The organism is Pseudomonas sp. BT76 TE3572 (genome assembly GCF_050435365.1).
Taxonomy (GTDB): domain Bacteria; phylum Pseudomonadota; class Gammaproteobacteria; order Pseudomonadales; family Pseudomonadaceae; genus Aquipseudomonas; species Aquipseudomonas fluorescens_W.
On sequence record NZ_JBNDKE010000001.1, the window covers coordinates 4,103,572 to 4,217,292 of the forward strand.

Annotated in this window: 107 protein-coding genes, 2 tRNA genes and 2 pseudogenes (1 of these 111 only partly in view); 59 read left to right on the top strand and 52 right to left on the bottom strand. The window is 59.2% G+C overall.

The features are described from left to right. Window positions 1–43: 43 nt before the first annotated feature. The gene (locus tag ABH912_RS18555) at window positions 44–613 is read right to left on the bottom strand and encodes a HutD/Ves family protein (RefSeq protein ID WP_429511336.1); all 570 of its coding nucleotides are present in this window, start codon (window positions 611–613) and stop codon (window positions 44–46) included. Continuing rightward, a complete protein-coding gene (hutC, locus tag ABH912_RS18560) occupies window positions 610–1,320 on the bottom strand; it encodes a histidine utilization repressor (protein WP_177326944.1) in 711 nt (236 codons plus the stop codon). Before hutC ends, ABH912_RS18555 begins: the two co-directional genes overlap by 4 nt. A 146-nt stretch (window positions 1,321–1,466) precedes the next feature. Here hutC and ABH912_RS18565 point away from each other — a divergent pair, with 146 nt between their 5' ends. Then, a complete protein-coding gene (locus ABH912_RS18565) occupies window positions 1,467–2,831 on the top strand; it encodes a formimidoylglutamate deiminase (RefSeq protein ID WP_429511337.1) in 1,365 nt (454 codons plus the stop codon). Between the two features lie 119 nt (window positions 2,832–2,950). On the opposite strand, the gene ABH912_RS18570 is transcribed toward ABH912_RS18565, so the two are convergent. Then, on the bottom strand, window positions 2,951–3,520 hold the full coding sequence (locus ABH912_RS18570; protein ID WP_033055307.1) for a lipocalin family protein: 570 nt from the start codon (window positions 3,518–3,520) through the stop codon (window positions 2,951–2,953). A gap of 31 nt (window positions 3,521–3,551) precedes the next feature. Then, a complete protein-coding gene (locus ABH912_RS18575; RefSeq protein WP_033055306.1) occupies window positions 3,552–3,806 on the bottom strand; it encodes a lipoprotein in 255 nt (84 codons plus the stop codon). Window positions 3,807–3,836: 30 nt separating this feature from the next. On the opposite strand from ABH912_RS18575, the gene ABH912_RS18580 reads away from it, so the two are divergent. Both ABH912_RS18580 and ABH912_RS18585 read left to right on the top strand, forming a co-directional pair. Further along, complete coding sequence (locus ABH912_RS18580) at window positions 3,837–3,989, top strand: hypothetical protein (protein ID WP_429511338.1); 153 nt, start codon at window positions 3,837–3,839, stop codon at window positions 3,987–3,989. A gap of 77 nt (window positions 3,990–4,066) precedes the next feature. Beyond that, window positions 4,067–5,959, top strand: a complete 1,893-nt coding sequence (locus ABH912_RS18585; RefSeq protein WP_429511340.1) for a methyl-accepting chemotaxis protein — start codon at window positions 4,067–4,069, stop codon at window positions 5,957–5,959. 180 nt (window positions 5,960–6,139) lie between these two features. Here ABH912_RS18585 and ABH912_RS18590 read toward each other — a convergent pair whose 3' ends face one another. The 5 genes from ABH912_RS18590 to ABH912_RS18610 form a co-directional block, all read right to left on the bottom strand. Beyond that, the gene (locus ABH912_RS18590) at window positions 6,140–6,742 is read right to left on the bottom strand and encodes a DUF924 family protein (protein ID WP_429511341.1); all 603 of its coding nucleotides are present in this window, start codon (window positions 6,740–6,742) and stop codon (window positions 6,140–6,142) included. Between the two features lie 3 nt (window positions 6,743–6,745). Continuing rightward, window positions 6,746–7,756, bottom strand: a complete 1,011-nt coding sequence (locus ABH912_RS18595) for a class 1 fructose-bisphosphatase (protein WP_033055301.1) — start codon at window positions 7,754–7,756, stop codon at window positions 6,746–6,748. A 160-nt stretch (window positions 7,757–7,916) separates the two neighbouring features. After that, on the bottom strand, window positions 7,917–9,290 hold the full coding sequence (locus ABH912_RS18600) for a DUF3999 domain-containing protein (protein ID WP_429511342.1): 1,374 nt from the start codon (window positions 9,288–9,290) through the stop codon (window positions 7,917–7,919). Beyond that, entirely contained in the window at window positions 9,287–12,874 is a 3,588-nt protein-coding gene (locus ABH912_RS18605) for a DUF2339 domain-containing protein (RefSeq protein ID WP_429511343.1), read from the bottom strand. The genes ABH912_RS18600 and ABH912_RS18605 overlap by 4 nt, the downstream gene beginning before the upstream one ends. Window positions 12,875–12,976: 102 nt before the next feature. Then, the gene (locus ABH912_RS18610) at window positions 12,977–15,427 is read right to left on the bottom strand and encodes a glycogen/starch/alpha-glucan phosphorylase (RefSeq protein WP_033055296.1); all 2,451 of its coding nucleotides are present in this window, start codon (window positions 15,425–15,427) and stop codon (window positions 12,977–12,979) included. A gap of 253 nt (window positions 15,428–15,680) precedes the next feature. Here ABH912_RS18610 and ABH912_RS18615 point away from each other — a divergent pair, with 253 nt between their 5' ends. Beyond that, window positions 15,681–16,124 (top strand): YkgJ family cysteine cluster protein, encoded by a 444-nt coding sequence (locus ABH912_RS18615; protein ID WP_033055294.1) that lies wholly within the window; start codon window positions 15,681–15,683, stop codon window positions 16,122–16,124. Window positions 16,125–16,449: 325 nt separating this feature from the next. Here the strand turns inward: ABH912_RS18615 and typA are convergent, their stop codons facing one another. Further along, complete coding sequence (gene typA / locus ABH912_RS18620) at window positions 16,450–18,270, bottom strand: translational GTPase TypA (RefSeq protein WP_033055293.1); 1,821 nt, start codon at window positions 18,268–18,270, stop codon at window positions 16,450–16,452. Window positions 18,271–18,409: 139 nt separating this feature from the next. Continuing rightward, the gene (thiI, locus tag ABH912_RS18625; RefSeq protein WP_429511344.1) at window positions 18,410–19,864 is read right to left on the bottom strand and encodes a tRNA uracil 4-sulfurtransferase ThiI; all 1,455 of its coding nucleotides are present in this window, start codon (window positions 19,862–19,864) and stop codon (window positions 18,410–18,412) included. A 330-nt stretch (window positions 19,865–20,194) separates the two neighbouring features. On the opposite strand from thiI, the gene glnA reads away from it, so the two are divergent. The 5 genes from glnA to ntrC all read left to right on the top strand — a co-directional run bounded on the left by glnA (window position 20,195) and on the right by ntrC (window position 25,780). Beyond that, window positions 20,195–21,601 carry a glutamate--ammonia ligase gene (gene glnA, locus ABH912_RS18630; protein ID WP_008149440.1) on the top strand — a complete coding sequence of 469 codons (1,407 nt, stop codon included), beginning with the start codon at window positions 20,195–20,197 and terminating at the stop codon, window positions 21,599–21,601. A 300-nt stretch (window positions 21,602–21,901) separates the two neighbouring features. Next, window positions 21,902–22,411, top strand: coding sequence for a DUF4124 domain-containing protein (locus tag ABH912_RS18635; protein ID WP_429511345.1), 510 nt, complete (start codon window positions 21,902–21,904; stop codon window positions 22,409–22,411). Beyond that, window positions 22,408–23,031 carry a DUF4124 domain-containing protein gene (locus ABH912_RS18640; RefSeq protein WP_429511346.1) on the top strand — a complete coding sequence of 208 codons (624 nt, stop codon included), beginning with the start codon at window positions 22,408–22,410 and terminating at the stop codon, window positions 23,029–23,031. Before ABH912_RS18635 ends, ABH912_RS18640 begins: the two co-directional genes overlap by 4 nt. Before the next feature lie 230 nt (window positions 23,032–23,261). Further along, window positions 23,262–24,347 carry a nitrogen regulation protein NR(II) gene (glnL, locus tag ABH912_RS18645; RefSeq protein ID WP_429511347.1) on the top strand — a complete coding sequence of 362 codons (1,086 nt, stop codon included), beginning with the start codon at window positions 23,262–23,264 and terminating at the stop codon, window positions 24,345–24,347. Then, a complete protein-coding gene (gene ntrC, locus ABH912_RS18650) occupies window positions 24,344–25,780 on the top strand; it encodes a nitrogen regulation protein NR(I) (RefSeq protein ID WP_033055289.1) in 1,437 nt (478 codons plus the stop codon). Before glnL ends, ntrC begins: the two co-directional genes overlap by 4 nt. A gap of 649 nt (window positions 25,781–26,429) precedes the next feature. Here the strand turns inward: ntrC and ABH912_RS18655 are convergent. Continuing rightward, window positions 26,430–26,870 carry a hypothetical protein gene (locus ABH912_RS18655; RefSeq protein ID WP_429511348.1) on the bottom strand — a complete coding sequence of 147 codons (441 nt, stop codon included), beginning with the start codon at window positions 26,868–26,870 and terminating at the stop codon, window positions 26,430–26,432. Between ABH912_RS18655 and ABH912_RS18660 the strand changes: the two genes are divergently transcribed. Beyond that, window positions 26,869–27,324 (top strand): tRNA (cytidine(34)-2'-O)-methyltransferase, encoded by a 456-nt coding sequence (locus tag ABH912_RS18660; protein WP_008068783.1) that lies wholly within the window; start codon window positions 26,869–26,871, stop codon window positions 27,322–27,324. The genes ABH912_RS18655 and ABH912_RS18660 overlap by 2 nt on opposite strands. 107 nt (window positions 27,325–27,431) lie before the next feature. Here the strand turns inward: ABH912_RS18660 and secB are convergent, their stop codons facing one another. The 3 genes from secB to ABH912_RS18675 are packed head-to-tail and all read right to left on the bottom strand — an operon-like array spanning window position 27,432 to window position 28,628. Continuing rightward, window positions 27,432–27,917 carry a protein-export chaperone SecB gene (secB, locus tag ABH912_RS18665; RefSeq protein WP_007949026.1) on the bottom strand — a complete coding sequence of 162 codons (486 nt, stop codon included), beginning with the start codon at window positions 27,915–27,917 and terminating at the stop codon, window positions 27,432–27,434. 41 nt (window positions 27,918–27,958) lie between these two features. Continuing rightward, complete coding sequence (gene grxC, locus ABH912_RS18670) at window positions 27,959–28,213, bottom strand: glutaredoxin 3 (RefSeq protein ID WP_008149430.1); 255 nt, start codon at window positions 28,211–28,213, stop codon at window positions 27,959–27,961. Between the two features lies 1 nt (window position 28,214). Next, window positions 28,215–28,628, bottom strand: coding sequence for a rhodanese-like domain-containing protein (locus ABH912_RS18675; RefSeq protein ID WP_033058272.1), 414 nt, complete (start codon window positions 28,626–28,628; stop codon window positions 28,215–28,217). Between the two features lie 153 nt (window positions 28,629–28,781). Here ABH912_RS18675 and gpmI point away from each other — a divergent pair, with 153 nt between their 5' ends. The 5 genes from gpmI (at window position 28,782) to ABH912_RS18700 (ending at window position 35,581) form a co-directional block, all read left to right on the top strand. Further along, window positions 28,782–30,311, top strand: coding sequence for a 2,3-bisphosphoglycerate-independent phosphoglycerate mutase (gpmI, locus tag ABH912_RS18680; protein WP_033058275.1), 1,530 nt, complete (start codon window positions 28,782–28,784; stop codon window positions 30,309–30,311). 229 nt (window positions 30,312–30,540) lie between these two features. Beyond that, window positions 30,541–31,839, top strand: a complete 1,299-nt coding sequence (locus tag ABH912_RS18685) for a murein hydrolase activator EnvC family protein (RefSeq protein WP_033058278.1) — start codon at window positions 30,541–30,543, stop codon at window positions 31,837–31,839. Between the two features lie 295 nt (window positions 31,840–32,134). Then, window positions 32,135–33,454 carry a S41 family peptidase gene (locus ABH912_RS18690; RefSeq protein WP_033058280.1) on the top strand — a complete coding sequence of 440 codons (1,320 nt, stop codon included), beginning with the start codon at window positions 32,135–32,137 and terminating at the stop codon, window positions 33,452–33,454. A 1-nt stretch (window position 33,455) separates the two neighbouring features. After that, window positions 33,456–34,247 carry a divergent polysaccharide deacetylase family protein gene (locus tag ABH912_RS18695; protein WP_429511350.1) on the top strand — a complete coding sequence of 264 codons (792 nt, stop codon included), beginning with the start codon at window positions 33,456–33,458 and terminating at the stop codon, window positions 34,245–34,247. Between the two features lie 104 nt (window positions 34,248–34,351). Further along, window positions 34,352–35,581 (top strand): trypsin-like serine peptidase, encoded by a 1,230-nt coding sequence (locus ABH912_RS18700; RefSeq protein ID WP_429511351.1) that lies wholly within the window; start codon window positions 34,352–34,354, stop codon window positions 35,579–35,581. A gap of 3 nt (window positions 35,582–35,584) precedes the next feature. Here ABH912_RS18700 and ABH912_RS18705 read toward each other — a convergent pair whose 3' ends face one another. The 7 genes from ABH912_RS18705 to ABH912_RS18735 all read right to left on the bottom strand — a co-directional run bounded on the left by ABH912_RS18705 (window position 35,585) and on the right by ABH912_RS18735 (window position 41,395). After that, a complete protein-coding gene (locus ABH912_RS18705; protein ID WP_429511352.1) occupies window positions 35,585–36,340 on the bottom strand; it encodes a substrate-binding periplasmic protein in 756 nt (251 codons plus the stop codon). 78 nt (window positions 36,341–36,418) lie between these two features. Continuing rightward, entirely contained in the window at window positions 36,419–37,189 is a 771-nt protein-coding gene (gene hisF / locus ABH912_RS18710) for an imidazole glycerol phosphate synthase subunit HisF (protein ID WP_007972752.1), read from the bottom strand. A 9-nt stretch (window positions 37,190–37,198) separates the two neighbouring features. Next, complete coding sequence (hisA, locus tag ABH912_RS18715; RefSeq protein WP_033058290.1) at window positions 37,199–37,936, bottom strand: 1-(5-phosphoribosyl)-5-[(5-phosphoribosylamino)methylideneamino]imidazole-4-carboxamide isomerase; 738 nt, start codon at window positions 37,934–37,936, stop codon at window positions 37,199–37,201. A 42-nt stretch (window positions 37,937–37,978) separates the two neighbouring features. Further along, a complete protein-coding gene (locus ABH912_RS18720; protein ID WP_008024930.1) occupies window positions 37,979–38,236 on the bottom strand; it encodes a DUF2164 domain-containing protein in 258 nt (85 codons plus the stop codon). Beyond that, window positions 38,237–38,875: an imidazole glycerol phosphate synthase subunit HisH gene (gene hisH / locus ABH912_RS18725; RefSeq protein WP_033058292.1), complete on the bottom strand. Its 639-nt coding sequence runs from the start codon at window positions 38,873–38,875 to the stop codon at window positions 38,237–38,239. Beyond that, on the bottom strand, window positions 38,875–39,468 hold the full coding sequence (gene hisB / locus ABH912_RS18730) for an imidazoleglycerol-phosphate dehydratase HisB (protein ID WP_003218037.1): 594 nt from the start codon (window positions 39,466–39,468) through the stop codon (window positions 38,875–38,877). Before hisB ends, hisH begins: the two co-directional genes overlap by 1 nt. A 262-nt stretch (window positions 39,469–39,730) precedes the next feature. Beyond that, on the bottom strand, window positions 39,731–41,395 hold the full coding sequence (locus ABH912_RS18735; RefSeq protein WP_429511353.1) for an OFA family MFS transporter: 1,665 nt from the start codon (window positions 41,393–41,395) through the stop codon (window positions 39,731–39,733). Between the two features lie 221 nt (window positions 41,396–41,616). Between ABH912_RS18735 and ABH912_RS18740 the strand changes: the two genes are divergently transcribed. From ABH912_RS18740 to ABH912_RS18760, 5 genes are all read left to right on the top strand, one after another. Beyond that, a complete protein-coding gene (locus tag ABH912_RS18740) occupies window positions 41,617–42,021 on the top strand; it encodes an acetyl-CoA sensor PanZ family protein (RefSeq protein ID WP_033058298.1) in 405 nt (134 codons plus the stop codon). 78 nt (window positions 42,022–42,099) lie between these two features. Next, on the top strand, window positions 42,100–44,325 hold the full coding sequence (locus ABH912_RS18745) for an AsmA family protein (RefSeq protein ID WP_033058301.1): 2,226 nt from the start codon (window positions 42,100–42,102) through the stop codon (window positions 44,323–44,325). Continuing rightward, entirely contained in the window at window positions 44,322–45,389 is a 1,068-nt protein-coding gene (gene mutY / locus ABH912_RS18750; protein WP_429511354.1) for an A/G-specific adenine glycosylase, read from the top strand. The genes ABH912_RS18745 and mutY overlap by 4 nt, the downstream gene beginning before the upstream one ends. Further along, window positions 45,386–45,658, top strand: coding sequence for an oxidative damage protection protein (locus tag ABH912_RS18755; RefSeq protein ID WP_008149405.1), 273 nt, complete (start codon window positions 45,386–45,388; stop codon window positions 45,656–45,658). The genes mutY and ABH912_RS18755 overlap by 4 nt, the downstream gene beginning before the upstream one ends. A 103-nt stretch (window positions 45,659–45,761) precedes the next feature. After that, window positions 45,762–45,837 (top strand) — tRNA-Phe (locus ABH912_RS18760). Window positions 45,838–45,917: 80 nt separating this feature from the next. Here the strand turns inward: ABH912_RS18760 and ABH912_RS18765 are convergent. Continuing rightward, complete coding sequence (locus tag ABH912_RS18765; RefSeq protein ID WP_033058304.1) at window positions 45,918–46,367, bottom strand: hypothetical protein; 450 nt, start codon at window positions 46,365–46,367, stop codon at window positions 45,918–45,920. Window positions 46,368–46,628: 261 nt separating this feature from the next. Between ABH912_RS18765 and ABH912_RS18770 the strand changes: the two genes are divergently transcribed. The 4 genes from ABH912_RS18770 to ABH912_RS18785 all read left to right on the top strand — a co-directional run bounded on the left by ABH912_RS18770 (window position 46,629) and on the right by ABH912_RS18785 (window position 49,644). Further along, the gene (locus ABH912_RS18770) at window positions 46,629–47,687 is read left to right on the top strand and encodes a PDDEXK nuclease domain-containing protein (protein ID WP_429511355.1); all 1,059 of its coding nucleotides are present in this window, start codon (window positions 46,629–46,631) and stop codon (window positions 47,685–47,687) included. A gap of 69 nt (window positions 47,688–47,756) precedes the next feature. Beyond that, entirely contained in the window at window positions 47,757–48,731 is a 975-nt protein-coding gene (locus ABH912_RS18775) for an alpha/beta hydrolase family protein (protein WP_429511356.1), read from the top strand. A 37-nt stretch (window positions 48,732–48,768) separates the two neighbouring features. Beyond that, window positions 48,769–49,185: a hypothetical protein gene (locus ABH912_RS18780; protein ID WP_033058308.1), complete on the top strand. Its 417-nt coding sequence runs from the start codon at window positions 48,769–48,771 to the stop codon at window positions 49,183–49,185. 6 nt (window positions 49,186–49,191) lie between these two features. After that, window positions 49,192–49,644 (top strand): hypothetical protein, encoded by a 453-nt coding sequence (locus ABH912_RS18785; RefSeq protein WP_033058309.1) that lies wholly within the window; start codon window positions 49,192–49,194, stop codon window positions 49,642–49,644. Between the two features lie 72 nt (window positions 49,645–49,716). Here the strand turns inward: ABH912_RS18785 and gabP are convergent, their stop codons facing one another. After that, a complete protein-coding gene (gene gabP / locus ABH912_RS18790) occupies window positions 49,717–51,108 on the bottom strand; it encodes a GABA permease (protein ID WP_429511357.1) in 1,392 nt (463 codons plus the stop codon). A gap of 562 nt (window positions 51,109–51,670) precedes the next feature. Between gabP and ABH912_RS18795 the strand changes: the two genes are divergently transcribed. The 7 genes from ABH912_RS18795 to ABH912_RS18825 all read left to right on the top strand — a co-directional run bounded on the left by ABH912_RS18795 (window position 51,671) and on the right by ABH912_RS18825 (window position 57,619). Next, window positions 51,671–52,444: an ABC transporter ATP-binding protein gene (locus ABH912_RS18795; RefSeq protein WP_007897462.1), complete on the top strand. Its 774-nt coding sequence runs from the start codon at window positions 51,671–51,673 to the stop codon at window positions 52,442–52,444. Between the two features lie 13 nt (window positions 52,445–52,457). After that, window positions 52,458–53,204: an ABC transporter substrate-binding protein gene (locus ABH912_RS18800; protein WP_429511358.1), complete on the top strand. Its 747-nt coding sequence runs from the start codon at window positions 52,458–52,460 to the stop codon at window positions 53,202–53,204. A 78-nt stretch (window positions 53,205–53,282) separates the two neighbouring features. After that, window positions 53,283–53,978 (top strand): ABC transporter permease, encoded by a 696-nt coding sequence (locus ABH912_RS18805; protein WP_033058321.1) that lies wholly within the window; start codon window positions 53,283–53,285, stop codon window positions 53,976–53,978. Continuing rightward, window positions 53,975–54,664 carry an ABC transporter permease gene (locus tag ABH912_RS18810; RefSeq protein WP_033058324.1) on the top strand — a complete coding sequence of 230 codons (690 nt, stop codon included), beginning with the start codon at window positions 53,975–53,977 and terminating at the stop codon, window positions 54,662–54,664. Before ABH912_RS18805 ends, ABH912_RS18810 begins: the two co-directional genes overlap by 4 nt. Next, window positions 54,645–55,874 (top strand): methyltransferase, encoded by a 1,230-nt coding sequence (locus tag ABH912_RS18815; protein ID WP_429511359.1) that lies wholly within the window; start codon window positions 54,645–54,647, stop codon window positions 55,872–55,874. The genes ABH912_RS18810 and ABH912_RS18815 overlap by 20 nt, the downstream gene beginning before the upstream one ends. A gap of 298 nt (window positions 55,875–56,172) precedes the next feature. Beyond that, complete coding sequence (locus tag ABH912_RS18820; protein ID WP_429511360.1) at window positions 56,173–57,414, top strand: nucleoside deaminase; 1,242 nt, start codon at window positions 56,173–56,175, stop codon at window positions 57,412–57,414. 129 nt (window positions 57,415–57,543) lie between these two features. Continuing rightward, window positions 57,544–57,619 (top strand) — tRNA-Thr (locus tag ABH912_RS18825). Between the two features lie 111 nt (window positions 57,620–57,730). Here the strand turns inward: ABH912_RS18825 and ABH912_RS18830 are convergent. From ABH912_RS18830 to ABH912_RS18855, 6 genes are all read right to left on the bottom strand, one after another. Then, window positions 57,731–57,898, bottom strand: a complete 168-nt coding sequence (locus ABH912_RS18830; protein ID WP_429511361.1) for a hypothetical protein — start codon at window positions 57,896–57,898, stop codon at window positions 57,731–57,733. 121 nt (window positions 57,899–58,019) lie between these two features. Continuing rightward, window positions 58,020–58,418, bottom strand: a complete 399-nt coding sequence (locus tag ABH912_RS18835; protein WP_008149373.1) for a carboxymuconolactone decarboxylase family protein — start codon at window positions 58,416–58,418, stop codon at window positions 58,020–58,022. A 105-nt stretch (window positions 58,419–58,523) separates the two neighbouring features. Further along, window positions 58,524–59,366, bottom strand: coding sequence for an oxidoreductase (locus ABH912_RS18840; protein ID WP_429511362.1), 843 nt, complete (start codon window positions 59,364–59,366; stop codon window positions 58,524–58,526). 67 nt (window positions 59,367–59,433) lie between these two features. Further along, window positions 59,434–60,144 carry an SDR family NAD(P)-dependent oxidoreductase gene (locus ABH912_RS18845; protein ID WP_429511363.1) on the bottom strand — a complete coding sequence of 237 codons (711 nt, stop codon included), beginning with the start codon at window positions 60,142–60,144 and terminating at the stop codon, window positions 59,434–59,436. Window positions 60,145–60,187: 43 nt separating this feature from the next. Further along, the gene (locus tag ABH912_RS18850) at window positions 60,188–60,844 is read right to left on the bottom strand and encodes a DsbA family oxidoreductase (protein WP_429511364.1); all 657 of its coding nucleotides are present in this window, start codon (window positions 60,842–60,844) and stop codon (window positions 60,188–60,190) included. Further along, window positions 60,841–61,062, bottom strand: coding sequence for a tautomerase family protein (locus ABH912_RS18855; protein ID WP_033058337.1), 222 nt, complete (start codon window positions 61,060–61,062; stop codon window positions 60,841–60,843). Before ABH912_RS18855 ends, ABH912_RS18850 begins: the two co-directional genes overlap by 4 nt. A 352-nt stretch (window positions 61,063–61,414) precedes the next feature. On the opposite strand from ABH912_RS18855, the gene ABH912_RS18860 reads away from it, so the two are divergent. Next, window positions 61,415–62,572, top strand: coding sequence for an AAA family ATPase (locus tag ABH912_RS18860; RefSeq protein WP_033058339.1), 1,158 nt, complete (start codon window positions 61,415–61,417; stop codon window positions 62,570–62,572). Between the two features lie 86 nt (window positions 62,573–62,658). Here ABH912_RS18860 and ABH912_RS18865 read toward each other — a convergent pair whose 3' ends face one another. Then, window positions 62,659–62,847 (bottom strand): hypothetical protein, encoded by a 189-nt coding sequence (locus tag ABH912_RS18865; RefSeq protein WP_033058341.1) that lies wholly within the window; start codon window positions 62,845–62,847, stop codon window positions 62,659–62,661. Window positions 62,848–62,945: 98 nt separating this feature from the next. On the opposite strand from ABH912_RS18865, the pseudogene ABH912_RS18870 reads away from it, so the two are divergent. Continuing rightward, window positions 62,946–63,089 (top strand): annotated as a pseudogene (locus tag ABH912_RS18870) (DUF3077 domain-containing protein); the annotation flags it as partial. 292 nt (window positions 63,090–63,381) lie between these two features. Here the strand turns inward: ABH912_RS18870 and ABH912_RS18875 are convergent. The 5 genes from ABH912_RS18875 to ABH912_RS18895 all read right to left on the bottom strand — a co-directional run bounded on the left by ABH912_RS18875 (window position 63,382) and on the right by ABH912_RS18895 (window position 67,262). After that, window positions 63,382–64,059 (bottom strand): RES family NAD+ phosphorylase, encoded by a 678-nt coding sequence (locus tag ABH912_RS18875; RefSeq protein ID WP_033058344.1) that lies wholly within the window; start codon window positions 64,057–64,059, stop codon window positions 63,382–63,384. Further along, entirely contained in the window at window positions 64,059–64,469 is a 411-nt protein-coding gene (locus ABH912_RS18880) for an MbcA/ParS/Xre antitoxin family protein (RefSeq protein ID WP_429511365.1), read from the bottom strand. The genes ABH912_RS18875 and ABH912_RS18880 overlap by 1 nt, the downstream gene beginning before the upstream one ends. A 76-nt stretch (window positions 64,470–64,545) precedes the next feature. Further along, window positions 64,546–64,833: a type II toxin-antitoxin system RelB/DinJ family antitoxin gene (locus ABH912_RS18885; RefSeq protein ID WP_429511366.1), complete on the bottom strand. Its 288-nt coding sequence runs from the start codon at window positions 64,831–64,833 to the stop codon at window positions 64,546–64,548. 221 nt (window positions 64,834–65,054) lie between these two features. Beyond that, a complete protein-coding gene (locus tag ABH912_RS18890) occupies window positions 65,055–66,338 on the bottom strand; it encodes an OprD family porin (protein WP_429511367.1) in 1,284 nt (427 codons plus the stop codon). A gap of 252 nt (window positions 66,339–66,590) precedes the next feature. After that, window positions 66,591–67,262: a DsbA family protein gene (locus tag ABH912_RS18895; RefSeq protein ID WP_429511368.1), complete on the bottom strand. Its 672-nt coding sequence runs from the start codon at window positions 67,260–67,262 to the stop codon at window positions 66,591–66,593. 254 nt (window positions 67,263–67,516) lie between these two features. Here ABH912_RS18895 and ABH912_RS18900 point away from each other — a divergent pair, with 254 nt between their 5' ends. Beyond that, window positions 67,517–69,610: a TonB-dependent receptor gene (locus ABH912_RS18900; protein ID WP_429511369.1), complete on the top strand. Its 2,094-nt coding sequence runs from the start codon at window positions 67,517–67,519 to the stop codon at window positions 69,608–69,610. Window positions 69,611–69,838: 228 nt separating this feature from the next. On the opposite strand, the gene ABH912_RS18905 is transcribed toward ABH912_RS18900, so the two are convergent. From ABH912_RS18905 to ABH912_RS18920, 4 genes are all read right to left on the bottom strand, one after another. After that, window positions 69,839–70,051, bottom strand: coding sequence for a hypothetical protein (locus tag ABH912_RS18905; protein ID WP_033058360.1), 213 nt, complete (start codon window positions 70,049–70,051; stop codon window positions 69,839–69,841). Window positions 70,052–70,296: 245 nt separating this feature from the next. Continuing rightward, a complete protein-coding gene (gene aguA, locus ABH912_RS18910) occupies window positions 70,297–71,403 on the bottom strand; it encodes an agmatine deiminase (RefSeq protein WP_033058363.1) in 1,107 nt (368 codons plus the stop codon). Window positions 71,404–71,408: 5 nt separating this feature from the next. Continuing rightward, window positions 71,409–72,287: an N-carbamoylputrescine amidase gene (gene aguB / locus ABH912_RS18915; RefSeq protein WP_415772738.1), complete on the bottom strand. Its 879-nt coding sequence runs from the start codon at window positions 72,285–72,287 to the stop codon at window positions 71,409–71,411. Window positions 72,288–72,591: 304 nt separating this feature from the next. Further along, window positions 72,592–75,504: an aminotransferase gene (locus ABH912_RS18920; RefSeq protein ID WP_429511370.1), complete on the bottom strand. Its 2,913-nt coding sequence runs from the start codon at window positions 75,502–75,504 to the stop codon at window positions 72,592–72,594. Window positions 75,505–75,699: 195 nt separating this feature from the next. Between ABH912_RS18920 and rfbC the strand changes: the two genes are divergently transcribed. From rfbC to ABH912_RS18940, 4 genes are all read left to right on the top strand, one after another. Next, window positions 75,700–76,245, top strand: a complete 546-nt coding sequence (rfbC, locus tag ABH912_RS18925; protein ID WP_033058371.1) for a dTDP-4-dehydrorhamnose 3,5-epimerase — start codon at window positions 75,700–75,702, stop codon at window positions 76,243–76,245. A 106-nt stretch (window positions 76,246–76,351) separates the two neighbouring features. Further along, window positions 76,352–78,160 carry a sensor histidine kinase gene (locus ABH912_RS18930; protein ID WP_033058374.1) on the top strand — a complete coding sequence of 603 codons (1,809 nt, stop codon included), beginning with the start codon at window positions 76,352–76,354 and terminating at the stop codon, window positions 78,158–78,160. Then, on the top strand, window positions 78,157–79,548 hold the full coding sequence (locus ABH912_RS18935) for a sigma-54-dependent transcriptional regulator (RefSeq protein ID WP_033058377.1): 1,392 nt from the start codon (window positions 78,157–78,159) through the stop codon (window positions 79,546–79,548). The genes ABH912_RS18930 and ABH912_RS18935 overlap by 4 nt, the downstream gene beginning before the upstream one ends. A 40-nt stretch (window positions 79,549–79,588) precedes the next feature. Continuing rightward, the gene (locus ABH912_RS18940; protein ID WP_223432607.1) at window positions 79,589–80,044 is read left to right on the top strand and encodes a thioesterase domain-containing protein; all 456 of its coding nucleotides are present in this window, start codon (window positions 79,589–79,591) and stop codon (window positions 80,042–80,044) included. 99 nt (window positions 80,045–80,143) lie between these two features. On the opposite strand, the gene cysQ is transcribed toward ABH912_RS18940, so the two are convergent. Together cysQ and nudE are read right to left on the bottom strand one after the other, a co-directional pair. After that, window positions 80,144–80,971 (bottom strand): 3'(2'),5'-bisphosphate nucleotidase CysQ, encoded by an 828-nt coding sequence (gene cysQ / locus ABH912_RS18945; RefSeq protein ID WP_429511371.1) that lies wholly within the window; start codon window positions 80,969–80,971, stop codon window positions 80,144–80,146. Beyond that, window positions 80,968–81,534 (bottom strand): ADP compounds hydrolase NudE, encoded by a 567-nt coding sequence (gene nudE, locus ABH912_RS18950; protein ID WP_033058385.1) that lies wholly within the window; start codon window positions 81,532–81,534, stop codon window positions 80,968–80,970. The genes cysQ and nudE overlap by 4 nt, the downstream gene beginning before the upstream one ends. A gap of 90 nt (window positions 81,535–81,624) precedes the next feature. Between nudE and yrfG the strand changes: the two genes are divergently transcribed. Continuing rightward, complete coding sequence (yrfG, locus tag ABH912_RS18955; protein WP_429511372.1) at window positions 81,625–82,287, top strand: GMP/IMP nucleotidase; 663 nt, start codon at window positions 81,625–81,627, stop codon at window positions 82,285–82,287. 128 nt (window positions 82,288–82,415) lie between these two features. On the opposite strand, the gene lysM is transcribed toward yrfG, so the two are convergent. Beyond that, on the bottom strand, window positions 82,416–82,865 hold the full coding sequence (gene lysM / locus ABH912_RS18960) for a peptidoglycan-binding protein LysM (protein WP_033058391.1): 450 nt from the start codon (window positions 82,863–82,865) through the stop codon (window positions 82,416–82,418). 136 nt (window positions 82,866–83,001) lie between these two features. On the opposite strand from lysM, the gene ABH912_RS18965 reads away from it, so the two are divergent. The 4 genes from ABH912_RS18965 (at window position 83,002) to ABH912_RS18980 (ending at window position 87,902) form a co-directional block, all read left to right on the top strand. Then, window positions 83,002–83,889, top strand: coding sequence for a LysR family transcriptional regulator (locus ABH912_RS18965; RefSeq protein ID WP_033058394.1), 888 nt, complete (start codon window positions 83,002–83,004; stop codon window positions 83,887–83,889). 94 nt (window positions 83,890–83,983) lie between these two features. After that, window positions 83,984–84,823 carry a formate dehydrogenase accessory sulfurtransferase FdhD gene (fdhD, locus tag ABH912_RS18970; RefSeq protein ID WP_033058397.1) on the top strand — a complete coding sequence of 280 codons (840 nt, stop codon included), beginning with the start codon at window positions 83,984–83,986 and terminating at the stop codon, window positions 84,821–84,823. Continuing rightward, window positions 84,820–87,168 carry an FdhF/YdeP family oxidoreductase gene (locus ABH912_RS18975; RefSeq protein WP_033058400.1) on the top strand — a complete coding sequence of 783 codons (2,349 nt, stop codon included), beginning with the start codon at window positions 84,820–84,822 and terminating at the stop codon, window positions 87,166–87,168. Before fdhD ends, ABH912_RS18975 begins: the two co-directional genes overlap by 4 nt. A 248-nt stretch (window positions 87,169–87,416) precedes the next feature. Then, on the top strand, window positions 87,417–87,902 hold the full coding sequence (locus ABH912_RS18980) for a glycine zipper domain-containing protein (protein ID WP_033058403.1): 486 nt from the start codon (window positions 87,417–87,419) through the stop codon (window positions 87,900–87,902). Window positions 87,903–87,971: 69 nt separating this feature from the next. Here the strand turns inward: ABH912_RS18980 and ABH912_RS18985 are convergent, their stop codons facing one another. The 4 genes from ABH912_RS18985 to ABH912_RS19000 all read right to left on the bottom strand — a co-directional run bounded on the left by ABH912_RS18985 (window position 87,972) and on the right by ABH912_RS19000 (window position 92,650). Further along, a complete protein-coding gene (locus tag ABH912_RS18985; protein WP_033058406.1) occupies window positions 87,972–88,391 on the bottom strand; it encodes an acyl-CoA thioesterase in 420 nt (139 codons plus the stop codon). A gap of 63 nt (window positions 88,392–88,454) precedes the next feature. Further along, window positions 88,455–89,681 (bottom strand): 3-hydroxyacyl-CoA dehydrogenase NAD-binding domain-containing protein, encoded by a 1,227-nt coding sequence (locus ABH912_RS18990; protein WP_429511373.1) that lies wholly within the window; start codon window positions 89,679–89,681, stop codon window positions 88,455–88,457. 102 nt (window positions 89,682–89,783) lie between these two features. Beyond that, the gene (locus tag ABH912_RS18995) at window positions 89,784–91,718 is read right to left on the bottom strand and encodes a RecQ family ATP-dependent DNA helicase (protein WP_429511374.1); all 1,935 of its coding nucleotides are present in this window, start codon (window positions 91,716–91,718) and stop codon (window positions 89,784–89,786) included. A 428-nt stretch (window positions 91,719–92,146) separates the two neighbouring features. Continuing rightward, window positions 92,147–92,650 (bottom strand): polysaccharide deacetylase, encoded by a 504-nt coding sequence (locus ABH912_RS19000; RefSeq protein WP_429511375.1) that lies wholly within the window; start codon window positions 92,648–92,650, stop codon window positions 92,147–92,149. A gap of 307 nt (window positions 92,651–92,957) precedes the next feature. Here ABH912_RS19000 and ABH912_RS19005 point away from each other — a divergent pair, with 307 nt between their 5' ends. The 6 genes from ABH912_RS19005 (at window position 92,958) to ABH912_RS19030 (ending at window position 97,580) form a co-directional block, all read left to right on the top strand. Next, entirely contained in the window at window positions 92,958–93,221 is a 264-nt protein-coding gene (locus ABH912_RS19005; RefSeq protein WP_033058413.1) for a hypothetical protein, read from the top strand. Window positions 93,222–93,322: 101 nt separating this feature from the next. After that, window positions 93,323–94,450 (top strand): hypothetical protein, encoded by a 1,128-nt coding sequence (locus ABH912_RS19010; protein ID WP_429511376.1) that lies wholly within the window; start codon window positions 93,323–93,325, stop codon window positions 94,448–94,450. 397 nt (window positions 94,451–94,847) lie between these two features. Beyond that, on the top strand, window positions 94,848–95,144 hold the full coding sequence (locus tag ABH912_RS19015) for a hypothetical protein (RefSeq protein ID WP_123367054.1): 297 nt from the start codon (window positions 94,848–94,850) through the stop codon (window positions 95,142–95,144). Window positions 95,145–95,258: 114 nt separating this feature from the next. Continuing rightward, window positions 95,259–95,624 (top strand): DUF1493 family protein, encoded by a 366-nt coding sequence (locus ABH912_RS19020; RefSeq protein ID WP_429511377.1) that lies wholly within the window; start codon window positions 95,259–95,261, stop codon window positions 95,622–95,624. 193 nt (window positions 95,625–95,817) lie between these two features. Then, window positions 95,818–96,306 carry a helix-turn-helix domain-containing protein gene (locus ABH912_RS19025; RefSeq protein WP_033058426.1) on the top strand — a complete coding sequence of 163 codons (489 nt, stop codon included), beginning with the start codon at window positions 95,818–95,820 and terminating at the stop codon, window positions 96,304–96,306. A gap of 2 nt (window positions 96,307–96,308) precedes the next feature. Continuing rightward, the gene (locus ABH912_RS19030) at window positions 96,309–97,580 is read left to right on the top strand and encodes a type II toxin-antitoxin system HipA family toxin (RefSeq protein WP_429511378.1); all 1,272 of its coding nucleotides are present in this window, start codon (window positions 96,309–96,311) and stop codon (window positions 97,578–97,580) included. A gap of 78 nt (window positions 97,581–97,658) precedes the next feature. On the opposite strand, the gene ABH912_RS19035 is transcribed toward ABH912_RS19030, so the two are convergent. Both ABH912_RS19035 and hslO read right to left on the bottom strand, forming a co-directional pair. Then, entirely contained in the window at window positions 97,659–99,200 is a 1,542-nt protein-coding gene (locus tag ABH912_RS19035; protein WP_033058432.1) for a phosphoenolpyruvate carboxykinase, read from the bottom strand. A 182-nt stretch (window positions 99,201–99,382) separates the two neighbouring features. After that, the gene (hslO, locus tag ABH912_RS19040) at window positions 99,383–100,285 is read right to left on the bottom strand and encodes an Hsp33 family molecular chaperone HslO (protein ID WP_033058435.1); all 903 of its coding nucleotides are present in this window, start codon (window positions 100,283–100,285) and stop codon (window positions 99,383–99,385) included. A 104-nt stretch (window positions 100,286–100,389) separates the two neighbouring features. On the opposite strand from hslO, the pseudogene ABH912_RS19045 reads away from it, so the two are divergent. Then, window positions 100,390–100,533, top strand: a pseudogene (locus ABH912_RS19045) (phosphatase PAP2 family protein); the annotation flags it as partial. Window positions 100,534–100,556: 23 nt separating this feature from the next. On the opposite strand, the gene ABH912_RS19050 reads toward ABH912_RS19045, so the two are convergent. After that, window positions 100,557–100,964 (bottom strand): RNA-binding S4 domain-containing protein, encoded by a 408-nt coding sequence (locus ABH912_RS19050; RefSeq protein ID WP_018929316.1) that lies wholly within the window; start codon window positions 100,962–100,964, stop codon window positions 100,557–100,559. A gap of 234 nt (window positions 100,965–101,198) precedes the next feature. Here ABH912_RS19050 and ABH912_RS19055 point away from each other — a divergent pair, with 234 nt between their 5' ends. Together ABH912_RS19055 and rimK are read left to right on the top strand one after the other, a co-directional pair. Beyond that, entirely contained in the window at window positions 101,199–101,660 is a 462-nt protein-coding gene (locus tag ABH912_RS19055; protein ID WP_197281751.1) for an ATP-dependent zinc protease family protein, read from the top strand. Further along, window positions 101,657–102,562: a 30S ribosomal protein S6--L-glutamate ligase gene (rimK, locus tag ABH912_RS19060; protein WP_008149287.1), complete on the top strand. Its 906-nt coding sequence runs from the start codon at window positions 101,657–101,659 to the stop codon at window positions 102,560–102,562. The genes ABH912_RS19055 and rimK overlap by 4 nt, the downstream gene beginning before the upstream one ends. A 174-nt stretch (window positions 102,563–102,736) precedes the next feature. On the opposite strand, the gene ABH912_RS19065 is transcribed toward rimK, so the two are convergent. Beyond that, a complete protein-coding gene (locus ABH912_RS19065; protein ID WP_008149285.1) occupies window positions 102,737–104,050 on the bottom strand; it encodes an ATP-binding protein in 1,314 nt (437 codons plus the stop codon). Window positions 104,051–104,165: 115 nt separating this feature from the next. Then, a complete protein-coding gene (gene ompR / locus ABH912_RS19070) occupies window positions 104,166–104,906 on the bottom strand; it encodes a two-component system response regulator OmpR (protein WP_008149284.1) in 741 nt (246 codons plus the stop codon). 361 nt (window positions 104,907–105,267) lie between these two features. On the opposite strand from ompR, the gene ABH912_RS19075 reads away from it, so the two are divergent. From ABH912_RS19075 to tauD, 7 genes are all read left to right on the top strand, one after another. After that, window positions 105,268–107,592 (top strand): Tex family protein, encoded by a 2,325-nt coding sequence (locus tag ABH912_RS19075; RefSeq protein WP_033058447.1) that lies wholly within the window; start codon window positions 105,268–105,270, stop codon window positions 107,590–107,592. After that, window positions 107,592–107,975: a PaaI family thioesterase gene (locus tag ABH912_RS19080; RefSeq protein WP_050482828.1), complete on the top strand. Its 384-nt coding sequence runs from the start codon at window positions 107,592–107,594 to the stop codon at window positions 107,973–107,975. The genes ABH912_RS19075 and ABH912_RS19080 overlap by 1 nt, the downstream gene beginning before the upstream one ends. A gap of 291 nt (window positions 107,976–108,266) precedes the next feature. Further along, the gene (gene gshA / locus ABH912_RS19085; protein WP_429511381.1) at window positions 108,267–109,850 is read left to right on the top strand and encodes a glutamate--cysteine ligase; all 1,584 of its coding nucleotides are present in this window, start codon (window positions 108,267–108,269) and stop codon (window positions 109,848–109,850) included. A gap of 340 nt (window positions 109,851–110,190) precedes the next feature. Continuing rightward, window positions 110,191–111,168: a taurine ABC transporter substrate-binding protein gene (gene tauA, locus ABH912_RS19090; RefSeq protein WP_033058451.1), complete on the top strand. Its 978-nt coding sequence runs from the start codon at window positions 110,191–110,193 to the stop codon at window positions 111,166–111,168. Window positions 111,169–111,183: 15 nt separating this feature from the next. After that, a complete protein-coding gene (tauB, locus tag ABH912_RS19095; RefSeq protein WP_056745614.1) occupies window positions 111,184–111,978 on the top strand; it encodes a taurine ABC transporter ATP-binding subunit in 795 nt (264 codons plus the stop codon). Then, on the top strand, window positions 111,975–112,808 hold the full coding sequence (gene tauC / locus ABH912_RS19100; protein ID WP_429511382.1) for a taurine ABC transporter permease TauC: 834 nt from the start codon (window positions 111,975–111,977) through the stop codon (window positions 112,806–112,808). The genes tauB and tauC overlap by 4 nt, the downstream gene beginning before the upstream one ends. Before the next feature lie 144 nt (window positions 112,809–112,952). Further along, on the top strand, window positions 112,953–113,721 hold the 5' portion of the coding sequence (tauD, locus tag ABH912_RS19105) for a taurine dioxygenase (protein WP_429511383.1). 74 nt of this gene lie beyond the right edge of the window; 769 of the gene's 843 nt are visible here — the first part of the coding sequence; the start codon lies at window positions 112,953–112,955; the stop codon falls past the right edge of the window.

Consider the following 113,721-nt stretch of genomic DNA (forward strand, 5'->3'; position numbering starts at 1 on the left):
GCTGTCGAGTGAAACGAGGCTGCGATCTTTTAAGAATGTTGAATCAGCGTGCGATCAGTTCGATGACACAGCACGGGCCATTGCTGGAGACTTCCAGCAAACCGGCGTTACCGTCGAGTTGCAGGCAATCATGGCGACCGAGTTGTGAGGCACTGTTACCGACCTTCACTTCAAGCTCGTCGGTGACACTAAATACCAACACGGTGCCTGCCGAGCTGAAAAACCGCTGCTCGCCGTCCAGCCACTGCAATCGCGCGCTATAACGCTGCGGGGCATAAATCAGGTTGAAGTCGCGGATCGGCCCACCGAGCAAGGTGCAGGAAACCTGGCTCTCGCCGCTGAAGGCAAACGGGTCCAGCGGTAACAGTGACTTTGTGTCCTGGCCATCAACCCGCAAGGTCATGCCGTCGCCTTGCAGTACAGTGATCACTCGCTCATAGCCGGCGAATGTCGAGAAGCCGCCCGACTCGCCGATGTCGGCAATCGACAGACGCCAGCCGAAACCCTCAAGACCGGCACCACCATCACGGGTGATTTCTTCAGTACTGCCGCCGCCGTTTTTCCATGGCATGCGTGGGTAATCTATTGCACGTAGAACCTTGAACTGACTCATTTATGGAACCGACCTTCCAGACGATGACGGGAACCGGGGTGGATCAAACGGGCGGCGGTCACTGGCTGACGACCGGACCAGGTGCGGCGACGAATCAGCAGGCACGGCTCGCCCTTTTCAATCTGCAGCAACTTGCACTCGCTGGCCTCGGCCAGAATCGCCTCGACCACGTGCTCGCCTTCGGTGAGCGGCGCGACCTGGTTCAGATAGGCGTATGGCGTTTGCAGGGTGAAGTCCTGCTTGAGGTAGTCCGGCGCCACCAATGCGTTGACGAAACGGTCTTCGATTTGCACCGGGATGTCGTTTTCGAAATGCACGATCAGCGAGTGAAAAACTTTCTGGCCTTCACGCATGTCCAGGGCCAGGGCCCGTTCGGAACCGGCGGCCTCTTCTTCGAGGGTGATGACCTTGCAGGTGTGGCGATGGCCACGGGAGGCGATTTCGTCGGCGATGTTGTGCACTTCAAACAGCGCGGACTGACTTTTCGGCTCAGCGACGAACGTACCGACACCCTGCATGCGCACCAGCAGACCGTCGGCGGTCATCTCGCGCAAGGCGCGGTTGATGGTCATGCGGCTGAAACCCAGCTGATTGACCAGCTCGCTTTCCGACGGAACGCGGTAGTGCGGCGGCCAGTTTCCACTGTCGATTTGCTGGGTGATCATCTGTTTGACGCGGGCGTACAAGGGCGCCGGACTGTCGCCCATATTCGCGGCCAACGGGGAGACTGTAGGCGGAGTCGGCACGGTTAATCCTTGTTCATCGGTTAGAAGTTGCTAGCTTGCCGGAGTTTACCGAGCAGGCAAACGTCTGTATATGTATATACAAATAACACACGATGGGGTGCTGAACCATGTCCGCCTTCTTTGCCGAACGCGCGCTGCTGCCTAGTGGATGGGCCAACAATGTACGTCTTGAGGTCAGCGCCGATGGCGTGTTGACCCATATCCAGGCCGATTCCAACGCAGATGGCGCCGAACGGCTAAGCGGTCCGCTGCTGCCGGGTATGCCGAATTTACACTCCCACGCCTTCCAGCGCGCCATGGCCGGGCTGGCGGAAGTGGCGGGTAATCCGAATGACAGTTTCTGGACCTGGCGCGATTTGATGTATCGCCTCGTCGGAAAAATCAGTCCGGATCAACTCGGTGTCATCGCCCGTCAGCTGTACATCGAAATGCTCAAGGCCGGTTACACCTCGGTCGCGGAATTTCACTACGTACACCACGACACCAACGGCCAGCCTTACGCGGACCCGGCCGAACTGGCGCTGCGCATCAGCCAGGCCGCCAGTTCCGCCGGGATCGGCCTGACCCTGCTGCCGGTGCTCTACAGCCATTCCGGTTTCGGCGGCCAGGCTCCGAACGACGGCCAGCGTCGCTTTATCAACAGCACCGAAAACTATCTCAAGCTTCAGTCGCGCTTGCAGCCGATCCTGGCGCAGCAACCGGCGCAGTCGTTGGGTTTGTGTTTCCATTCGTTGCGCGCGGTAACACCGCAGCAGATCAGCGAAGTGCTGGCCGCCAGCGACCAGCAGTGCCCGGTGCACATTCACATCGCCGAGCAGCAGAAGGAAGTCGATGACTGCCTGAGCTGGAGCGGTCGCCGTCCGCTGCAATGGCTGTACGAAAATACCGAAGTCGATCAGCGCTGGTGCCTGGTTCACGCGACCCACGCCAACCCGGAAGAAGTCACGCTGATGGCCAAGAGTCGCGCCATCGCTGGCTTGTGCCTGACCACCGAAGCCAACCTCGGCGACGGGATTTTCCCGGCGGTGGATTTCCTCGCTCAGGGCGGGCGCATGGGCATCGGTTCCGACAGCCATGTATCATTGAGCGTGGTGGAAGAATTGCGCTGGCTGGAATACGGCCAGCGTCTGCGCGACCAACGGCGTAATCGTTTGTATGGCGCGGATCAGCCGATGGTTGGCCGCACGCTGTACGACGCGGCGCTGGATGGCGGGGCCCAGGCGCTGGGTCAGCCAATTGGTGCGCTGGAAGTGGGCAAGCGTGCGGATTGGCTGGTGCTGGATGGCAACGATCCGTACCTGGCGACGGCCAGTGGCGACGGGATTCTCAATCGTTGGTTGTTTGCCGGCGGTGATCGTCAGGTGCGGGATGTGCTGGTCAATGGCCAGTGGGTTGTGCGCGATGGGCGTCATGCCGGGGAAGAAGAAAGCAACCGCGCCTTCACCCAAGTCCTGCGCGATCTTTTGGGCTGACACAAAATAAATGTGGGAGTGAGCCTGCTCGCGATAGGGCCATCAGCTTCAACAAGGATGTTGACTGAAATTCCGCTATCGCGAGCAGGCTCACTCCCACATTGGGTCTTCGGTGACCGTTAGTTCGAAGTCTTGGCCATCTGCGTATCGGTCGCGCGCCAGATCAGCCGCGTCGTGTCGTAGCCCTGCTGACGCGCCTTGCTCAGCAGTTCCTCACGCACTACACCATTGACCGTCGGGGTCCGTGACAGCAGCCATAGATACTTGCGGCTCGGATCGCCAACAATGGCGGTCTTGTAGTCATCGCTGACGTACAACACCCAGTACTCGCCCTTCGCCGCACCCGGAATCAGCCGCGAAAACCAGGTATCGAACTCGACCCATAGTTTGTCGGTTTTACCCGGTTCCTGTGGCCAGGCCACGCCTTTGGCCTCTTCCCATTGCCAGTCTGTCGTCAGGCAGCGATTGAGCACCAACACCTTGCCGTCAGGCTTGAGCGTGTAGTGGGCTTCGGATTGCGCGCAGTTGCGCTGAAAATACATCGGCAGACGGGCCAATTCGTACCAGGTCCCTTGGTACTTCTTGAGATTGACGCTATTGGCAGTTTTCGGTGCCAATGGATCTACGCCGGAAGTGGCGCAGCCGGCCAATACCAGGCCGGCAAAAAGGAGTATCAATAACCGCTTCATTGTTTTTCTCCCGCGGGCGTATAGCCCCGGTTTACTTCAGGCCTTGGCCGGAAAACATCAGTACTTTGTCACCGGCGTACTGCACGCTGATAAAGCTGTTCTTGTCACCCCATGTGCAACTGGACATGCCGAGCGCGCCCGAGCAATCGGCGGGTTTGCCCAGCAAGGTTTCTACCTCGGCCTTGGGCATGCCTGACGACAGCTTCGAGTAGTTTTCCTGATTGATCTTGCTGCAAGCGGCCAACAACACGCAGAACGAAAGCAGGGCAATAGAACGCAGCGACATGGTGTAGCTCCTGGGGCGAAGGGGAATGGCATGGCTGCCAAGCTGAAGCTTAGAAGAGAAAACCCCTTTCTGGTTCCCTGGTCGGACGGCTATTTATCAGGCCGCTCGTCTGCCTTTTTTCGAAAAATCAGCAACTTTCTTTCGCTATTGAGTATTTCGTCGGTTTTCGCAAAAGCCGCCTAATCTTTGGCGCCGGCTGGTCGACATAAAAGCAACGCAAGACGCCCTTTTGACCAGCCCCCGCCGCGGTAGCTCATTTAATGACCAGAAACATGAAGTTCAGCCACAAGATCTTGTTGGCTGCCGCCCTCGTGGTGGCCGTTGCATTCGCTTGTTTCATCCTCTTCAACGACTACCGCCAGCGGCAAACCCTGCGCAGCAGTACCGAATCCTCGATGCAGGAACTCGGCAGCCTGACCACCAGCAACATCCAGACCTGGCTGGAAAGCCGCATTCAGTTGCTGCAATCGCTGTCCCAGCAGATCGCCGTGGACGGCAGCGCCCCGACCAACCTCAAGCGCGCCATCGACCTGCCGGCCTACACCAGTAATTTTCAGTTGAGCTACTTCGGTGGCACCGACGGCGTGATGTTCTCGGTCCCGGCCGGCAATCGAGCGGCGGATTACGACCCTCGCGCCCGCGGCTGGTACAAGGCGGCCAATGGTGCGCAACAGACCATCGTCACCGAACCCTACATCGCCGCGTCGTCGGGCAAACTGGTGATCACCGTCGCCACGCCGGTGAAACATCAGAATCAAATGATCGGCGTCGCTGGCGCAGACATCGACCTGTCCAGCGTCAGCGCGATCATCAACTCGCTGAACTTCGGCGGCCATGGCCACGCGTTCATCGTCAGTGCCGACGGCAAGATCCTGATTCACCCGGACAGCAAACTGGTGCTCAAGAGCCTGACCGATGCTTACCCGAATGGCGCGCCGAAAATCAGCCCGGGCATGAAAGAAGTCGAGATCGACGGCAAGACCCAATTCATCTCCTTTACCCACGTCAACGGTGTGCCTTCGGCAGACTGGTACGTGGCGCTGGTGCTGGATCAGGACACCGCGTTCTCGATGCTCAGCGAATTCCGCACCTCGGCGATCATCGCCATGGTCATTGCCGTGGTGATCATCATCGCGCTGTTGGGCATGCTGATCAGTTTCTTGATGCAGCCACTGTTGACCATGGGCCGCGCCATGCACGACATCGCCGAAGGCGAAGGTGACCTGACCAAACGCCTGACCATCCACGGCCAGGACGAATTCGGTGCACTGGGCACCTCGTTCAACCGCTTCGTGGAGCGTATTCACACCTCGATTCGCGAAGTGTCCTCAGCCACCGGCCAGGTCAACGAAGTCGCCTTGCGTGTGGTTGCCGCGTCGAACTCGTCGATGTTCAACTCCGACCAGCAAGCTTCGCGCACCAGCAGCGTCGCCGCCGCTATCAACGAGCTGGGTGCTGCCGCCCAGGAAATTGCCCAGAACGCCGCCCTCGCCTCTCAGCATTCGAGTGATGCTCGCGCATTGGCCGAGGACGGTCAGCAAGTCGTGGATAAAACCATCGCGGCGATGCAGCAGCTCTCGGCGAAGATCAGCGATTCGTGCGGCAACATCGAAACGCTCAACAGCAACACCGTGAACATCGGGCAGATTCTGGAAGTGATCACCAGCATCTCCCAGCAGACCAACCTGCTGGCACTCAACGCCGCCATCGAAGCGGCCCGTGCCGGTGAAGCCGGTCGTGGTTTTGCCGTGGTAGCGGACGAAGTGCGTAACCTCGCGCACCGTACTCAGGATTCGGCGCAGCAAGTGCAGAAGATGATCGAGGAACTGCAAGTCGGCGCCCGGGAAGCCGTGATCACCATGACCGACAGCCAGCGCCAGAGCGAAAGCAGCGTCGGCATCGCCAACCAGGCGGGCGAACGTCTGGGCAGCGTGACTCAGCGTATCGGTGAGATCGACGGGATGAACCAGTCGGTGGCCACTGCGACGGAAGAGCAGACGGCGGTGGTGGAGTCGATCAACGTCGACATTACCGAAATCAACACGCTGAACCAGGAAGGCGTGGAGAACTTGCAGTCGACGTTGCGTGCGTGTTCAGACCTTGAGCAGCAGGCGGCGCGGTTGAAGCAGTTGGTGGGCAGCTTCCGCATTTAAACTTCAAGATCCACCCCTCACCCCAGCCCTCTCCCCACTGGGGAGAGGGGGAAAGGGAGCAGATCTTCATGGTTTTCGAAACCTGAGTTCGACTCGATATTTCAGGTCGATGTCACTCGAAAGAACAACTCGGTCAGTCCCCTCTACCCCCTGGGGAGAGGGTTAGGGTGAGGGGTGGATTTAGAACCGAGACCCGGGTCCCGAAAGAAACGCCAATTCCTCAGCCGTAGACTCCCTTCCCAACACCGCATTGCGATGCGGAAACCGTCCAAACCGGGCAATCACTTTCTGATGCCGCTCGGCATAATCCAGGTTATCGGCAAACACCGCCCGATCCGCCTCAGGCTGCTGCGCCACCAGATCGATAAACCGCGAAACCGCTTCGTTCTGCACCGCCAGATTCTCGCAGTGCTCAAACACCAGGTAGATAAATACCCGCTGGATCGGCCGCAACTGCCGATCGAAATCCGCAGCAATGCCTTGCGCCACCAGTGCCTGAGCCCTGAGATCGCCTGAAAAGGATTTGGGAGTGTCGCGATAGATCATTCGCGGGAGTTGATCGAGCAGCAGCACCAGAGCCAGCCAACCTTCGGGGCGTTGCGCCCACTCGGTCAATCCGCCGGCCAGTGCCTGCTCGACCCAGTCCCCGAAACGCGTGCGCGCTTCGAGGTCCTGGCTGTCGCGCTTGCCGAACCATAACTTGCCCTTGTCAGCCGATACTTCGTTGGGGGATTCGAGCGTTCCGAACCACCATTCGAGCAACGGCTGCCAGGGCGCGGTCATGGTTTATTCCTTGTGGTAAGCCGTGACGCGTGCGACTTCTTCTTTCGAGCCGAGGAACACCGCTACGCGCTGGTGCAAGCCATCAGGCTTGATGTCGAGGATGCGCTGGTGACCATCGGTGGACGCGCCACCTGCCTGCTCAACCAGGAACGACATCGGGTTGGCTTCGTACATCAAGCGCAGCTTGCCTGGTTTCGATGGCTCGCGGCTGTCACGTGGGTACATGAACAAGCCACCACGGGTCAGGATGCGGTGTACATCGGCAACCATTGCGGCGACCCAGCGCATGTTGTAGTTCTTTTTCAGCGGGCCTTCATCGCCCGCCAGCAATTCGCCGACGTAGCGTTGTACCGGGGCTTCCCAGTGACGCTGGTTGGACGCGTTGATCGCGAATTCCTGAGTGGACTCCGGGATCGTGATGTCTTCATGGGTCAGCACAAAGCTGCCCATTTCGCGGTCCAGGGTGAAGCCTTTTACGCCGTCGCCCAAGGTCAGCACCAGCATGGTCTGTGGGCCGTAGATGGCGTAACCGGCAGCTACCTGCTCGGTACCTGGCTGCAGGAAAGCCTTTTCGTTCAAGGCTTCGTTCTGGCTCAGGTATTCGCTCGGGCAACGCAGCACCGAGAAAATAGTACCGACCGGTGCGTTGATATCGATGTTCGACGAGCCGTCCAATGGGTCGAATACCAGCAAGTACGCGCCTTTCGGGTATTTGCCCGGGATCTGGTAGGCATTGTCCATTTCTTCGGACGCCATGCCGGCCAGGTGACCGCCCCATTCGTTGGCTTCGAGCAGGATCTCGTTGGAGATCACGTCGAGTTTCTTCTGCACTTCGCCTTGGACGTTTTCGGTGCCCATGCTGCCCAGAACACCACCGAGGGCGCCTTTGGACACGGCGTGGCTGATTTCCTTGCAGGCGCGCGCCACCACTTCGATCAGGAAACGCAGATCGGCAGGGGTGTTGTTGCTACGGGTCTGCTCAATCAAATAGCGACTCAGGGTAACGCGGGACATGGAAGGCTCCGGTGGAATGGGGGGGCTAAAAACCCGCGCAGTTTAACGCGAGTCAGGGCGCATTTCCTCCTATCAGACGTGTTACACCCAATAGAGTTCATGCGCCCGGTTGAGCGTAGTTCGAAACCGCCCGGATATGCACCGGGCGTTGCTGCCAGTTTCACGGCTTGACCGGCGGCTTGCGCAACAGACTGAACGCCATCGCGGCCAGAAACAAAACACTGAGCAGCAACACCGCCCACAACCCGAATTTCTTCCAGTTGATGTCCGTCGGCGCAGCCGTTGTCACGGTCGACGCTGGTGTGGTCACCGCCGCGCCTTCGACCGTAGCCTTGCCCAATGTCGCCAACTTTGCCGCGCTGTAATCCGGAATCAACGTCGACAGCGGCAGGCTCGCCGCCTTCACCGTGGCACTTCCCAGCGCTAGCGTATAAGGCCCTGCTCCGCGCGCCAGAAACACCAATTGAATGGAGCGCACGGCGAATCGCACAGTCGGCGCCTCAGCCCCCAGACCGCCGCCACGCTCGTCCACCGTCAGCTTCAACTGCTGCACGGTTTGCCCTGACAGCTGCAATTCGTTCTGCACCACGTCCTGGCCACTTTGGGTCAGGCGGTAGAGCAAACCGCTGCTCAGCGACTGCCACGGCAGGCTACTTTCCCGACGACCGGACAAGGTCACGGGCGCCAAACTGTTGGGCTGACTCAACTCGACCTGCAAGCGCTCGACATTCAGCCCCATGGGTAATTGCCAGGTGTATTCACCGGCCTTCACGCTGCTGCCAGCCAGCGGTTGCGACCAGACAAGCGGTAGCGACAGGCTGCGGGGCTTGGCGCTTTGCAGTTGCGCCGTGGTCAACGTCGGGGCCGATTGCGGCGTGTTCCACAGCAATCGCAGATAACGGGCCGACTGACCCGGCAGAGCGACTTCATGTTGCTCGACCTGCTCGTCGGCAAACGTCAGGCGTGCCACCTGCCCTTCGCCCCATGACTGCCAATGCTGCAGGTCGTCGCTGGCTTCGATGGTGAAACGCTGGAAACCGTCGCGCTCGCTGGTCCAGTCGAGGATCAATTGCTGCAACGGTGCTTTGATGCTGCTGGCGTCGAGCAACCAACCGCGCAGCACTTCTTCGCCCGCCTCCAACTGACTGGACGGCTGCACTTCGACCAGCGTGCCATTGGCGCTCGATTGCACCCGCACGCTCGGTGCGTGCTCGGTGGAGTCCGCGGAGTTGTACAGCGGGAACCATTTCACGTCAGTCAGGGTGCGGTTTTCGCTGGTCTGCGCCGGCGCGCGCGCCAAGGCATACGCCTGAGCCTCACCGGCGGCATTGAACACGCGCACATCGCTGAGATCGGTTTGCCGCGCATTCAATTGCACGCTCAACGGCAATTCGAGGCGATACCACGGACCTTCGCCGCTGACCGACAACGGCACCTGCGTGGCGAAGTCCGCCAATTTTTCCTGAGCACTGGCCGACAGCACCACACCCAGCGCAACTGCGCCCAACCAGACACGGTTCAGCTTCTGACTCAAGAGGACACTCCTTCGGTTTGCGGGGCCGGTTTTTCAGCCTCCGGCACAGCCTCGGCACGTTTGGGCGGCAACGGGGCGAAATAGCCCACCACCAACAGCAACACGCCAACGCCGATAAACGACACGATCCGGGCGAGTCCGCCGCGGTTACTCAATTCGACAAAGAACAGTTTGGCCACCACCACACCGATCAGCGCCGCACCGATCAGCCAGACTTCGCGACGATGACGCAGATGACCGCCGATCATCAGACTCAGGGCCATCAAGGTCCAGACGATAGACAGACCGGCCTGCACCAGCATGGATTCAAGCAAGGCATCCAGCTCGAACGGCACACCGCCCCAATGGTGGGCAGTGCGCATCACCAGCGCAGTAAAGAACACAAACAGCGAGGCGCCAGCGATCAGTTGCGTGGCGTGATCACAGTAGTCCTTGCGAATCGCCAGCTGCACCACCGCGCTGCGGGACCACACGTAGACGCCGAACAGCGCAAACAGCAGACCCAACTCCAGCGGGTTGATCAGCGGTACGTAAGGCAACGGCTCGGCGGTGCCGTCGCTGACCACGTTCGCCAGCCAGAACCAGCCGAGCATCAGCAACGCCAGCGGTGCCGCCGCGTACACGCGGTATTCGCGCGAATACGCCGACACCGGCCATGGCCAGGCCCGGGGTGCCGCCATCAGCACCAGATACAGGCTCGGCAGAATCGCCCAACCCAACCAGCGCCAGGCGTTGTACTGCTCGGACAACAGCAACAGGCCGTAACGCAGCTCCAGGGCCAACACACCGATCAATAGCCAGCAGCCGAGCACGTGCGCGGTACTGAGGGCGCGCGCCGGCAACATCGGCGCCAAACGCCGCAGGGAGATGAAGTGCACAATGAACACGGCCGCCCATGCCAGCCAACCGACGTTGGCCGCCGGGTGATAACGCGAGTGCCACGCAGCCAGCAACACCAAACCGGCCGCAGGCATCAGCAAGGTGCAGAGCAAGCCCAGCGACGACCACTTCAAACGCAGCGCCAATACCGTCCACAGCGCCACGCTCAGCGCCGCGACCGCCAGCAACAACGTCGCTTGCAGATTCAACGGTGCGAAGCGCAGTACTTCACTCACCCACGCCAGCGCCCACCAACCCGCGCCCCACACCAGCAGCACTTCGGACAAACGCTGCAAGCTCAGCACATCGAAGGCCGAGGCATGGTTGCCGAGCTGCAAGCGCCAGGCGCCAACCATCGCGGCCAAACCCAACACCAGCGGCGTCCAGAAACCGCTATGAGCCAGAGGCTTCAACCCTTCGCTCGCAAGCGGTCCGAGCAAATCAGGCCCGGCCATCAGGAACGCCGCGCCGCCAATCACCTGCAACAGCAGACCGAAGACAAAACTCACGCGCTGCTTCAGGTACAGGCTCAGCCAGATAATGAACAGACCGCTGGCCGCCCATACGGCACTCGCCGTTTGCCAAGGCAGGACGAACAGCACCGCCAGATTGATCAACACCAGACCGGCGAGCAACACCACCGACAAGCCGCGCAGCAATCGCACGTCGCTTCGGACCATCTCATCGCGCGCCGCCAGCAACATGCCAGCAATCAGCGCCAGGCCGATCAACGACGCGCTCAGCAGACCGCTCCAACCCGCACTGAACACCGCGCCAGACTCACCGCTCGAACCCTGTAGCCGCAGCAGGAACAACGCACCGCCGAGCAACTGCACGGCGAATGCGGTGAACAGGAACGTGCGCGATTGCAGACGCAAGCCAACGAACAACGTCGCCAACCCCGCCAGCGCCCAACTGATCGCTGTGCCATGAGTGAAGAAGAACAACGGCGCCAGCAGATAGAGGAAGGTCAGACCCAGGCAAGCCAATACCGGCAGCCCTTTGCGCTCCCATTCCGACGTCTGCTCGGGCAAGGCTTTGCGCAACTGGTAGAAGCTGAACAACAACGCCACGCCGAGCATCAACGCACCGAGCGGCGTACCGTCGAGCAGGCTGCTTTCGCCGATCCGCAGTTCGCTGATAAACGCCAGCGCCGAGCCCAATTGCAGCAGCAAGGCAAAGGCTCGGGCCAACGGTCGTTGCTGACGCAGGCCGAGCCAGAAGATGCCGGCGCCTTCGACGGCCCAGGCAGCAGCAGTCCAGCGCGCATCGAGCCCCAATGGAATTGCCAGGCTGGCGAAGATCACCCCCAGCGCCAGACAGGTTTCCGCCAGCAGCAACGCTCGTCCGCCCATCAACAGCCGCGCCAGCCCCATGTAAATCATGCCCAACGCCAACGCGCTGAAGGCTGCGGCGAATTCCAAGTGCTGGACCAACGCGAACTGCAAGCCGAAGCCCACCAACGGAGGACCGAACAGCATCGTGCCGTCGACGTAATCGCCCTTGCGCGCCGACCAATGCAGCAGCGCTTCACGGCTGTCGTCCTCGGGCGCATCGCTCATTTCCAGCAACTTGCGCCGGGCGAACAGCAGACCGATGGCCAGGTACATCAGGAAAAACACAATCAGGAACGGCTCGGTGCTCCACAGCAGTTCCGGGGTATAGGAACGCAGGCCCCAGGCGAAACCGATGCCGAAGGTGCCGACGAAGCCGATCAGGTTGAGCAGCCGCCAGGCCTTGAACCAGGCGATGGCGAGGATGCCGGCGTTGAGCAAGGCGAAGTAGCTGAACAGCGCGACATGGTTGCCGGCGCCGGTGGAGGTCAGGATCGGCGCGGCAAAACCGCCCAACGCTGCAGCGGCAGCCAGGCCCAAGGCATCCTGAGTGATGGCGAGGATCGCCGAGAACACCGTCACCGCGACCAGCAGGCCTAACGCCGCCGTAGGATCGAGCAGCGGATGCAAGCGCATCGCGGCAAACACGGTCAGGTACAACACCGCGATCCCGGTGCCCTGCAGCATCAACGCGTAATGGCTGTTGCGCGTTCTAAGCCACCAACCCAGGCCCAGAAGACCCAATGCCGCTGCCGCCACACCGGCGTAACGCAACTCGATTGGCACCACCATGCCTTCGGTGGCGTAACGCAGCAGGAACGCCAGGCCGAGAAACAACAGCACCACACCGACCCGCAGCACCGTGTTGCCGCCGAACAGCCAGTTGCGGGCGCCACTGATGGCACGGTCGATGAAGTTCGGGCCACGTGGGATGGCAGGTTGTTGCGGCTCGCGGGCGACCGGTTCGGGTTTCCAGGCATCGACGGGCACGGGTCGGCTCGCTTCGGCAGCGGCCGCGGTGATCGGTTCCAGTTCGGGAGGGAGTTCCCAGATCAGCTCTGGGGCCTCGGCAGGGATTTCGTCGAGAATGAATTCAGGAGGTGCAGCGGCTTCGCTAGCAACTGGCTCACTGGTTTCCGGCGTCTTGACGCCTGACACCTCCAGCAATGACAGCCGTTGCTGCACCACATTCAGCGCGATCTGAGCCTGATCCAGTAGCTTACGTTGCTCGGCGGCCTGTGAACCCAAGCGACCGATGCGAATGGCCTGGCCAATACCCAGCCCGAGCAGCGCGCCCAACAGCGCATCGCTGAACGACTCGTCGAGTACCCAGCCCAGCACCAGCCCAATCAGCATGAACATCCATTGCATGGTCGATATCCCTAAGCGCAGTGGCCAATCCGGCAAACTGACGCTCAGTATATCGGCCAGGCCCAACAACCGTCGGGCCTTGCTCGCAATTATTGCTAAAAGTTACTCCAACGCCTTCCAGATTTCCGTGGCGTACTCGCGAATGGTCCGGTCGGACGAGAACCAGCCCATCCGGGAGGTGTTCAACACCGCCGAACGCCACCATTCCTTCGAATCGTGCCAATGGGCTTCAACGCGCATCTGCGCGTCCCAGTAAGCGTCGAAATCGGCGCAGACCAGGAAGCGGTCGTAGTCGATCAGCGAATCGATCAATCCTGTGTAACGGGAAGGATCATCCGGCGAGAACACCCCGCCGCGAATCGCTTGCAGCACGTCATTCAGCCGATGGGACGCGGCGATATCCGGCGTCGCGTTGAACTCATGGTTCTGCTTGCGCGCTTCAACTTGCTGAGCGCTGAGGCCGAAGATGAACATGTGTTCGGCACCGATGCGTTCGCACATTTCGACGTTGGCCCCGTCCAGGGTGCCGATGGTCAGCGCGCCGTTGAGGCCGAACTTCATGTTGCTGGTGCCCGAAGCCTCGAAGCCTGCAGTGGAAATCTGCTCCGACAAATCCGCTGCCGGAATGATGCTCTCCGCCAGACTGACGTTGTAGTTGGGCAAGAACACCACTTTCAGCAAACCGCGCACGGTCGGGTCGTTGTTCACCACCCGGGCGATGTCGTTGGTCAGTTTGATGATCAGCTTGGCCTGGTGATAACTGGCCGCCGCCTTGCCGGCGAAGATCTTCACCCGCGGCACCCAATCGATTTCCGGCTCGGCACGAATCGCCTGATACAGCGCAACGGTGTGTAACAGGTTGAGCAATTGACGTTTGTATTCGTGGATCCGTTTGACCTGCACGTCGAACATCGCGGCCGGGTTGACCGCAACGCCAAGTCGCTCATGAATGATGTACGCCAGGGCTTTCTTGCTGTGCAGGCGCTGTTCGGCGAACGCCTTGCGGAACGCGGCTTTCTCGGCGAACGGTTCCAGGCCGAGCAAACGCTCTTCGGGGTTGTCCAGCAGATCCGGGCCGAGGGCGTCGACCATCATCGAGGTCAGCTCCGGGTTGGCCTGGTAGAGCCAGCGGCGGAAGGTGATGCCGTTGGTCTTGTTGTTGATCCGGTCCGGGTAGAGTTTGTGCAGTTCGGAGAACACCGTTTTGCGCATCAACTGCGTGTGCAGGCCGGACACGCCGTTGACGCTGTGGGAGCCAAGGAACGCGAGGTTGCCCATGCGCACGCGGCGGCCGTTGTCTTCCTCGATCAGCGAGACCGCGCGCAGGACCTCGAAGTCATGGATCCCCTTGGCCCGCAGCGAATCGATGTGCTGGGCGTTGATCAAGTAAATGATCTGCATGTGCCGCGGCAACATCCGCTCCATCAAACCGACCGGCCAGGTTTCCAGCGCTTCCGGCAGCAGCGTGTGGTTGGTGTAAGACAGCGTGTCGACGGTGACTTGCCATGCCGCATCCCAGGCGACGTCATAGACATCGACCAGTTGCCGCATCAGTTCGGCGACGGCAATCGAAGGGTGGGTGTCGTTGAGCTGGATCGCGGCATGATCGCCCAGGGTCAGGACCGAGGTGTGCATGTTGCGATGGCGGCGCAGCAAATCCTGCAAGGATGCGGCGACGAAGAAATATTCCTGACGCAGGCGCAGTTCCTGGCCGGCTTCGGTGCTGTCCGCCGGGTAGAGCACCCGGGAAATACTTTCGGCCCGGGCGACTTCTGCCACGGCGCCCAAGTGGTCGCCGGCGTTGAAGCGTTCCAGGTGCAAATCTTCCACGGCCCGGGCGCGCCACAGGCGCAGCGTGTTGACGCTCGCCCCGCGCCAGCCGACAACCGGCGTGTCATACGCAATCGCGCGAACGGTTTCCACTGGTGTCCAGACTTGCTTGGACTTGCCGGCTTCGTCGGTGACGGTTTCGACACTGCCACCAAAACCGATCGGGTAAACGACCTCTGGCCGTTCGAACTCCCAAGGGTTACCGAAATCCAGCCAGTGCTCGGTCTGTTCCTGCTGCCAGCCGTCGACGATGGCCTGGCGGAACAAGCCGTGTTCGTAACGAATGCCGTAACCGTGCCCGGCAATGCCGAGGGTTGACATGCTTTCCATGAAGCACGCGGCCAGACGACCGAGGCCGCCGTTGCCCAGCGCAGCATCAGGTTCCAGCAGGCGGATGCGTTCAAGGTCGACGCCGAGCTCAGTCATGGCTTCACGGGCGACGTCCAACAGACCAAGGTTGCTCAGGCTGTCGTAGAGCAGACGGCCGATCAGAAATTCGAGGGAGAGGTAATAAACCCGCTTTTGACCTTTGCGGTAGATCTGCCGGGTGTGATCCATCCAGTGCTCGACCATATGATCGCGCGCCGCCAGGGCAATGGCTTCGAACCAGTCGTGGTCGAAGGCGTGATCCGGGTCTTTGCCCACCGCGTAGGTGAGTTTGGTCAAGACGGCGTCGCGAAATGCGGCCACCTCTGCTTCGCGAACAAGTGGTTCTTGAGTCATCGATAGGACCTCGAGCGAGCGTGAAGTTGTTGAGCCTAGACGGTCTGACCGGCCGTGGGGGCTCTGGTTCGGCAGTTTTTCCTGATAGTGCGAGATAGATCGACATTACATTGTCATGTGTCTGAATCAATGCAGGGGCCGTGCCGGATTAACGGTGTTTTCGGACGATTTTCGAAAAAACTGGCGAAAGGTTGTTCAAAAATCCACCAGTCCCGGTATGATCGCGCGCCCTGATGCACGCTGGTAACAACCGATGATGAAGTCCAACCTGATCGCCGCCGCGGAGATCGATCGCCTCGATACCTGGGCCAAGTACTCCGCCCCGATGTGTGGTTCGTGCGTTTCCAGCTGCTGCACCCTGCCGGTCGAGGTCAAGATCAAGGATCTGATCCGTATCGGCATCGTCGATGAATTCGAGCGCGGCGAGCCGCCGAAAAACATCGCCAAGCGTTTGCAGAAGGAAGGGATCGTCGAGCGTTACAACCAGAAGTCCGAGATCTTCACCCTTCAGCGCATGAGCAACAACGATTGCCTGTACCTGGATCGTAAGAGCCGTCTGTGCACTATTTATGAAAAGCGCCCGGATACTTGCCGCAACCACCCGAAAATCGGGCCGCGGCCGGGGTATTGCGCGTATAAGCCCAAAGAAGTGCCGCGCGAGAGCAGCGAGAGCCGTCGCACCCTCGAGAAGTTCTGATCGTCTCTGAGTTCAGCGGCAGGCTCTAGACCCCCCCCTCACCCCAGCCCTCCCGAAACGTCGGACCGCCCCAGTGGGGAGAGGGGGAAAGGGAGCCGATCGGGGGCTTTTCAAATCCTGAGTTCGACTCCAGACTTTCAAGTCGATGTAGCTCTAAGAACAACTCGGTCAGTCCCCTCTACCCTCCGGGGAGAGGGTTAGGGGTCGATCCCAAGTCATCCCGAGATTCTGAACTCCACCATCAATTTTCCCTTCCCCAGACAAACAAAAACGCCCCCGACCTTGCGGTCGGGGGCGTTTTTTTAGCAGCTAACTAAGTCGAAACTCAGTTACCGGCTTTCTTGGCAGCGCGGGTACGCTCGCTTTCGCCCAGGATCTTCTTACGAAGACGGATGGACTTAGGAGTGACTTCGCACAGTTCGTCTTCTTGCACGAACTCAAGAGCTTGTTCCAGGGTGAAACGGATAGGCGGAACCAGAGCGATGGTTTCGTCTTTACCCGAAGCACGCATGTTGTCGAGCTTCTTGCCTTTGGTTGGGTTAACGCCCAGGTCGTTGTCGCGGCTGTTGATGCCGACGATTTGACCTTCGTACACGTCTTCACCGTGACCCAGGAACAGTTTGCCGCGAGCTTGCAGGGTTTCCAGCGAGTAAGTCAGAGCCTTACCGGTAGCAACCGAAACCAGCACGCCGTTCTGACGGCCGGACATGTCGCCGGACTTCATCACGTCGTAACGGTCGAAGATCGAGGTCAGGATGCCTGCACCGGAGGTCAGGGTCAGGAACTCGTTACGGAAACCGATCAAGCCACGAGCCGGGATGTTGTACTCAAGGCGCACACGGCCCTTGCCATCCGGAACCATGTTGGTCAGGTCGCCTTTACGGATACCGATCTGTTCCATGATCGAACCTTGCGATTCTTCTGGCAGGTCGATGGTCACGTTTTCGTACGGTTCGTGCTTGACGCCGTCAACCATGCGGATGATCACTTCCGGACGACCAACACCCATTTCGAAGCCTTCGCGACGCATGGTTTCGATCAGTACCGAGAGGTGCAACTCACCACGGCCGGAGACTTTGAACTTGTCGGCGGTGTCGCCTTCTTCAACGCGCAGAGCAACGTTGTAGAGCAGTTCTTTGTCCAGACGTTCCTTGATGTTACGGCTGGTGACGAACTTGCCTTCACGACCGCAGAACGGCGAGTCGTTAACCTGGAAGGTCATGGAAACAGTTGGTTCGTCAACGGTCAGCGGCTTCATCGCTTCGACGTTCAGTGGGTCACACAGAGTGTCGGAGATGAACAGCTGGTCGAAGCCGCTGATGCAGACGATGTCGCCGGCAGCTGCTTCGTCAACGTCGATACGGTGCAGACCGTGGTGACCCATCAGCTTCAGGATACGACCGTTACGGCGCTTGCCGTCGGCGTCGATAGCCACGACTTGAGTGTTCGGCTTGACGCGACCACGGGCGATACGGCCAACGCCGATAACACCCAGGAAGCTGTTGTAGTCCAGTGCCGAGATTTGCATCTGGAACGGACCGTCACGGTCGACTTTTGGAGCCGGCACGTGGTCAATGATCGCCTGGTACAGCGGGGTCATGTCTTCAGCCATGTCGGTGTGTTCCAGACCGGCAATGCCGTTCAGGGCCGAGGCGTAGACGACTTTGAAGTCCAGCTGTTCTTCGGTAGCACCCAGGTTGTCGAACAGGTCGAAGATCTGGTCCAGAACCCAGTCCGGACGCGCGCCTGGACGGTCAACCTTGTTGATGACCACGATTGGACGCAGGCCGGCTTCGAAAGCCTTCTTGGTCACGAAACGGGTTTGCGGCATAGGGCCGTCTTGAGCGTCAACCAGCAGCAGAACGGAGTCAACCATCGACATTACGCGTTCAACTTCGCCGCCGAAGTCGGCGTGGCCCGGGGTGTCCACGATGTTGATGTGGTGGCCGTTCCAGTTGATGGCGGTGTTTTTCGCCAGAATGGTAATACCGCGCTCTTTCTCCTGGTCGTTGGAGTCCATCACGCGCTCGTCGTTGAGCTCGTTGCGCTCCAGGGTGCCGGATTGACGCAAGAGTTTGTCTACCAGGGTGGTCTTACCATGGTCAACGTGAGCAATGATGGCGATGTTGCGTAGATTTTCGATCACTTGTGTATCTCGATCAGAGGATTCGGTGTGCTGACAAGTCTTGGCAGCGATTTACAGTAGAGTCAGGCCTTGCCGTTACAGCTTGACGGCAGAGTCGGGGGGCCGGTGACGCAGGCCACAGGCATACAGCCCCGGGCTCTTAGCTCGGTCGATAAACGCGCACATTGGCATGCCCCTCACTGAGCAAATGGTGGGCATGCAGGCGACTCATCACGCCTTTGTCGCAATACAGCAGGTACTGGCGAGTAGGGTCCAGTTCCTTGAAACGAGCGTTCAATGCATAAAACGGCATCGCTTGTACCTCAATGCCAGCCAAGTCCAGCGGGTCATCCTCAGCGGCATCCGGATGACGGATGTCGATGACGATCTGACCAGCCAGCGCTTCACTGACTTCTTCGATCTGCAAGTCCTGGCCCAATTCGTCGATCACGCGATCGATCGGCACCAATTTGGCGTTCTCGAGCGCACGCTCAAGTACTGCCATGTCGAACTGTTGTTCTTCGTACTCCACGCGTGGACGCTTGGCGTGGGTCTTGGGGTTCACCGAGATGACCCCGCAGTATTCCGGCATGTGCTTGGCGAAGTCGGCAGTCCCGATTTCGTTGGCCAGGTCGATGATGTCCTGCTTGTGACTGGCGATCAGCGGACGCAAGACCAGCTTGTCGGTCACGCAGTCGATCACGGACAGGTTCGGCAGCGTCTGGCTCGACACCTGGGAAATCGCTTCGCCGGTGACCAGCGCTTCGATCTCCAGCCGATCGGCAATACGGGAAGCAGCGCGCAACATCATACGCTTCAAAACTACGCCCATATGACTGTTATCGACTTTACCGAGAATTTCTCCCAGTACTTCCTCGAACGGCACACTCACAAATAACACGCGTTGGGAGCTGCCGTACTTCTTCCAGATGAAGTGCGCGACTTCCATGACGCCCAGTTCATGGGCTCGTCCGCCCAGATTGAAGAAGCAGAAATGGCTCATCAGCCCGCGGCGCATGATCTGGTAAGCGGCGACGGTGGAATCGAAGCCGCCGGACATCAGCACAAGTGTCTGTTCCAGGGCACCCAGCGGATAACCGCCGATGCTGTTGTGCTGGCTGTGGATCACAAACAACCGTTTGTCGCGAATTTCAATGCGAACTTCGATTTCCGGCTCTTTCAGCGAGATTCCGGCGGCGCCGCACTGACGACGCAGTTGGCTGCCGACGTATTTCTCGACGTCCATCGAGCTGAATTCATGCTTGCCGGCACGCTTGCAGCGCACCGAAAAGATCTTCCCGGCCAACGCATCACCGAAGTGCTGCTTGCACTTGGCGACGATGTCGTCGAAGTCGCCCAACGGGTATTCGTCGACCTGCAGGAAATGCGCGATGCCCGGCATGCAGCTCAGGCGCTCGGTCATCTCCTTCAGGGCTTTGGGCTCGCTGACGCGGGTTTCCAGCTCGAGATTGTCCCACACACCGTTCACCACCACAGCCGGGTCCAGGTCGCGGAGCACGGTACGGATGTTTTTGGCCAACTGGCGGATGAAACGCATCCGTACCGGGCGGCTCTTGATGGTGATCTCGGGGAAGACTTTTACGATTAGTTTCATGAAAACAGCGCGCGCTGGGCCAGCCGAAAAAGGGGGGCGCGGATTATAGCGGAAATTGCTCAAGGTTTAACCAGTTAATGTGCAGAAGGTTTTGCGCGCACCAAAACAGGTCATTTAATGGATTTGACGCTACATTACGGGGCGCTATTTCCAGCTTTGCTGCGCTTTGCACCTTTATAAGCGTGAAATTGGGGCAAAAAAACCATGGTGGGGCACTGGCATGCAATTTGCTCCCTTGTGAGGCAGGTTGCCTTGGCAGAGTATTCGCGCCGGCATCACCCACATTCTAAGGGCATCCACTACTAAGCCCGAAGCCACCCGGAGGACACTATGTCGAAGTCGGTTCAACTCATCAAAGATCATGACGTCAAGTGGATTGATCTGCGCTTCACTGACACCAAAGGCACTCAGCACCACGTGACCATGCCGGCTCGCGACGCGCTGGATGAAGCTTTCTTCGAAGAAGGCAAAATGTTCGACGGTTCCTCCATCGCTGGCTGGAAAGGCATCGAAGCCTCCGACATGATCCTGATGCCGGACGACAGCACTGCCGTTCTCGACCCGTTCACCGAAGAGCCAACCCTGATCCTGGTTTGCGACGTGATCGAGCCTTCGACCATGCAAGGCTACGACCGTGATCCACGTGCGATCGCCAAGCGTGCCGAGGAATACCTGAAGTCGACCGGTATCGGCGACACCGTATTTGTTGGTCCAGAGCCTGAATTCTTCATCTTCGACCAAGTGAAGTTCAAGTCCGATATCTCCGGCTCGATGTTCAAGATCTACTCCGAACAAGGTTCGTGGATGTCCGACCAGGACGTGGAAGGCGGCAACAAAGGCCACCGTCCAGGCGTCAAAGGCGGCTACTTCCCGGTTCCGCCGTTCGACCACGACCACGAAATCCGTACCTCCATGTGCAACGCCATGGAAGAAATGGGCCTGGTCATCGAAGTTCACCACCACGAAGTGGCGACTGCTGGCCAGAACGAAATCGGCGTGAAGTTCAACACCCTGGTGGCCAAGGCTGACGAAGTTCAAACCCTGAAGTACTGCGTACACAACGTTGCTGATGCATACGGCCGCACCGCGACCTTCATGCCTAAGCCGCTGTACGGCGACAACGGTTCGGGTATGCACGTTCACCTGTCCATCGCCAAAGATGGCAAGAACACCTTCGCTGGCGAAGGCTATGCCGGCCTGTCCGACACCGCTCTGTACTTCATCGGCGGCATCATCAAGCACGGTAAGGCACTGAACGGCTTCACCAACCCGTCGACCAACTCCTACAAGCGTCTGGTCCCAGGTTTTGAAGCTCCGGTAATGCTGGCCTACTCGGCTCGCAACCGTTCCGCTTCGATCCGTATTCCTTACGTGTCCAGCCCTCGCGCTCGCCGTATCGAAGCTCGCTTCCCGGATCCAGCAGCCAACCCGTACCTGGCCTTCGCAGCCCTGGTAATGGCCGGCCTGGACGGTATCCAGAACAAGATCCACCCTGGCGATGCTGCTGACAAAAACCTGTACGACCTGCCGCCTGAAGAGGCGAAAGAGATCCCACAAGTTTGCGGCAGCCTGAAAGAAGCCCTGGAAGAGCTGGACAAAGGTCGTGCGTTCCTGACCAAAGGCGGCGTTTTCAGCGACGACTTCATCGACGCTTACATCGCCCTGAAAAGCGAAGAAGAAATCAAAGTACGCACCTTCGTACACCCACTGGAATACGAGCTGTACTACAGCTGCTAATCCGGTAGCGCCTGCGCAAGCGGCGTGACAAAAAAGAGGCCTCCTTCGGGAGGCCTTTTTTATGCCCGCGATTTAGCGATCACCGCAGTTTCCATGTAGGAGCGAGCCTGCTCGCGAAGGCGCCAGGTCAGTCAATATGAATGTTGAATGATCGATCGCTATCGCGAGCAGGCTCACTCCTACAAGGGTTTTGTGGTGTTTGGGAGATATGGGTAAATCATGCCCAAATGTTTACAACTTGGGTCAACCGCCGCCCCTGACCTATGCTGCAACCCAACGCCTTCGCTTCCGGTCGATTTTATGGGTCGTGGTTTTCTACTGATGTTGCTGCTGATCGCCCTGCCCGCCGCCGCGCAGATCTATAAGTACACCGACGCCGACGGCAACACCGCCTACAGCAATCAACCGCCCGATGGCGTGAAGGCTCAGCCTGTCGAGTTGCCACCGCTTAACAGGGTTGAGCCTCAAGCCCCTTCTGCGCCACCTGTCGAAGCCACCAGCCGCGAACAGCCGCGCAGCGCTTACGAGGTGCTGGAGTTGACCAACTTACCCACCACCGAAGCGCTGCGTGCCAACAACGGCACCTTCACCGTCAACGTGCTGATCAAACCCCGCCTGCAAGGCCCTCATCTGTTCAGGCTGTTGCTGGACGATCAACCTTACGGCCAGCCGAGTAACGTGCCGATCCTGCAACTGGTCAATATTGATCGCGGCACACATAGCCTCGCGGTGCAGGTGATCGATGGGGAAAACCTCGTACAGCAAAGTCCCACTGTGACGTTTACCGTACAACGGGTGCATAAGCCGTGAGGCTGTGGTGGTGGCTGATCACCTGCCTGATCACCCTGCCGGTGACGGCCGAGGTGTTCACCTACATCGACGCCCAGGGCAATCGGGTCTACACCGACCAGCCGGGCTCCGGCAATGCCAAGCGTGTGCCGATGGCGCCGAGTAACCGCATGTCCGCCAACCCTGGCGGCGCAGCACCGACGATGACTGGAAAGAAGGCCGAAACAAAGCCACTGTTCCACTACGACATGCTGAGAGTACTGGTGCCGGAACCTGACGCCACGGTGCGCAGCAGTGCTGGCGAGATTATCGTCAGCGTTACCAGCGAACCCGGCCTGCAGCGAGGCCATCGCTACCAACTGCTACTCGACGGCCAGCCCACCGCAGCGCCCGGCCTGAGCCCGGTATTCGCCCTGAGCAATATCGATCGCGGCAGTCATAACCTCTCTGTGGAAATCCTCGACGAGCAGGGCCGCACGGTCGAGCGCACCGCCAACCAGCCGTTCCACATGCTGCGCATCTCCCTCGCGCAGAAGCGTCAGGTCAAACCCTGCGCCCTCCCCGATTACGGCCAACGGCCGGAATGTCCGCTCAAAGACAAACCACCAGAAGAAAAAAATCCCTTCTTGCGCTTCTTCTAACGCCGTTCAGCTTTGCGCACTATATTGGTGCGATTAGTTGCACCGTACCCACATACCAACCCATTTTGGTTCGAAAGTTCCCGTCAAAGCTGGCAGAACGCCACGCAAACGAGCGTCAAACGCCCGTTTCAGGCCTTAAACGCTTCTTTTCGGAGCCTTGGTTTGGTTTTTGCATTTTCCTCGTATCAGCGCTTTATTCATGCGCGCGCCCTGCTCCAAAAGAGGTCCTGATGACCATTAGCGACGCACTGCATCGATTGCTACTCGACAACCTGACCACCGCCACCATTCTGCTCGACGCTGACCTGCGTCTCGAGTACATGAACCCGGCGGCGGAGATGCTCCTGGCCATCAGCGGTCAGCGTAGCCATGGGCAGTTCATCAGTGAGTTGTTCACCGAATCCACCGAGGCGCTGAACTCCCTGCGTCAGGCGGTTCAGCAGGCGCACCCGTTCACCAAGCGCGAAGCGATGCTCACCGCCCTCACCGGCCAGACGCTGACCGTCGACTACGCGGTGACGCCCATCCTGGCCAACGGCGCCACGATGCTGCTGCTGGAAGTCCACCCCCGTGACCGCTTGCTGCGAATCACCAAGGAAGAAGCGCAGCTGTCGAAGCAGGAAACCAGCAAGATGCTGGTGCGCGGTCTCGCTCACGAAATCAAGAATCCTCTCGGCGGAATTCGCGGCGCGGCGCAACTGCTCGCCCGCGAACTGCCGGAAGAAAGCCTGCGCGACTACACCAACGTGATCATTGAAGAGGCCGACCGCCTGCGAAACCTCGTGGACCGCATGCTCGGGTCCAACAAGCTGCCATCGCTGGCGATGTGCAACGTCCACGAAGTTCTGGAACGCGTTTGTCATCTGGTGGAAGCAGAAAGCCAGGGCTGCATCACGTTGGTGCGCGACTACGACCCAAGCATTCCCGACGTGTTGATCGACCGCGAACAAATGATTCAGGCTGTGCTGAACATCGTGCGCAATGCGATGCAGGCCATCAGCAGCCAGAACGAGCTGCGCCTTGGCCGCATCAGCCTGCGTACCCGCGCCATGCGCCAGTTCACCATCGGCCACGTGCGCCATCGCCTGGTGACCAAGATCGAAATCATCGACAACGGCCCGGGCATTCCCGCGGAGTTGCAGGAAACCATCTTCTTTCCCATGGTCAGCGGCCGTCCGGACGGTACCGGGCTGGGCCTGGCCATTACCCAGAACATCATCAGCCAGCACCAGGGCCTGATCGAATGTGACAGCCATCCAGGCCACACCACCTTCTCGATCTTTCTGCCACTGGAACAAGGAGCCACATCGACATGAGCCGTAGTGAAACCGTGTGGATCGTCGATGACGACCGTTCTATCCGTTGGGTCCTGGAAAAAGCCTTGCAACAAGAAGGCATGACCACGCAAAGCTTCGACAGCGCCGATGGCGTGATGAGCCGCCTGGCGCGCCAGCAGCCGGACGTGATCATCTCCGACATCCGCATGCCGGGTGCCAGTGGCCTGGACCTTTTGGCGCGGATTCGCGAACAACACCCACGGCTGCCGGTCATCATCATGACCGCTCACTCCGATCTGGACAGCGCTGTCGCGTCCTATCAGGGCGGCGCGTTTGAATACCTGCCCAAGCCGTTCGACGTCGACGAAGCGGTGTCGCTGGTCAAACGCGCCAACCAGCACGCTCAGGAACAGCAAGGCCTGGAAGTCCCGGTCGCCCTGACGCGTACGCCGGAAATCATCGGTGAAGCGCCGGCGATGCAGGAAGTGTTTCGCGCCATCGGGCGCTTGAGCCACTCCAACATCACTGTGCTGATCAACGGCGAATCCGGTACCGGTAAAGAGCTGGTGGCGCACGCGCTGCACCGTCACAGCCCACGGGCGGCTTCGCCGTTCATTGCGTTGAACATGGCGGCGATCCCGAAGGACCTGATGGAATCCGAGCTGTTCGGCCATGAGAAAGGCGCGTTCACCGGCGCGGCCAACCTGCGACGCGGGCGCTTTGAGCAGGCTGACGGCGGCACGCTGTTCCTCGATGAAATCGGCGACATGCCGGCAGACACCCAGACTCGTTTGCTGCGGGTGTTGGCGGACGGCGAGTTCTATCGCGTCGGCGGTCATGTGCCGGTGAAGGTCGATGTGCGAATCATCGCCGCGACTCACCAGAATCTGGAAACCCTGGTGCACGCCGGGAAATTCCGTGAGGACTTGTTCCACCGCCTCAACGTGATTCGTATCCACATTCCACGGCTGTCGGACCGTCGCGAAGATATCCCGACACTGGCCAAGCACTTCCTCAGCCGCGCTGCGCAAGAACTGGCGGTGGAGCCCAAGCTGCTGAAAAGCGAAACCGAGGAATACCTGAAGAACCTGCCGTGGGGCGGCAACGTGCGTCAGCTGGAGAACACCTGCCGCTGGATCACGGTGATGGCTTCGGGTCGCGAAGTGCACATCGGCGACCTGCCGCCGGAGCTGCTGAACCTGCCGCAGGATTCGGCGCCGGTGACCAACTGGGAGCAAGCGCTACGCCAGTGGGCCGATCAGGCGTTGGCTCGCGGTCAGTCGAGCCTGCTGGACAGCGCCGTGCCGGCCTTCGAGCGGATCATGATCGAAACCGCCCTCAAACACACCGCCGGCCGCCGCCGCGATGCTGCGGTTTTGCTGGGCTGGGGGCGTAATACCCTGACGCGCAAGATCAAGGAATTGGGGATGAAGGTTGATGGTGGGGATGATGATGAGGGGGAAGAGGGTTAATCGTTTGCCTTGAGAACCACCCCTCACCCCAGCCCTCCCGAAACGTCGGACCGCCCCATAGGGGAGAGGGAGAAAGGGAGCAGATCGGGGGCCTTTCATATCCTGAGTTCGACTTGATTGTTCAGGTCGATGTAACTCCAAGAACACCTCAGTCAGTCCCCTCTCCCTCCGGGAGAGGGTTAGGGTGAGGGCCGATTCAGGATCAGCCCCATTTTCACGATGCACCGCAACACCTTCCGTGCACCGCCGCAATGCACCGCGAACCGCAATCGCGCACGCCAACTGCTCTAAAACCCTACCTGCTTACGCAAAAAAAACCATACCGCGAAAACACGAAAGCCCCGGAATACGGGGCTTTCGACGTTTCAGCGCGACATTCTGTTTCAACTTGTTAAAACCTGGCACGCCCCCTGCAGTAGTCCAATCAGTGATTCAGTTCACTACCCGGTTTCGGGGACCTTGGTACAGGCAGGCCGGGGATTCCCCTCTTTACATCGGGCTCATACCGCACAAGCGACGAGCCCAAGCAGTTTTGGGGCCCTTGATACAGGCAGGTCAGGGGTTCCTTCTTTACACCGGGCTCACGACGCAATGCGCGAGCCCTGCCGTTTTGGGGACCTTGGTACAGGCAGGCCGGGGATTCCCTCTTTTATTGCTCTCGGAGATGGATCTCCAGCCGCCAGCGGTCATCGACCTCGCTACCGGCCCAGTCGCCCTGCAGTGGCCGGGCCGCCACCACCGTCAGCAACAACCCCCCATCACTCAAACGCACGCGCCAGTTGACGCTCTTGTCATTGATTTTGAGCTGACCTTTCTGCGCCTTGCCTTCAGCCTCGAACAGCAACGCGAGGCTACCGTCGACGAACTCGCCGTGAGCCTTGGGTTCGTTGTTGAACCACACCACCAACCCGTCGTTCGTCACCTCGACCTGCTGCAATTCGCTGGGGTCGGGCGTGGTCAGGCGACCGATCATCAGCCCCACCATCACCCCGACAATCGCCAGCGAAGCCATCACTCGCGGGAATAGCTTCGAACGCGGGTCCGCTTCAGGCGTAGAATGCCGCTCATCTTTACCTTCGGAGCCGTGCATGTTTCACGTCATCCTTTTCCAACCAGAAATTCCGCCGAATACCGGCAACGTTATCAGGCTGTGTGCCAACAGTGGCTGCCACCTGCATTTGATCGAACCGCTGGGCTTCGAGATGGACGACAAGCGTCTGCGCCGGGCCGGCCTCGATTACCACGAGTATGCCACCCTGCAACGCCACGCAGACCTCGCCAGCTGTCTGGAAAGCCTCGGTCATCCTCGGTTGTTCGCCTTCACCACCAAGGGCTCGCGGCCGTTCCACGATGCCAGCTTCGCCGAGGGCGATGCGTTCCTGTTCGGCCCGGAAAGCCGTGGTTTGCCGGCGGAAGTGCTCGATGCCCTGCCCAGCGAACAACGCCTGCGCCTGCCGATGCGTGAAGGCTGCCGCAGCCTGAACCTGTCGAACACCGTGGCGGTCGCCGTGTACGAAGGCTGGCGCCAGCTTGGGTTCAAGTAAGCTCAGATCATTTCCGCCTGACAGAAACAATCGCGGGCAAGCCCGCTCCCACAGGTTTTGCACAATCCTGTGGGAGCGGGCTTGCCCGCGATTTTCAGCAGCGCTGCTTATTGAACGGTTGGAGTCTCGCCAGCCGCCTGCATGCGTTGCAGCTCTTGTGCGTACAGCGCGTCGAAGTTCACCGGGGCCAGCATCAGGGCCGGGAACGAACCGCGGGTCACCAGGCTGTCCAGGGTTTCGCGAGCGTACGGGAACAGGATGTTCGGGCAGAACGCACCGAGGGTGTGGCTCATCGAAGCGTCGTCGAGGTTCTTGATCAGGAAGATCCCGGCCTGTTGCACTTCAGCAATGAACGCCACTTCGTCGCCGTTCTTCACGGTAACGGACAGGGTCAGCACGACTTCGTGGAAATCGCCTTCCAGCGCCTTTTGACGGGTGTTCAGATCCAGACCGACGCTCGGTTCCCACTGCTGGCGGAAGATGGCCGGGCTTTTCGGTGCTTCGAAGGACAAGTCACGTACGTAGATGCGCTGCAAGGAGAATTGCGGTGCGGTTTCTTCTTCGCTAGCTGCAGTGTTCTGTTGGTCAGTCATCTCAGATCCTTTCTGATCTTGGGGTCTTATAGGGAAGGCATTCAGGCCTTGAGCATGGCGTCGAGCTTGCCGGCGCGCTCAAGGGCAAACAAATCATCACAACCACCCACGTGGGTGCTGCCGATCCAGATCTGCGGCACGGACGTACGTCCGGCCTTCTGAGCCATGGCGGCACGCACCTGCGGCTTGCCATCGACCTTGATCTCTTCGAAGGCCACGCCTTTGTTCTCGAGCAGGTACTTGGCTCGCGAACAGTAAGGGCAGTAATCGCTGGAATAGACGACGACGTTGCTCATATCACTTCACCAGCGGCAGGTTGTCGCCCTTCCAGCTGGAAATACCGCCGGAGAGCTTGGCGGCGGTGAAGCCGGACTTCATCAGTTCGCGGGCATGCGTGCCGGCAGTCTGGCCCATGGCGTCGACCAGGATGATGGTCTTGGCCTTGTGCTTTTCCAGTTCGCCGACGCGAGCGGTCAGTTTGTCGTGAGGAATGTTCACCGCGCCAACAATGTGACCGGCGGCGAAGTCCTTGGTCGAACGAATGTCGATCACAACGCCCGCGTCCTTGTTGACCAGCCCGGTCAGTTCACCGGTGCTCAGGCTGCGGCCGCCGCCTTGCATCTGATAGGCCAACAGCAAGGCCGCCAGTACGACGAAGATACCCACGAGAATGTAGTGGTTGGTGGCGAATTGAATCAGATGTTCAACCATCGAAGGAGGTTCCAGGGCGTTAAAATGTCGGCCAGTATACACAGCCACTATGGTGGGCCAAACCCCGTCCGGCGGTGACGCGGCCGGAACTTCGCTTTAAACTGCCACTCCCTTTTCCATCGCCCTCTTTTAATTCAGCCACGAGTGGAATCCATGACTACCACGCCTAAACCTTTGGTCCTGATTATTCTCGACGGCTTCGGTCACAGTGAGAGCCCTGAATCCAACGCTATCTTTGCGGCGAAGAAGCCCGTACTGGACCGTCTGTGGGCCACCGTGCCGAACGGCCTGATCTCGGGCAGCGGCATGGACGTCGGCTTGCCGGATGGCCAGATGGGCAACTCCGAAGTCGGCCACATGAACCTCGGCGCCGGCCGCGTGGTGTATCAGGACTTCACCCGCGTGACCAAATCGATCCGCGACGGCGAGTTCTTCGAGAACCCGACTATCTGCGCTGCTGTCGATAAAGCCGTCGCTGCCGGCAAAGCCGTGCACTTCATGGGCCTGCTGTCCGATGGCGGCGTTCACAGCCACCAGGATCACCTGGTTGCCATGGCTGAACTGGCTTTCAAGCGCGGCGCCGAAAAAATCTATCTGCACGCCTTCCTTGATGGTCGCGACACGCCGCCGAAAAGCGCTCAGTCGTCCATCGAACTGCTCGACGCGGCCTTCCAGGCCCTCGGCAAAGGCCGGATCGCCAGCATTGTTGGCCGCTACTTCGCCATGGACCGCGACAACCGTTGGGACCGCGTGTCCCAGGCTTACAACCTGATTGTCGACGGCAACGGCGAATTCAACGCCGCCACCGCTCAGGAAGGCCTGCAAGCCGCGTACGAACGTGGCGAGAGCGACGAATTCGTCAAAGCCACCTCCATCGGCGAGCCGGTGAAAGTCGAAGACGGCGACGCCGTGGTGTTCATGAACTTCCGCGCCGACCGCGCCCGCGAACTGACCCGCGTGTTCGTCGAAGACGATTTCAAGGAGTTCGAACGTGCCCGCCAGCCAAAACTGGCCGGCTTCGTCATGCTGACCCAATACGCCGCCAGCATTCCTGCGCCATCGGCCTTCGCCGCAGGCAGCCTGGACAACGTGCTGGGCGACTACCTGGCGAAAAACGGCAAAACCCAGCTGCGCATCGCTGAAACCGAGAAGTATGCCCACGTCACCTTCTTCTTCTCCGGCGGCCGCGAAGAACCGTTCCCGGGCGAAGAACGCATCCTGATCCCGTCGCCAAAAGTCGCCACTTATGACTTGCAGCCCGAGATGAGCGCCCCGGAAGTCACCGACCGCATCGTCGACGCCATTGAAAACCAGCGTTACGACGTGATCGTGGTCAACTACGCCAACGGCGACATGGTCGGCCACAGCGGCGTGTTCGACGCGGCCGTCAAAGCCGTTGAGTGCCTCGACCTGTGTGTCGGCCGCATCGTCGATGCGTTGGAAAAAGTCGGCGGCGAAGCGCTGATCACTGCCGACCACGGCAACGTCGAGCAGATGTCCGACGAAACCACTGGCCAGGCGCATACCGCCCACACCACCGAACCGGTACCGTTCATCTATGTCGGCAAGCGTGACTTCAAGGTTCGCGACGGCGGCGTGCTGGCGGATGTGGCACCGACCATGCTGATGTTGATGGGCCTGGAAAAACCGGCGGAGATGACCGGAACTTCGATACTGGTGTAATCCGACCTTTCAAACACCGCAAACCCCTGTAGGAGCGAGCCTGCTCGCGATAGCAATCTAACGCTCAATATCGATGTGAATGTTAGGACGCCATCGCGAGCAGGCTCGCTCCTACAGTGGGTTTGTGTGGTTTTTGGGGCCGGTTATCACACAGCCCCAATTGGGCGTTTTTTTTGCAGCGCTTGGCGGGCATACTAGGATGTCTTTTTCCCTGGTGTCGCCCGCCTCTATGCTTCGCGTCCTGATAGCCCTTGCTCTGACATGCCTGCTCCAACCGGCCTTTGCTGACGAGCGCGCGCAAACCCAACAACAGTTGGACGCCACGCGTCAGGACATTGCCGAGCTGAAAAAACTGCTGGGCAAGCTCCAGGAAGAAAAAACCGGGGTGCAGAAAGACCTCAAAGGCACCGAGACCGAGATGGGCAAGCTCGAGAAGCAGGTCGAAGCCCTGCAAAAAGAGCTGAAGAAAAGCGAATCCGAGCTGCAGCGACTCGATACCGAGAAAAAAAAACTCCAGAGCGCGCGCATTGAACAGCAGCGACTGATCGCCATTCAGGCCCGCGCGGCCTATCAGAACGGCCGTCAGGAGTACTTGAAGCTGCTGCTCAACCAGCAGAACCCGGAAAAATTCGCCCGCACCCTCACCTATTACGACTACCTGAGCCAGGCCCGCCTGGAGCAGCTGAAGAATTTCAACGAAACCCTGCGCCAACTGGCCAATGTCGAAAAAGACATCGCCATGCAACAGGCGCAATTGCTGGTGCAGAAAAGCAGCCTCGACAGCCAGCGCGACGAACTCGACAAAGTCCGCAAGGAGCGTCAGCAAGTCCTGGCCAAGCTCAGCGACGACGTGAAAGCCCGCGATCAGAAGCTGGCAGCCCGCGAGCAGGATCAGGCAGACCTGTCTAAAGTCCTTAAAACCATTGAAGAAACCCTGGCCCGTCAGGCCCGTGAGGCAGAAGAAGCGCGGCAAAAAGCGCTGATCGCCCAGCAGGAAGCCGAAAAAAAGCGTTTACGTGAGGCTCAGGCTGCTGCAGATGCAGACACCACTGACGCCCCACGCAAACCCATTAAATCGACACCCGGCGCACTGGTTTCAAGTTCAGGCGAGACCTTTGGCGGCCCCTTTGCTTCAAGCCGGGGAAAACTTCCCTGGCCCGTTGATGGTCGACTGCTGGCACGCTTCGGCGAAACCCGTGGCGACGACGCCCGCACCAAGTGGGACGGCGTGATGATCAGCGCCTCCGCCGGCAGCCAGGTGCACGCCGTGCATGGCGGTCGCGTGGTGTTCGCCGACTGGTTGCGTGGCGCCGGGCTGCTGGTGATTCTCGACCACGGCAACGGTTTTTTGAGTCTTTATGGTCACAACCAGACGCTGCTCAAGTCTGCGGGTGACGTGGTAAAAGCCGGTGAGTCCATCTCCACTGTCGGCAACAGTGGCGGGCAGGACACGCCAGCGCTGTATTTCGCTATTCGTCAGCAGGGTCACCCGAGTGATCCAGCGCAATGGTGTCGCGCGCAAGGATAAGCACGCGACCTTAGGTCGTGGTGACGTTTAATAGCGGATCGCGCCGCTCCCCGGAAGGCGCAAGACTAGGCATGAGGAGTGAGGTTTGGTTGCTTCAAATGAACGACGAATAACGACGTATTGCGCCTTCCGGGGAGTGGCCCTCCGGGTTGGAGCTGTGAGCGCGCGCTGCTGCGTTGTGAGACTTGGCAAGGAAACAACCCTTACCTGCGTCTCACGCCTTGCATCGCACGCTCACAGCTCCAACGCGATCCGCTATTAAACGTCACCACGACCTATTAGGAGTTCGTTCGACATGCTGCATCTGTCCCGCCTTACCTCGCTGGCCCTGACGATCGCCCTGGTGATCGGCGCGCCTCTGGCGTTCGCCGCTCAACCGGCCCCGGCCGTCGCGCCTGCGGGCACTGCTGCGACCACCAAGGCGCCATTGCCTCTGGAAGAGTTGCGCACCTTTGCCGAGGTCATGGATCGGATCAAGGCAGCCTATGTCGAACCGGTGGACGACAAGACCCTGCTGGAAAACGCCATCAAGGGCATGCTCAGCAACCTCGACCCGCACTCCGCCTACCTGGGCCCGGAAGACTTCGCTGAGTTGCAGGAAAGCACCAGCGGCGAATTCGGCGGCCTGGGCATCGAAGTGGGCGCCGAAGACGGTTTCATCAAGGTGGTTTCGCCAATCGATGACACCCCGGCCTCCAAGGCGGGCATTCAGGCCGGCGACTTCATCGTCAAGATCAACGGCCAGCCGACCCGCGGCCAGAGCATGACGGAAGCCGTGGACAAGATGCGCGGCAAGATCGGCCAGAAAATCACCCTGACCCTGGTGCGCGACGGCGGTACACCGTTTGACGTGACCCTGGCCCGCGCCATCATTCAAGTGAAGAGCGTGAAGAGCCAGTTGCTGGAATCCGGCTACGGCTACATCCGCATCACCCAGTTCCAGGTCAAGACCGGCGACGAAGTCTCCAAGGCCCTGGCCAAGCTGCGCAAGGACAACGGCAAGAAGCTCAAAGGCATCATCCTCGACCTGCGTAATAACCCGGGCGGTGTGCTGCAAGCGGCGGTGGAAGTGGTCGACCACTTCATCACCAAGGGCCTGATCGTTTACACCAAGGGCCGTATCGCCAACTCCGAACTGCGCTTCTCCGCCACCGGCAAGGACGAAAGCGAAGCCGTGCCAATGGTCGCGCTGATCAACGGCGGCAGCGCCTCGGCCTCGGAAATTGTCGCCGGCGCCTTGCAGGATCAGAAACGCGCGGTGGTCATGGGCACCACCAGTTTCGGCAAAGGCTCGGTACAAACCGTGCTGCCGCTGAACAACGACCGCGCACTGAAGATCACCACGGCGCTGTATTACACGCCGAACGGCCGCTCGATCCAGGCACAGGGCATCGTTCCGGACATCGAAGTGCGCAAGGCCAAGATCACCAACGAGCAGGACGGCGAGTACTTCAAGGAAGCCGATCTGCAAGGTCACCTGGGCAATGGCAACGGCGGCGCCGACAAACCGACCAGCTCCAGCGGCAAAGCCAAGGCGATGCCGCAGGATGATGATTACCAATTGGCCCAGGCCTTGAGCCTGCTCAAAGGGTTGAGCATCACCTCCGGCCGCTGAGATGCGCCTGCGGTTCATCCTCGGCTTGCTGTGCTGTCTGGCGGGTGTTGCTCACGCAGCGCCCGTCGCGACGGCACCTCAAAAGGCCTATCTAAGCCTGATCATCGATGACCTGGGGCAGAACCTGCCCCGGGATCGTCGTGTGCTGGCCCTGCCCGGCCCAGTCACCACGGCGATCATGCCCGACACGCCCCACGCCACCGAATTCGCCCGCGAAGCCCATCGCGCCGGCAAGATTGTCATCCTGCACATGCCCATGGACCCGGCCACCGGCCCGTTTGCCTGGCACCCCGACTTGCCCATCGAAGAGCTCGAGAAACGCCTGAACGCGGCACTCAAGGTCGTGCCCTACACCGCCGGCATCAACAACCACATGGGCAGCCGCATGACCGTTCAGCAACCGGCCATGGCCTGGCTGATGGCGGAGTTGCAGCGCCGACACAAGCTCTTCGTCGACAGCCGCACCAGTGCGCAAACCGTGGCGGCCGCCGAGGCGCAGAAGATTGGTTTGGCGAGCGTTTCGCGGGATGTGTTCCTGGATGACGAGCCCACTGAAGCCGCGATCTTTACTCAGCTACAGACGGCGATCAGCCTGGCGCGCAAACAGGGTTCTGCAGTGATGATCGGGCATCCGTATCCGCAGACATTGGCGGTACTTGAACGTGAACTACCCAAGCTCAAGGCTCAGGGCATTGACTGGATCGACATCAAACAGATGATCAGCGTGCGCGGCAATCGTGCAACGGCAGCGCACGGCAAGGATGGCCAGTACCGCCTCCCGACCGCCCGGTAATTGCTCGCAGCCCACTCCATTTCGCGATAACTATTTATACCTGCCGGTACACCGCCGCGTGCCACGATAGCGCTCACCCTGAATTTCATCACCAAGGAATGGACATGAAATACATGAGCTTCTTTTGCTTCGCAGGCCTGATTGGCCTGCTGGCTATTTCCGCAGCGCAGGCTCGCGATCTGGGCGAAGGCGCCGTCAACGACTCACCCTCAAGGGCACTGCAAAACAGCGAACATTCTTATGAAATCTGGAGCGGCGTGGGACTACTCAGTCTCCAATCAGGCTTGACCTGCAGCGCCGTTCTACTGGATACGCGAAACAGGCAAGGCCGAGCCACTGGCCCTGCCTACCTGCTCACCAGCGGTCATTGCGTGTTGTTTCAGTACGGTTCGGCGCGGACCAATCTGCCTTTTAAAGCCAGCGTCACCTTCCACTACTTTCATGACATGCCACAGCGTAAGCGCCGATACGCCATCCGGACTGCCCGATGGAGCAGTCTGGTCGGGACCGATCTTGCAGTACTGGAGGTCGACGCAACATTGGCGTCGCTGATACAGGCCGGGGTCAACCCGCTCAAGCTGGCGTCCCATCAAACCAACGAGAGTCAAGACGCGCTTAACATTGGCGCGCCGAGCGGCTTTACCGAACAAGGGCTTCGACTGAGTGCCTGCGCTGAACAAACCGCCGGAACATTCATCGATCACCCCGGAGTGTTCCCTTTGGCCATGAAAAACAGCTGCGAACTTCACGGTGGCAACTCTGGTAGCCCAATGCTGAACCGTCGCACCAATGAAATCACCGGCATCGTCAGTAAAGTCGTGACCTCGCGCAATACCCCAGCGCCGCCTGGTTGTGAGCACTCGACGTCTTGCAAGGCTGCCCGTTTCAACTACAGCTACCCGGCCAACTTCCTGCACACGTGCTTTATTGACGGTGTCTTCACCAGCGACGGGGCGGACTGTTCGTTGAAGCCAGTCGAGCTGACTATCACGGAGCCCTGGAAGCTCAAGTCATACATTCATAGAACGCAAAACGCGGATGAGCAGGTCGTATTGCCTACGTGGGATTTCAGGTTCTCCCTCGAGGCACCCTTCTATCGCTACAAAACGGTCCATAACGCCAGGGACTGCAAAGCTTCCGACAATTACAGCGCCGCCATCAGCACTGAAGATGCTTACATCAATACTGAAGTCGGGCCACAAAGCGGCGCACATGCACTGTGCATTATCGGCGTCGCCTCAGGGGGAGCGCAGCTGACAAGGGCGATGCTGAATAACGTGTTTACCAGTGCCGTGTACTTGAGCGCGGCTCCGGCTCAGGTTGTATCGAAGTGATGGTTACAGATACTTCGACATGATGTCGTCCACCACGCCTTCCTTGCGCAGTTGATCCAGCGCTGCCTGAAGCTTCGCGACGACGTCATCCGGCACGTCCTTGTTCAATGCCAGATACAACTCGGCGCTGTTGAAGCGCAGCACGGTCTTGAGCCCGGTCACCCCGTCCTGGCGAGCCAGGTAACGTCCGGCCGGATCACCCGTGGCCCACAGGTCGATCTGGCCGTTGACCAGCTTCTTCGCGTTGTCCTGATCCCGCAGCACGACTATCGGCTTCAATCCCTGCTTGGCCAACGTCTCGGCAATCGCATCGCCTTTATAGGCACCAATCTTGTATTTGCGCGCCTGCTCCAGCGACTCAAGGCTGATCTTGCTATCGGCCTTGGCCAGCATGATCCAGTCATCCGGCCCGATCGGGCCAACCCACTTGAACAGGTTCTCGCGGTCCGGCAACCGTGCCATCACAAATACGCCGTAACCGGGCTTTTCCAGGGCGAGTTTGTAGATTCGCTCCCAAGGAAAACGCAATGTCAGGCTGTAGGTGATTTCGGCGCGTTTAAACATCTCGCGGACGATGTCCACCGCGATGCCATTGATGTTCTCGTCCTGAGCGAAGTTCTTGCCGTTCTTCGCCATGTTGTACGGAGGGAAATTTTCAGTCAGCAACACCAGGCCGGTGTCGGGAATTTGTGCGGCATGTGCTCCGTTGACGAGCAATAGAGAAGCACCGGCGAGGGCAAGAAGAAGGCGTCTAAGCATGTCTGGCTACCGAAATCCATGGCGTACCCAAGAGTGCCTTGAGCCCGCCATGATGTCCACTGGCCTGTATCGGTTTGTTTAGCGCATCACGATGCCGCGATGGGCCATGTAGGCCTTGGCTTCCTGCACGGTGTATTCGCCGAAGTGGAAAATACTCGCCGCCAATACGGCGCTGGCGTGGCCTTCGATAATGCCGTCAGCCAAATGCTGCAGGTTGCCGACGCCGCCGGAGGCGATCACCGGGATACCCAGTGCGTCGCTGATGGCGCGGGTAACGCCCAGGTCGAAGCCGTTTTTCATGCCGTCCTGGTCCATGCTGGTCAACAGGATTTCGCCCGCACCGAGACCTTCCATCTTCTTCGCCCATTCAACGGCGTCGAGACCAGTAGGCTTGCGACCGCCATGGGTGAAGATTTCCCAGCGCGGGGTTTCGCCCGGACCGGAAACCTTCTTGGCGTCGATGGCAACCACGATGCACTGCGAACCGAAATGCTGAGCCGCTTCGCCGACGAATTCGGGGTTGAACACCGCAGCGGTGTTGATCGAAACCTTGTCCGCGCCGGCATTCAGCAGGTTGCGAATGTCCTGCACGGTGCGCACGCCGCCGCCCACGGTCAGCGGGATGAACACCTGGCTGGCCATGCGCTCGACGGTATGCAACGTGGTGTCGCGGCCGTCAACGCTGGCGGTGATGTCGAGAAAAGTAATCTCGTCGGCACCCTGCTCGTCGTAACGACGGGCGATTTCCACCGGGTCGCCGGCATCACGGATGTTCTCGAACTTGACGCCCTTGACCACCCGGCCGTTATCCACGTCCAGGCAAGGGATGATGCGTTTGGCCAGCGCCATGGTCAGTCCTCAGCCTTTGTACGAATCGCAGAAAGCTTGCGCTTCAGCGACATCGAGAGTGCCTTCGTAGATCGCCCGACCGGTGATCGCGCCGATGATGCCTGGCGCTTTCGCGTCGAGCAGCGACTTGATGTCACCGAGGTTGTGGATGCCACCGGAGGCGATCACCGGGATCTTCGTCGCGGCGGCCAGCGCAGCGGTGAACGGTACGTTGCAGCCCTGCATCATGCCGTCTTTGGCGATGTCGGTATAAACGATCGCGGACACGCCATCGGCTTCAAACTGCTTGGCCAGGTCGATCACCTGAATGGTGCTGATTTCAGCCCAGCCGTCGGTGGCGACAAAACCGTCTTTGGCATCCAGACCGACGATCACTTTGCCCGGGAACGCGCGGCAGGCTTCGGCGACGAAGGCCGGATCTTTCACGGCTTTGGTGCCGATGATCACGTAGCTCACGCCGGCCTTCACGTAGTGCTCGATGGTTTCCAGGGAACGGATACCGCCGCCGATCTGGATCGGCAGGTTCGGGTAGCGCTTGGCGATGGCGGTGACCACTTCGCCGTTGACCGGCTGGCCTTCGAAGGCGCCGTTCAGGTCGACCAGATGCAGACGACGGCAACCGCCCTCCACCCACTTGGCAGCCATGCTCACCGGGTCATCGGAGAACACCGTGGAATCTTCCATGCGGCCCTGGCGCAGACGAACACAGGCACCGTCTTTAAGATCGATAGCGGGAATAATCAGCATCTGGCAAACCTTCAAATTCGATTGTTCAGCTTCGCTCGAAAATCAGTTTTTCTCGAGCGCCCACAGGTCGCTTTCGATGCTTTCGAACCTCTCTTTGAGGTGCGTCTGCACATCGAAAATCGCCCTATTGTAATAGTGCGGCGCAATTTCACGGGTAAACAGCTCAAGGATTTCAGCCGCTTCGAACGAACCCAGGTCCAGTTCGAAGCGGTCTTCCATAAAGCGCTTGATCTTGTGATTGGCCTCGTTTTCCTGTTCGGGAGTGAGGGTCAGGATCGGCGGCTTCTTCTTGACGGCCATTTACCAGCGACCATCCCACGCGGCGAAGTTCTGCAGCAATTGCAGGCCATGGGTATGGCTTTTCTCCGGGTGGAACTGCACGGCGAAACGCGAGCCATCGGCCAGCGCCGCAGCGAAATCGACACCGTAGTGACCGCCACCCACCACTTGCCGCGGGTTGCCGGCAGCGATGTAGTAGCTGTGCACGAAGTAAAAACGCGCCAGGTCCGGAATGTTGTGCCACAGCGGATGACTCACCGTCTGCTTCACTTCGTTCCAGCCCATGTGCGGGACTTTCAGGTGTTCGCCATCTTCATGCAGGTCTTTGCCGAAGAACTTCACCGCGCCCGGAAACAGGCCGATGCAGTCCACGCCATCGTTCTCTTCACTGCTGTCGAGCAAGGCTTGCATGCCGACGCAGATGCCGAGAAACGGACGGTCCTGGCTGACTTCACGCACCAGCGAATCGAAGCCCAGACGACGGATCTCCGCCATGCAATCGCGAATCGCGCCGACGCCGGGGAATACCACCCGGTCGGCTTCGCGAATCACATCGGCATCGCTGGTGATCAAGACCTTGCCGGCACCCACGTGCTCGAGGGCCTTGGCCACCGAGTGCAGGTTGCCCATGCCGTAATCGATAACCGCGACCGTCTGCATTACAGAACGCCTTTGGTCGACGGCATTTGACCGGCCATGCGGTCATCCAGCTCTACCGCCATGCGCAGTGCGCGGCCGAAAGCCTTGAACACGGTTTCGATCTGGTGGTGGGTGTTGGTGCCACGCAGGTTGTCGATGTGCAGGCTGACGAGGGCGTGGTTGACGAAGCCCTGGAAGAATTCCTGGAACAGGTCAACGTCGAAGCCGCCGACGGTGGCGCGGGTATAGGGAACATGCATCTGCAGGCCAGGACGACCGGAGAAGTCGATCACCACGCGCGACAGCGCTTCATCGAGCGGCACGTAGGCATGGCCGTAGCGACGGATGCCTTTCTTGTCGCCGATGGCTTTGGCGAAGGCCTGACCCAGGGTGATACCGACGTCTTCCACCGTGTGGTGGTCGTCGATATGCAGGTCGCCCTTGCTGACAATATCCAGGTCGATCAGCCCGTGACGGGCGATCTGGTCCAGCATGTGCTCAAGAAAAGGAACACCGATATCAAATCGGGCCTTTCCGGTGCCATCCAGGTTGATCGAGGCTTTGATCTGGGTTTCCAGAGTGTCGCGCTCGACTGACGCCTTACGTTCGGCCATCACCAGCTCCGCAAAATCATTGGGCGAAAAAGGCAACCATTATAGGGGCGCGGGCGCCAAACAGAAACACGGGAGGTGATATGACTGACGGATAGAACCCCCGGCTGTCGCGGGTAGACATGTCCATACAAGCTTTTTCAGACACCCCAAAACAACTGTAAGAGTGAGCCTGCTCGCGATGAGAGCCCCACAGTCAACATTTCTGTCGACTGTCAGACCCTCATCGCGAGCAGGCTCACTCCTACAGAGGTACTGCGTTTACTTAGTGAAAGAGGACTGCAGTCTTCTGCAAGGTCACCCAAACACCCCACGCCAACGGAATACCCACCACCAGCCACGCAGCCACTGCCAAAGGCTTGGTGCCCGCAGCCGCTTTCCACTCCAATACGGTGCTGCTGTCAGCGCCCTTGTCATGGCCCAGCGCCTGTTCGGCGGCCAGTTCAGCGTCGGTCATGAAATACTTGTCAGCCACCGGACGCACCAGCAGGTTGCAGATGAAACCCAGCACCAGCAGGCCCGCGAGGATGTACAAGGTGATGTCGTAAGCCGCGGCGCGTTCAACGCCGATGCTGAGCTGATACTCACGCAGGTAGTTCACCAACACCGGACCCAACACGCCCGCCGCTGCCCAGGCCGTCAGCAGACGACCGTGGATCGCGCCGACCATTTGCGTACCGAACAGGTCCGCGAGATACGCAGGAACAGTCGCAAAACCACCGCCGTACATCGACAGGATGATGCAGAAGGCCGCCACGAACAGCGCAACGTTGCCCAGGTGACCGAGGTTCGGGATCAACGCGTACAGGGCAAAACCAAGCGCGAAGAACACGAAATAAGTGTTTTTACGGCCCAGGTAATCCGAGAACGAGGCCCAGAAGAAACGACCACCGATGTTGAACAGACTAAGCAAACCGGTGAAACCGGCAGCAATCGCCGCGATCGAGGCCAGTTGCCCAGCGTCCAGTTGACCAAACGTCTGGTCAGTGCCCAGCAATTTACCGGCAAATACTTCCTGCAACAGCGGTGAAGCCATGCCGAGGATGCCGATACCCGCCGAAACGTTCAGGCACAGCACCAGCCACACCAGACGGAACTGCGGGGTTTTCCACGCCACGTTCACGTGGACGTGACGGTGGGTGATCATCGCGTTGGACGCTTTCTTCGCCGGTGCGGTCCAGCCTTCAGGCTTCCAGCCGGTTGGTGGAACGCGGTAGGACAGTGCGCCACCAATCATGAACACGAAGTAGATCGCGGCCATCACCAGGAAGCTCTGCCATACGCCGACGCTGGTTGGCGAAGCGAAGTGGCCCATCAAGGCTGCGGCCAGCGGAGCACCGACCATCGCGCCACCGCCGAAACCCATGATCGCCATGCCGGTCGCCATGCCGCGCTTATCCGGGAACCACTTGATCAGGGTCGAGACCGGCGAGATGTAACCCAGGCCCAGGCCAATACCGCCAATGACCCCGGAGCCGATCCACATCAGCCATATCTGGTGGGTATAGACCCCCAGCGCTGAAATCAGCAGACCGCCACACCAGCACAATGCCGAAACAACGCCAGCCTTGCGCGGCCCGGCGTGTTCCAGCCAGCCACCCCAGATGGCGGCCGAGCAACCGAGGAAGATGAAGAACAGGGTGTAGATCCAGCCGAGCATCGAAATCGGCCAGTCACATTGGGACGAGAAGACTTGCGAGATGAAGCTCATGTCCGGCGCGCAGGCCACTGCCTTGGTCACGCCCAAGGCTTTGGACAGTGGCAACCAGAACACCGAAAAGCCGTAGGCCATGCCGATACAGAGGTGGATGGCCAAGGCGGCCGGTGGTACCAGCCAACGGTTGAAACCGGGCTTGGCGATGATGCGCTCCTTGGACAGGAACGCGGGCTGGTCGGCTTTGAGGCCGTCCGCCGTGATGCTCGTGGTCATTGTGTATCCCCCAATTATAAGAATGGTTCGTCAGCGCTCCTCACCCCCAGCCTTTTATGCGCACGCATGACTGTTTTCGAGGTGAAGCTCCATGTTGGTGCGACATCACGTCGCAGAAGGACGGACGAACCGGCAGAGGTTACCATCTGTACGTGACAGAAAAATCAAAGTGCTATCACCTTTTGTATGTCATCAGTTCTCGTACCACTGAAGGAGCCCTCATGCCGATCATTGTCGAGCCGCTAAACGAAGCCACTTATCAGGATCAGCAAGATCTGCAGAAGATCTACCGCGATGCGCCGGGCTGGCTGTTTGCCCCGTTTGCCGGCGATTTTCAGCTGATCGAAGCCTGCCTGCTGGACGGCTCGCTGATCGCTGGCCGCTTCAACGATCGGCTTTTGGGCGCGGCACGTCTGCAACGGCACTCGGATGTCTGGCATCTGTCCCAATTATGTGTACGAAAAATTACCCGTCGCCGTGGCGTGGCTGAGCGCCTGGTGAATGAAGCGCAGAAAATGGCGTCGCAATCGGGCGCGACATTGCGCCTGCTGGCGCCTGCCGGGCATCTGGAGGCACAAGCGCTGGCGGCCAAACTGAAAATGCCGCTGGATGAGTTGCCGACGTGATCGCTGACCGGTCGTCCGCTACGGAGCGCTATACTCCCCGGCTAAATTTCGAATTCGACTAACTACAAGGACTCGCCCATGAAAGCGTTCGGCAAAATCCTGGGTCTGGTACTTCTCGGGCTGTTGCTGATCATTGTGGCGCTGGGCTTTGCCCTGACCCACCTCTTTGATCCCAACGACTATAAAGACGAGATTCGCCAGATAGCCCGCGACAAGGCCCACATCGAGCTGACGCTCAATGGCGATATCGGTTGGAGCCTGTTCCCGTGGCTGGGCCTGGAATTGCACGAAGCCACCGTCGCGACCCTGGCCAAGCCCGCCGAGCCGTTCGCTGATTTGCAGATGCTCGGCCTGTCGGTCCGTGTGTTGCCGCTGCTGCGCCGTGAAGTGCAGATGAGCGATGTGCGCGTCGAAGGCCTGAACCTGCGCCTGACCCGCGACAAGGACGGCCACGGCAACTGGCAAGACATCGGCAAGGTACCGGCGCCGGCCAACCCAACTACGCCGCCCGCGACCACTGGCGAACCAGCGACCGAGACCACCGCCCAAGCGGAAAAACCGGCCCAGCCGATTCGCCTGGACATCGACAGCCTGACCGTCAACAACGCCCGCGTTGAATACAGCGACGAGAAAACCGGCAAGCAATTCAGCGCCGAAAGCATCCAGCTGAGTACCGGCCCGGTGCATGACTCCACGAACATCCCGGTCAAACTCACCGCGTTCCTGGGCACCAACCAGCCGGTCTTGCGTGTCCGTACCGAGCTTAACGGCGAGCTGCGTTTCGAGCGCGCACTGCAGCGCTACAAACTCGAAGACATGAAGCTCTCGGGCGAAGTCGCTGGCGATCCGCTGCAAGGCAAAACCATGACCTTCGCCGCCCAGGGCCAATTACTGCTCGATAAAGCGGCGAACGTCGCCGAATGGACTGGCATCAAGATCTCCGCCAACCAACTGCGCGCATTGGGTGAACTGAAGGTCAACGACCTCGACAAAACCCCGCAAATCAGCGGCGGCCTGTCGATCGCCCAGTTCGATCTGGCGAAATTCGTCGACAGCATCGGCCAGAAGCTTCCGGCAATGGCGGAAGGCAGCCTGAGCAAAGTCGAGTTGGTCAGCCGCCTGGCTGGCACGCCGACCAGCGTGGTGCTCGACAACATCAACCTGAAAGTCGATGACAGCACCTTCAGTGGCCGCATCGCCGTCGAGGACTTCGCCAAACAATCGCTGCGGGCGACCCTCAAGGCCGACACCTTCAACGTCGACCGTTACCTGCCGCCAAAATCTGCCGAAGCCAACAGCGCGACGCAGGTGCGTAAGGCCGAAGTGGCCAGCACCGAAGCCGATGCCCTGGCCGGTCCGGGCAGCACGCCGCTGCCGCAAGCACCGACCAAAGACGCGTGGAGCAACGAGCGCCTGCTGCCGGTGGAACGCCTGAGCAAACTCGACGTGGACGCTGACCTGACCTTCGGCCAACTGACCCTCGATAAATTGCCGATCCAGAACGCTGCGCTTAAAGCCACAGGCCAGGGCGGTCTGCTGACACTCGAAAGCCTTCGCGGCGACCTGTACGACGGCAACTTCGACGCCAAAGGTACGCTCGACGTGCGCCAGGAGGTGCCAGCGCTGAGCATGCAGACGAGCATCATCAAAGTACCGGTGGAAAAAATCCTCGAGAGCCAAGGTAAAAATCCACCGGTCAAAGGCCTGGTGACGGTCAACAGCAACCTGACCAGTAGCGGCAACAGCCAGAAAGCGCTGATCGAAACCCTCAACGGCAACGCCAGTTTCGTCATCAACAACGGCGTGCTGCTCAATGCCAACCTCGAACAACAGCTGTGCAAAGGCATCGCCACCCTGAACCGTAAATCCCTCAGCGGCGAGCCACGGGGCAAGGACACACCGTTCCAGGAGCTCAAGGGCAACCTGACCTTCCGTAACGGCGTGGCCAGCAACCCGGACATGAAAGTGCGCATCCCGGGCATGACCGTCAACGGCGACGGCGATGTCGATCTTCGGGTGTTGGGCATGGACTACCGCGTGGGCGTTATCGTCGAAGGCGACAAGAGCGACATGCCGGACCCGGCCTGCCAGGTCGGCGAAAAGTACGTCGGCATCGAGTGGCCACTGCGCTGCCGTGGCCCGCTGGAACTGGGCGCCAAGGCTTGCCGCCTCGATAACGAACGCATGGGCCAGGTCGCGAGCAAACTGGCCGGCGAACGGATCGGCGAAAAAATCGACGAGAAGCTTGGCGACAAGGTCAGCCCTGAACTGAAAAACGCTTTGAAGGGGCTGTTCAAACGATGAGAGCCGAGCAGTTTTCATCGGTGGTACTGGACTGGTACGACCGCCACGGCCGCCACGACTTGCCCTGGCAACAAGGCATCACCCCGTATCGGGTGTGGGTCTCGGAAATCATGTTGCAACAGACCCAGGTCAGCACGGTGCTGAACTACTTCGACCGCTTCATGGCCTCGTTGCCGACGGTCGAAGCCCTGGCCGCCGCGCCGGAAGACGAAGTCCTGCACCTGTGGACCGGCCTCGGCTACTACACCCGTGCGCGCAATTTGCAGAAGACCGCGAAAATTGTTGTCGAGCAGTACGGTGGCGAGTTTCCCCGCGATGTGGAAAAGCTGGTTGAACTGCCGGGCATCGGCCTGTCCACAGCCGGCGCCATCGCCAGCCTGAGCATGGGCCTGCGGGCGCCGATCCTCGACGGCAACGTCAAACGGGTACTGGCGCGCTTTACCGCGCAAGAGGGTTATCCGGGCGAGCCAAAGGTCGCCAAACAGCTCTGGGCGAACGCTGAGCGCTTTACGCCGCATGATCGGGTCAACGCCTACACCCAGGCGATGATGGATCTGGGCGCGACGCTTTGCACCCGTAGCAAGCCGAGCTGCCTGCTCTGCCCGCTCGAAAAGGGCTGCGAAGCGCACATGCTCGGCCTAGAGACGCGCTACCCGATCCCCAAACCGCGCAAAGCCGTGCCACAGAAGCGCACGCTGATGCCAATGCTTGCCAACGGCGACGGCGCGATTCTGCTTTACCGTCGCCCTTCCACGGGCTTGTGGGGCGGTTTATGGAGCCTGCCGGAACTCGATGACCTCGACGACCTGCAACATCTGGCTTCTCAGCATTCGCTGGAGCTTGGTAGCCAACAGGCGCTGCCGAGCCTGGTACACACCTTCAGTCATTTTCAGTTGTCCATCGAACCCTGGCTGGTTCAGGTCCAGGAGGCCGGCCATCACGTGGCCGAGGCCGACTGGCTCTGGTATAACCTCGCCACCCCGCCGCGCCTGGGCCTTGCCGCCCCGGTCAAAACCTTGCTCGAGCGCGCGGCCGCCGTATTGAACGCAGGAGAGTCGTCATGACCCGCACCATCATGTGCCGCAAGTACAAAGAAGAATTGCCCGCCCTGGAGCGCGCTCCATTTCCAGGCGCAAAAGGTCAGGACATTTTTGACCACGTCTCGGCCAAAGCCTGGGCAGACTGGCAAAAGCACCAGACTCTGCTGATCAACGAAAAACGCCTGAACATGATGAACGCCGAAGACCGCAAATATCTTCAGGGCGAGATGGACAAGTTCTTTTCCGGCGAGGAATACGCCAAGGCTGACGGCTACGTTCCGCCGGCTGAATAATCCCGCTTTTTCGAGGGTCGGAACGTAAGCGACGGTAATAATTAAAATTTTTTTGAAAACTTTCTTGACGACCCCCTGAAAAACCAGTTTAATGCGCCCCGTTGCCCAGATAGCTCAGTCGGTAGAGCAGGGGATTGAAAATCCCCGTGTCGGCGGTTCGATTCCGTCTCTGGGCACCAAATACCGAAAACCCTGAATCGCAAGATTCAGGGTTTTTTTATGCCTGCGATTTGATTGATGACGTTTTTCGCAGTCGTCGCTAGTTCTCAGTCCCCCAGTGGAAGACCAGGTTACGAGCGGCGCCGCTGCCTACCTCCGCCATATCACGCCGCACTTCACCTCTATGCGTGGCGACAACGGTGTACTTGCCGGGAGGCAGCTGAACGTAGACCAGCGGACCAGCCTCACTCAGCGTCAGCACGGGCTGCCCTTGGGCTTTCTGAATGATTACATCCACGTCGGGAATGTATTCGCTCGCAGGCCCGGTGGAGAAGGTCATGTGCAGGTTGTACCCAGTGGTTTGCTGGATGGCCTTTGACTCATCCTCGCCAACACCGCCGGACAAGTAAGCGATCCCGTTTTGCTCTTGCCTCTGGACTTGCACACCTGAGCTGTCGATGGGCTCCAGGCTGGCGGCCGGTGAAATGGCTGGAAACATCAACACGCCGACTGCGGCGATGGGCAACATGAGTGAATGGACATACTTCATGATGGCGACTCCCGGGCTCAACAGAGCCCTACCGTTACTCCTTTTAGATTTCTCGCTGAATGCTCAAGTTTTAGATTGATTAGTACTTGGATTCACTGCGAATAGGACTACACGTTGTATTCCTCAAGCGCGGATTGCCGTCGGCGTGATCCCGCAAAACCAGTCGGACTTTCCTTCCGGTTTACCAGCCGCGCCCGGCATCGCTGACCAACCTCCCCCTGCAATCCTCTTCTGCCTGTTCATCCAACCGCGGAAGACTTCATGAGCGCACTCAAACCCGATAACACCCAAGACCCGCAACTCGCCTCACTGCTTGGCAATCTTGGCGAATTGATCCGCGAAGCGCGTCAGAAGGTATTACGAGCGGTCGATACTGTTCAGGTGCAAACCTGCTGGCAGATCGGACGGCATATTGTGGAGTTCGAGCAGGAGGGAGCCCGGCGGGCGGGTTATGGCAAGCAGTTGCTGGCATCGCTGGCGAAGGTGCTGACTGCGGAGTTCGGGAAAGGTTTTGATGAGACTAACTTGCGAAAAATGCGATTGTTTTATCAGACGTTTCCAATTCGAGACGCACTGCGTCCCGAATTGAGCTGGACCCACTACCGCAGACTGCTGCGAGTCGATAGTGACACGGCACGCAAATGGTATATGGACGAATCTGCCAACCAAAACTGGTCAAGCCGCGCCCTGGAACGCCAGATCAGCACGCTCTATTACGAGCGCCTGCTGATGAGTCGGGACAAGCTTACCGTCATGGAAGAAGCCACTACTAACATCCATGCGATGAACGACAGCCCTCGAGAATTCATCCGGGATCCCGTGATGCTGGAATTTCTCGGCCTGCCCAATGCAGGAGTTGTTCTGGAAACCGAACTTGAACAAGCACTCATCGAGCAACTTCAAGGCTTCCTGCTTGAGCTGGGCAAAGGTTTCGCTTTCGTCGCCCGCCAACAACGCATAAGTACCGAGGGTAGAGACTTCTACATCGATCTGGTGTTCTACAACTACCTTCTCAAATGCTTCGTCATCTTCGATCTCAAGCGAGGCGAATTAACTCACCAGGATGTCGGGCAGATGGACATGTATGTACGCATGTATGACGACCTCAAGCGCAACGACGAGGACGGGCCGACCGTCGGCATCATCCTTTGCGCGCAAAAAAACGAGTCAGTGGTGCGTTACTCGATGTTGCAGGGCAACGAACAACTGTTCGCCAGCAAGTACAAGCTGGTGCTGCCAAGCGAAGAGGAGCTTCGTATGGAACTGGATCGGGAGCGGGCGGCAATTGAAGAGAGACTGCTCGACCAGTTACCCGGATAAACACCGACGGATTGTTCATAAGCTGCGCGAAGACTATCGTTGGCAGCTACCCGCAAAGGTCCGACGCCGATGAATTTGCAGGAAATGCCCTCACTGGCACCCACTCAAACCGAGTTGTCACCGCGAATATCTTCGGCGGGCGAACCGTTCAAGGAGCCCGCCGCCGACGGTTTCATCCTTGGCGGCTTCACCTGGCGGCATGCGCATCAAGACTCGACCCATCCTGTGGTGATCATCAACGCCGCCACCTCAGTCCGCTGTCGCCACTACTCACGCTTCGCCGATTACCTGTACGCCAATGGCTTCGACGTGATCACTTACGACTACCGTGGCATCGGCGAATCGCGACCCGCGTCGCTGAAAGGGCTTCGGGCGTCATGGTCAGATTGGGGCGCGCTGGACTTTGAGGCGATACTCAAGCGCGCTCAGCGTGAATTTCCCGGGCAGCCCATCGATGTTGTCGGCCACAGCTTTGGAGGCTGTGCAGCGGGCCTGGGAGCTTCCGGGCATATGATTCGACGTCTGGTGACCGTCGGTGCGCAATTCGCTTACTGGCGCGATTACGCGCCCGCCCATCGCTGGCGGATGTTCGGCAAGTGGCATCTGCTGATGCCGTTGATGACATTGCTTTGCGGCTACTTCCCCGGCAAACGTCTCGGCTGGCTAGAGGACACCCCCGCCGGCGTGGTTCGCGACTGGAGCATGCCCACCGCGCACTACGAGAAACGCCCCAGCGGTCGCGTCCTTCACGCAAAAACCGGGCGACTGCCCTTCTCATCCGTCACCGCACAAAACCTAGCCATCAGCATCAGCGACGATCCTTACGGCACAATTCCGGCCATCGAACGGCTGCTGGGTTACTTCACCAACAGCACGAACGCCCACTTGCGAATCGCCCCCGAAGACATCGGCGAACAAGAAGTCGGACATTTCGCCTTTTTTCGTAGCCCATACCAAGCCACACTATGGCCCATTGCATTGTCCTGGTTGCAGACCGGCAAACTGGCCCCCGACACACCCGGGCGGCTAGTGCCACGTAACTGACTGATGCGCCCACTCAACGGAATACGGAACGACGCCCATGGCATCCGCCAACAAGCAGAACAAACGCGCCACACGCGCCAAAGCCAAGGCCAAGCAGAACCGCACCCAACGGGCTGCCGCGCCGGTCGAGCTGGACCCGAACGATGATCGCATCGACTTTGAATCGGTGGACCTGACTGAACTGTTCAAAGAAATGATCGACGCACAAAAGATCAGCCAACAAGCGATGTGCGCGGCGTTTCTTGAACACCCGCTGCTCGCGCTGGTGCTGGAGCAGGAAGGCGAAGAAACAGCGACGGACTTCATCCTTGCGGCACTGATCGAGTATCGCCAGTGGTCCGCCGAAGTGGACGAAGCGGCCGCCCTGGCGTGGATCGAATCCCCAGCCTTCCAGGCTGACTACGTGGCGGCGTCCGACGCCATCGCGACCCAAACACAACCGAAAGCAAACTGAGTCCCCATGGCATCCCTGAACAAGCAACAGAAACGCGCCAAACGCGCCAAGATCAAAGCCAAGCAAATCAATATCCACGGCCGAAAACCCGCCGCGCTGGACGATGACCTGGGCGAAATCGGCGAGCCGATCCCGGAATACACCCTGGCGATGTTCAGCAAAATGCGCGACGCAGAAGCCACCAGCCGCAACGACATGCTGCTGACCTTGCTGTCGAACCTCGCCGGCATCATCAGCGACCATCCAGAACTGCTGGACATGGAAAACGCCGACAACGAAGCCATGGCCGCCACTCACCTGGCCGCCGACATGCTGATCGATTACCGCATGTGGGCCGACGGCATGGACCGCGACACCGCCCAGGCCTGGCTGACGGATCCGCAATTCATCACTGACTTCGGCACGGCGCTCGACAGCTATCGTGAGTCGCTGGATGCGCTGGAAGAAAAGGCTGAGTAAACACTCGCCTCAGAAACAAAAACGGCCGCTTGTCATCACTGACAGCGGCCGTTTTGCGTTATGCGGTGCGTATCAGTTCAGCACCACCGCACCCATCTTCTGCAGCTTGCGACGACGAGCCACAAACAAACCGGCAGCCACCACCAGCAAACTCAGCAGACCGGTCGCGAGGATCTCCACGCGATGCGCTTCCTGGAACAGCATGATGGTCAGGGCCGCAACGATGAATATGATCACCGCATAGGTCAGGACCGGGAACAGCCACATGCTGAAAGCGATTTTCTCGCCACGTGCCATGCGCTGCTTGCGCATACGCAGTTGCGAAATCGCGATCACCAGGTACACCAGCAACGCGATAGCGCCGGAGCTGGCCAGCAGGAATTCGAACACGGCGGCCGGGGCCACGTAGTTGGCGAAAACCGCGATGAACGCAGCACCGGTGGACAACATGACGGCCCAGTACGGCGTGCCGCTCTTGTTGGTGCGCTGGGAAACGGCCGGTGCATCACCGCGTTTGCCCAGGGAGAACATCATGCGCGATGCCGTGTAGAGCGCCGAGTTCAGGCAGCTGGTCACAGCAACCAATACCACGATGTCGACGATCAGCTTGGCATTCGGGATGCCCATGCGCTCAAGCACAGTCTGGTAGGAGCCGACGGCGGCCAACACTGGGTCGTTCCAAGGCACCAGGGCCACAACGATGAAGATCGATACGAGGTAGAACAAGCCAATCCGCCAGATCACCGAGTTGGTGGCCTTGGAGATTTGCTGGCCAGGGTTCTTCGATTCCGCGGCCGCGATGGTCACGATCTCGGTGCCCATGAAGGAAAACATGGTGGTCAGGATCGCGCCCAACACTGCGCCCATGCCGTTTGGCAGGAAGCCCTGGGTGTCGAACAAGTGCGAAACGCCGCTGACCTGGCTGGTCGGCAGGAAGCCGAAGATCGCCAGAATGCCGAGGCCAATGAAACCGATGATCGCCACGACTTTGACCAGAGCGAACCAGAATTCGAATTCACCGTAGTTCTTCACACTGAACAGGTTCGTCACCGTCAGCAGCAAGGTGATGATCAAGGTGAAGGCCCAGATCGCCACATTCGGGAACCAGGCGTGCAGGATGGTCGCGGCGGCGTTGGCTTCCAGCGGAATCACCAACACCCAGAACCACCAGTAGAGCCAGCCGATGGTGAAACCGGCCCAGTGACCGATCGCGCGATCGGCATACGTCGAAAAGGAGCCGGTGTCCGGCGAAGCCACGGCCATTTCGCCGAGCATGCGCATCACCAGCACCACCAGCATACCGGCGGCAGCGTAGGCCAACAGCACGGCCGGGCCTGCAGCGGCGATAGCGTGGCCAGAGCCGACGAACAGGCCGGCACCGATAACCCCGGCGATCGACAACATGGTCACATGACGCGGTTTGAGCCCCTGTTCGAGGCCATTGGAGCTTGGGGTACTGCTCATTGAAACTACCTTTGTAAGGAAAAGCGATTACGTCCACCCGGCGTGGTGTTCCTTCTCGTAAAAAGAAACCAACGGGGCGTTCCGTATTCTGCACGCAATAATTGCGCCAAAATGTTACAGAACGCCCAAGCATGGGGCTCTCCGCCGGACCGGACAGTTATCGCAAGTCATTGAGATTAATGGCAATTCGCCAGAGCGTTACCCTGCGACCCACTTTGAGAACAAAACAGCGCACCAGAAACACACCCGAAAATAGTCAGATGCACAATAAAAGTGCAGCTCAGGAACGTTTGGCCGGTTAGCGCTTCCAACCCCCCGCCAAAGCTGGCAACATCGCGCCCTTTTTTGGGACCGCCCCGCCCTTTTTATCAACAGGCAGGGTTCAAACGCCCGTTCGGTTGATAGCAGCGCGACAGTCTGCTGTATCGATGCGACAACCTGCCACAGGCCACCCGTTTACCGCCCGTAGCGCTGTTGGCTGCCATTCAGACGCTATGCTAGCTTGGCCGCCTCGCCAGGAAGGCCGCCAACAGCAGGAGCGAAATACTTATGAGGAACGCACATGGCTGAGGCCACGCCCGCGCTTGAAATCCGCAACTTGCACAAACGCTACGGACAGCTTGAGGTGCTCAAAGGCATCTCGCTAACCGCCCGCGACGGCGACGTGATCTCGATCCTGGGTTCTTCCGGTTCCGGCAAGTCCACCTTCCTTCGTTGCATCAACCTGTTGGAAAACCCGCATCAGGGCCAGATCCTGGTGGCCGGCGAAGAACTCAAGCTCAAAGCCGCCAAGAACGGCGAACTGGTCGCAGCCGATGGCAAGCAGATCAATCGCCTGCGCAGCGAGATCGGTTTTGTATTTCAAAACTTTAATCTGTGGCCGCACATGAGCGTGCTCGACAACATCATCGAAGCCCCGCGCCGCGTGCTCGGTCAGAGCAAAGCGGAAGCCATCGAAGTCGCCGAAGCCTTGCTGGCCAAGGTCGGCATTGCTGACAAGCGCCACGCCTACCCGGCGCAACTGTCCGGCGGTCAGCAACAACGCGCGGCCATTGCTCGCACGCTGGCCATGCAGCCCAAGGTGATCCTGTTCGACGAACCCACCTCCGCCCTTGACCCGGAAATGGTCCAGGAAGTACTTAATGTCATCCGCGCATTGGCCGAAGAAGGCCGCACCATGCTGCTGGTCACCCATGAAATGGGTTTCGCCCGTCAGGTGTCCAGCGAGGTGGTGTTCCTCCACCAGGGCCTGGTAGAAGAGCAAGGATCGCCACAGCAGGTGTTCGAAAACCCGCTTTCGGCGCGCTGCAAACAATTCATGTCCAGCAACCGCTAACGGAGCTACCCGCATGCAGAACTACAAAAAAATCTTCCTGGCTGCTGCCGTCACCCTGGCCTTCAGCGCCGGTGCTGCCGCCGAGACCTTGAAGATGGGCATCGAAGCGGCCTACCCGCCGTTCAACAACAAAGATGCCAGTGGCAATGTCGTCGGCTTCGACAAAGAAATCGGCGACGCCCTGTGCGCCAAGATGAAAGTCGAATGCACCGTGGTCACGTCTGACTGGGACGGCATCATTCCGGCCCTGAACGCCAAGAAATTCGATTTCCTGATCTCCTCGATGTCGATCACCGACGAGCGCAAGCAAGCGGTGGACTTCACCGACCCGTACTACTCCAACAAGCTGCAATTCATCGCACCGAAAAACGTCGATTTCAAAACCGACAAGGACTCCCTGCAAGGCAAAGTGATCGGTGCACAACGTGCGACCCTCGCTGGCACCTGGCTGGAAGACAACATGGAAGGCGTTGAAGTCAAACTCTACGACACCCAGGAAAACGCCTACCTCGACCTGACCTCCGGTCGTCTGGACGGCATCCTGGCGGACAAGTACGTCAACTACGAGTGGCTGAAAAGCGACGCAGGCCGCTCTTATGAGTTCAAAGGCGACCCGGTGGAAGAAAGCGACAAGATCGGTATCGCTGTACGTAAAGGCGATGAGATTCGTGTGAAGCTGAACACCGCGCTGAAAGAAATCGTCGCTGATGGCACCTACAAAAAGATCAACGACAAGTACTTCCCGTTCAGCATCTATTGATTCTGACCTGCCGGGCCGGCGCCGTTATTTGACGGCGCCAGTCCCTGGCATTGCCTGCCGCGATTTGAAAAGAAATCCATGACTATCGATCTCTACGGATTCGGCCCGGCGCTCGCCGCTGGCGCGCTGATGACTGTGAAACTGGCACTCTCGGCCTTGTGCCTGGGCCTGGTGCTCGGTCTGCTCGGCGCCTTGGCCAAGACTTCCCCGTACAAGCCGCTGCAATGGCTTGGCGGCACTTATTCGACACTGGTTCGCGGCATCCCGGAATTGCTCTGGGTGCTGTTGATCTACTTCGGCACGGTCAACTTGATGCGTGCCTTGGGCGAGTTCTTCGGCAACCCCGACCTCGAACTCAATGCGTTCGCCGCCGGCGTGATTGCGCTGGGGTTGTGCTTCGGTGCCTACGCCACTGAAGTATTTCGCGGCGCGATTCTGGCGATTCCCAAAGGACACCGCGAAGCGGGTGTGGCGTTGGGCCTGTCGAAATTCCGTATCTTCACCAAACTGATCATGCCGCAGATGTGGCGCATAGCCCTGCCCGGCCTGGGTAACTTGTTCATGATCCTGATGAAAGACACCGCGCTGGTATCAGTCATCGGCCTGGAAGAAATCATGCGTCACGCGCAAATCGGCGTAACCGTATCCAAGCAGCCGTTCACCTTTTATATGGTGGCCGCGTTCATGTACCTGGGCCTGACCGTTCTCGCCATGAGCGGCATGCACTTGATGGAAAAACGCGCCGCTCGCGGCTTCGCGAGGAGCACCCAATGAACTGGGAAGTCATCATCAAATGGCTGCCAAAACTGGCCCAAGGTGCAACGCTGACCCTGGAACTGGTGGCCATCGCCGTGATCGCCGGTTTGCTGCTGGCGATTCCGCTGGGCATCGCGCGTTCGTCGCGCCTGTGGTGGGTGCGGGCATTTCCCTACGGCTATATCTTCTTTTTCCGTGGCACACCGCTGCTGGTTCAGCTGTTCCTGGTCTACTACGGCCTGGCGCAGTTCGATGCGATCCGTAACAGCTCGATGTGGCCGTACCTGCGCGATCCGTTCTGGTGCGCCACAGCGACCATGACGTTGCACACTGCGGCCTACATCGCCGAGATCCTGCGCGGCGCGATCCAGGCGATTCCACCCGGCGAGATCGAAGCGGCGCGCGCCCTGGGCATGTCCCGGGCCAAAGCGCTGGTCTACATCATCCTGCCCCGAGCGGCGCGCATCGGTCTGCCGGCCTACAGCAACGAAGTGATCCTGATGCTCAAGGCCAGCGCCCTGGCCAGCACCGTGACCCTGCTGGAGCTGACTGGCATGGCCCGCACCATCATTGCCCGGACCTACTTGCCGGTGGAGATCTTCTTCGCGGCGGGCATGTTCTATCTGCTGATGGCTTACGTGCTGGTACGCGGCTTCAAGCTGCTGGAGCGCTGGCTGCGCGTCGATGCCTGCCAGGGGCGTTGATTCCCGCGTGCTGACGGGCGAGGCCTTACTCGCCCGTTTCGCAGCGCTGGATGCTTTTCTGATCGAGCACCAGGCGCTGTGGAAGCCTCGGCCGTTTACTCATCTGCAGCTTCCTTGGGAAGCGTCCTACCCCGAGTTGGCGACCTGGCTACGAGGCCGATCGCTGGATGACGCGGAACACGCTCATAACAACCCAGCGCTTTTGGACGCACCGGAGCCGTTTGCCTCATTGGCGGCCATGTCCCTTGAGTTGAGCGCGGTGAATGAGTTGCCAGCGCATACGCTTGAAACGGCGGGTCATCGACTGAATGTCGATGTGCCGGGGCGCAAGTGGCAGCAGATCGAAGCCTTCGCCAGTCGCTTGCAGTTTGCTGATGCGCCGAGCCATTGGCTGGACTGGTGCTCGGGCAAAGGCCACTTGGGACGACGTCTGCTGCAAACCGGGCAACAACTGACCTGCCTGGAATACGACCCGGCGCTGGTCGCCAGCGGTCAGGCACTCAGCCAGCGTCATCAATTGCACGCCCTGCATGTCGAGCAAGATGTACTCGCTGCCGATACCGCCTTTTTCCTGAAGGCTGACCACACGCCGGTAGCGCTGCATGCCTGCGGTGATCTGCATGTGCGGCTGATCCAGCTCGCCAGTGCGTCTGGCTGCAAACAATTGGCCATCGCGCCTTGCTGCTATAACCGGATCAGTCTGAGCGTGTATCAGCCGCTTTCCTCGTCGGCCATGCGCTCCGCCCTACAGCTGTCCCTCGATGATCTGTCGCTACCGATGAGCGAAACCGTCACCGCTGGCGCTCGCGTCCGACGTCAGCGTGACACCTCCATGGCCCGACGTCTGGCCTTCGACCTGCTGCAGCGGCAACTGCGCGGCATTGACGAATACCTGCCCACCCCTTCCCTCCCCAGTGCCTGGCTGGATAAATCCTTCGCTGATTACTGCCATCATTTGGCCGCGCTTAAAGAGTTATCCACAATCGACCCGCAGGATTGGTCAGCACTTGAAGCCGCTGGTTGGCAGCGATTGGCCGAAGTGCGCAATCTCGAGCTGCTGCGCGGACTTTTCCGACGCCCGCTGGAGCTGTGGCTGGTACTCGATCGAGCCCTTTTCCTATTCGAGCAAGGGTTTGCGGTTCGCCTCGGCACCTTCTGCGAAACTCCACTGACGCCGCGTAATTTCCTGATCCTGGCTGAGCGCCCATAAAGCATCTCAGCCTGTGGATAACTCTGGGGATGAAATTATCGTGGATCCAAGATATGCGGCTGTTTCGGGGCTGAAACACAACTGTTCAATTTTCGTACACCTGTAAAAAAATCGGAAAAACAGGCATTTGCGATCAAATGAGAACGGCTCCACAAATTTGCCTCTAAGCAGGTGCGGTAGAGATCCCGTTGTGCATAAGCGTTCAGCCAAAACAACATAAACGACCTGCGAAACCTCGACTATCTTTGCCAAACGCCAGAATTGCCTGGCGTTCAAACAGCAAGGAGCTGGGAAAAACATGAGCACATTGAACAGTGCACAGGAAGCCGTCGATACCGTCGCCAACCAAGCCATTGATGCTGCGCTGCAGCAAACCTTCGCGGTGGGTGGCGCCATCATCAACAACGCAACGGGCGAGGTCATCGCCGCGCTGCACAACAATGTGCTGATGCCTTTCCCCGGCAGTGGCACCACGTACTTTCTACCGCATGATCCGACTGCCCACGGAGAGCGGCAATTGGTGGACTGGTACTACGAAAACGTCGCGCCATTGAACTTGCCACCGCCCAATCAGTTGACCGTCGTCACCACCCTGGACCCGTGCGCCATGTGCGCCGGTTCACTGCTGACTGCAGGATTTAACGTCGCCGTCAGTGCGATCGATGACTATGCAGGCATCAACTACAACAGTCAGTTCACCTTTCCGTCGCTGCCACCGCAGATCCGCCAACAGGCGCAAGACACCTGGGGTTATTACGCGATTGCGGCGCCTGTCAGCCGGGCCTATCAGGGTTCGACCAGCCCGGTGTTCGGCGGCCAGACCATCGACTCGGCGGCTTACTTCCTCACCAGCTCGATCTTCTCCGCCAGCGTCAACACCGTGCGCGAGGCCAGCAACAACAGCGGTCTGCCACCGGATCAACTGCAAAACCCGGTAAACCTCCCAGCCGACAGCAAAGTCCGCCAGGCACTGACTGCGCTCAGCCCGTTTGCGCTGACCGTGCAATCGGCCAACCCGCGCGACCCCGGCGCAGAACTCGCCCCGCCACTGTTACAAACCGCACAGCACAGCCCGGTGTTCAACTCGGTGGCCCTCATCGATCCGTTCGGCAACCTGCTGGTGTGCCTGGGAGGCGTCGAGAACCAGTCGCCGATTCGTACAGCGTTCATGGAAACCACCCGCAACTACGCGGTCATGCGCTGGACCCTGATGAACGACCCCGACCCGGCAGTTCGCGCCCAAGCCGAGCAATACCTGACACATCCGAAGTACGGCACCTTCGTCTTCCTCTACGCCCCCGACCCCACCACCCCGCAGGCCGTGATGACCTTCGGCGCGTACGGTTCGACCATGGAAGGCCCCGTGCCCCAGAGCTATCCGTCCAACCTCCAATACGTGCTGCTGCCGGGCAACACCACCGCCCAAGCGTTGTCGACACTGGCCCAAAACCTGCCGCCGTTCTACACGCAAAGCGTGCAAGTGGCGCCCGCGCAGGTGTTGAGTCAGGACCTGATCAACGCAGTTAAAAACGGCGTGTAATGCTTTAAAGCAATCGCACAGACCGGTCCCGCAGAAGCGTCCGCGGGGCCGGCCTGACGCTTGCGCAAAAATAGTCTGAATTCAGGGGTTTACAGAACCAACCCAATCGCTATAATCGTCGCCCAACACGCCGGTATAGCTCAGTTGGTAGAGCAACTGACTTGTAATCAGTAGGTCCCGGGTTCGACTCCTGGTGCCGGCACCATACAAAACAAAGCCCTCGTAGAAATACGAGGGCTTTGTTGTTTCCGGGGTTGGAGAATCTGCTTCTACCCGACCTTGATAGCCCCCCATTGCTCCCAGATGCCGCTCCTGCCTAGGGCCCTTTGCCGAGCAAGGGGGCGGTTTCCACTTCCAGCATCAGCAACACCATTTCCGTCAACTCGGCGTCGGACTTCTGCCCCGCATAGAGGTCATGGAGTGCTTTGGCGAAGGGAATGCGCAGGTCTTGGCTTTCTTCGCGGGCGGTATCGCTGCATTGCATTAGTTCGCCGATGGCTCGCAGCACAGCCGCTTGCCACCGAGCGGTGGTCCTAGGACCATCGCTGGTGATTGCAATCAACTTATCCTTCGTCAGTTGGCGAAGGACTGGTTCCCGCAACGGCTTAAGCGGCTTTGGGTTGCGAGTGATCTTTGACATATCGGACGATACTCAGCGTCTCCTGCCGGAACTGCTCGTAGTCGATCTGCTGGGCGTTAATAAAGGTGCTGCCCATCATGGTCAGCGCGCCCATAAAGCTGGCTTCGGAAATTTCCTCGTCGCTCGCGCCAAACAAGCGCGCGGCTTCGGTATGGAACAGGGCGCAATACTTACAACGAGTCGCCCCAGACACCGCCAGACCTATCAATTCCTTGTACTTATTAGGAATCTTGGTGTCCGCCAGCCAGAAATCCCGGGCCACGCCCCAGAATCCGATCGCTCCGCCTTCCGGCATCTGCTTAATCCACTCCGGTACCTGACCCAGGGTCTGTTCAATTTCCCGATAGGTATCATGAATAGCCATTTGACACCTCCTTACCTCTATAGAGACATCTGCTATGCAGATACAACTAGTTTAGTTCGCTGCCTTGTTTCCGGGGTTTGAGTTTCTATTCCCCTAGGGTTTCGATCAGTCGAACTCCGTCGATTCCGAAAGGTGCTCCCAAGCGTCAATCTCCGCCTGAAGGTGCGCAATCTTTTCGCGCACCAGCCTCACTGCATCCTTACCCAGTAACAGATGAACCGGCGGCTTTTCAGCAGCCACCAGGGTCAACAATGCCTGCGCCGCTTTGTGCGGATCGCCGGCCTGCTTGCCACTCTTTTCTTCACGCGCCTTGCGGACCGGATCGAACACCGCGTCGTACTCACTCAATGTGCGACCCGAACGGATCATCGAGCGCCCCGCCCATTCGGTACGAAACGAGCCTGGTGCCAGGGCCGTCACGTGGATGCCCAGACTTTCCACTTCTTTGGCCAGCGCTTCACTCACGCCTTCGAGGGCGAATTTGCTGCCGCTGTAATAGGCGATGCCCGGCAAGGTGATGAAGCCGGCCATGGAGGTGATGTTGACGATATGCCCGCTGCGCCGCTCACGCATACCGGGTAGCACCGCCTTGATCATTGCCACCGCGCCAAACACATTAACGTCGAACTGGCGCTGCAGCTCAGTCAGCGGCGACTCCTCTAAAATGCCCTCATGACCATAACCGGCGTTGTTCACCAGCACGTCGATCTGGCCCACCTCGCGCAGAATATCGGCCACCAGCGGCTCGATCGCCGGAAAATCGGTGACATCGAGCACGAACGCTTTGGCGCGATGAGCATCCAGCGCTTCGAACGCAGCACACTCGGATTCGCGCCGCACCGTCCCCACCACCGTGTGCCCCGCCGCCAGCGCTGCTTGCGAAAAAGCCAGGCCGAAACCTGAACTGACCCCGGTGATCAGGAAAACTTTGTGAACATGGATGGTCATGGTGCGCTCTCCAATGAAAACGCCGTCGACATTGATCGACGGCGCTTCGGACAGATCAGGTCAGGTCTTAGTGACCCGCGCTCTGACCACCATCAACGTGCAGGATCTCGCCAGTGACAAAGTTGGCGTTGTCCAGATACACAACCGCCTGAGCGATATCGCTGATTTCGCCCATGTGGCCGACCGGGTGCAGATTACCCAGCGCTTCATGGGTTTCTTCGCCGTGCATCGGGGTCTTGATGATGCCTGGGGAAACGGCGTTCACCCGAATCCCGCGCTTGGCGTATTCAATCGCCAGGGACTTGGTCGCAGCGTTCAAACCACCTTTGGTCAGCGAAGCCAGTACCGACGGCACACCGTCAATCGCGTGGTCTGTCAGGCTGGTGGTGATGTTGACGACGTGGCCTTTGCCTTGTTTTTCCATCTCGTTGATCGCGAGTTGGGTGATGTAGAAGAAGCCGTTCAGGTTCACCGACAGCACGTTGGCGTAGTCTTCCTGGGTGTAAGCGGTGAATGGTTTGGCAATGAAGATCCCGGCGTTGTTGACCAGGGTGTCGATGCGGCCAAAACGTTCGATGGCTTCACGGATGACTTGCTGGGCGACTTCCGGGTTGCCGATGTCGCCCGCCACGGTGAGGATGTCCGGGTCGGTGGACGGTTTGATCGAACGCGAAGTGGCGACAACTTTGTAATCCAGATCACGGAAGGCTTTGACCATGCCTGCACCGAGACCTTGGGAAGCGCCAGTAATAACAATGACTTTTTTCGAATTGCTCATGATGAACCTCAACTAATAAATGATGGTTTGAAAAAGTAAGTAATCAGGCTTCGGCGGGGGCCGTCGCCATTTGTCTCAACATCTGTTCGTAGTACTCGACCGACTGCGAACCGGACACCAGGTGACGACCGTTCAGCACCATGGCCGGAACCGAATTGATGCCGCGCTGGCGGTAAAACTCTTCAAGCTCGCGCACTTCTTTGGCAAACGCTCCGGACGCCAACACCTCTTGAGCAGCCTCCGCATCCAGTCCCGCTTCAGCAGCCAGACCCACCAGCGTCTCGCGATCGCTCGGGTTCCAGCCGTCGGTGAAGTAAGCGCGCAGCAGGATTTTCTTCAGTGCGACCTGCCGCCCTTCCTGCAACGCCCACATCAACAACCGGTGAGCATCAAACGTGTTGTAGAAGTGGCTGCGCTTCTCCAGATCAAACTTGAAGCCGATGGCCTCGCCACGTGCGATCTGCATCGCTTTACCGGCGGCGACGTCTTCGGCGGTTCGTCCATACTTGCGCATCAAATGCTCGACCGCTTTTTCGCCGACTGCCGGCATGTCCGGGTTCAACTCGAAGGGCTTGTAGGTCAGATCCACCGAAACCTCACCGGCCACGTTCTCGATCGCCTGCTCCAGCGCCGTCGCGCCCAAGGCGCACCACGGGCACACCACGTCGGAGATGAAATCGATGGAGACGGACGCGGTCATGACTTGTCCTCCGCCTCTGCCAGTTGCCTGCGGTACTGGGTGGTGGTGATCCCGGCGTAGCCCCAGTTATCGGTGTCGACTTCTTCGATCACGATGTGGGTCAGGTGCGGATCCTTCTTCAGGACGCGTTCCAGGGTTTCAGTGATTTCGGCGATCACCTGAGCTTTCTGCTCAGAGGTAACGCCATCGCGGGTGATGCGTACGCTTACGAAAGGCATGAGGAATCTCCAAGTGACCTTCCCTTCGGAATGAATGGGTAGGCGTTGGAGCTCAATGTAGGGAGTTAGCTGGAGGGGATAAAGGTGGGGGCGGGAACATCATTAGTTACGTGGTGTAATGAGCCAGACGTGAAATTTCTGTACCTGACAACTATCGCTTTGGTTCGAACGTGTCGCTATTTTTCAATTTCTGCGACACGTCTTGATGTTATGTCGCTGCCAACGACATGTCGGAAAACTTCCTTTTCGCTCTGGAAATGGCGATTGGAGCGCCCTCAGGCCAGTTCTCAACCTTTATGCTAAATTATGGCTGGCCAATAATTATGGCGTATCCATAAAAAGAGGTAATAGCATGAGCAGCATTTTTCAGCGCCCTGAACTGGCTGAAGAGATGGCGAACCAGCTTCTCAATCCTGGTGTTCTCGATGAAGGTTTACGCTCAGGTCTGTTTTTATCGGGCCTGCGCAGGACCGGTAAAACGACATTCCTGAGGAGCGACCTCATCCCTGCGCTGGAAGAAGCGGGAGCTCTGGTTATTTACGTCGACCTATGGAGTGACACGCTGGCCAATCCGGCAGCACTGGTGCATGACGCCATCCGTAAAACCCTGCAGCAGCTCCAAACACCAGGCTCCGGTTTGCTCGAGATGCTCAAGCGTGTCAGCGGTGTTGATGTAGGCGCAGCAGGATTCAAATTTGGTTTCAAACTCGACAGCATTGGGAACTCAGGCGGGCCAACGCTGGCGCAGGCGCTGACAGAGGTTGTTGATCAAGCGAAAACCGACTTGGTGCTGATCATCGACGAAGTGCAGCATGCCATTTCATCCGACGATGGTAATCAGCTGCTTCTGGCACTCAAAGCTGCTCGTGATGCGATCAATCCTCGACCAGATACACCGGGTTACTTTCTATTTATTGGAACGGGATCGCACAGGGCGCAAGTCAGCGAACTGACGGCGAAGAGGAACCAGGCGTTTTCTGGCGCGACATCGACAGCGTATCCGGTGCTGAAAGGGGATTACGTTGAATACTTGCTTAACCGGCTCGCTGCAACGGTGAAGAAAGAAAAACTACCTTCACTAGGAGTCGCCATCGAAGCATTCAATACCTTGGGGAATCGGCCTGAGGAAATGCTCAAAGCCTTGCGACAGCTCATGCAGCAAGAAGGTGATCCCGATCTTTTCCTGCCTGTTATTGCCAGCACTTTGCGTTCGGCGGCGGCCAGCATCGAACTAGAAAAAGTGGAGCTGTTAGGTAGTTTAGCTCAGGCCATATTCAACAAAATCGCGTCTACGGAAGGCGATGCTCGGGGTATTTTCTCCATCGATGCTGCGGCTGAGTACTCTAAAACTGTGGGCCGTGAGGTGCGTGTTGAAGAGATTCAACCGGTGGTAATTGCGTTGGTCGCCGAGAACATCATCATGCGGCGCGGGCATGGAATTTATGCAATTACGGACCAGTTTGTTCAGGAGATTTGGTTGGAAGAACGAGCGCTGATTGAAGCTAGCTAGCGATCTCTACGCTGGTGCCGTTGATGACCCCTCTCGGGCGATGAACAATCTGTAGGAATCAACCACTCCTCCCGTAGTCCACTTTTTTACGTGTCGCTATTTTCCAGTTTCAGCGACACGTTCTTGTGATGTGTCGCTGAAGACGACACGTAAGTGTCGATGCAATCCTGTAATTGCAGCGGCCTGGTCTCAGAGACTCGAACCGCGCGGCTCGCATTCATTTCGCGTACAGACTCCAGTAAATCCTTCTGAAACTGGCTCAGTTCAACATCCATTCCTGATATCTCCTTTGCGTTTTTCAGATAATAAAAATTACGACTGCCATAATTATTGCCCAGCAATAAAACCCATTAAAACCTTCATCCCACGCCCCAAACTCCTTGCATCAGACGCCGCCATGGTTCGTGACACCGACCGACATGCTTGGGCGTCGCATTTTTTGCAGGATATGAGTAAGGCGATCATCGATGACGTAGCGAAGGTGCTCGATGCACCAGGTAACAATCGTAACCAGTGATGTGGTCACGTAGACCCGAGCCGCACGCGTAAAAAGCCCCGAATCAATCGTAAAGCTGTTCACTTAAGGGAGTCTTGAATCAGAGAAATCTGTGGCGAGGGAGCTTGTCGGAACGCCGCACCGTCCCACTTGAGTGCGTAGCACTCACAAAAATCGGCAATGATTGTCAGATTTTTGGGGCCGCTACGCAGCCCAGCGCGAGCAAGCTCGCTCGCCACAAAGATGCGCACGATCTAAGAGCGCGCTTGAGTGAACAGTGTTACGAATCAATCGGGGCTTTTTAGTTTCCGGCTCACACCTCGCTGACCTCAAACACAAACGAGATCTTCCGGCTGCTCGCACTCCACACATATCGAATGTGCTTGCCTTGCTTCGGAATGGACACGGCCGGTGGACGAAACGCAGCGACACATTCATGGCCAGGCAACCGAACGCTGTTGTAAAGCAGCCCCCACGACAAGGTTTCACGCAGTTGCCGGGCGAAGGCTTGTGACGGCCCGTAAGCGTCAGGATCCGGGTTGTGCAGGTCCGGATAGTTTTGGCGGATGTCGTGCATCGGTTTGACGACTTTGTTGACGTAGGTGCGCAGGGTCAACTCGATGTCGGGCTCGTTGGTCGCGGCGAGGAAGCGTTCCTGGTGATAGCTCGTTTCGGCGATGGCGGCGGCCTGGCTGCTGGCGGCGTAGTAAACGCCGTAGGTGCCGTCGGTGAAGCGGCTGGTTTTGCCGATGTGGGTGAAGGCGGCCATGACCGGTGATGAGCCGGGCCCGGAGATTCGGTCTTCGGGTAGCACGCGGGAGAGCACGCCGGCTTCTTGCACCAACCGGTCGTTGGTCAGGGCTTCCAGGGCATAGGCGGTTTGCAGGTCTTCGGGGTCGAGTACGTCTTCAAACAGGGTGATAGGGGGGAACGCGCTGTTGATCATCCGGTAGGCACGGTTCCACTCGGGGAGCACGACTTCCGGGGCCATCAGCCGCGGACGCCATCGAGGTAGCGACGCACGTCAGCGATGTCCACCACCCGGCCGGCCAGCATATAGCTCAACGCGGATTGACCATTGAACGGGGCGGCGGTGTTGGGACTACTGACCCATTTGTAGGCGCGGTCGCGGTTGTTGCTGAAGATGATGCTCAGGGCTTTGTGGATGCCCATCAGGTAGGAAATGCGCTCCAGAGTGTCGTGAGGGAGACGCACATTGGGCGGCAGGTGTTTGTATTTATAAAAAGTGGTGTTGCCGACTTTGCCCAACAGCGTGCGCTGTTCTTCGGCGGTGCAGCCCCAGCGCTCCATCAGGTTGAAGAAGAACTTGAGCGCCACACGGGCGGCTTCCGGGGTGTCGAGCTCTTGGGGAGCGGTGCGGACGGGGGATGAAGTGGCCATTGGAAGGACTCCTTCGGGCAAGGGGATATGCCTTCAGAGTAGTACAGATCTGAACATGCTTTTAGTTTTTGTTCGCTTACGGATTTTCTAAGACTTTTCCGGTTTCGCCATCGGCGTCCCTCAGCATGTCGTCTATCGAGTCGAACCGCTGGCGAATATCTCGTGCTTCCATCATGGCGCGGGCCGTCTTCTCCGAGGGAACGCGTACCTCAAACGGGAGGCCCTGAGTTGCTACAACCTGACGAAGAAAAAGACGCATGGCATCACTGATGCTCAGGCCGCAAGCATTCAAGACCTCAGTAGCCTGCGTCTTCAAATCCTCATCAATGCGGCAACGCACTGTAGTTTTCAGCAATATGCCCATGGTAGTAACCAAAATCAGCTGGATGTCCCGCCCAGTATTTCAACCGTTTAAGCACGCGATGAATATCAGCCTGATCCCTTTCCTACTAGAGAACCGTCCCGGTTCAATGCAGGAAATAGCTGAGAGCGTTGAGCTCTAAATCGAGCCCACAAAAAAGCCCCGAACCAGTCGGGGCTTTTCTTTCTCAGCCTTGCATCAGGCCTCGATGGTGCAACCGATCATCAGAAAATGTTGATCGGGTAATCCACAAACACGCGCACTTCGTTACCGCTGGAGTTGTACTCACTCGATTTCTGCGACACACGCAGGATCGAGCTGCGCAGTTTCACGCTCAGGTCTTTGGCCGGGCCGCTTTGCACGACGTACTTGAACTGGTTGAAGATTTCGCGCTCGGTACCGCCTTCGCTAGTGGAGGTGGTGATGTTGTCGCCGCGTACGTAGGCGAAGTTGTAGCTCAGGCCTGGAACACCGAAGGTGCTGAAGTCGAGGCCGTAGCCCAGCTGCCAGCTGCGTTCGTCTTCGGCGTTGAAGTCGGACCAGTAGGAGTTCGCCAGGTAGATGGTGTTGCCGCCGTCGCCGATGCGACCTTGGTCCTTCTGGTAGCCGCCGTAGGCATAGCCCAGGTTGCTGTCGCCGGTGCTGCGCTGGTGGGCGAGCGTGAAGGAGTGCGCGCCGGTGGCGAATGTGGCGGCCAGGCTCCAGATTTTGTTGTCGTCGCCGGTGGCACCGCTGTCGCGGACGTAGGAATCTTCCAGCTTGGTGCGGTAGCCGTTGAAGTCCAGGGTCAGGGACTGATCCTTGTCGATCGGGAACACGTAGTTGGCGTTCACGTATTGCTTCTTCAACACGTCTTCGACGTCAGAGGCGTACAGCGCAGCCTTGAACTGTTCGGTGAACTGGTAACTACCGCCCAACACGTTGATCGACTTCAGGCCGCCGCTGTCATGGCCTTCAGCGCTTTTGCGCGATTCGGCGGTGAAGCGACCGGCATTCAGCTCCAGGCCTTTGATCTCCTTGGAGGTGATCAGGGTGCCGGTGTAGCTTTCCGGCAGCAGACGCCCGTTGTCGTAGCTCAACACCGGCAGGACTGGCATCTGGTCGCCGTAAGTCAGGACGGTGCTGGATACGCGGAATTTTACCGCGCCACCGGCTTTGGCCAGATCGCCGGCCGGGTTACCGCTGTCGCCTACCTTGAAGAAGTCGATGCCTTGGCCGCCGCTATGGCTACCACGGTCCAGACGCAAGCCGTACAGGCCAAAGGCATCAACGCCTACGCCGACGGTACCTTGGGTGAAGCCCGAGGTGTAAGTGCCGATAGCTGCCTGACCCCATTCACGCTGGTCATCGTTGCCGTCTTTTTTGTCGCGATTGATGTAGGCATTGCGCAGCAGCACTTTGAGGCTGCTGTCTTCAACAAAACCCTTGGATTGGGCCTGGTCGTTAGCCATGACCTGTGTAGCACTCAACATCCCCAGAGCGATCAGGCTGATTCGCTTGTTCAACATTTTGTTCTTTTCCTTATGATCGGTTGATACGCGCTGTGTCGAACGGCTGAAACGGCGCTATCGCACTCTTTTTTCACCCCAAACAAAAAGGCCCGCGCACGAAGAAATCGTGGCGGGCCTTTTTGTTATTTTATGAGTCATGGCGGTTAGCCACAGGCGTGGGGCGAATCCTAGCCGCGCCCTTAACCATGTGTCAATTTCATGGATCGTCTGTAAATAGGCGAAAAACGTCTAAGAAATCACTTGCCGACGTCAATGGGCGCAGCCGTTCAGGCCACAGGCTTGAAGCTCCGATGACGACGCTTGTGCGGGAAGCGACTGACTCAGCCATGCCGCGAAGGCTTGCGGCTTGCCGAGCCACGGGCCGATATCGATCAAAGTAAATTGGCCGTTGTGTTCCAGGGCGAAGGTCGGGAACCCCTGGCCGCCGACCTCGGCCAAGCGTGCTCGACTGTCCTTGATGTGGCGATCGGTTTCAGCTTCGTTGAAAGCGGCCTGAAACGCTTGGGGTTCCAGACCGATGTCTTTCGCGAGTTCTAACAACACAGCTTCATCGGCAATGCGTCGACCTTCCTCGTAGTGAGCACTCTGCAAACGCCCCAGCAACTCCAGTCCGCGGCCGGCGATCTGCTCGGCTGCCAGCACTGCGGCAATCGGCGGTGCGGAATCGAATACCGCTGTCTCATCGCGCAGCAATCCTTCGAAATACGCCTCGCCGAACGGCTGGCCGGTGTACTCGGCAATGCGCCGGTCGTGGGGCATCACGTAGTTGCGCAGTTGTGGCGAGACGGTCTGGCGGTTGGCGCCGGTCATCATGCCGCCGCCGTGGGCGATCACTGGCAACACAGCCTGAGCGGCTTGCACCAGCGGTTTTGCGCCGTAGCACCAGCCGCATAAGGGGTCGTAAATGTAGTGAAGGATCATGGGAAGACTCCGGCGAAAGTGTAGGAAAACGAGATGCCGGCAGATTAGTCCTCCGCCTGTTTCTGAAAAACGCTGGAATGGCTTTCAGTCTGTTTCATGAATCGGTCGAATGGCCTTATGGCCCCACTGTTGCTATCTCGACACAATTCGAAATAATCAAACAGCGAATCCTTTCAAGAATAATTAACGGAAGCAAATAGCAAGCATTACCATTCGCGCCGTCGATTTACTTCACCCTTTCGGATGCGCTTCAGATGCCTGCCCCCTTTCGCCTCACGCCCGTCACCCTTGGGCTTTCTGCATTTCTCTCTGCCGGTTTTACCTGCGCCGCCCCCACCGTTTTACCCGAGACGTCGATCAGCGCCGAAGCTGACACCGATGATCCGCGCGTGAAGGAAACCAGCACCGCAACCCGCACCGCCACGCCGGTGCGCTACGTTCCACAAGCCATCGACTCGATCAAAACCGCGAACGTCATGGATTACGGCACCAACGATCTGGGCACCGCGCTGAGCGGTATCCCCAACGTCAGCAGCGGCGCCGATACGCGCTTCGACAGCCTGCGCATCCGCGGTTTCGACGCCAGCAACGACTTCTACCTCGACGGCATCCGCGACGACAGCCAATACGTGCGCGATTTGCACAACATCGAACGCATCGAAGTCCTCAAAGGCCCGGCCGCTGTTTTGTATGGCCGTGGTAGTCAGGGCGGGATCGTCAATCGGGTCAGCAAACTGCCCGAATTCGGTCGTCGCTCGACCGTCGAGGCCCAGGGCGGCAGCGATGATTTGCGCAGCCTCTACGCCGACCTCAGCACCGACCCGAGCGAGAACATCAGCCTGCGCCTGAACATGGGCAACATGGATCAAAACAGCTTCCGCGACGGCGTGAGCGGCAATCGCCAACTGTTCGCTCCGTCGATGAGCTGGCAACTGACGCCGGACCTGAACTGGCTGGTGCAGTACGAATACAGCCGCTACAACCGTACGCCGGATCGCGGTATCCCCGGTGTAAACGGGCGCCCGGCGGACGTAGGACGGGATACTACCTACGGCAGCGAAAACGATTTCATCGACGACAAGTCGCAATCCCTGCGCTCGAAACTCAGTTATGAGCTCAGCGACAACTGGCAGCTGCGCCATACCCTGGGCGTGTTCAAGCTCAACAGCGATTTCGACAACACCTACCTGACGGGTTATACCCCGGCGACCAACAAGGTCACGCGCCAGCACTGGCAACAGGACCTGACCACCCGCAACGTCTACAACAACGTCGAACTGGAAGGCGGTTTCGACACGTTCGGCCTTGAGCATCGTTTGCTGACCGGCATCGAAATCGGCAGCCAGCGGCGCGACCCGACCCTGTACAACGCGGCGACTTCCGGACGGGGTAGTTCACCCGTACCGGCGCTGGACCTGTACAACCCCGACCGTAATTTGCGTCATACCGGGCGGATGCAAGTGTCCAGCAGCACTCACACCGAAGTCGAAAGCCGTGCGGTGTACGTGCAGGATCAACTGCGTCTGAACGATCAATGGCAACTGCTGGCCGGTCTGCGTTACGACACCTTCGACATTGAGTCGACCAACAAGCTACGGGACATTTCCGAAGACCGTGACAGTCATAGCACCAGCCCGCGTGTAGGACTGGTGTGGACGCCGCTGCAGAATCACTCCTTCTATGCGTCCTGGACCAAGACGTTCTCGCCGGTGGGCGGTGGTTTGATCGGCATCACCCCGGGCGCCGCCGGCAACAGCAACGACCTGAGTCCCGAGCTGACCAAGCAAAAGGAAGTCGGCGTGAAGAGCGACTGGCTCGATGACCGCCTGAGTACCACGCTGGCGATCTACGAACTGGAACTCTACAACCGCCGCACCAGCGATCCCAACGATCCGACCGTCACCTTGATGACCGGCCTGCAACGTTCCCGCGGGATCGAGCTGACCGGGACCGGCAAGATCGCTGGCAACTGGTACGTGCGCGGTGGCGTGGGTGTGCAGGACGCGACGGTCGAAAAGGACAACAACGGCCTTGAAGGCAAACGCATCAGCAACGTGGCCAAGCATAACGGCAGCCTGTTCCTGACCTGGAAACCAGAAATGGGCTGGTACGCCGAAACCGGTCTGACCCTGGTGGGCCAGCGTTATGCCGACAACCTCAACACCACCGTCCTGCCGGGTTATGGCCGTTGGGATGCATTGGCCGGGTTCCGGCAGAAGGATTGGGATTTGCGCGCGGCGCTGAACAACATCAGCGACAAGACCTATTACTCGTCGGCCACCAGTGCGGCGCAGATTCAGCCGGGTGAACCGCGCAGCCTGGTCGTGACCGGGACCTACAGCTTCTAAACACCGTTTAACCGGTGTGGATCACAAATAAAGTGTTCACACCGAGCACCTGTGGGAGCGGGCTTGCTCGCGAATGCGGTGGATCAATCAACATCGATGTTGACTGTCCAGCCGCTATCGCGAGCAGGCTCACTCCCACAGGGGTTGTGTGTAGACCACAAAAAACCTTCGCCCATAAAAAAGCGCCGCCTTCCCGGCAGCGCTTTTATCAATCCTTTGTTTTTCTTCTTATCCTTCCATCACATCCCACAACGCTTCCAGCTCCGCTTCGCTGAATAAACCAGCGGGGTAGCGTTCGATCATCATCCGGCGCGGATCAGGTTCTCTGATCTGACGCGTTCCATTGGACTTCAACCAGTTCGCCAGGACCTGGAGCGATTCGCTGTTTACTGCCAGGGGATGCAACGCCCGTTCGCCCACAACATTCATTTCGGCGTTCATTTCCGCGCTCTCTCCTGGTTTGTGAGCGGCTAACATATCCAAGGTTTATGACAGAACATCGCAGTTCTCCCCCTCCCTGTTTTGCACCATGAGAGATACAAGAGCTGTGCCAAGGTTTCGTAACTGTCGACAAGTGGATACAAAAAAGCCCGAGGTCCTGAAGGACCGCGGGCTCTCTGCAAAACGGGAAGGCAAAACGCTTGCCGAATCGATTCTGCAATCAACTCAAGCTGTTACAACCTCACTCACTCCTTGTGCGGTGCTGGCTGTTGTTGGGTAAGGCAGTGGATGTTACCGCCTCCCAGTAACAGTTCGCGGCCGGGCACCATCACCACTTCGTGCTGCGGGAACAGTGCCTGCAAAATCTCTTTGGCCGGACCATCCAGCGGGTCGTCAAAGCTCGGCGCGATGATGCCGCCGTTAACGATCAGAAAGTTCACGTAGGAACCGGCCAGGCGCACGGTCGGATTACGTTCCTGAGTCCCGTCCACCGGATCAACACCCGCGCACTCTTCTTCGGTCGCATACAGCGGCCCCGGAATCGGCATCTTGTGCACCGTGAATGGGCGACCCTTGGCGTCGGTGCTGTTTTCCAGCACTTTCATTGCCGCCTGGCAGCGCGGGTAGTTCGGGTCCTGCGGGTCATCGGTCCAGGCCAACAACACTTCGCCCGGACGGACGTAGCAGCAGAAGTTATCCACATGGCCGTCGGTTTCGTCGTTGAACAAACCGTCCGGCAGCCAGATGATTTTATCCACAGCCAGATTCGCACTGAGCACCGCTTCGATCTCGGCACGGTTCATGTGCGGATTGCGATTGCGGTTGAGCAGGCATTCTTCGGTAGTGATCAGCGTGCCTTCGCCATCGACGTGGATCGACCCGCCCTCAAGCACAAAGCCCTCGGTGCGGTAGCGCTGGCTGCGCTCGATCTCGAGGATCTTGCCGCCGACCTGCGAGTCGCGATTCCACGGAGAATACAGACCACCGTCGAAACCGCCCCACGAGTTGAAGTCCCAATTCACACCACGGACTTCGCCACTGTTATTGATGACAAACGTCGGGCCAGTGTCACGAACCCAGGCGTCGTCGCTGGACATTTCCACCACACGAATATTCGGCACGTCCAGACGGGCGCGGGCGTTTTCGTATTGGCCGGCGGAAACCGCCACGGTTACCGGTTCGAAGCGCGCAATGGCTTTGGCCACCGCGACGTGCGCGGCCTGCGCCGGTTTGCCACCCAGGCGCCAGTTGTCCGGGCGCTCGGGCCAGATCATCCAGGTCTGGGTTTGCGGCGCCCATTCGGCTGGCATGTAAAAGCCATCAGCGCGAGGGGTGCTGTTCAAAGTGGTCATAGCGATCAGGACTCCAGGGAACCGTCGAGGGTCTTTAGTGTGCCATACAGGTTCGGGCGACGATCACGGAACGAACCCCACGCGCTGCGGATGTGCTCCAGCTCATCGAGGTCGAAGCTTTGAACCAGCACGCCTTCTTCGGTCTTGTCGAGCTCCTGAACCTTCTCGCCGAACTGGTTGGCGATGAACGATGAGCCGTAAAAGGTGATGTCGTAGCCGTCCTGCTCTTCGTTACCGATGCGGTTGCTGGCGATCAGCGGCATCAGGTTGGCGCCGGCATGGCCTTGTTGCACGCGCTGCCAGTGATCACGGGAGGAAATGGTCTTGTCGTGTGGCTCGCTGCCGATTGCGGTCGGGTAGAACAGGATTTCCGCACCGAGCAACGCCATGCTGCGCGCGCATTCCGGGAACCACTGGTCCCAGCAGATGCCCACGCCGATTTTCGCGTAACGGGTGTTCCAGACTTTGAAGCCGGTATCGCCCGGATTGAAGTAGTACTTTTCGTGATAGCCAGGGCCGTCCGGGATATGACTTTTACGATAAATCCCGAGGTTGCTGCCGTCGGCATCGATAATCGCGATGCTGTTGAAACGCGCGCGGCCCGCCAGTTCGTAGAAGCTGATCGGCAAAACGACTTGCAATTCTTTGGCAACTTTCTGGAAATGCTTGATGGCGACGTTGTCTTCAACGGTCGTGGCCAATTGCAGGTAATCCGGGTTCGGCTTCTGGCAGAAGTACGGAGCCTCGAACAGTTCCTGAATCAGGATGATCTGCGCGCCTTTCGCCGCGGCCTCACGGACCAGCCGCTCAGCGGTCTCGATGTTAGCTTCAAGGTCCCAGGAACAGGCCATCTGGGTGGCGGCGACGGTAACGATACGGCTCATGAATCATCTCCGGGGCAATTGCTTGAGGGTCGAGTGTGGCATCGACCAATGACAGAAATGGGAAGCACGGGCATGACGAGTCACGCCGTGAGCAATGGCGACTTTATAGCCGATAAAAATCGGCTTTAAAAGCTATTAATCTTCCACCTGTCTATTTTTATGCGATTAAACCCGATAACAATCGGATTTATACCCTGCTCCCTGTGGGAGTGAGCCTGCTCGCGATGGCGGAGTGTCAGTCAACATCGTTGTTGAAGATTCGACCGCTATCGCGAGCAGGCTCGCTCCTACAAGGGATAGGTGTTTACAGACCCTCGGCGAGCACCATAGAGAGCATATCCACGAAGAAATCCACGCTCTGACGCGAGGTCACCATCGGCGGTTTGATCTTGAGGATGTTCAGGTAATCGCCAGTCGGCTGCATGAAGATCCCCAGTTCGCGCAACCGATCACACAGCGCCGTGGTTTCTTCGGTTGCCGGCTCCAGGGTTTCGCGATTGCGGATCAACTCGACGCCCAGATAGAAGCCGGAACCATGCACCGCGCCCACCAGCGGATGAATATCGATCAGCGCTTCAAGCCGTTCCTTGAAATACCCGCCCACAACCTGAGCGTTTTCCCAGAGCTTTTCTTCCTCCATCACATCCAGCACTGCCATGCCGATCTGGCAACTGACCGGGCTGCCGCCGGCCGACGAGAAGAAGTAACCCTCGGCCTCCAGTGCTTCGGCGATTTCCCGACGGGTGATCACTGCGCCCAATGGCTGGCCGTTGCCCATGCCTTTGGCCATGGTGATGATGTCCGGCACCACGCCCTGCTCTTCGAAGCCCCAGAAAAAGTTGCCCATGCGGCCGTAACCGACCTGCACTTCGTCGGCGATGCAGACACCGCCCTGGGCACGAACCAGCGCATAAACCTGTTTCAAATACCCCGGTGGCAGCGAGATACCACCGGCATTGCCGTACACCGGTTCGCAGATAAAACCGGCCAGCTGACGTTTCTGCTCGGCAATTTTCGCCAGGTTGTGTTCGACGCTGCGCACGTAGTCCGGCGCGCTATCCGGTCCACGGAATTCGCCGCGATAGGTGTTCGGCGCGGTGACCGGATGCACCCAGTCCGGACGGCTGCTCAAGGCCTTCGGGTTATCGGCAATCGAAGTCGAGACCGCGTCCGCGCCCACTGTCCAGCCGTGATAGGCCTCGAGCACGCTGAGCATGTCGCGACCGCCGCTGTAGGCCCAAGCCAGACGGATCGCGAGGTCATTGGCCTCGCTGCCGCTGTTGACCAGGAACACTCGGTCCATGGAGTCCGGCGACAGTTTCAGCAAACGTTCGGAGAACTCGGCAATCGCGGCGTAGTTAAAACGCGAGTTGGTGTTGAGCAGTGACCACTGACGGCTGGCGACCGCGGCCATGCGCGGATGACCGTGGCCCAGCACCGCCACGTTGTTGAGCATGTCGAGGTAGGAACGGCCTTGCATGTCAATCAGGTGATTGCGCCAGCCACGCTCGATGCGCGGCGGATCGACGTAATAGTGCTTCTGGGTACGGGCGAAACTGGCGTCACGGCGCGCCAGCAACGTCTGCGAATCGAGTTCCTCTTCAGCGTCACAGGCCAGTCCCAGCAGCACCGCCGGCGACGGGCACAACGCTTGCCAGGCAGCCGCGCGGGACGGCGTGCAAAACAACGGCGCCGTGAACGAAGCGCCTCGGCACAACTGCACGATCAGTGGCCCGCTGACCGAACCCAACACCTGACCTTTGACCAGCGCAGCACCCGTGTGCAGCGACGGCGTCACGCCCCACAAACGCACGCTCAGTTGCGGGCCATCCAATTGCAGCACGCCTGCCGCCGGCTGATGCACCACCCCGGCAAACGGTGACTCGACCGCCGTGCCGTGGGGCACTCGCAACTCAACGTGCAATGGGCAAGTGTCCGGCTCAGTGGCGCTGTCAGGCCGGGTGCGGGACAAGCGGTATTGCCCATAACGACTGGCCGCCAGACCATGAGCCGCGGCGGCTTCGGTCAACAGACGTTGATCGATCCCCTCCTGTTCCCAGTTGCCGGCCTCGAAGTGCGGACTGAGCACGCCCAGATCGATCAACGCAAACTCACGTCCCACCAGACTCGGCAGCAGCGGCGCGAAGCCTTCGCTGCCGATGCTCGGCAGGTTCTGGCCGACCGAGGTCAGGATCGCCGCTTCCATCAACGCCAACGGCACTGAGGTAGCGACACGAAAAATCTCCCACTCGTGGGTGAGGTTGTCGCGGCTGTATTCGTTGCCTGGATCGATGCTGACCTGCTGTTCACCGCTGAGCACCAACACCGCTGCACGGGCGACGATCAGCGGCCAGAGCGCCAGTAGCTCTTCATGCGTGAGCGGATTGACAGCGTGATAGGCCTGGACCGCCGGCAAAATGTAGAACGGATCACCATCGGCGTGGTGCAGCAGCGCCGCGCAGGTCACCGACAGATCAGTAATGCGCCAGGTACGAACCAGGTCGCCAAAATCGATCACACCCTGCAATTGCCACTGGCGTTGCGAATCTCGCTGCCACACCACGTTGTCGTCGGTGATATCCATGTGAATGGCCTGCACCGGCAGCTTATCTACAAGCGGCTGTAAATGACGCTCGGCCCGTTCGGCTGCATCGGCGATCAGCCGGCGTTGCTGGTCGTCCTCGATGACCGGCAGCAAATGCGCGATCAGCGCGTTGGCGTGGCGGGCGTCCCATTGAAGGGTGCGCTCAAGGCCCGGATGGTCGAAACCGGCCAGCGCCAGGTCCATTTCACCGCAGAGCCGACCAAAACCGGCCACTACTGAACCGGGCAGATGATCCAGGTGTGTGAGCGACTGGCCTTCGATGTAATCGAGCAGGCGCACATGCACCGGTTGGCCGCCGACTTCCAGGGAGAGAAGGTCTGCGCCGTTTTTGGCGGGAATCACTCGTGGCACATGCACATCGGGGTGTTCACCCAAATGCTTGAGCCCGGCGTGCTGGGCGTGCAGCTCCTGCGCCGAGTAATCGCCACGGCATATTTTCAGGACAAAACGCCCCTGGTCGCTGTCGACCCGATAGTTAAGATCCTGCTGGCTGCCAAGGGCCTGCAACCTTCCACTCAGCCCGTAATGTCCCTCCAGCAGCTCAAGCGCTTGCTCCGCAGACACTTGCGGACTGGGCAAACTGGCGCGATGAATCAACGTGGCGAGTGGCATACAACAACCCCTGAAATTTCATTAGGCGCTTATATCGCCACTGCTTGGGGCGATACGCAACCCCTTCGCCTGCCTGAAACCCTCCTGAGGATCGACAAATCAGTTAATGGATCAGGAAAAAAAACACTCCACTCGCGCCGGCCGCCACTTTGCGCAAGAATGACGCCCTTCAACGCCTATTGCTGGAGAAAGACCATGAAAGTAGTCACCACCGACCTTCCCGGTGTTCTGATCATCGAGCCCAAGGTATTTGGTGACGAGCGCGGTTTCTTTTATGAAAGTTTCAATGCCAAGGCTTTCAACGAAGCGACTGGCCTGGAGACAAATTTCGTTCAAGACAACCATTCCCGCTCGCAAAAATGCGTATTGCGCGGCCTGCATTACCAACTGGAAAACACTCAGGGCAAACTGGTTCGCGTCACAGTCGGTGAAGTACTCGACGTGGCGGTGGACATTCGCCGCAGCTCGCCACATTTCGGCAAATGGGTGGCTGTGCGTCTGTCCGCCGAGAATCATCGCCAACTCTGGGTCCCGGAAGGGTTCGCCCACGGTTTCGTGGTGCTGAGCGAGTTCGCCGAATTCCTCTACAAAACCACCGACTACTACACCCCGTCCGCCGAGCGCTGCATTCGCTGGGACGACCCGGACCTGGCCATTGATTGGCAACTGGACGAAGCACCGAAACTGTCCCATAAAGATCAGGCCGCCGCGTTTTTCAAGGACGCTGACGTCTTTTCCTGAAACACCGTCTGAATCTTCGCCGCACAGGCGTGCCTGACCCACGGCGCGCAGACTGCGACCGCAAGCCTAGGCATAATGCGCCTGTACCCACAGGCGCTCGATGCTCATGACTCCGACCCTTCCCCGCAGACCCCGCTGGCGCAGCCTGGCCCTGCTCGCGCTGTGCCTGGCGCCGTTGCTGTGGCCGCTGGAGCATCTGGCCGAGCGTTATTACCGCAGCGAACTGGCCGGGCAGAACCGTCAGACCCTCGACCTTTACGTCGCCAACCTGCTGGGTACCCTGCACCGTTATGAAGTGTTGCCGCAGATCCTCGGTGATCTGCCGGCTCTGCGAGCCGTCCTCGGCGCGCCCGACGATGGCGTCACTCAGGGCAACGCCAACCGTTTGTTGAAAAACATCAGCGCCCAGACCGGCGCCGAAGTCATGTACTTGATGGACACCACGGGCAAGACCCTGGCCGCATCCAACTGGGACAAACACGACAGTTTCGTCGGGCGTAATTTTTCCTTTCGGCCGTATTTCAGCGAAGCCATGGCCGGGCGGCTCGGGCGCTTTTTCGGTTTGGGCACGACCTCGGCCAAGCGCGGCTATTTCTTCGCCGCCGCCGTGCGTAACGGCGAAAAGATCATCGGTGTGCTGGTGGTCAAGGTCGACCTGGACCACACCGAAAGCCTCTGGGGCAAAACTCCGGAACAACTGCTGCTGACCGACCATAACGGCGTGGTTATTCTCACGTCGCGGCCCGAGTGGCGATTCCGCTCGACCCGCCCGTTGGGCGAAGAAGAACGCAAGGCTATTACTGCGATTCAGCCCTATCCGACCCGTGATCCCAAACCATTGCGGCTCAACCCCAACGCCTGGCTGACACAAACCCAGCCCATCGCAGAAACCGGTTGGAACGTCAGCATTCTCGCCCCACGCACCTTGATCGATCGCCCGGTACGCACGGTCGTCGCCATCGGCGGCGCGACATTGTTGGTGTTGATGTTGCTGCTGGGGCTGATGATGCAGCGCCGCCGCCATTACCTTGATCGAATCGCCTTCGAAGCCAAGGCCCGTCGTGAACTGGAAGACCGGGTAGCCGAGCGGACCAGCGACCTCGAAGGCCTCAACCGTCGACTGAAACAGGAAGTGCTGGAGCGCGAACAGGCCCAGCAAGAGCTGGTTCGCGCTCAGGATGATCTGGTGCAGGCCGGCAAACTGTCGGCCCTTGGCACCATGTCGGCGAGCATCAGCCACGAATTGAATCAACCGCTGGCGGCGATCCGCAGCTACGCCGAAAACGCCGAAGTGCTGCTCGATCATCAGCGCACCGACGATGCGCGCGGCAACCTCAAGCTGATCAGCGAACTGACCGGGCGCATGGCGTCGATCATTGCTCATTTGCGCGCCTTCGCCCGGCGCGATCGCCACGCCCCGGAAAGCGTCGCCCTGCAACCGGCGCTGGACGATGCGCTGGCACTGCTGGCCAAGCGTCGACGCAGCATGGAAGTCGAGCTGATCCGCGACTTGCCGGCCGCCACCCTGTGGGTCGAGGCCGGGGAAACCCGTCTGCGTCAGGTGCTCGGCAATCTGCTGGCCAACGCCCTGGACGCCCTGACGGAAAAAGGCCCGCCGCGTAAGCTCTGGTTGAGTGCCCAATCCACGGCCGACGGCGTCAATCTGTACATTCGCGACAACGGCCCCGGCTTCTGCATGGAAGCCCTTGGCCGCGCCAGCGAGCCCTTCTACACCACCAAGACCCGCACTCAGGGGCTTGGGTTAGGGCTGGCGATTTGCGAAACCCTGATGCGCGCCTTCGGGGGTGAACTGTCGTTCGCCAACCACAAGGAAGGTGGCGCCCTGATTACCCTGAAGCTGCGTGCAGGCGCACCGGGTGTGAGCCTGCAACCGTCCGAGGACCGAAGTGCATGACCATCGACAACCGCATCCAGGTCGTGCTGATCGACGACGATCCGCACCTGCGACAAGCCCTGAGCCAGACCCTGGACCTCGCCGGCCTGAAAATCCTGCCGCTCGCCGAGGCCAAAGGCCTGGCCGCACAACTGGAGCGTGACTGGCCCGGCGTCGTGGTCAGTGACATCCGCATGCCGGGCATGGACGGTCTCGAATTGCTGACTGAACTGCATGCCCAGGACCCGGAACTGCCCGTGCTGCTGATCACCGGTCACGGCGATGTGCCGCTGGCCGTGCAAGCCATGCGCGCCGGGGCTTATGACTTTCTGGAAAAACCCTTTGCCAGCGACGCCTTGCTCGACAGCGTGCGCCGCGCCCTGGCCCTGCGCCGGCTGGTGCTGGACAACCGCAGCCTGCGTCTGGCCCTGAGCGATCGCAATGAACTGAGCACCCGACTGGTCGGGCAATCGGCGCCGATGCTGCGCCTGCGCGAGCAGATTGGTGCATTGGCGGCGACCAAGGCCGATGTCCTGATCCTTGGCGAAACCGGCGCCGGTAAAGAAGTTGTCGCACGTGCATTGCACGATCTGTCGAGCCGTCGTAACGGTCCGTTCGTGGCGATCAATGCCGGCGCCCTGGCCGAGTCGGTGGTTGAAAGCGAGCTGTTCGGTCATGAGCCAGGCGCCTTTACCGGCGCGCAAAAGCGCCGCATCGGCAAGTTCGAATTCGCCAATGGCGGTACGTTGTTCCTCGATGAAATCGAAAGCATGAGCCTGGATGTGCAGGTGAAATTGCTGCGTTTGCTGCAAGAGCGGGTGGTCGAGCGCTTGGGCGGTAATCAGCTGATCCCGTTGGACATCCGCATCATCGCCGCGACCAAGGAAGACCTGCGTCAGTCCGCCGATCAGGGCCGCTTCCGTGCCGACTTGTATTACCGCCTGAACGTCGCACCGCTGCGTATTCCGCCGCTACGCGAGCGTGGCGAAGATGCGCTGATGCTGTTCCAGCATTTCGCCGACGAAGCCAGCGCTCGTCACGGTCTGCCACCCCACGAGTTGCAACCGGGACAACGCGCCCTGCTGCTGCGCCACACCTGGCCGGGCAACGTGCGGGAATTGCAGAACGCCGCCGAACGTTTTGCCCTGGGTCTGGAACTGGCCTTGGACAACAACGCAGCGGATGGTGCTGTCGGCATGACGGTCGACGTGGTCAGCGGAGGTCTCAGCGAACAAGTGGAAAACTTCGAGAAGAGCTTGATCGCCGCCGAACTGGCGCGCCCTCACAGCTCGGTGCGCAGCCTCGCCGAAGCGCTTGGCATCCCGCGCAAGACCTTGCACGACAAACTGCGCAAACACGGGCTGAACTTTGCCGACAGTGGCAGCAGCCACACCGACGAACCCGATTGAGCTACCGTCAAATCATCATCTTCAAAAAAGAGATCCGTGCATGAGCCGCGACAGCCGTCATCTGGAATCAGTCCTCCATCGCGACATTCCCCTTACCCGGGACATGGGCCTCAAAGTGCTCGACTGGCACGACCAGCAACTGCGTCTGCACTTGCCACTGGAGGCCAACGTCAATCATAAAAGCACCATGTTCGGCGGCAGCCTGTATTGCGGCGCGGTGCTGGCCGGTTGGGGCTGGTTGCACCTGCGTTTGCGTGAAGAAGGGGTTGAAGGCGGGCACATCGTGATTCAGGAAGGACAGATCAGCTATCCACTGCCGGTGACCATGGACGCGACAGCGATTTGCCATGCGCCGAGTGCGGCGGTGTGGAAGAAGTTTTTGGCGATGTATAAGCGGTATGGACGGGCGCGGTTGACGCTGCATTCTCGGATCGTCAATACGGACAGTGATGACGATGCGGTGAAGTTTACCGGGCAGTACGTACTCCACCGCTAAAGCAAAAGATCGCAGCCTCGTTTCACTCGACAGCTGCTACAGAGAAACGCGCCCCCTGTAGGAGCTGTCGAGTGAAACGAGGCTGCGATCCCTTGATCTTCAGGCCCGAGCCAACGCCAATAACTTCTCCCGCCACGCAGCCTTCGCCGGCAGCGCCAAAAAAAACTCATTCAACAACGACTCCCGCGCCGGATAACTGAACGGCGCACCGCTCAAATCCAGCACCTCACCGCCCGCCCCTTCCAGCACGCCTTGCGCCGCCGCCGTGTCCCACTGCGAAGTCGGCGCCAACCGCGGATAACAATCCGCCGCCCCCTCGGCCAACAAACAAAATTTCAGCGAACTGCCGATGTTGGCCAATTGCAGCTCACCCAGACTGTCGCTCAACCCGGCCAGCAAGCGCTCCTGCTCAGGACTTGAGTGCCGACGACTGGCAACCACGGTAAACGCTTCTCCCTCAGCAGGAACCTCGCGAACCTGAATCGGCAAAGGCTCCGCGTCTTTATCGCCACGCCACGCGCCAAGACCCGCACCACCGACGTAGAAGCGCCCGTTGGTCGGCATCGACACCACGCCAAACACCACTCGGCCCTGCTCGATCAGCGCAATGTTTACGGTAAATTCTTCACTACCGGAAATGAACTCCTTGGTCCCGTCCAGCGGGTCCACCAGCCACCAACGCTGCCACCCGGCGCGCACGCTCTGGGGAATGTTGGCGTCTTCTTCGGACAGCACCGGGATGCTCGGGTCCAGCGCCGTCAGCCCGGCCAGGATCACATGGTGAGCGGCCATGTCGGCGGCCGTCACCGGGGAATCATCGGATTTGGCAGTCACGGCGACGTTGGCACGCCAGAACGGCAGAATCGCTTCACCGGCTTTCAGCGCCAGTTCAACAACAGGCGCCATCAACGGATGGGGGAAAATCATGGCTGGAACACTCCACGCTGAGTCAGTAGATCGCGGGCCAGATACAGGGCTGCCAATGCACGGCCCTCAGTGAATCGCGGGTTCTGGGCCAGGGCCGACAACTCACGCAGGTTGATTTTGTCCACGCCCATCGGCTCGGGCTCATCGCCTTCAAGGCTTTCTTCGTACAGATCAGTGGCCAACACCACCTGGATCTTCTGGCTCATGTAACCGGGCGACAACGACAACTCAGTCAGATGCTCCAATTGCCGCGCGCCATACCCGGCCTCTTCCTTGAGCTCCCGCTCGGCCGCCGCCAGCACGTCCTCGCCCGGCTCGATCAAGCCTTTTGGCAAGGACAGCTCGTATTCATCGGTGCCGCCGCAATACTCTTCAACGAGCACCGCGTGGTCCGCATCCAGCATCGCCACGATCATCACCGCGCCATAACCGGCGCCCTTGCCCACCAGACGCTCATACGTGCGCTCCACGCCATTGGAAAAGCGCAACTTCAGCTCTTCAACGCAGAACAAACGGCTGGTAGCGACAATCTCGCGGGCGAGGATGGTGGGTTTCTGGCGCATGAAAAGCTCCTTGGCGTGAACGCGTTACTATACCCGGCCTATCCTGATTGTTTACCTCGGATATCTTTTTTACCGCTGGAGAAGTTTTTTATGTCCCTGCTGCCCTGGCGCGACATCGACACCGTTCTGCTGGATATGGACGGCACGCTGCTGGACCTGCATTACGACAACCATTTCTGGATGGAACACCTGCCCCAGCGTTACGCCGAGTTGCACGGGGTGAGTCGGGCGATGGCCGAGATGGAATTGCAGCCGTTGTTCGAACGCAACGCCGGCCAGTTGCAGTGGTATTGCCTGGATTTCTGGAGCGCCGAACTCAAACTGCCGGTGCGCGAACTGAAACTGGAAACCGCGCACCTGATCGCCTTGCGACCGGACGCGGACACCTTTCTGGAAGCGATCAATCAGGCCGGCAAACGGGTGGTGATGATCACCAATGCGCACCGTGATTCGCTGTCATTGAAGCTGGAAAGGATCGAACTGGCGCCGTACTTCGAGCGATTGATCAGTTCCCACGATTACGGTTTCCCCAAGGAGAATCCGCAGTTCTGGGAGGCGTTGCAGGCCGACATTGGCTTTGATCCGGCGCGCAGTCTGTTTATCGACGATACATTGCCGATCCTGCGCAGCGCGCGGAATTTTGGTGTGGCGCATCTGTTGGCCGTGAGTGAGCCGGACAGCCGTAAAGGGCCGAAGGACACGGCCGAGTTTGCGGCGGTGGGGGATTATCGGGAGCTCATCGCAGGCCTTTGAGACCGAGTCGCCTGCATCGCGGACAAGCCACGCTCCCACAGGTTTTGCGTCGTATGCACACTACGTGAACGACACAACACGTGTGGGAGCGTGGCTTGCCCGCGATGGCCATCACACGGTCTTGAGAGTTACTCAGGAATGCGCAACGACTGCCCCGGATAGATCTTGTCCGGGTGCTTGAGCATCGGTTTGTTGGCCTCGAAAATTTTGTTGTACTTGTTGGCATCGCCATACACACGCTTGGAAATGGCGCTAAGCGTGTCGCCTTTCTCGACCGTGACGAACTTCGCCGGCGTAGCCACCGGCCCGGTCACCGTGATCTGGTCATCTACACCGCTGATACCGGCCACGTTACCCAGCGCAAGAAGGATTTTTTCTTTCTCTTCCTGACTGGCGGCTTCACCGGTGGCGATGATTTTGTCACCCTCGACTTTCACCTGGACCTTGGAAGTGTCTATCCCCGTCAGGGCGTCCTTAACGTGTTTGGTCAGCGCCTCACTGTTGGCTTCGGCCTTGTCCGGGGTCAGCGCATCGAGGATTTTTTCACCGGCTTCTTTAAGAAAACTGAAAAGGCTCATCGTTTGCTCTCCTTGGGTTTTGGGTTCCAGACGCAAAAGCCTAGACCAAGGTTGCAACACACGGTTCCAACCCGACCAATGACGCCGCTTCCCCCCAAGCGCTAGAATCCGCACCTTCCCGCACCCTGGAGCGAAGATGGACATCAAGCAACTGAAATTCCTCATCGCCCTCGACGAAACCCGGCATTTCGGCCAGGCCGCTGCGCGTTGTCACATCACTCAGCCGACCCTGTCCATGCGCTTGCGCAGCCTCGAAGAAGAACTCGAGTTGCCGCTGGTCAATCGCGGGCAGCGCTTCGAAGGTTTCACCGCACCGGGTGAGCGGGTGCTGGCGTGGGCGCGCACCGTGCTGGCGGCCTATGACGGTTTGCAGGCCGAAGCGGCTGCCTGTCGCGGCAATCTGGTCGGTACGTTGCGTCTGGGCGTGGTCCCGCTGTCGAGCTTCGATCCGCTGCCGCTGATGCAACGCCTGCACGCCGAACACCCGAACCTGCGCTTCGAACTCTCGGCCCTGAGCTCTGAACAAATCCTCGAACAACTGGCGAACAATCGCCTGGACCTCGGCGTTTCCTACCTGGAGCGCCTGGACGGCGAACGCTTCGATTCCCTGGCGTTCAGCGAAACCCGCATGGGCCTGCTCTACGATCAGCGCTTCTTCAGTTTCGGTGAGGCGCCGCTGAGTTGGGAGTTCCTGATCGAACTGCCGCTGGGCATGCTCACCAGCGGCATGCATTTTCGGCAGTCCATCGACCACAACTTCCACAGTCGCGGCCTCACCCCGCAGCCGTTACTGCAAACCGATGCCGTCCACCAATTGTTACAAGCGGTGCACGGCGGATTCTGCTGCGCCGTGATGCCGCTGGACGGAGGCCTGGAAAAACTCACCGATCATTTGCGCCTGCACCCCATCGAAAATGCTCAAACCCTCGCCCGGCTGGGGCTGATTATGCGTCGCAGCGCCCCGCGTTCGGCGCTCGCGGAAGCCTGTTTCGCGATACTTCAGCAATCGCTGCCGAGCTCTTGATCGACGCCATCTATCGTTAGATCAGTAATAGCGATTAGACGCGACAAGTTGACGCGCCTAGGCTTAAAGCAGCCTAAACCGTCGGTAATACCTCATGAACGCCAAGCGCCCTGCCTGCGCGGCGCCAGCCCTCGAAACGCCAGCGCCCGCCGCAAGCCAGACATACAGTTACTGCGACCTTCAAGACACCGAATCGGCCAGCACCGCGCTAGCCGAAGAAGTTGCGTTGGCGATCGCCTACAACGGCATCAGTCAGGCGGTCATGTTGGTGACGCCGACGGACCTTGAAGACTTTATTGTCGGCTTCAGCCTCGGCAGCGGCATCATCGAAGACGCTTCCGACATTTATGACCTGCAACTCAGCGGCTCGGGTTCAGCGCAATACGCGCAAGTGACCATCGCCAACCGCGCCTTCTGGAACCTCAAGCAACAACGTCGGCAAATGGCCGGCACCAGCGGTTGCGGACTCTGCGGCGTGGAAGCGGTGGAGCAGGCATTGCCAGACCTCAAGGTGTTGCCCGGCGCACCCTTGCCGCCCGCCGAATGGCTCGATGGTTTGCGTCAGCGCATCGGTGCGTTTCAGCCTCTGGGCCAGTACTCCGGCGCGGTGCACGCCGCCGTGTTTATGAACAGTCAGGGCCAATTGCTGCTGGGCCGCGAAGACATCGGCCGACACAACGCCCTCGACAAACTGATTGGCGGACTGATCCGTCAGAAGATCCCGACCACCGGCGGGCTGGCGATTGTCACCAGCCGTTGCAGTCTCGAATTGATCCAGAAAGTGTTGCGCGCAGGTATCCAGACCCTGGTCAGCCTGTCGTCGCCCACGGGCCTTGCCGTGCAATGGGCCCGTCGCCACAACCTCAATCTCATCCACCTGCCGCAGAAAAGTGCGCCGCGGGTCTACAGCCCTGCGACGGAGAACCACGCGTGAGTCAACATCGTCAAGCCGATCAGAAACCCGTCCCCCGCTACAAACCCTACAAAGGCCCGGCCGGTGGCTGGGGCGCGCTGGCCAGCGTTGCCCGTGCCTGGTTGACCAGCGACAACGCGCTGAAAAACTTGCGCATGATGCTCAAGACCAACAAGAACGGCGGGTTCGACTGCCCCGGCTGCGCCTGGGGCGATTCCAATGAGGCCGGCATGGTGGCGTTCTGCGAGAACGGCGCCAAAGCAGTGAACTGGGAAGCGACCAAACGCCGTGTCGACGGTGCGTTCTTTGCCAAACACAGCGTCAGTTCGTTGCTGGAACAAAGCGACTATTGGCTGGAGTATCAAGGCCGTCTGACCGAGCCATTGAGCTATGACGCCGAAACCGATCGCTACAAGCCGATCAGTTGGGAAGCGGCTTTCTCCTTGATCGCCAAACATTTGCAAGGCCTGTCGAGCCCGAACCAGGCCGAGTTCTACACCTCGGGCCGCGCCAGCAACGAAGCGGCATACCTGTATCAATTGTTCGTGCGTGCCTACGGCACCAATAACTTTCCCGATTGCTCGAACATGTGCCACGAAGCCAGCGGTGTAGCCATGGCGCAAAGTGTCGGCGTCGGCAAAGGCACCGTCACCTTCGACGACTTCGAACACGCCGACGCGATTTTTGTCTGGGGCCAGAACCCCGGCACCAACCACCCACGGATGCTCGAACCGTTGCGCGAAGCGGTGAAACGCGGCGCTCAGGTGGTCTGCATCAACCCTTTGAAGGAGCGCGGACTGGAACGCTTCCAGCACCCGCAACACCCGATCGAAATGCTCACCAACGGCGACAAGCCGACCAACACCGCGTACTTCCGTCCGGCATTGGGCGGCGACATGGCGATCATGCGCGGCATGGCCAAGTTCCTGCTGCAGTGGGAGCGTGACGCACAGAAGGCGGGTGAGCCTGCCGTATTCGACCACGACTTCCTCAATGAACACAGTGTCAACGTGCTGGAATACCTGGGCATCGTCGACGACACCTCGTGGGAGCAGATCGTCGAGCAATCCGGCCTGACGCTGGTTGAAATCGAGCAAGCGGCGCGGATGTACGCCAAAGGCAAGAACGTGATCATGTGCTGGGCGATGGGGATTACACAGCATCGCCATTCGGTAGCGACCATCCAGGAAATCGCCAACCTGATGTTGCTGCGCGGCAACATCGGCCGGCCCGGCGCCGGCCTGTGCCCGGTGCGCGGCCACAGTAACGTGCAGGGCGATCGGACCATGGGCATCAACGAGCGTCCACCAGTGGCGTTCCTCGACTCCCTGGAGCGTCGCTTCAACTTCAAGGTGCCGCGTGAAAACGGTCACAACGTGGTCGAGGCGATTCATGCCATGGCCGACGGCCGCGCGAAAGTCTTTATCGGGCTGGGCGGTAACTTCGCCCAAGCCACCCCGGACAGCTCACGGACCTTCCAGGCCCTGAGCAACTGCGACCTGACCGTGCAAATCAGCACCAAGCTCAACCGCAGCCATTTGGCGCACGGTAAAGACGCGTTGATCCTGCCGTGCCTGGGCCGCACCGACATCGACATCCAGACCGAAGGCCCGCAAGCGGTGACCGTCGAAGACTCGTTCAGCATGGTCCACGCCTCCAACGGCCAGTTGCAGGCGCTGTCGAACCAGATGCGCTCGGAGCCGTCGATCATCGCCGGCATCGCCGCCGCGACCCTGGGCAGCAAACCGGTGGACTGGAACTGGCTGGTGGCCGATTACCGGCGCATCCGCGACCTGATCGCCGACACCATTCCAGGCTTCAAGGACTTCAACGAGAAGATCCAGAACCCGGGCGGGTTCTACCTCGGCAGCAGCGCCGGTGCGCGCCGCTGGAATACCGCGTCGGGTCGCGCCAATTTCCGTCCGAACGCCCTGCCCAAAGACCTGGTGCACGAGCGCACTCGCGCCACTGGAGTGTTACCGGACCTGATCATGCAGTCGATGCGCTCCCACGATCAGTACAACACCACGATTTACGGGCTCGATGACCGTTATCGTGGCGTCAAGGGTCAGCGCGATGTGCTATTTGTGAACGAAGCCGACATCATTCGCCTGGGCTTCAAGCCAGGGCAAAAGGCTGACATCGTTTCGATCTGGGATGATGGCCGTGTGCGTCGGGTGAAGGGCTTTACGCTGCTGGCGTTTGATATCCCTGCCGGGCAAGCGGCGGCTTACTACCCGGAAGTGAATCCGCTGGTGCCGCTGGAAAGCATCGGGGATGGCAGCCATACGCCGACATCGAAGTTTGTGGCGATCCGGTTGGAAGCGGCGAGTGAAACCGGGCTGATTATGGCAAAGTCGGCTTGACCCTGATCGTTCCCTCGCTCTTCGTGGGAACGATCATTGCGAACGCTTCTTTTTCGCCCACAAAAAAGGCCGTTTTGCATGAAAACGGCCTATCCGAAGTAGCTAAAGACCGGCGAAAAACACTTAAGTTCCAGCTAAAAAACAGTAACTTATATAAATGTGCTCAAGTCGTGTTACTCGTCGGAATTCGATTGTCACAACCATGACACAGCCTCAGGATCGCGCCGTCATCCCCTTGAGGTTCCTCTATGAAGTTCTCCTCGATTCTCTTGTTGTCCCTTGGCCTGGTCAGTGGCTTCGCTTCTGCCGGCGGCACCACCGAAGCAGGTGTGGGCGGCGCATTGGGCGGGGTTCTGGGCTCGGTCGTCGGTCAGTCACTAGGCGGCAGTACAGGTTCCACCATTGGCGCGGCCTTGGGCGGCGCGGGTGGTAGTGCTGTTGGCGCAGACAAACGCAGCCGTGGCGAAGCAGCCATTGGCGGTGCGTTGGGCGCAGCAGGCGGTAACGTGGTCGGCCGCAGCATGGGCGGCACCACCGGCAGCTTGATCGGCTCCGCAGCAGGCGGCGGCGCCGGTGGCGCGCTGGGTAACTACATGGGCAACAAAAGCGATGACGAAGATGATGATCGTCGCTCCTATCGTGGTGGTGATGATCGTCGCTACTACCGTGGAGACCGCCATGATCGCGGCCACCATTACGGGCATCGCAAGCATCACCATCGCTATCGCGACTGAGGCTTGAATCGCCTCGCTTGCCGATGCATCAAAAAATCGCAGCCCAAGGGCTGCGATTTTTTTTGCCCGTCACACCACCAACCGCTCCAGTGCCCCGCGCAACCCGGCAGGAATCGCCACCGGCTGATTCGACGCCCGGTCTACAAACACATGCACGAAACGCCCTGCCGCGCAGGCTTCGTCTTCCCCGGCCTTGAACACTGCCAGCTCGTACTGCACCGAACTGTTGCCCAACTTGCCCACCCGCAAACCGATTTCTATCCGGTCAGGGAAGGCGATGGATGCAAAGTAGTCACAGGCCGAACTCACCACAAAGCCCACCACTTCGCCGTCATGGATATCCAGACCGCCGACTTCGATCAGGTAGGTGTTCACCGCTGTGTCGAAGAAGCTGTAATAGGTAACGTTGTTGACGTGACCGTAGGCGTCGTTGTCGTGCCAGCGGGTGGTGATGGGTTGGAAGTGGGGGTAGTCAGTGCGTTGATTCATGGGTTCTCGCCTTGAGAGATCGTTCCCACGCGGAGGAGCATGGGAACGTTCGAACAGTGAAGTCTACCGATCCGCAAACCCTTTACCCACCGCCGCCAGCTCCCCGATCAATCGAGCCGGTGTCCACTGATCACCCTGCTTGGTTTCCAGCTGCAACAATCTCAAATGAATATCCGCCAATCCCTGTTGATCCGCCCAAGCCATCGGCCCACCCTTATCCGCCGGGAAGCCATAACCGTTGAGGTACACCAGATCGATGTCGTGCGCCGATTCGGCAATCCCTTCCTGAAGGATCTTCGCACCCTCGTTGACCAGTGCCAGCAAGCAGCGCTCCAGAATCTCCTCAGGCCCGATCTCGCGACGCTGGAAGCCCAATCCTTCGCTGACCTTCAGCACCAGCGCATCGACTTCAACATCGTGCTCAGCCTGACGACTGCCCGGCTCATAGTGGTAATAGCCATTGCCACTCTTCTGGCCGAAACGACCCAATTCGCACAGACGATTGTCCACCTGAACCTCAGGCGCATCCTGCCCTATGCCGGCCAACTGTCGAGCGCGCCACTCCAGATCGATGCCGACAACGTCGTACATGCGAAACGGCCCCATGGCGAAACCAAAACCTTGCAGTGCCGCATCGACCTGATAGGGATAAGCGCCTTCGAGCAACATCTTGCGCGCTTCGAGCGCATACGGATGCAGCATGCGGTTGCCAATGAAACCATGGCAGTTGCCCGACACCACGCTGACCTTGCCCATGCGCTTGCCCATTGCCAGAGCTGCCTCAAGCACCACTGGTAAAGTCTGGGCACCACGAACGATTTCCAGCAGTTTCATGATGTGCGCCGGGCTGAAGAAGTGCAGGCCCAAGACCTGTTGCGGACGGCGAGTGGCTGCAGCAATGGCGTCGATATCCAGCGCCGAGGTATTGCTAGCCAGGATGGCTTCAGGTTTGAGCAGACCGTCCAGCTCACGGAAGATTTTCTGCTTGAGTTCGAGGTTTTCGTACACGGCTTCGATCACCAGATCGACATCGCAGATCGCCGCGTAGTCAGCAGCAGCCGTTACCCGTGCCATGCGAGCGTCCGCTTCCACCTGATCGATCCGTCCCTGACGCACGTTGTGGGTGTAGGTGTCCGCCACGGCAGCCAGCGCCTGTTCAAGCATCTGTGGATTGTTATCGACCCACTGCACCGGGACGCCGGCGTTGGCCAGACACATGACAATGCCACGGCCCATGGTGCCCGCGCCAATGACGGCGGCGCGCTGAATATTGAACGGTGTCTGGCTCATAGTTGTTCTCTTGTTGGCGATCCAAAGACAGCCTTCACCATAGTCAGCCACCGCGCATTTTTGAAATTTATTCCAGTGATGAGCAACATTCAGCGGATGGATCTACGCCGGCAAATGCGCCTCGGCCCACGTCCGGACTTCGGCATACGGATAATCCTCCAGCGTCGCAAACCCCGGAATCGACCGTGCCTTGAGCTTGGTGAACAGCGGCACGCCGATGCCGCATACAAACCGCGTCACGCGTTCCGCCGACGGAACGTTGCCGGTGTACTGCTCATGCCTGTGGATAAAATCACCGCACAACGCCTCGAAGTTTTTATCCACAAGCGCTGGTAATTCCGGTGGCGTAGGCAACCGCGCCACATCCCCGTGACACACCGAACAATGCCCGCACTGCTGCGGCGCATTTTCATCGCCGAAGTACTCGGCCAGGCGATAACCCAGGCAATGGTCCGTGGCGAACAGATCCAGCATGGCGTGAATCCGCGCGATCTCGGTGCGCTCGTGCCGGGTGAAGTAGGCGTGTAGCTCGGCGCTCAAGGCCTGGCTGTTGAAGTCCGTTTGCAGCAGGCTGTAGACCTCGGTCATTTGCTTGCTTTCGAGCTCGACCCAGCCCTTTTCCTGGAAATAATCCAGCGCCTTCACCACGCGATTACGCTCGGCTTGATGCTGCTCATACAGCGCATCGAAATTCACCGTGGCCCAAGTCCGTGCGCGGTTTGAGGTCTGGATGATCGCCGCGACGAAGTCCTTGCGCTCACCCTCGAAGCGGGCCAGCAAGACCTCGGGCTCCTGCAAGTACTTGAAGCGGTATTCGGCGTAATAGGCATAACGCGGGGCGATGATCCCGCGCAGTTCCAACTGCACCAGTAAGGTCTTGAGCGGCAATTGGCGGATGTTGCTTTGGTCCGCCAACGGCCCCAACAGAAACTCCCACTGCCCCTCGGGCGCGGCGGCTTGCAACTCGTCGAGCACATAGCGGATGCCATCCAGCTCTGGCGTATCGCCGTAGACGAAGTTTTCCAGCACGTTGAGGCTGTCGCGGTTGGCCAATACCAGGCAGTCCGACGGCTGCCCGTCTCGCCCGGCGCGGCCGATTTCCTGGCTGTAGTTTTCGATGGATTTGGGCAGGTCGAAATGCACCACATTGCGGATGTCGCTCTTGTCGATGCCCATGCCGAACGCGATGGTGGCAACGATGCAATTGGACTGCCCGCCCATGAACCGACGCTGGATGGCTTCGCGTTGTTCGTGGGGCAGACCGGCGTGATAAGCCTCGGCCTGAATGCCGTTGCGGGCCAGATGTTCGGCAATGTGCTCGGCGGTTTTCTGCAGGGTGACGTAGACAATGCTCGGCTGGTCGGGACGCTGACTCATCCATTCGACAAGGCGTCGGCGTTTGTCCTGCCCGCGCACCGGCTCGACCAACAGATTGAGGTTCGGCCGATAGAAACCGGTGGTCACCACATCGTCGGGGGCGATGGCGAACTTGGCCTCCATGTCAGCGATCACCTTGGGTGTCGCGGTGGCGGTCAGCAGCAGCGCCTGTGGGATGTTGAACTGGCGCTGATAGTCGGGAAGCTTGAGGTAGTCGGGACGGAAGTTGTGGCCCCACTCCGAGATGCAGTGCGCCTCGTCCACCACCAGCAGCGAGATCGGCACCTGCTGCAAGAAATTGCGGAAGCGCTCGTTCTTCAGGCGCTCCACGGAGATCATCAAAATCTTCAGCTCGCCGGACTTGGCCCGAGCCATCACATCGCTGGCGTCATCGCGGCTCTGGGCCGAATCGATACTGCCCGCCGCAATGCCGTGGCGCTGCAGGAACGCCAGTTGATCCTGCATCAACGCCAGCAGCGGCGAGACCACCAGCGTCAGGTGCGGCAGCAGCAAGGCTGGCAATTGATAACAAAGAGACTTGCCCGAACCGGTGGGGAAAATCGCCGCCGCCGAGCGCCCGGCCAATACCGCGCTGACCGCCGCTTCCTGGCCTGGCCGAAACTGTGGATAACCGAAAACCTGTTCCAGGGTGTTGTGCATAAGCTGTCACTCCGTTGACCGCTGCGAAGCCCAAAGCCTAGCCGGCAAACGCAGCGAGTCGAGAAAAGGTCGGGGACCAAAACGATACGGGATGATACAGCGTCGACCCAAGGTTCTTTGCCACAGGAAGAAACAAACGAAACACTTTGTTCCTCGCGGAGCCGCTCAATCTGACGTTAAGGTCTCCTCGCACAACCACCGTCCGCGCACTTCACATCACGGCAGGACGCCTGATGAGCGCGGCACTTGAAGAAGGAACGACCATGCCTCACAAACTGTTTTATGCAATCGCCCTGATCCTGACATCCGTGCTGCTGAGTGGCTGCAATGGGCTTCCCGGAGAGCCACCGTTGCTCGCTACATGCGACTCTCTGGAGTGTTCAGCCCAACAGACCTGGCGAACATCCTGACGACCGCGGGGTAGATTGCTACGGCGCCATCACGGCCACCCGCAGCTGCTCGTTCAACACCTGTTCCTGAAACACCCGGCTCTTGCTCACCCACACAGCATGAGCCGGACTGATTTCGCCAGTGAACGCCGCCGCCAACTGACGCAAATCCGCAACGCTGCGCACGCGAGGGCAGAAGGGTTCGCCGTCACAGTTCTGGCTGGTGCTGCGGTAGGTGGCCAGCAACCGGTCCCACAGCCCGTCACGCACCTGTCTGACCGACTTGAGCTTCACATCCTGCACGCCCAGTCGTTGTTTCAGGCCCGGCTCATCCAGCGCTTCGCTGGCCAGCAATGCCTTGCCGAACATCAGCACTTCAGCACGCAAAGCGGTGTCCATGTTTGCCTGGCTGGTCAGCGCATCCGGCCACCCGGTGCGGTCCAAGTTGGCCAGGACCATCGAGTTACCGGTGTCAGTAGCACCTGCTGCGCGACAAATCCCGGCCCACAGCAACAAAATCGAGGCCATACGTAGCCATTGCATACTTAATTCCCTTTAAGCCTTGGAAGGACGTTTCGAAACGTCCTACTGATTCTGGCGCGCACCATACAGAGGTTTGATGCGTTGCGCCTGACAAACCCGTAGGAAATTTGTCGTCTAAGGGTTTAGGCGAAAAAAACCTCGGGAAACGCGTAGGTTCGGTCCGAAAAGGCAGGTAAAACCCCTACAAACCCTGTCCATTGCGGCCTGATTGCCGCACTGCGTCGCCACCCTCATAGTTTGCTGCGCGGCTGAAACAGGGTGTCGACCTGCCGGCGAGACTGCCCGACTTCCTACAGGACTGACCTAAATGCAAGACCGCTATCGCCCACTCAAAACCAGCTACAGCGAAACGCCCGTCCTCGTCATCGACACCGCGGCCAGCACGGGTGCCGTCCTCGACGCAGCGCACCAACGCCTGCGCGCAGCCAGCGACTTGCTTGAAACGCTTTATTGCCTGTGCTTCAAACAGGCTGATGTTAAAGATATCCCCCATATAGTGAATGCGCTTTATTTATTAACGCAGGATGGTTGCGAACTCCTGGAAGTTGCCAAACAAAAAATAGGGCACTAAAACTTTAAATACACACTACAAATTCGGCAACAACTAACAACTTCATTATTTAAATAAATCCAACTAGCCTGAACGCTCTTAAACCAAACAAGAGCACTACAATGACTACATTAACTATTTTCTTTTGCGGCACCGGTTCGACCAAATTCGACAACCAAAACCCAACTTACTGGAATGGCGAGCTGGTTTCGACACTGGCCTCCCATCATGCTGGCCGGGAGTTTGCCGAATGGGTCGTCATTGACGGCCCTGGCACCAGCAACCTGCAAGCTGATGAGCTGTTCACCAAATCCAAGGACTACGGCCTGAGCGGCACGCTGTTCGGCAAGGGCTGGGAAGAAAACGTCCAGCATGCAATCAACATCATTAAAGGCAAGTGTGACTGGCAGCGCGAAAAACTGACCGAAGCCGAGTACAACCGCCTCAAGGCTGCCGGCATCCCCATAGAAGACGTGATTGTCGAAGGCTCTTGGCTGTGGCGCAAATACAACTACGGCGACCGCGCCGTGACCAGTCAGAAGTTACAAGAACAAATCATTAAACAGTTCCGCAAGGACGGTATCATTCCCACCAAGGTCAACTTGTTAGGCTGGAGCCGAGGAGGTATTAGTTGCCATATGCTGGCCAATGCCATGTTCAAGGACAGCGCCTTGAAGAACATCCCGGTGAATATCTTTGCAATTGATCCAGTACCGGGCATCGGCAACTTTCAGGAAGGCAAAGTAAAACTGAATGCCAATGTAAAAGAATACGTCGGCTTCTACGCCCGGGATGAGCGCTCCAAAGGCTTCAGCTGTGTTATCCCGCAAACCGCCACCGGCACCCGAACCCACATTTACCCGATGCCCGGCCGCCATGGCACGCTGGTCGGCAACGCCGCAGCAGACGGTGTCAGCGGCCCTAAAGCGCTGGCCGAACCCGGCCTGATCGTCCGTCACTTTGCCGAAGTGTGCCTGAAGCGTTGGGGCGTGCCGCTAAACAAAACCCTCAACCTGACCCCGGTCGATTTGCAGAACCACCATAACGCCATGACCAGCGCCGCCGCGAAATACAAAACGATGGAAAAGTGCTCGTATACCTACTTCACCGAACTGGACCAAGGTGAGCGATACGTTTCGCTGGGTAGCAACGGGGTCAAGTTCTCGGCAGTGAAAGGCACGATCTATGCGCCGGCGACCGGGCTGACCACTAGCCTGTTGGATGTGGCGGCGTATCAGCATATTCGTTGAAGTGATGGGAACGGGGGTCGGCCAAGCTGATGGCGGAAAAAAGCGAGAAATTGCGTCGCGGAAAACTCCTATAGAAAGGGCCTAACCGAGGTTCATCTCGTTCCTACAAGCGGGGACTCTTTGTCGTCTATCGCTGCCCGGCTGCTCACACCTATAGTCGGGCTGTCGCTGCCAATTCAGCGACTCGGGCTTGGTCACTCGATGGAATACATAAACGCGTCCGTTGTATGCTGCCGGCACCTCAAGTGTCTGCACGCTATATGGTGGCTGTGTTTGGGACGCCTTATGGCGTGCCGGTCTTATGTATTCCTCCGGCTGACCAACCCGAACACAGTCCGCCTCCATCGCTTGGTCACGATGGTGGTGGTTTCATCTGATGCATTTGAGAATACATAAAATGAATAAATTGAATCCGTTCCCCGATCGCTACCGCCCACTCCAAACCAACCTCACCGATTCCCCGCCCCTGATCATCGACACAGAGGCCAATCCGCAAGACATCCTCGAAGCCGCCCTCCAGCGTATCCGAGCCTCTGGCGACCTACTCAAAACCCTACATTGCCAATGCTTCAAAAACGGTGACGTGGAAGACATCCCGCATATCACCCACGCCCTCTACCTGTTGACTCAGGACGGCTGCGACCTCCTGAAAGTCGCCCAACAACGCATGATGGGCTGGAAAGCACCCACCTGACGCCAAGCGAAGATCGTTCCCACGCTCTGCGTGGGAATGATCAAGTTAGTCGGCCCTTCCCCCAGGGCCCGACGATCAATAAGATCCATCCAAGCCCAACCGGACACCCCCGCAATGAAACTCGCCCCCAACTTCCCCGACGACCACGCCATGCACCTGCTCATGCAGCTGCTGCACGAAGAACTCGGGCTGCCCGAACGCAAAACCATCAGCCTCACCACCTCGATCAACTTCGACCTGGGCTGCGACGGTGCTGATGCGCGGCATTTGATGGAAGCACTGGAAGAACAATTCGGGATCGACTTCGTGGACTACGACGCCTATCGCTACTTTCAGCCGGAAGGGTTTGATGTGCATCTCAAGCGCAGGGCAAAAGGACGCGGCGACAAAGTCCCCCTGACCATCGGCATGCTTTATCAAGCGGTCAAGGTGCAACGGTGGGATACAAAAGCTCTGGAAGATATCTGGCCGAGCACTTAAGTGGCAATATTCTGGCTGTTTTTAGCGATTTTAGTTGGAATAATGGCAGTTTCAATAATCCGCCTCCCACGTATATCTGGAGCGGCCGTACTGGCAGAGAGAGTCTTGCTACACGTTGGGGCAGCCCAGCAAATCACCACATAAGTGCTATTATTCTGGCAGTTAAAGCCTAAAAACGAAGGAATAATGGCACATGGCTAAGAAAACAGCCCCCCTGCTGCCGGCTGCATCCAGGTTGCTCGCCGAGTTTGGCGAACGACTCAAACTCGCTCGGCTACGTCGCAAGCTGACAGCCAAGCAAGTGGCTGAGAGAGCAGGCATGTCGCTGACAACGCTGCGCTCATTGGAGTCCGGCGGCTCGGGCGTGACGATGGGGGCCTATTTGTCCGTGATGCAGGTTCTGGGCCTGGAGAAAGACTTGAGCAAGCTCGCAGCAACGGATGAGTTGGGACGCCAGCTGCAAGACGCGCAATTAACCCCACGAGCGAGCGCCGCAACCAGTAAACGCCAACGAGTGCGCAACGTGACTCCAACGAAAGCATCGTCACCTATTCAAGACCGGACGACGCAAGCACCGGAAAGCCCCATTTCCGATTCGGATCTTGAGGTTGATTTCCCATTGAACACCCACTCTTTTTCCAATTTATTTACCAAGAAAAAATCTAAACCTGAGACGGATTAAAAATGACACTGATCGCGGTGTATGCCGATTGGGAAACCCTGCAAAGACCAAGGCGTCTTGGGTTTCTTCATGCCGGAAAGGCTCGCTCCACTAACGTGTTCGAGTTTGAGTACGACACCGCGGCTTTGGCCGATCCCGAGTTGAATTTCACGACGCTGGATCCCCGCATCAGGCTCTTCGAAGGGCGACAGTTCCCAGGACAGCACCAGACCCGCTTCGGCGTTTTTGCCGACTCAAGCCCGGATCGCTGGGGTCAATTGCTGATGAAACGCCGACTGGAACGGGATATCCGCGACGGCTTGGCCCCGAAGGGCAGCAAGCTGTACGAGTCGGATTTCCTGTTAGGCGTTCATGACCTCTATCGAGTCGGTGCTATTCGCTACAAGCTCAATGACGAAGGCAATTTTCTGGATGATCGAGATGGATTGGCGGCGCCTCCCTTTGTCGAGTTACGCGCGTTGGAGCAGGCAAGTCGAGCATTGGAAAACGATCCAGAAAACACCTCACTCGATGGGCGCGAGTGGCTGAGAATGTTGATCGCACCCGGTGGCTCATTGGGCGGTGCCAGGCCCAAGGCCAGTGTTGCTGACAAGAATGGTCATTTGTGGATCGCCAAGTTTCCGAGCACTCGGGACAACTATGACGTCGGCGGGTGGGAATTCGTGGTGAGTGTTTTGGCGAATCAATGCGGTCTGCGGGTGGCGAAGGGTATTGCACAACGCTATGCGAGCGACCACCACTGCTTCATGGTCAAGCGCTTCGACCGTACCGAAACGGGTGGGCGACTACATTTCGCCTCAGCCATGACCATGACTGACCGCGTGGACGGTGACGATGCATCGGTGGGCGCCAGCTATCTAGAGCTGGCAGAAGTACTCATGGAGCATGGCTCAGAACCCGACAAAGATCTCCGCGAGTTGTGGTCGCGCATTGTGTTCAACATCCTGGTCTCCAATACCGACGACCACATGCGCAACCATGGTTTTCTCCTTGACCCCGGCCGGGGGTGGCGCCTGTCTGACGCCTACGACATGAACCCGGTAGCACACGCCGATGGGTTAAAGCTCAACATTACAGATGCCGACAATGCTTTGGATCTCGAACTTGCTCGTGAAGTGGCCGGGTACTTTCGGGTTAGCCGTGTTGATGCGGAAGAAATAATTGAGAACTTCCAAGAGGTGGTGAGCCAGTGGTCAAAAGTGGCTAGCGCAGCGGAGTTGTCGAAGCGCGAGCAAGACAATATGGCTCCCGCGTTTCGTCTGTCTGCCAAGTGAGCCCCGTACTGCTCGTCTTTCATTGCCCACAAAAAAGCCGCCCCGAAGGGCGGCTTTTTCATTCGCTAAATCCAAGCCTTACAACTTAGGCCCAGCAGCCTTGATCGCGTCGCTCACTTCAAACTTCTTGAAGTTCTCAACAAACAACCCAGCCAGTGCTTTAGCGGCTTCATCGTAAGCAGCCTTGTCAGCCCAGGTGTTACGTGGGTTCAACAGGCCAGTCTCAACGCCCGGTACGGCCAATGGCACGTCGAGGTTGATGGTGTCGAGGTGTTCGGTTTCAGCACCGATCAACGCGCCGCTCTGGATCGCTGCGATCACGCCGCGAGTGGTCGGGATGTTGAAGCGTTTGCCGACGCCGTAGCCGCCGCCGGTCCAGCCGGTGTTGACCAGATAGACCTTGGAGCCGAAGCCGCGGATGCGCTTGATCAGCAGTTCTGCGTATTCGCCAGCCGGACGCGGGAAGAACGGTGCGCCGAAGCAGGTGGAGAAGGTCGACTTGATGCCGCTGCCGGAACCCATTTCGGTCGAGCCCACCAGTGCGGTGTAGCCGGACAGGAAGTGGTAGGCCGCTTGTTCTTCGCTGAGGATCGACACTGGCGGCAGCACGCCGGTCAGGTCGCAGGTCAGGAAGATCACAGCGTTTGGCTCGCCACCGAGGTTCTTCTCGGAACGCTTGGCAACGTGCTCCAGCGGGTAGGCGGCGCGGCTGTTCTGGGTCAGGCTGACATCAGCGTAATCGGCGTGCTTGGCGTCATCGATAACGACGTTTTCCAGGACGGCGCCGTGCTTGATGGCTTTCCAGATGACCGGCTCGTTTTTCTCGGACAGGTCGATGCACTTGGCGTAGCAGCCGCCTTCGATGTTGAAGACAACGCCTTCACCCCAGCCGTGCTCGTCGTCACCGATCAGGTAACGGCTTTCATCGGCGGACAGGGTGGTTTTGCCGGTGCCGGACAGACCGAAGAACAGGGTCACGTCGCCCGCTTCGCCGATGTTGGCGGCGCAGTGCATTGGCAGCACGTCGGCAGCCGGCAGCAGGAAGTTCTGCACCGAGAACATGGCTTTCTTCATTTCACCGGCGTAACGCATGCCGGCGATCAGCACTTTCTTCTGAGCGAAGTTGAGGATCACGCAACCGTCGGAGTTGGTGCCGTCACGCTCTGGCACGCACTCGAAGTTGGCAACGTTGAGCACTTGCCACTCATCACGGCCAGCCGGGTTGTACTTTTGCGGGTTGATGAACAGGCAACGACCGAACAGGTTCTGCCAGGCAGTCTGGGTGGTCATTTTCACGGCCAGGTAGTGATCGGCAGACGCACCTACATGAACGTGGGAAACGAAATGCTCTTGCGCATTGTTGAACGCTTCAACGCGGTCCCACAGGGCATCGAACTTGTCGGCCGGGAACTTGCGGTTGATCGGGCCCCAGGCGATGGAAGCCGAAGTGGATGGCTCGTCAACAATGAAACGATCGACTGGCGAGCGGCCGGTGCGGTGACCGGTGCGAACAGTCAGCGCGCCGGTATCGGCAAGCTCGCCCTCACCGCGACTCAGAGCTTCTTTTACCAGATCATCAACACTCAGATCGGTGTACACGGCGTTATTGGCTTGCGTCATGAGATTCCCCGTCGGCCAGTGGCCGAGTGTGCTCCAAACGTTTTGTAGTAGAAAGTCGTGCACTACTACCGCGACAAAAAGTGGGCCGGATTATGCCAGAAAAGCCCAAAAATAGTAGGGCCCTCCCGTCGTAACGGCGTTATTCCGGCACAAACCAGTGAATTTACCTGCGCTGAACCGTTTTAGTGACGGGTATCTGACGGTGTATCAACACCCGCGCCGGCGAACAATTGAACGATATCGGCGGCGTCGAACAGGTAGCGCTCGTTGCAAAACTGGCAATCAATCTCAATGTTGCCGCCATGTTCGATCACGAGCGACTGGGCATCTTCCAGACCCAAACTGACCAGCGCATTGGCAGATCGTTCGCGGGAGCAGCTGCAACGGAAGCGTAGTTTCTGCACATCGAACAGACGAACCTGCTCTTCGTGGTAGAGACGATGGAGGATGGTTTCGTTGTCCAGGCTCAGCAATTCATCGGCGGTCAGGGTGCTGCCCAGCGCGGTGATGTGTTGCCAGCTGGCGGCGCGTTCTTCTTCGTCTTTCAAACGATCGGCAGGCAGTTGCTGCAGCAACAGGCCACGGGCGCGACGACCATCGGCGTACAACCAGAAGCGCGTACCGACCTGTTGGGACATCACGAAGTAGTTAGTGAAGCACTCCGACAGGGTTTCGCCATCGAGGTCGACGATGCCCTGGTAACGCTGGCCCTGGGTCGGGTCGACGGTCAGCGCCAATACGCCGTTGGGCATCAGGTCGGCGAGGGTCGCATCCGGCGCGATCTGCTCGGCCTCGTATCGGGCCAGGCCACGGATTTCGCGCTCGCTGGAGCACTCGATCATCAGCAGCGGGATCGGACCTTCGGAGCGGGCCTGGAGAATCAGCAAGCCATCGAACTTCAAGGTGCCAACCAACAACGACGCCGCCGCCATCAGCTCGCCGAGCAGTTGTGCAACCGGCTCCGGGTACGGGTGTTTGGCGAGCACTTCGGCATAACTACGCTCCAACCCGACCAGTTCGCCGCGGGTGTCGCTGTCATCGAAAATGAAGCGTTGGGTGTAGTCGGTATCCGGTAAATCGGTCATAGGTCTGGGTATCTGAAGTAATGACAAGATGATTTCAAACAGCGAGAAATTGCGCCTTCGCGGCACCATTTTGGTGCGCGATGTTCAGCCGTGAGGGGCATTTTATGAACAATCCGGGTTTGTTCCAAGCAAGGTGGAAACTCCGCCGGTTGGCTTTATGCAATTTTTTGCCTCTGGTACTGCTGGCCTTCTGGTTATGGCCTACGGGTCAGAGGCTGTGTGTGATTTTCGACGAGTGGCATTTGCACTGATGAAAAATCAGAGCAACGGCCTACTCGTCGTTGCTGCTTCCACGAAACTTGAACAAATCCCGTCGCTGCTTCTTGCTCGGCTTGCCATCGGTGCTCACGCCCAATGCGCCGGCCTTGCGCATGGCCGCAGCCGCCTCGCGCTTGGCGATGCTGGCTTCGGTCTCGGCATAGAGTGCCTGAGCCTCTGGTGCGCCACGGCGTACGATCGACAGCGCCTGAACCACCACCGTGCGTTCCTCGAACCCTGTGCGAATCTGAAACTCGTCGCCGATCCTCGGTTCCTTGCCCGGTTTGCAGCGCTCGCCCCGACAATGCACCTTGCCGCTTTCAATCGCCGCCTTGGCCAAGGCACGTGTTTTATAAAAACGCGCGGCCCACAACCATTTATCGAGACGGACTTTGTCGTCCTCTTCGCTTTTTTGTGCCATGGAATTTCCTCATTCTGAAATATTGCTGAACTGTACTACCGTTTCTGTCGTGCCATGAATTACGCCGGCTCGGATTACAATGCACACGTTCCAGTGCCTCCCTTGAGGGCTGGAAATCCGGGCCGTAGATATCTGTCGCCTTTTACCCATTATTCTGCGTGAATACCGCGAATTCGGCCGCTTGCGGCCTGAGCGGTTTCTACCGGTTGAGCACCTTTGAAGACATTTGACCATTTGACCGTTGTCGGTCTGCGCGAGTGGGTGGCGCTCCCGGATTTGGGAGTCGCGGGCCTGCGCGCAAAAATCGACACCGGCGCCAGCACCTCCAGCCTGCATGCCACCGATATCGAACCGTTCGAGCGCGACGGGGAACAATGGGTGCGCTTTACTGCTCACTTGGGCACGGTGGTGCAACTGCGTCACCGGCGCTGCGAAGCACTGCTGGTGACGATGAAAACCATTAAAAGCTCCAACGGCCACGCGCAGAAGCGTTACGTGGTCAGCACCACCCTGGCCCTCGGTGATCGGGTCTGGCGGGTCGAATTCACCCTCGCCTGCCGCAAGTCCATGCGTTATCGCCTGTTACTCGGTTCCAAAGCCTTGATCGACGGCCAGTTGGTGGTCAATCCGGGCATTAAGTACGTACAAGACAAGCCGGTGTTCCCGGTATCTACCTCCTCCACAGGTGTTGCATGAAGATCGCTGTGCTGTCGCGGAACCCGCGTCTGTATTCCACTCGTCGTCTGGTCGAAGCCGGTACTGAGCGTGGCCATGAAATGGTGGTGATCGACACCCTGCGCGCCTACATGAACATCGCCAGCCACAAGCCGCAGATCCACTACCGCGGCAAGCCGCTGGAGGGTTTCGATGCGGTGATCCCGCGGATCGGCGCGTCGGTGACGTTTTATGGCTGCGCGGTGTTGCGTCAGTTCGAAATGATGGGGGTGTTCCCGCTCAACGAATCGGTGGCCATCGCCCGCTCGCGGGACAAACTGCGGTCCCTGCAATTGCTGTCACGCCGGGGAATTGGTTTGCCGGTCACTGGGTTTGCGCACTCCCCGGATGACATTCCCGACTTGATCGAGATGGTCAACGGCGCGCCGCTGGTGATCAAGGTACTGGAAGGCACTCAGGGCATCGGCGTCGTGCTGTGTGAAACGGCGACGGCGGCGGAGTCGGTGATCGAAGCGTTCATGGGCCTGAAGCAGAACATCATGGTTCAGGAATACATCAAGGAAGCCGGAGGGGCGGACATTCGCTGCTTCGTGGTGGGCGACAAGGTGATCGCGGCGATGAAACGCCAGGCGAAGCCGGGGGAGTTTCGCTCCAACCTGCATCGCGGCGGCAGTGCCAGCCTGATCAAGATCACACCGGAAGAACGCATGACGGCGTTGCGCGCGGCGAAGGTCATGGGGTTGGCGGTGGCGGGTGTGGACATCCTGCGCTCCAATCACGGGCCGCTGGTGATGGAAGTGAACTCGTCGCCAGGACTTGAAGGGATTGAAACCACCACCAGCAAGAACGTGGCGGGGATCATCATCGAGCATCTGGAGAAGAATGGTGGGCCGAATATGACGCGCACCAAGGGCAAGGGCTAAAGCCAAGAGCCCCCTCACCCTCTCCCCAAAGGGGCGAGGGGACTTACCGAGGTGGCTTTCGCTATACATCGACCTGAGATTCCGAGTCGAACTCAGGCTTTGAAAAGCATGGAGATCGGCCCCCTTTCCCCTCTCCCCACTGGGGAGAGGGCTGGGGTGAGGGGTGGCTTTCAGTTACACCGCATCCCTCGGCAACATCAACCCAAGCGGCAACCGCACCCGCGCTTCCAACCCGCCACCAGAACGGTTACGCAGCTCAACATTCCCACCATGCATCGAAGCAATCCGCTTCACGATCGCCAAACCCAACCCGGTCCCCTTCCCGCCACGGGCACGGTCACCCCGAGTAAACGGATTGAAGATCGCTTCCAGCTCCGACGGGTCAATCCCCGCCCCACGGTCCATGACACTCAACACCACATACGGCGCGCTGGTATCCCCGGACACATAAGCCGCCACCTCAACCCCGCTGCCCGCGTGATGCAAGGCGTTGCCAATCAGGTTGTTCAGCAGCCGCTTCATCGACACCCGACGCAACGGAAACGGCTGAATTGGCTCCAGGCGCAGGCGCACTTTCTCTTCGTTCTGGTTGTACGGCGCCGCGACTTCGCGCACCAGATCGCTCAGGTCCACCTCTTCTACCGACTCGTCGCGACCATCGCGAATGAACGCCAGGAACTGGTCGAGAATCGCGTCCATGTCTTCGATGTCGCGGACCATGTCGTCCGTCAGGTCGCTGTGGTCGCCCATGAGCTCCAGAGATAGCCGTAACCGGGTCAGTGGCGTGCGCAAGTCGTGCGACACCCCGGCGAGCATCAACTCGCGCTCACGCCCCGCCTGTTCGACGTCTTCGGCCATCTGGTTGAAGGCGCGGTAAACCTCGGTCATTTCACTTGGCGTGTCGCTGATCGGCAGACGCACACTGCGGCCCTGGCCGAGTTGCCTCGCGGCATAGACCAGACGTTTCAACGGTTGATTGAGCTGGCTGACGAAGATCCACGCCGAGGCGGTGGACAGCAGGCCGATGGCGAGGAACCAGCCGAGCACATTCCAGATTTTCTGGCCGCGCAACGGATGCGGGTAAAGCGGCACTTTCAGCCAGCCATCACCCAGGCTTGGCGCCCGAACCCACAAGGCTGGCGGCGAGTGCATTCGCAATCGGACTTCGGTGTCGGCACCCAGCTCCGCCTGCATTTGCCGCTGATAGATCTCGCTGTAAGGCCAGTGTTGCTCACCTTCCGGCACGCCAGCACCCACTACCCGGATCAGGGTCGCGGCATCGGCAATCTTTGTGCGGTTTTCTTCATCGGCCGCCCAATAGGCGCGTAGCGTCAGGGCGACGCCGTGGCTGTATTGTCGGTCCACCAGCACGTCTTCGTTCATCAACAGATAAACCAGGGTCAGCGCCTTGGAGAACAGGACGACGATAAGCACCAGCCAAAGGGTGCGGGAGAAGAAACTCTGGGGGAACCAAACGGGGGTTTTCATGGATAACCGCTACACACTTGCAGGAGCGAGCGATGCTCGCATATTGCGGATCGCGAGTCTGCGAGCAAGGTCATCTGACCCGTTGCCCGCAAGACCCGCTCCTACAAATCACCGATCACTTGGTGGCGGCGCCATCCGGAACGAACACGTAACCCACGCCCCAGACTGTCTGGATGTAACGCGGTTTGGACGGATCGGGCTCGATCATCCGGCGCAGACGGGAAATCTGCACGTCGATGGAGCGCTCCAAGGCGTCCCACTCGCGGCCACGGGCCAGATTCATCAGCTTGTCGCGGGTCAGTGGCTGACGGGCGTTCATGACTAACGCCTTGAGCACCGCAAACTCACCGGTGGTGAGCATGTGCACTTCGTCGCCGCGTTTAAGCTCGCGGGTCGCCAGGGACAGTTCGTAGTCACCGAAGGTCACGCTTTCGTCTTCGCTGCCCGGAGCGCCCGGCACTGGAGCCGACTGACGACGCAGGACGGCTTTGACACGCGCCATCAGCTCGTCCGGGTTGAACGGCTTGGCCAGGTAATCATCGGCGCCCAGTTCGAGGCCTTTGATGCGGCTCAGCTCATCGCCCTTGGCGGTCAGCATGATGATCGGGATCTGGTTGTTCGCGGTGCGCAGGCGGCGGCAAGCGGTCAAGCCGTCTTCGCCGGGCAGCATCAGGTCGAGGACGACCAGGTTGAACACTTCGCGCGCCAGCAGGCGATCCATTTGCTCAGTGTTCGGTACGGCGCGAGCGCGGTAGCCCTTGCTGACGAAAAAACGTTCCAGCAGGCTGCTCAGCCCTGGATCGTCGTCAACAATAAGAATTTTTTCGCCTTCAGCAATGTTTGCAGTGCTGCTCATTAGATGCTCCTTTGATCTCGGCGCGCATTATGGCGTAGCTGCCGTTATACGCACCGTGTGCATTGTTAGCAGATTTTTCCTTGATCGCCAGAAATCCGGCCTTTCTGCCTACAGCCTGCGATGCCCCCGAATGACAGAACGCTGGTTATAATGCGCGGCCTTTTGTGTCAGGCAACGTCTGATCATGACTGTAGGTGGCCGTTTTTTATTTTCATGGCACCGGCAGTAATTGTTCGATTTCACGGGTCAACGGGATACCTGTTGACCCAGGTAGCGGCGCAGGCCAGGCCGCTCAACCAGACTCGCCGAGCCCTTATCTCTGCGCCTGCGAGCCTGCTTTCACAATTTGTCAGGTGGTTTTATGGACAGCATCAACAGCCGCATCGCCGAGGAACTCGGCGTCCGCCCACAACAGGTCGAAGCGGCCGTCGCGCTACTCGATGAAGGCTCTACCGTTCCCTTCATCGCCCGTTACCGGAAAGAAGTGACCGGCAGCCTCGATGACATCCAGTTGCGTCATCTGGAAGAGCGTCTGCGCTACCTGCGAGAACTCGACGAACGGCGTATCAGCATCCTTGCCAGCATCCAGGAACAAGGCAAGCTGACCCCGCAACTTGAACGCGACATCAAACTCGCCGACACCAAAACCCGCCTCGAAGACTTGTACCTGCCGTACAAGCAGAAGCGCCGCACCAAGGGCCAGATCGCCCTGGAAGCCGGCCTCGGTGAGCTGGCCGACGGCCTGTTCAACGACCCGACCCTGACGCCAGACGCTGAAGCCGCGCGCTTCGTCGATGCCGAAAAAGGCGTCGCCGATGTGAAGGCGGCCCTCGAAGGCGCCAAATACATCCTGATGGAACGCTTCGCCGAAGACGCCGGCCTGCTGGACAAGCTGCGCAGCTACCTCAAGCAGGAAGCCACCCTCAGCGCCCGCGTCATCGCCGGCAAAGAAGAGGAAGGCGCCAAGTTCCGCGACTACTTCGAACACGATGAACCGCTGAAAAGCATGCCGTCGCACCGCGCGCTGGCGATTTTCCGTGGCCGCAACGAAGGCATTCTGAGTTCGGCGCTGAAAGTCGGCGACGAACTGCCGGGCACCATGCACCCGTGCGAAGGCATGATCGGTCAGCAGTTCGGCATCCAGAACCAGAACCGCGCCGCCGACAAATGGCTGGGCGAAGTGGTGCGCTGGACCTGGAAGGTCAAGCTCTACACCCACCTCGAAACCGACCTGCTGGGCGAACTGCGCGATGGCGCGGAAACCGAAGCGATCAACGTGTTCGCTCACAACCTGCACGACTTGCTGCTGTCGGCGCCGGCTGGCCCGCGCGCCACATTGGGTCTCGACCCGGGCCTGCGCACCGGTTGTAAGGTGGCCGTGGTCGATTCCACCGGCAAACTGCTGGATCACGCCACGGTTTACCCGCACGTGCCGCACAACAAATGGGACCAGACCATCGCGATTCTGGCTGCCCTGTGCGCCAAGCATGCGGTGGACCTGATCGCCATCGGCAACGGCACCGCCAGCCGGGAAACCGACAAACTGGCCGCTGAACTGATCAAAAAATACCCAGCCATGAAGATGACCAAAGTCATGGTCTCCGAAGCCGGTGCATCGGTTTACTCGGCGTCGGAACTGGCCTCGAAAGAATTCCCGGACCTCGACGTGTCGATCCGTGGCGCGGTGTCGATTGCCCGTCGCCTGCAGGATCCACTGGCTGAACTGGTGAAGATCGATCCGAAATCCATCGGCGTCGGCCAGTACCAGCACGACGTGTCGCAGCTGAAACTGGCGCGCGGCCTGGACGCCGTGGTCGAAGACTGCGTAAACGCCGTGGGCGTCGACGTGAACACCGCCTCCGTGGCGCTGCTGGCCCGCATCTCCGGCCTCAACGCGACCCTGGCGCAGAACATCGTCAGCCACCGCGACGAACACGGCGCGTTCAAAACCCGTGCGGCGTTGAAGAAAGTCGCTCGTTTGGGCGAGAAAACCTTCGAACAGGCCGCTGGCTTCCTGCGCGTCATGAACGGTGACAACCCGCTGGATTCGTCCGCGGTTCACCCGGAAGCCTATCCGCTGGTCCAGCGCATCGCCGCTGAGACCGACCGCGACATTCGCTCCCTGATCGGCGACGCCAGCTTCCTCAAGCGTCTTGATCCGAAAAAGTACACCGACGAAACCTTCGGTCTGCCAACGGTCACCGACATCCTGCAAGAGCTGGAAAAACCTGGCCGCGATCCACGTCCTGAATTCAAGACCGCCGAGTTCCAGGAAGGCGTCGAAGACCTCAAGGACCTTGAACTGGGCATGATCCTCGAAGGCGTGGTGACCAACGTGACCAACTTCGGTGCTTTCGTCGATATCGGCGTGCATCAGGACGGTTTGGTGCATATCTCCGCGCTTTCGGAGAAGTTCATCAAGGATCCGCGTGAAGCGGTGAAGGCTGGCGACGTGGTGAAAGTGAAGGTCATGGAAGTCGACATCCCGCGCAAACGCGTTGGCCTGTCGATGCGCATGAGCGACACCCCGGGCGAGAAAATCGACGGTGCCCGCGGTGCACGTCCGGGTTCGGCGCCACGCCAGTCCCAGAACACCGCACCGCGCAAGGAAACCACGGCGGCGGCCCCGGCCAATAACGCCATGGCTTCGCTGTTCGCCAACGCCAAGCAGTTGAAGAAACGCTGATGGACATCCCGGCGGGGCTGACCGAAAGCGCTTTTTTCAAGTTGCTGGGGTGTCGCTTGCACAGTCTGGAGGCCGGGGTGGCGCAAGTCGCCCTCGGGCTTGCACCAGAACTGCGCAATCGCGGCGGCAAGCTGCACGGCGGGGCCTTGTTCAGTCTGGTGGACATTGCCATGGGGCTGGCCTGTTCCAGCACCCATGGTTTTGACCAGCAGAGCGCAACCATCGAGTGCAAGATCAATTACATTCGCGCCGTCGCAGACGGTGAAGTGATGTGCACGGCGCGGGTGATTCACCCGGGCCGGCGCACGCTGGTGGTCGAAGCCGACGTGATGCAAGGCGACAAACTCGTCGCAAAAGCACAAGGCACCTTCGCTGTCCTATAGATGAATGCCATCAATTTGAGTTAATTTCGGCGCTGTGACCGTAGCGCCGAAATCCTCTGTAGGAGTGAGCCTGCTCGCGATTGCGGTGTGTCAGATGACTAAACGTTGGCTGACACTCCCTAATCGCGAGCAGGCTCACTCCTACAGGTGATTGCGGCGGCCGATCCTTTGCCGGCTGCCAGTAGTTTTTGCAGCTCAAAAACCAGGCGAAAACGCCAGTTTCAACTTCACCCTTGTAGACCGTCTTGCCCACCCCCATATTGGGGCGACTGACGCGTGAAGGAATCCAACTTGAGCGAACTTCTCAACCGCCGCCTGGCTCTGCTCGGCGAGCGCGCTAACCTCTCTCTGCTCGAACAGTGCCTTCACGGCATCGAACGTGAATGCCTGCGCGTGACCGGCGAAGGTCGCCTGGCGCAAACGCCGCACCCGGAAGAATTGGGTTCCGCGCTGACCAACGAACAAATCACCACCGACTATTCCGAGTCGCTGCTGGAGTTCATCACGCCCGCCCTGCCCGATCCGGCGGATACGCTGGCGAGTCTGGACAAGATCCACCGTTTTGCCTACAGCAAGCTCGGCAACGAGTACCTGTGGAGTCCATCGATGCCGTGCCCGTTGCCGGCCGAGGAAGACATTCCGATCGCCTATTACGGCACCTCCAACATCGGTCAGCTCAAGTACGTCTACCGCAAGGGCCTGGCCCTGCGCTACGGCAAGACCATGCAGTGCATCGCCGGGATTCACTACAACTTTTCCCTGCCGGAAAAGCTCTGGCCACTGCTTAGAGAGGCTGAAGGCTTTGTCGGCACCGACCGCGACTATCAGTCGTCGGCCTACATCGCACTGATCCGCAACTTCCGCCGCTACAGCTGGCTGCTGATGTACCTGTTCGGCGCCTCGCCTGCGCTGGACGCCGGTTTCCTGCGTGGCCGCTCGCACCAGTTGGAACAACTGGACCCGGACACCTTGTACCTGCCGTACGCCACCAGCCTGCGCATGAGTGATCTGGGTTACCAGAGCAACGCCCAGGCCGGTCTGACGCCTTGCTACAACGATCTGGCCAGCTACACCGACAGCCTGCGCAAAGCGGTCGCAACGCCTTACGCGCCGTACGTCGAAATCGGCACGCATCAGGACGGTGAGTGGGTTCAGCTCAACACCAACATCCTGCAGATCGAAAACGAGTACTACTCCAACATCCGCCCGAAACGCGTGACTTACACCGGCGAACGGCCGATTCAGGCGCTGGTGGCCCGTGGCATTCAGTACGTTGAAGTGCGTTGCCTGGACATCAACCCGTTCCTGCCAATGGGCATCGATCTGCCGGAGTCGCGGTTCCTCGACGCATTCCTGCTGTATTGCGCGCTGAACGACAGTCCGCTGCTGACCAACACCTCGTGCGGCAACGCGACCTCGAACTTCCTCAGTGTGGTCAAGGAAGGTCGTCGTCCGGGCCTGCAACTGCAACGCGACGGTCATCCGGTGGACCTGAAAGAGTGGGCCAGTGAGTTGCTGGAGAAGATTGCACCACTGGCGGCGATGCTGGATCAGAGTCATGGCGGCGATGCCCATAGCAAGGCGCTGGATGCGCAGCTGGCCAAGGTCAAGGACCCTTCGCTGACGCCATCGGCCCAGGTGCTGGTGGCGATGGCTGAGCACAAGGAGAGCTTTGCTCAGTTCTCCCTGCGTCAGAGCCAGGCACATGCGGAGTTTTTCCGCAGCGAGCCGCTTTCCAGTGAAGACCAGGCGAAATTTGAAGACCGGGCGCGTACCTCGCTGGCTGAGCAAGTGGAGCTGGAGCAGAACGAAGTCGGCGATTTCGATGTGTTTGTCGGGTCGTATCAGGCGAGTATTTTGGCGATCAGTAACTGACCTCAAGATCCACCCCTCACCCTAACCCTCTCCCCAGAGGGTAGAGGGGACTGACCGAGGTTTCTCACGTCATACATCGACCTGAAAGCCCGAGTCGAACTCAGGGTCTGAAAAGCATGAAGATCGACCCCCTTCCCCCTCTCCCCCGTGGGGAGAGGGCTGGGGTGAGGGGGCGACCCACCAGACTGCACACAATGGCAAAATCTCCACTACCCTCCTACCCATTCCTTAGAATTTTCCGCTCATAAGCTCATTCGAAAAAGTTATTTATTTTCGGATTCTTATATCATTTAGTCTCCTTTTCACGCCGACTCTCGGTCGCCTGACAAGGAGCTTCTCAATGAAACTGACTTTCCCCCTTCGCCTCCTGGCGGCCGCGTCTCTGGCTGCGGTGAGTTTCTTTGCCCAAGCGGCTGACGTCACCGTCGCCTACCAGACCACCGTAGACCCGGCGAAAGTTGCCCAAGCCGACGGCGCATACGAAAAAGCCACAAACGCCAAAATCGACTGGCGCAAATTCGACAACGGCGCCGACGTCATCGCCGCCATCGCTTCCGGCGACGTGCAGATCGGTTACCTCGGTTCCAGCCCCCTGACAGCGGCGATCACCCGCAAAGTCCCGGTAGAAACCTTTCTCATCGCCACGCAGATTGGCGCTGCTGAAGCCCTGGTGGCTCGCGACGGTTCCGGGATCAAAACCCCACAAGACCTGATCGGCAAGAAAATCGCCGTGCCGTTCGTGTCCACGGGTCACTACAGCCTGCTGGCCGCGCTGAAGCACTGGAACATCGATCCATCGAAAGTCACCGTCCTCAACCTTGCCCCGCCAGCCATCATTGCCGCGTGGAAACGCGGTGATATCGACGCCACTTACGTGTGGGACCCAGCCCTCGGCGTGGCCAAGGAAAACGGCAAAGTGCTGATCACCTCCGGTGAACTGGCCAAGTTCGGCGCGCCGACCTTTGATGCCTGGATCGTGCGTAAAGACTTCGCCGAGAAGCACCCGGAAATCGTCACCGCGTTCGCCAAAGTGACCCTCGATGCCTACGCCGACTACCGCAAAGATCCAAAAGCCTGGCTCGCCAACCCATCCAACGTCGACAAGCTGGTGAAACTCTCTGGCGCCAAGGCCAGCGACATTCCATTGCTGCTGCAAGGCAACGTCTTCCCGCTGGCGGCTGATCAGGTGATCACCCTCGGCGCGCCGACCACCAAGGCCATCACCGACACCGCCGCGTTCCTGAAAGAACAAGGCAAGGTTGAAGCCGTGCTGCCGGACTACGCCCCCTACGTCAGCGCCAAGTACATCACCAACTGATCGGAGTTAACCGCGATGGCTTTGCTTCAGCTGGAGCGCATCAGCGCACAGTACCCCGGCGCCGCCGAACCGGTACTGGCGGATATTTCCCTGAGTCTTGGGCCCCAGCAGTTGCTGGTCGCCCTCGGCCCGTCCGGCAGTGGCAAGACCTCGCTGTTGAACTTGATTGCCGGTTTCGTCGAGCCCAGCGCCGGGCGCATCACCCTCGATGGCGTGCCGGTCAAAGGCCCGAGCGCCGAGCGCGGCGTGGTGTTCCAGGATGATGCCCTTCTGCCTTGGCAGGACGTGCTGGCCAACGTCGGCTTCGGCCTGGAACTGGCCGGCATTGCGCGGGAAAAACGTGAACTGCGCGCTCGGGAAATGCTCGCTTTGGTGGATCTGTCCGGTTTCGAAAACCGTCGAATCTGGCAACTCTCGGGCGGCCAGAAGCAACGTGTCGGCCTGGCCCGCGCCCTTGCTGCTGACCCGCGCGTTTTGTTGATGGACGAACCCTTCGGCGCCCTCGATGCCTTCACCCGCGAACAAATGCAGGAGCTGTTGCTGCAAGTCTGGCAGCGCACCGCAAAACCGGTATTTCTGATTACTCACGACATCGAAGAAGCGGTGTTTCTCGCCACGGACCTGATTCTGCTGGCGCCGAATCCTGGGCAAATCGTCGAACGCCTGAGCCTGGATTTCGGTCAGCGTTACGCCGCCGGGGAGTCCGCTCGATCGATCAAATCCGACCCGCGCTTTATCGAAACCCGCGAACACGTGCTCGCCAAAGTGTTCTCCCAACGCAGCGCCGCCCAGCGGCAGGAGACCGTATGAGCAGCTATGAGATTCCGGCCGTCACGGTCAAACCGCACTCGATGGTGATTCCTGTTCGTCGCAGCCTCAGTACTCGCTGGATCAGTCTGCTGACACTCGTCGCACTCGTGGTTATCTGGTGGGCTGTCACCGCCACTGGAATGATCGAACCGCTGTTCCTGCCGCCACCTTCCGCCGTGCTGCAAAAAGGCTGGCTGCTGGTGACCACCGGCTACATGGATTCAACGTTGTGGCAGCACTTGGGCGCGAGTCTCAGCCGAATCGGTCTGGGCCTGGGATTCGCGGTGCTGACCGCCGTGCCCGTTGGAATCGCCATCGGCCACAACCGCATTGCTCGCGGCATTCTCGATCCGCTGATCGAGTTCTACCGCCCTATCCCACCGCTGGCTTATCTGCCGCTGATCGTGATCTGGTGCGGCATTGGTGAGCTGTCGAAAGTCTTGTTGATCTACCTGGCGATCTTCGCCCCGATCGCCATCGCTACGGCGACCGGCGTGCGTACCGTCGACCCGGCCAAATTGCGCGCGGCGCAGTCCTTGGGCGCGACCCGGGCGCAGTTGATTCGCCATGTGATTCTGCCGAGTGCGTTGCCGGACATTTTGACCGGTGTGCGGATTGGCCTGGGTGTGGGTTGGTCGACGCTGGTTGCCGCCGAACTGATCGCCGCCACCAGCGGTTTGGGCTTCATGGTGCAGTCGGCCGCGCAGTTCCTGGTCACCGATGTGGTGGTGCTGGGGATTCTGGTGATTGCGCTGATCGCCTTCGCCATGGAAATGGGCTTGCGCGCCCTGCAACGCAAACTGGTGCCGTGGCATGGCCAGGCGCACTGAAAAATCATCATGGGAAAAACCCTGTGGGAGTGAGCCTGCTCGCGATAGCGCAGTGTCAGGCGACATGGCAGTGGCTGATACACCGCTATCGCGAGCAGGCTCACTCCTACAAAAGCTCTACACCCCGGATTGAAGAGAAAGACCATGAGCAACCTGACCATCGTCCCCTTAAGCTACGCCCTCGGCGCACACATCAGCGGCGTCGACATCAGCCAGCCGCTGAACCTGGAACAGCGCGACGCTATCGAGCAGGCGCTGCTTGAGCATCAAGTGTTGTTCTTCCGCGATCAGCCGATCACACCGCAGCAGCAGGCACGTTTCGCCGCCAATTTCGGCGACCTGCACATTCACCCGATCTACCCGAATGTGCCGGAACAGCCGGAAGTGCTGATCCTCGACACCGCCGTCACCGACGTGCGCGACAACGCGATCTGGCACACCGACGTGACCTTCCTGCCGACGCCGGCCATGGGCGCGGTGCTCAGCGCCAAGTTGTTGCCGGAATTTGGTGGCGACACGCTGTGGGCCAGCGGTATCGCGGCGTATGAAGCGCTTTCGGTGCCGATGAAGAACTTGCTCGAAGGTCTGACGGCCACCCACGATTTCACTCGTTCGTTCCCGCTGGAGCGCTATGGCAACACGCCGCAAGCCTTGGCCCAGTGGGAAGAAGCGCGCCGGAAAAACCCGCCACTGTCACACCCGGTGATTCGCACTCACCCGGTGAGCGGACGCCGGTCGTTGTTCGTCAATGAAGGCTTCACGTCGAAGATCAATGAGCTGTCGGAAACCGAAAGCGAGGTGATTCTGAAGTTTCTGTTTGCCCACGCGACACGTCCGGAATTTACCATTCGCTGGCGCTGGCAGAAGGACGACGTGGCGTTTTGGGATAACCGCGTGACACAGCATTACGCCG

Bases quoted from the DNA above. Each gene is read 5' to 3' on its own strand.
- ABH912_RS19020 (WP_429511377.1), top strand. From the start codon at position 95,259: ATGAAACTCGCCCCCAACTTCCCCGACGACCACGCCATGCACCTGCTC.
- rimK (WP_008149287.1), top strand. From the start codon at position 101,657: ATGAAGATCGCTGTGCTGTCGCGGAACCCGCGTCTGTATTCCACTCGT.
- ABH912_RS18605 (WP_429511343.1), bottom strand. From the start codon at position 12,874: ATGCAATGGATGTTCATGCTGATTGGGCTGGTGCTGGGCTGGGTACTC.
- ABH912_RS18815 (WP_429511359.1), top strand. From the start codon at position 54,645: ATGCCTGCCAGGGGCGTTGATTCCCGCGTGCTGACGGGCGAGGCCTTA.
- ABH912_RS18765 (WP_033058304.1), bottom strand. From the start codon at position 46,367: ATGAAGTATGTCCATTCACTCATGTTGCCCATCGCCGCAGTCGGCGTG.
- ABH912_RS18770 (WP_429511355.1), top strand. From the start codon at position 46,629: ATGAGCGCACTCAAACCCGATAACACCCAAGACCCGCAACTCGCCTCA.
- ABH912_RS18590 (WP_429511341.1), bottom strand. From the start codon at position 6,742: ATGACCGCGCCCTGGCAGCCGTTGCTCGAATGGTGGTTCGGAACGCTC.
- ABH912_RS18570 (WP_033055307.1), bottom strand. From the start codon at position 3,520: ATGAAGCGGTTATTGATACTCCTTTTTGCCGGCCTGGTATTGGCCGGC.
- ABH912_RS18865 (WP_033058341.1), bottom strand. From the start codon at position 62,847: ATGGATGTTGAACTGAGCCAGTTTCAGAAGGATTTACTGGAGTCTGTA.
- hutC (WP_177326944.1), bottom strand. From the start codon at position 1,320: ATGGGCGACAGTCCGGCGCCCTTGTACGCCCGCGTCAAACAGATGATC.
- lysM (WP_033058391.1), bottom strand. From the start codon at position 82,865: ATGAGCCTTTTCAGTTTTCTTAAAGAAGCCGGTGAAAAAATCCTCGAT.
- ABH912_RS18845 (WP_429511363.1), bottom strand. From the start codon at position 60,144: ATGAGCAATTCGAAAAAAGTCATTGTTATTACTGGCGCTTCCCAAGGT.
- ABH912_RS18965 (WP_033058394.1), top strand. From the start codon at position 83,002: ATGGACATCAAGCAACTGAAATTCCTCATCGCCCTCGACGAAACCCGG.
- ABH912_RS18900 (WP_429511369.1), top strand. From the start codon at position 67,517: ATGCCTGCCCCCTTTCGCCTCACGCCCGTCACCCTTGGGCTTTCTGCA.
- thiI (WP_429511344.1), bottom strand. From the start codon at position 19,864: ATGAAACTAATCGTAAAAGTCTTCCCCGAGATCACCATCAAGAGCCGC.
- ABH912_RS18575 (WP_033055306.1), bottom strand. From the start codon at position 3,806: ATGTCGCTGCGTTCTATTGCCCTGCTTTCGTTCTGCGTGTTGTTGGCC.
- gabP (WP_429511357.1), bottom strand. From the start codon at position 51,108: ATGAGCAGTACCCCAAGCTCCAATGGCCTCGAACAGGGGCTCAAACCG.
- ABH912_RS18565 (WP_429511337.1), top strand. From the start codon at position 1,467: ATGTCCGCCTTCTTTGCCGAACGCGCGCTGCTGCCTAGTGGATGGGCC.
- tauB (WP_056745614.1), top strand. From the start codon at position 111,184: ATGGCTTTGCTTCAGCTGGAGCGCATCAGCGCACAGTACCCCGGCGCC.
- hisA (WP_033058290.1), bottom strand. From the start codon at position 37,936: ATGCTGATTATTCCCGCTATCGATCTTAAAGACGGTGCCTGTGTTCGT.
- hisF (WP_007972752.1), bottom strand. From the start codon at position 37,189: ATGGCGCTGGCCAAACGCATCATCCCTTGCCTGGACGTGGATAACGGC.
- ABH912_RS18850 (WP_429511364.1), bottom strand. From the start codon at position 60,844: ATGACCGCGTCCGTCTCCATCGATTTCATCTCCGACGTGGTGTGCCCG.
- ABH912_RS18855 (WP_033058337.1), bottom strand. From the start codon at position 61,062: ATGCCTTTCGTAAGCGTACGCATCACCCGCGATGGCGTTACCTCTGAG.
- ABH912_RS18985 (WP_033058406.1), bottom strand. From the start codon at position 88,391: ATGAATCAACGCACTGACTACCCCCACTTCCAACCCATCACCACCCGC.
- ABH912_RS18840 (WP_429511362.1), bottom strand. From the start codon at position 59,366: ATGACCATCCATGTTCACAAAGTTTTCCTGATCACCGGGGTCAGTTCA.
- fdhD (WP_033058397.1), top strand. From the start codon at position 83,984: ATGAACGCCAAGCGCCCTGCCTGCGCGGCGCCAGCCCTCGAAACGCCA.
- ABH912_RS19015 (WP_123367054.1), top strand. From the start codon at position 94,848: ATGAATAAATTGAATCCGTTCCCCGATCGCTACCGCCCACTCCAAACC.
- ABH912_RS18780 (WP_033058308.1), top strand. From the start codon at position 48,769: ATGGCATCCGCCAACAAGCAGAACAAACGCGCCACACGCGCCAAAGCC.
- mutY (WP_429511354.1), top strand. From the start codon at position 44,322: ATGAGAGCCGAGCAGTTTTCATCGGTGGTACTGGACTGGTACGACCGC.
- hisH (WP_033058292.1), bottom strand. From the start codon at position 38,875: ATGCAGACGGTCGCGGTTATCGATTACGGCATGGGCAACCTGCACTCG.
- ABH912_RS18615 (WP_033055294.1), top strand. From the start codon at position 15,681: ATGATGAAGTCCAACCTGATCGCCGCCGCGGAGATCGATCGCCTCGAT.
- ABH912_RS18935 (WP_033058377.1), top strand. From the start codon at position 78,157: ATGACCATCGACAACCGCATCCAGGTCGTGCTGATCGACGACGATCCG.
- ABH912_RS18940 (WP_223432607.1), top strand. From the start codon at position 79,589: ATGAGCCGCGACAGCCGTCATCTGGAATCAGTCCTCCATCGCGACATT.
- glnL (WP_429511347.1), top strand. From the start codon at position 23,262: ATGACCATTAGCGACGCACTGCATCGATTGCTACTCGACAACCTGACC.
- ABH912_RS19080 (WP_050482828.1), top strand. From the start codon at position 107,592: ATGGACATCCCGGCGGGGCTGACCGAAAGCGCTTTTTTCAAGTTGCTG.
- ABH912_RS18740 (WP_033058298.1), top strand. From the start codon at position 41,617: ATGCCGATCATTGTCGAGCCGCTAAACGAAGCCACTTATCAGGATCAG.
- ABH912_RS18895 (WP_429511368.1), bottom strand. From the start codon at position 67,262: ATGATCCTTCACTACATTTACGACCCCTTATGCGGCTGGTGCTACGGC.
- ABH912_RS18800 (WP_429511358.1), top strand. From the start codon at position 52,458: ATGCAGAACTACAAAAAAATCTTCCTGGCTGCTGCCGTCACCCTGGCC.
- ABH912_RS19050 (WP_018929316.1), bottom strand. From the start codon at position 100,964: ATGGCACAAAAAAGCGAAGAGGACGACAAAGTCCGTCTCGATAAATGG.
- yrfG (WP_429511372.1), top strand. From the start codon at position 81,625: ATGTCCCTGCTGCCCTGGCGCGACATCGACACCGTTCTGCTGGATATG.
- ABH912_RS18980 (WP_033058403.1), top strand. From the start codon at position 87,417: ATGAAGTTCTCCTCGATTCTCTTGTTGTCCCTTGGCCTGGTCAGTGGC.
- ABH912_RS19025 (WP_033058426.1), top strand. From the start codon at position 95,818: ATGGCTAAGAAAACAGCCCCCCTGCTGCCGGCTGCATCCAGGTTGCTC.
- ABH912_RS18835 (WP_008149373.1), bottom strand. From the start codon at position 58,418: ATGGCTATTCATGATACCTATCGGGAAATTGAACAGACCCTGGGTCAG.
- ABH912_RS19075 (WP_033058447.1), top strand. From the start codon at position 105,268: ATGGACAGCATCAACAGCCGCATCGCCGAGGAACTCGGCGTCCGCCCA.
- ABH912_RS18660 (WP_008068783.1), top strand. From the start codon at position 26,869: ATGTTTCACGTCATCCTTTTCCAACCAGAAATTCCGCCGAATACCGGC.
- ABH912_RS18890 (WP_429511367.1), bottom strand. From the start codon at position 66,338: ATGTTGAACAAGCGAATCAGCCTGATCGCTCTGGGGATGTTGAGTGCT.
- ABH912_RS18700 (WP_429511351.1), top strand. From the start codon at position 34,352: ATGAAATACATGAGCTTCTTTTGCTTCGCAGGCCTGATTGGCCTGCTG.
- ABH912_RS18775 (WP_429511356.1), top strand. From the start codon at position 47,757: ATGAATTTGCAGGAAATGCCCTCACTGGCACCCACTCAAACCGAGTTG.
- grxC (WP_008149430.1), bottom strand. From the start codon at position 28,213: ATGAGCAACGTCGTCGTCTATTCCAGCGATTACTGCCCTTACTGTTCG.
- rfbC (WP_033058371.1), top strand. From the start codon at position 75,700: ATGAAAGTAGTCACCACCGACCTTCCCGGTGTTCTGATCATCGAGCCC.
- glnA (WP_008149440.1), top strand. From the start codon at position 20,195: ATGTCGAAGTCGGTTCAACTCATCAAAGATCATGACGTCAAGTGGATT.
- ABH912_RS18745 (WP_033058301.1), top strand. From the start codon at position 42,100: ATGAAAGCGTTCGGCAAAATCCTGGGTCTGGTACTTCTCGGGCTGTTG.
- ABH912_RS18685 (WP_033058278.1), top strand. From the start codon at position 30,541: ATGCTTCGCGTCCTGATAGCCCTTGCTCTGACATGCCTGCTCCAACCG.
- ABH912_RS18930 (WP_033058374.1), top strand. From the start codon at position 76,352: ATGACTCCGACCCTTCCCCGCAGACCCCGCTGGCGCAGCCTGGCCCTG.
- ABH912_RS18860 (WP_033058339.1), top strand. From the start codon at position 61,415: ATGAGCAGCATTTTTCAGCGCCCTGAACTGGCTGAAGAGATGGCGAAC.
- ABH912_RS18995 (WP_429511374.1), bottom strand. From the start codon at position 91,718: ATGCACAACACCCTGGAACAGGTTTTCGGTTATCCACAGTTTCGGCCA.
- ABH912_RS18905 (WP_033058360.1), bottom strand. From the start codon at position 70,051: ATGAACGCCGAAATGAATGTTGTGGGCGAACGGGCGTTGCATCCCCTG.
- ABH912_RS18785 (WP_033058309.1), top strand. From the start codon at position 49,192: ATGGCATCCCTGAACAAGCAACAGAAACGCGCCAAACGCGCCAAGATC.
- secB (WP_007949026.1), bottom strand. From the start codon at position 27,917: ATGACTGACCAACAGAACACTGCAGCTAGCGAAGAAGAAACCGCACCG.
- ABH912_RS19035 (WP_033058432.1), bottom strand. From the start codon at position 99,200: ATGACGCAAGCCAATAACGCCGTGTACACCGATCTGAGTGTTGATGAT.
- ntrC (WP_033055289.1), top strand. From the start codon at position 24,344: ATGAGCCGTAGTGAAACCGTGTGGATCGTCGATGACGACCGTTCTATC.
- tauA (WP_033058451.1), top strand. From the start codon at position 110,191: ATGAAACTGACTTTCCCCCTTCGCCTCCTGGCGGCCGCGTCTCTGGCT.
- ABH912_RS19030 (WP_429511378.1), top strand. From the start codon at position 96,309: ATGACACTGATCGCGGTGTATGCCGATTGGGAAACCCTGCAAAGACCA.
- ABH912_RS18705 (WP_429511352.1), bottom strand. From the start codon at position 36,340: ATGCTTAGACGCCTTCTTCTTGCCCTCGCCGGTGCTTCTCTATTGCTC.
- ABH912_RS18990 (WP_429511373.1), bottom strand. From the start codon at position 89,681: ATGAGCCAGACACCGTTCAATATTCAGCGCGCCGCCGTCATTGGCGCG.
- ABH912_RS19010 (WP_429511376.1), top strand. From the start codon at position 93,323: ATGACTACATTAACTATTTTCTTTTGCGGCACCGGTTCGACCAAATTC.
- ABH912_RS19005 (WP_033058413.1), top strand. From the start codon at position 92,958: ATGCAAGACCGCTATCGCCCACTCAAAACCAGCTACAGCGAAACGCCC.
- aguA (WP_033058363.1), bottom strand. From the start codon at position 71,403: ATGACCACTTTGAACAGCACCCCTCGCGCTGATGGCTTTTACATGCCA.
- cysQ (WP_429511371.1), bottom strand. From the start codon at position 80,971: ATGATTTTCCCCCATCCGTTGATGGCGCCTGTTGTTGAACTGGCGCTG.
- aguB (WP_415772738.1), bottom strand. From the start codon at position 72,287: ATGAGCCGTATCGTTACCGTCGCCGCCACCCAGATGGCCTGTTCCTGG.
- ABH912_RS18820 (WP_429511360.1), top strand. From the start codon at position 56,173: ATGAGCACATTGAACAGTGCACAGGAAGCCGTCGATACCGTCGCCAAC.
- ABH912_RS18635 (WP_429511345.1), top strand. From the start codon at position 21,902: ATGGGTCGTGGTTTTCTACTGATGTTGCTGCTGATCGCCCTGCCCGCC.
- ABH912_RS18920 (WP_429511370.1), bottom strand. From the start codon at position 75,504: ATGCCACTCGCCACGTTGATTCATCGCGCCAGTTTGCCCAGTCCGCAA.
- ABH912_RS18655 (WP_429511348.1), bottom strand. From the start codon at position 26,870: ATGCACGGCTCCGAAGGTAAAGATGAGCGGCATTCTACGCCTGAAGCG.
- hisB (WP_003218037.1), bottom strand. From the start codon at position 39,468: ATGGCCGAACGTAAGGCGTCAGTCGAGCGCGACACTCTGGAAACCCAG.
- ABH912_RS18810 (WP_033058324.1), top strand. From the start codon at position 53,975: ATGAACTGGGAAGTCATCATCAAATGGCTGCCAAAACTGGCCCAAGGT.
- ABH912_RS18585 (WP_429511340.1), top strand. From the start codon at position 4,067: ATGACCAGAAACATGAAGTTCAGCCACAAGATCTTGTTGGCTGCCGCC.
- tauC (WP_429511382.1), top strand. From the start codon at position 111,975: ATGAGCAGCTATGAGATTCCGGCCGTCACGGTCAAACCGCACTCGATG.
- ABH912_RS18795 (WP_007897462.1), top strand. From the start codon at position 51,671: ATGGCTGAGGCCACGCCCGCGCTTGAAATCCGCAACTTGCACAAACGC.
- ABH912_RS18805 (WP_033058321.1), top strand. From the start codon at position 53,283: ATGACTATCGATCTCTACGGATTCGGCCCGGCGCTCGCCGCTGGCGCG.
- ompR (WP_008149284.1), bottom strand. From the start codon at position 104,906: ATGAGCAGCACTGCAAACATTGCTGAAGGCGAAAAAATTCTTATTGTT.
- ABH912_RS19065 (WP_008149285.1), bottom strand. From the start codon at position 104,050: ATGAAAACCCCCGTTTGGTTCCCCCAGAGTTTCTTCTCCCGCACCCTT.
- ABH912_RS18690 (WP_033058280.1), top strand. From the start codon at position 32,135: ATGCTGCATCTGTCCCGCCTTACCTCGCTGGCCCTGACGATCGCCCTG.
- ABH912_RS18880 (WP_429511365.1), bottom strand. From the start codon at position 64,469: ATGGCCACTTCATCCCCCGTCCGCACCGCTCCCCAAGAGCTCGACACC.
- ABH912_RS18610 (WP_033055296.1), bottom strand. From the start codon at position 15,427: ATGACTCAAGAACCACTTGTTCGCGAAGCAGAGGTGGCCGCATTTCGC.
- hslO (WP_033058435.1), bottom strand. From the start codon at position 100,285: ATGACCGATTTACCGGATACCGACTACACCCAACGCTTCATTTTCGAT.
- ABH912_RS18755 (WP_008149405.1), top strand. From the start codon at position 45,386: ATGACCCGCACCATCATGTGCCGCAAGTACAAAGAAGAATTGCCCGCC.
- ABH912_RS18555 (WP_429511336.1), bottom strand. From the start codon at position 613: ATGAGTCAGTTCAAGGTTCTACGTGCAATAGATTACCCACGCATGCCA.
- ABH912_RS18580 (WP_429511338.1), top strand. From the start codon at position 3,837: ATGGCTGCCAAGCTGAAGCTTAGAAGAGAAAACCCCTTTCTGGTTCCC.
- ABH912_RS18720 (WP_008024930.1), bottom strand. From the start codon at position 38,236: ATGGCCGTCAAGAAGAAGCCGCCGATCCTGACCCTCACTCCCGAACAG.
- ABH912_RS18595 (WP_033055301.1), bottom strand. From the start codon at position 7,756: ATGTCCCGCGTTACCCTGAGTCGCTATTTGATTGAGCAGACCCGTAGC.
- ABH912_RS18695 (WP_429511350.1), top strand. From the start codon at position 33,456: ATGCGCCTGCGGTTCATCCTCGGCTTGCTGTGCTGTCTGGCGGGTGTT.
- ABH912_RS18735 (WP_429511353.1), bottom strand. From the start codon at position 41,395: ATGACCACGAGCATCACGGCGGACGGCCTCAAAGCCGACCAGCCCGCG.
- ABH912_RS19000 (WP_429511375.1), bottom strand. From the start codon at position 92,650: ATGCAATGGCTACGTATGGCCTCGATTTTGTTGCTGTGGGCCGGGATT.
- ABH912_RS18885 (WP_429511366.1), bottom strand. From the start codon at position 64,833: ATGGGCATATTGCTGAAAACTACAGTGCGTTGCCGCATTGATGAGGAT.
- ABH912_RS18830 (WP_429511361.1), bottom strand. From the start codon at position 57,898: ATGCAATGCAGCGATACCGCCCGCGAAGAAAGCCAAGACCTGCGCATT.
- nudE (WP_033058385.1), bottom strand. From the start codon at position 81,534: ATGCGCCAGAAACCCACCATCCTCGCCCGCGAGATTGTCGCTACCAGC.
- ABH912_RS18875 (WP_033058344.1), bottom strand. From the start codon at position 64,059: ATGGCCCCGGAAGTCGTGCTCCCCGAGTGGAACCGTGCCTACCGGATG.
- ABH912_RS18675 (WP_033058272.1), bottom strand. From the start codon at position 28,628: ATGGTTGAACATCTGATTCAATTCGCCACCAACCACTACATTCTCGTG.
- gpmI (WP_033058275.1), top strand. From the start codon at position 28,782: ATGACTACCACGCCTAAACCTTTGGTCCTGATTATTCTCGACGGCTTC.